This window comes from Microbulbifer sp. ABH2_005, from assembly GCF_056160005.1.
This window is the reverse complement of sequence record NZ_JBSWWI010000001.1, coordinates 1614799-1730141: the sequence shown is the minus strand read 5'-3', so window position 1 is coordinate 1730141 and position 115343 is coordinate 1614799. Positions and strand designations below refer to the sequence as shown.

Sequence of the window (115343 nt, the reverse complement as noted above, 5' to 3'; positions counted from 1 at the left end):
TCATAGGCTTTTTTATTGAGGCCGGTGATGTGGGCTCGCAGGGAGTTCACATGCTGCTTCAGGGCCTGGGTGCGCTCCTCGTCGGTCTCTGCCGAGCTATAGCGCTCGTAATCCACCAGGGAGACCTTGGAATCGATAATCAGGTCTTTATTTTCCGGCAGGCGCACGATCACATCCGGCTGACGCCTACGGCCATCACTGGTGAGAGTTACCTGGGTTTCGTATTCACGGCCCTTTTGCAGGCCGGATTCTTCCAGCAGCCGCTCCAGTACCACCTCCCCCCAGTTACCCTGGATCTTGCGATCTCCTTTTAGGGCCGAAGTCAGGTTCAGGGCTTCATCGCTGATGCGTTGGGTCTGCTCACGCAGTGCCTTGATCTGCCCAAGTAGGCTATTGCGCTCGGCATTTTCGCGATCGTAGACATGTTCCACCCGCTTGCGGAAATCCCCTAGCTGGCGCTCCAGCGGGTCGAGGCTCTTGCGCAGGCTATCTTCGCTGCGGCGAACAAAACTCTGCTGCTTCTCCTCGAAAATCCGGTTGGCCAGATTCTCGAACTGTTCCCCCATGGCAACGCGCATCTGCTCCATCAGCTTGCGCTGCTCTGCCAGGGCCTGCTCACCTTTTTCTACCAGCACCTGGCTGCGGGTGAGCTGCTGTAATTTAGCCGCCAGCTCACTACGCAAAGAATCCACCTCTTCACTCAACTGAGTTTCCCGCTCGCGGCTGTTATCAAGGCGTGCCTGTATCACTTGCTGCGCTGCTAATGCTTCTTGCTGTGCCGTTTGCGCTTGCAGGATACGGCGGCGCCCAGCAGAACGACCCACCCAGAAGACAAGACCCAGCAAAACCAACAAGGCGACAGCCGCCAATAGCGCGTGATCGGCATTTAGTTGCAGCGGGAACGCTGGCATATAGAGGTACTCCCAGACCCGGAATAGATGTGTGAAGCGGGCTTCTGCTCAGACCAAGCGCCCGCAATCGACATACCCACTACTAGCCGTGGGCGAGGCGGCCATTCTAACAGCTTGCACAGGGAAAGTACTCTTAACCCCAATGAAGCCTACCGAGGATGCGTGGCGCAGCAGTAACTTACAAAGGGTTTTAGGGTATTCTTGGAGGATTGGTTTCGATGTTGGTACTCCAGAACGCATGCACAAACACAGCGCCCACCCAGACAGCCCAGCCCCTAGCGCCCTGATCTTTGATTCTGGCGTGGGCGCCATCAGCATTGCGCGGGAAATCCGCCGCCTGATGCCGGGCCTGACCTTGCACCTGGGTGTGGACAACGGCTTTTACCCCTACGGCAATAAAAGCGAAGAGGAGCTGCGCCCCCGGATCGTCCAGCAGGCCCTGGCCATGATGGAGCGTTGCGAAGCCGACATTTTAGTGGTGGGCTGCAACACCGCCAGTACACTGGCCCTGCCCCAGCTGCGTGAATCTCTAAATAAACCCGTGGTCGGTGTTGTGCCCGCAGTCAAACCCGCCGCGGCCGCCAGCCGTTCCCGCACTATCGCCCTGATTGCCACCGAAGGCACCGTTAACCGCCGCTACACCCGCGAACTGATCGAACAATTTGCCAATGGCAACCGGGTGATCAATGTGCCCGCACCAGAATTAGTGCATCTGGCGGAAAGCAAATTGCGCGGTGAAGCCATCACCGCAAAGGATTTGGAACCGGTATTACACCGAGTATTCCACACCGCCGGAGGCGATCAGGTGGATATAGCCGTATTGGCCTGCACCCACTTTCCCCTATTGCGTGAAGAGCTGGACCAGTTCGCCCCGCGTTCGATCCAATGGCTGGATTCTGGCGAAGCCATCGCCCGGCGCGTGCGCTGGTGGCTGGAAGAACTCAAACTAACGCTGCCAGATACCCCAGACACCGGCCGCCTGATTACCAGCAGTGTTGACCAAACAGGAAATATCGAACTCGCCTTCCGCGAATTCGCCCCGATTGCCGAACCTCTCGCGTCGAGCCCCTAGGACCGCCAAAAACAAGGTTGACAGCTCCGTCACAAACCGCGACCGTTCCCCGAATAACAAGCCCTAACCGGTACCCGAATTCATGCTGAAGCCGGCATTTCCCGCTCTCGAAATATTTGCGCAGCTGCCCCCCGGAGGACTGCTGCTCACCCCCAACAACCGTTTGCGCAACCGCTGCCAACAGGTGTTTGCCGCGCAGCAGTCGCCCGGTGCCTGCTGGATGCCGCCGCCGGTGGAATCCCTGCGCAGTTGGCTGGACAAACTCTGGTTCCAGCTGCAACAGCGCAACTGGCAGCCCGCCTTGCAGCAGGTATTGAATCGCGAGCAGCGGCAGTTACTCTGGCAGCGCGCTCTGGATGAGTCCCTGGACCGGCAACTGCTCAACAGCCAGCAACTGTGCCGGGATGCCGATAGCGCCCTGGCGCAGCTACTCCAATGGCAGCTGATCTCCGATCTCTCGCAAATAGATGAAGCGCTAACTCCCCTACTGGAACAGTTCGCACTCGCTATGCGCAGCGACGAACTGCCGCTGTGCGCCATGATCAAGGCCTTTGCCTCTGAGCTTCAGGCCCACAGCGCCATCACGCCAGACCAGCGCGATCAATTGATCCTGCGCGCATTCCAAGAAGGCATTCTGGAACCCCTGCCGCAAATTGATACCGCCGGCTTTGCCCAGATTTCGCCCCTCGCCAATGCCCTGATTCACGCAGGTGCAACAGCCGTTAATGAGAGGCCGGGACTTACCCAGCAGAGTGAATTATCCGTAGCCGCCTGCGCAGATTTAGATGAAGAACTCTACCAGGCCGCCCTTTGGGCTGGGCAAAAGCTCGCTGAAAACCCCGGCTACAGCGTTGGCATCGTGGTGAACAATCTGGGCCAGTGTCGCGCCCAAGTGGAAGCGGTATTTTCCCGCGTGCTCGAACCCCAATACCTGGACCCGCAGCAACCGCGCTACACACTGCCGTTTAACTTCTCCGCGGGTACGCCCCTGGCGCAGACACCGGTCGGCAGCGCCGCCCTGCAACTGCTATCGCTACTGCAAGACGAATGGGATTACCCCCAATTGCAAAACATCCTGTTCAGCCCCTTCAGGGGTGACGACAGTGAAACCTGGCTGCGCAGTGCCCTATTCCGCCGTTTACAGAAACTGGAGCTGCGCCGCATCGACGGCGCAACCCTGCGCTACTGGGCCGAGCACACCGCAGAAGTCCTCCACTTGGAATCGCCGCAACTGCCCCGCCAGCTGGAACAAATGGCCGAGCGCGCCCGCCGCTGGCAGCGAGCCCCCGCAGAAATCTGGGCCGCGCGTTTTTCCGAAACACTTACCGCATTAAATTGGCCCGGCAGCCGCAACCCGGACAGCCAGGAATACCAGCAGCTGATGCAATGGGAATCCATCCTGGAAGAGTTCGCCGCACTCAGCGCCTGCGGTGGCAACCTTACCCTCACCCAGGCCCTGCAATTGCTGCGTCAGATTGCCAGCCGCACCCCCTTCCAAGCGGAAACCCGCGATGGCCCCCTGCAAATTCTCGGGGTATTGGAAGCTGGCGGCCTCGCCTTCGACCACCTGCGCCTGGTCGGCTTCGGCCAACAGCAATGGCCGCCGGCACCGGCACCCAATCCGCTGTTGCCGATTCAATGGCAAAAACACTGGAAGATGCCCCGCGCCAGTGCCGAGCGGGAATTGGAACTGGCCCGCGAACTCACGGCCGACCTGCTCAATGCCAGCGGCGATATCGTCGTGAGTTACACCTGCGAAGAAGATGGTGTGCAGCAAGGCCTGAGCAGCTTGTTTGAAAGCCCGCAACAAGCCCAGCACTTTGCCGAAGGCGCCCTGCACAATCACTACAGCCAACTGGCGCAAGCCTGCCAGCTGGAAAAAATCGAAGACAAAAAGCTACCGCCACTCACCCCCGCCGAATGCGAACGGGTGCGCGGTGGTGCCTCTGTGCTCAAGGCCCAAGCCCTGTCCCCGTTAAATGCGCAATTGCGTTTCCGCCTTGGCGCCAGCAGTTTTACCCAACCGGATATCGGCCTCGGCCCTGCCGAGCGCGGTAATGTGGTGCACCAGGTGCTGGCGGAATTCTGGCAACAGTGCGGCACCCTCGCACAACTGCAAGCTATGGACGACGAGCAACGCCAAGCGCAAATCGAGCGCGCGGTGGAGCGTTCCCTTGGCAGTGTGCGCAAAAAATACAATCACCTGCCGATCGGATTTTGGGCCATGGAAAAGCAGCGCCTGGAGCGCCTGCTGCAACAATGGCTGTCCGTGGAACTGGACAGGCCCAATTTCTCCGTAGAAAAAGTCGAATGGGAACAAGCCGTGGAAATCGGCGGGCTGCACTTTAACCTGCGCCTGGATCGACTGGACCAACTCGCCAGCGGCGAGCAACTGGTGATCGATTACAAAACCGGCATTCCCAGTATTCGCGACTGGCTTACCCAGCGCATCCGCGAACCCCAGCTGCCGCTCTACGCCCTGTTCCAACCGGACGCCCACGCCATCGCCTTCGGCCAGGTGCGCAACGGCGACTGCAAATGGAATGGCTGCGGAGACCTGGAGCACCCCATCACCGGCATTAAAGCCGTGGGCGATACCGAAAAGGAATCCCCCTACGGCACCTGGAGCAATCTGGTGGAGCACTGGCGCTACAGCCTGGAATCCCTCGCCACGGAATATCGCAGCGGTGTAGCCACCCTCGCCTTTGATCGCCCCACCGATAACAACAGTGAACTCTGGCCCCTAAACCGCTGGCCGGAAAGGGAGCAAATAACCGAATGAACGAAGTCGTGACCACTCCCGCCCTGCGCCGCCCCATTGATGCCGACGCCCGCAGCCAAGCCCTGGATATCAGCCGTAGCTTTGCCGTATCTGCCCCGGCGGGCTCCGGTAAAACCGGCCTGCTCACCCAGCGCGTATTAAAGTTGCTCGCCGCCTGCCAGCAACCGGAAGAAGTGCTGGCCATTACCTTCACCCGCAAAGCTGCCGGTGAAATGCGCGAGCGCCTGATCGACGCCCTGCACAGTGCCCGCGACCAAGCCCGGCCAGATAACCCCCACGATGCCATCACCTGGGATTTAGCCCGCGCCCTGCTGGAGCGGGATCGCGAACTGGAATGGGAACTGCTGCAAACACCCCAGCGCCTGCGCATTCAAACCATCGACGGCCTCTGCCGCAGCCTCGCCAGCCAACTGCCGATCGAAAGTGGCCTGGGCGCACCGGGTGAACCTCTGGAGCGCACCCAAATCGCCTTCGAACTGGCCGTGGTCAATCTGCTCAAACATCTCGATGGCGAAACCCCAGACGCAGACCTACAGCAGCTACTGCTCCACCTGGACAACGATCTCGGCCAACTCAATAAGCTGCTGCGTATTTTGTTGGACAAGCGCGAGCAATGGCTCGGCCCACTTTTGAGCGTTAACTTCGACGGCGCCCAGGATTATTTCCATTTTGTGATCGACGAATTGGTAGCAGAAAAGCTGCAAGACCTCACCACAGCCCTCGGCAGTGTTGCCGGGGAACTGCTGGAGCTAGCCAGTTATGCCGGCGGCAATTTACAAAAGGAAAACCCCAGCCACGGCCTGTGCTTCTTCGCCGAACTGGACGATTTCCCCAGCACAGACAGCAGCGGCCTGCCCGCCTGGCTCGCACTCGGCAGCCTGCTCCTCACCACCACCGGTGATCTGCGCAAAGGCGGCGGCATCAATAAAAAACTCGGTTTTGGCCTGCCGGATAAAAAAGATCCCGAGCGCCCCATCGCCGAAGAATACAAACAGCGCATGAAAGACCTGCTGGCGGAACTGGCCGGCAACGAACCGCTGCTCTCCGCCCTGCGGGAAGTGGGCAAACTCCCCAGCGGACTGCAACAGAGCCAATGGCAACTGCTGCAAGGGCTCGCCCAGGTACTGCCCAAGTTGGTCGCAGAATTAAAGCTGGTCTTCCAGCAGCTGGGCGCCACCGACTATACCGAAGTGGCCCAAGCCGCACTGATCGCCCTGGGCGATAGCGATAACCCCACAGACCTGGCCCTAAAACTGGACCTGCAAACCCAGCATATTCTGGTGGACGAGTTCCAGGACACCTCCCACACCCAGCTACAACTGCTGGAAAAACTCACTGCCGGCTGGCAGCAAGGAGACGGCCGCACCTTATTTATTGTCGGCGACGGCATGCAGTCCTGTTACGGCTTCCGCAATGCCAACGTGGGTATTTTCCTGGATGCGCGCGAACGCGGTATCGGTGAAGTGCCCCTGGAAGCCCTCGACCTCCAGGTAAATTTCCGCTCCGAAAGTGCAGTGGTGAACTGGGTTAACGAGACTTTCCAAAGGGCCTTTCCGCAAGCAGACAATATCGGTCGCGGCGCCGTGCGCTATCTACAATCCGAAGCGTTTAAAGGCAGCAAATGGGCCGAGCCCTCGGTCAATTTTTACGGCTGCATCGATGACGAAGACCGCAACCGCGAAGCCGCTCAAGCGGTTGAACTGGTGCAGCAATTACAAGCGCAAGATCCGGAGAGCCGCATCGCCATTCTGGTGCGCAAGAAAAAACACCTGCAAAAGATTTTGCCAGCCCTAAGCGCCGCCAATATCGCCTTCCAGGCTCCAGAGCTGGCGCCACTCGCCAGTAAAATGGTGGTGCTGGATTTACTCAGCCTCACCCGCGCCCTGCTCGACCCCAGCGACCGTATCAGCTGGCTGGCCGTACTCCGCGCCCCCTGGTGCGGACTGCAACTACCAGACCTTTACACCCTGGCCAACTGGGGCAATGGGGATATCACCGTAACCGATACCAGCGCGCGCCCACTATTAATGGCCTTGCAGGAAGTGGAAGATATCGCCCTACTCAGCGATGAAGGGCGCACGCGCTTGGCCCAAGTGGCCTCCAAACTGCTACACGCCTGGCAACAGCGCGGCCGCAAACCCCTGCGCACCTGGATTGAAGGCCTCTGGCTGGAACTGGGCGGCCCCGCCACCGTTGCGCAAAAATCCGACCTGAATAATGTGCAGGATTTTCTGCAATTATTAGAAGCCTTCGATACCGGCGGAGCCATTACCGACTGGCAACAATTCACCCTGGCCCTGGAACAGCTCTACGCCCGCCCCGCCCAGGATGCCAAAGTTCAGGTGATGACCATTCACAAATCCAAAGGGCTGGAGTTCGAACACGTACTGATCCCAGGCCTCGACCAAGGCGGCAAACCCGGCAGCGATCAACTGCTGCGCTGGAGCGAATGGCTTAGCCGCGAAGGCGAAAGCCGCTTCCTGCTCGCCCCCAAAAATGCGCGCGGCGGCCGCGACCAGGTTTTTGAATATCTGAAGCACGACAACAGCGAGCGCGAACGCCTGGAAGGCACGCGCCTGTTATATGTAGGCTGCACCCGCGCCATCCGCTCGCTGCATCTGTTGGCCTGTATCAACCGGGATGAAAAAAAGGGCCACCTAAAAGCCCCCGGTAGCGCCGCCCTACTCGCCGGCATCTGGCCCAGTGTTTTGCACCATCAGGAAAGCGACTGGTGCCACTGGCTGGAAGCGGAAGAACCCCTGCTCAACCAGGACGAAGCCAGCAGAGATCACGACTACTTACTGCGCCTACCCAACCAATGGCAACCCCAAGCCATGCCCCGGCAGGAACGGCTGGCCCAATACCGCATGCCAGACTACCAACCCAAAACAGAGGAAGAAGACAATATTCCCGAACTGGGCCAGGTAGCCTTGCGCTGGCTCAAACACGCCGGCACCGTAGCCCACGAAACCCTCGCCACCATTGCCGAGACCAATATCAACGACTGGACTCCCAGCAAACTAGAAGCCCAACGCCCCTTATGGCAACTGCGCCTGAAACAATTGGGGCTATCCGCCACCAGCCTGGACCGCGCCGCCGAGAAAGTGGAAATCGCCGTACGCAACAGCCTCAACTGCCCAACCGGCCGTTGGCTATTAGACGGCTCACTAAGGGAATCCGCCTGCGAACTGGAACTTCATAGCGGCGGCCGACAATTGCGGCGCTCCATTGTGGACCGCACCTTTATCGACAACGAAGGCACCCGCTGGATTGTCGATTACAAAACCGCAGAGCCCAGTGGTGAGGAAAGCCAAGAAGAGTTTATTGCGGCTCAGCTGGAGCAGTATCGGAATCAGCTGGAGAATTACCGCAAGCTCTTTTATGCGCGGGGAGAGAGGAATATTCGGTGTGCGCTGTATTTTCCGTTGATGCGGAGGTTGGTGGAGTTGGATTAGGGTATGTTTGGTCCGATATAAGAGCTCACATCCGTGCATTTTAAAAAAATGTGATCGCTCTATAAGCCATATCAAATAAATCTAAGCAACGTCGAACTGTTAAGGATTAGACTCGACCTGATAGCTAGCCGTTTTAAAAACGCTACTTCTTCAGGCCAAGTCTATGCCATCACAGAAAATGCAATACGTTAGGGTCAAGACAAACTAACATGATATGTCTATTTTTCTACCAAACTGAAATTCACATCCAGTTTAATGGAGAATCATTTGCATGCACTATAACTCTTGGAAGCCCACCCTGTTGATGGAGTGTAAGCTCAAGCATTATGCTTGTATTTTGTAATCTTCCGTCAGCAGGATTAGCGGCTGCAACCGGAGCACCTGATATAGTGTATTTTACCCACTTCAGATACTCAGTTCTTCCAACATTAGGAATGTTTTTACTTCTCAAAAATTTATTGCACCAGCATGCTGCAGATGCAGTTACTTCAATTGTACTATTAGCATGTGTCAATCTTAGTTGCTGAACCCACTTTTCAACTCCATGATTTTGAAACTTTTGATTTAGCTCTTTCGGGGCGGCCATAATTCCTGCCGCACTCTCATCTCCAAACCTCGGCGGCCATAGATGTGCGAGCTCCCAATCATCTGTTAAGCCTATATCATTAATTTGTGTATACCGAGAACTATTTTGATAATTTCTCCTTCTTGTGAGCGGTGTTAAAAGTTTCCCCTTAATTGTATAAACATATCTTTCGTCACAGTTGGTACTTATTCTTCGCTCAATGGAAAGTATTCCACCCGTACCCGCTGTATCCCGTGTCTTGCAATACTCAGGAATCCCGACAATAACTGGCATAACCCCTCTTGATTAATACTTTTTACTATATAAAACTACTTGCTAATCTTTAAAGGTCAGCCACAATAAAACTAAATAGAGTCGACTATAACAATGGAAGCCATCTAACTTCTGACTAGCTGCCAACCATACAAACAAGCACGAAACTCTATTAAAAAATACAAACGAGCTAACCCTGAAAGAATAATATCAGTTTCGACTCTTGACTTAGCAAAAACTTACAACACAGGCCATTACAAAGCTGTTCAACTGTTCCAATACATTCCCATAAAACAAAACACCCGCGTCACCAGGAGCACAAGTTAAAATCCAAGAGAAAACTCAAAAGAATGTAAGTCCTGACTTCACTCTTAAAGGCTCCATTATCGCTACTCCAAAAGAAAAACAACAACAACTGTACAAAGCACAACTTAGAATAAGAAATAAATAGGCCTATTATTTTTTACCACCTACACCATGCCTGATATAAAATTGCACTTCCAACACACTTTAGAATTTACAGATGATAGTCAAACCAACCTGAGACCCTACTTCCCAGACTCCATTTAAACACGCTATATTAGTTGAGGTAATACTCTCACCACATCTTGCTTAAATCACTCTATTGAGGTCCACTAAGAATCAGTTAAATCTCCATTGAATCCGCAATTAATCCACCCCCCCCTAAAGCTTGTAAGTAAAGATGAACCTGCATAACTACCAAGCAGGAAATTGGTATTTTTATACGGATATATAAATAAATATAGGCGCAAAATTATCTTATTAGAATTTATTGGGTTTTTCTCTGAATTAATTTTGCGTAGAATTGACGAGTAACTATCAAAATTTTGGGCTGCTGTTTGACGAGTTCTTTAAAGCCCAAACTTAAAGAGAGATCCGAGAATTCTCGACAGAACCATTCCTTCAACAGGTGAACGACAGCGTGAAATAAGAATAGTGAAAAGGCGCTGACCCAAGGTGCTGCAACACCAGGGGCCAGCTAACCAAATTGATAAGATAAGTATCAAGATGGCTGTATGCATACTACGCTAGAAACCCGCTCGTCTTCAATAAAGTGGAGCACAATCAGCAGCTTGGAGCGATTCCCCAAGCTCTGGGAGCCTAGCGCCCGCCTTTTCCTATTCTGCGCCCACCGCCCCCGCGCCCCACCCCACTCTTCCACCAAGTATCACTTACCAAGCTTCCCCACCAAGGAATGCCCACCCACAGCTTGAGTATCGCCAGGAAACAAACATGTTGATCCTAAAGCGCCGAACAGGCGAGAATCTAAGAATTGGAACGAATGTCTCGATCACAGTGCTGGAAGTGAAGGGAAATCAAGTAAAGATAGGCATCCGCGCCCCTAAATCTCTCTCTGTCCATCGGGAAGAGATCTATGTGCGTATCGAGAGAGAACGAAAAGTAAGCAATAGAAGGTGTTGAAAGAAGGTTCTCCAAGGAAGGAGGCTACCACCTCAATAAAGGCACTATTAATAGCTAGTTATCTTCGAGGTAAAGGGCAGTAAACTTATAATACCCTCTTCACAACTACAAAAAGTCACCTCTCCACAGAAAGATAAAAGACAAAACAAATTGGAGTGTACAAGCGGTATAACTAATTCGCAGAAGAATGTGGTCGTTTTTCGACCTACTCTTCCTCATCGCTACGATCTATTAGGTTTTCCGACGAACCCAGAGTACTGTCTTTTTTCACTATTCCTTTTTGCTTTCTCGTATCTTGCTTGGCTCACCATGAAACTCCTATCAACAAGTGAGGGCTAACGTAGTTAGCCAATGAACATACTGCGGAGCCTATAAATCAAGCAGGCAATGCAACTAGCGAGTAAGTGAAATATCGACTACCTGACAGTTCTCACGATGTATTTTCACAGTCGGCTGACCACCGCCACGTCCATACTTTGATTCTTCCTTCGGAATCACTCAATAGAAACGGCCATCAACAATCAACTTGTAGCCCCCAAGTTTTGCGCTTTTGGCCGGAAACTTTGTAGCAATTCCGGAAACTCCTTTTTCAAACGCAAGTTTATCTGAACACAAGTAGGCTTTTGCAATATGGGAACAAACTATCAATGCCATGAAAACTATAATTTTTACATTAAACTTATAGAACACTTTAAACATAGCAAGTTACCTTGTATCTATGGCTACCCATTTAGTAATACAGCCTTCTTGTTGGAGAGAAACTGAAAGCGAGTCTATCAATATACACTCGTTAAGAGTCATTGACAGATGCCATTTCCTCTAATTTTCTTTTCGCAAACTTACCCCTTTCTGATACAGGGTGAGACTTATCTGAAGCAAACTTGTTAGCTAACTCCTTAGCAATAACTGCTTCAATTTTACCCAGCTCTCGTATCAAAATCTCAGCTGAAACTCGTCTAACAATAGACGAGCGATCATCAGATGATAATTCTAAAAAATCGAGTATAGGGATCTTAATGTCAAGTTTTCGTTCACCTACGATGGGCCTTACCCTACCTTCACAATAGCGTATATCTGTCCATTCCCATTTCCGGCCCTCCACCCATACAATACGGCCTTCAAATAAACTACGATATGCCTTAGCTCTAACCGAAGGCTGAACAGCTAATCTCGCGATTTCCTCTAGGTTCTCATCAAGAATAAGGGTGAGCCCAAGCTGCGAAAAGAGTGACGGCATAGGCCCAGACGCTGACGAAATTAACTTACATCGAAGCGACTCTGCTATATCCTTTCCACAAATAATTTGAAGTAGAATCTGCTTGTCTTCCTCCTTGATTCTGCCCCATGAGTTCCAATTTGATAGTGCAACACATAGTGCTTCAACTACGTATTTTGGATCAGTCAATTTTGCTATCTCAGGAAGCTTTTCCCTTGCAGCCTCACGTACTTGAGGCACCCAATCATTCAGCCTGCGAACGGCAAGCGAGAAAAAGAATGTATTTGGCGCTCCTCCTGACAGGGCTCGTAGAGCTTTCTCTCTTTTGTAACCATCCCAACAAATTAGGTCAAGCCAAGTTATCAACTCCTTAGGTTTTGACCAAAGCTTCCACTTGGGAGGCGTTGATTCTCTTAGTGCTGAAGAGAACTCAGAGCGTATAAACCGCTCCCAATAGTCAAAACTGGAAAGAGATAACTGACCCGTCACATCAATTAATGCCGACATATCAGCTACAACCTTGTTCTCAGAATTTATCGAGTCCGCAAAATCCTTAACTGCTGAAATAACCTTCTCTTCCATAATCTTCAACTGTTGTACCTATTTCATGGCTTGGTAGTGCCCAAATCAGCGGAGTTTCAGTTCCTCTACATTTTCTTATTGCATGCCCTACACTAGCAGCTCTCTTAGCAAGTGAATGGATGTATTTTTTGACAACTTCATTGAGCTTGCCAAACGATCTATACGATTTGCCACCATAGTAATTTCTGAATCGGCCATCCCTATCGCCATACACAAAGCAGAATAATCAACCTCAATTTTTCTATCTGTGGCCGGGATGAATGGCTCGTCATCAATGCACTCAATTATTACTTTATCGCCCTTTCTAAACGCATGCGGACTTGGATGCCCCTCAATGGCTATGTAGAGATCGGATTCTGACTTCAATCGCACCCAGGACTCAAGATCAGCTATAGTCCCACAACACTGGGGAAGTAATTTATTTACCCCATTTATGACTAGAGCAAAGCCGCCAAAGAACGCGCAACAATCTTTGACTTCAAAATCTGATATATGCAGTTCTATTGCGCGCGCCAAATTGTTGTCATTAAGCTTACTTAACGAATGAAATTGATGATCAGCTGAATATCCGACCAAGTCTCGATATCCACTTACTGTAAGTAGTTCATCTCTTGTAGTCGAGCTCCATTCTTTCCTAAGATCGTTAGCCTGATCTGATATTGGCAACTCTATTAATGCTTCTAATTTTAATTCCATATTAGTGCAATTCTGGATACCCACTAAATTAAAAGTATAAACCGCCAGAGCTATCAGACTGAAGAGCAGACTCAAATAAAACACCGTGGGACAGCTTGATCTAGAGGCCTAGCTTCGCCTATTCTTACTCTAGACCTACCACTATCTCACCCCACCCCATTCCTCTAAGGGCTTCACTTATCAAGCTTCTTCACCATGGAATGCCTACACTCGGCTTGAGAATCAGCACGAAATAAGCATTTTGACCATAAAGCGTCGAAACGGCGAAAACCTAAGAATCGGGACGTATATCTCAAGCACATTTCAGGAGGTGAAAGGCAATCAAGTAAAGTTTGGATTCCACTCGCTTTCCCGTTCATCGCGAAGAAATCGATACTCGCATTTAAAGCGGACAAAAAGTAGGCAATGAGGAGAGTTTTCTATGGAAAAAGGCTCGAGCCAATCCTCCTTTATAGATATTTGGTCTGAACGAATACCTATCAGACTATGTGTTACTTAGAACTACACATCTACCTCCTTAGGAAAACCAGCCAAACCCAGCTTCTTAAAGGCTGAAGATAGATTCTCACGGCCTTTCTTCTTTAGAACCACTCGCGTCGAAACGAAGCGATTCATACCATGCATTATACCCACTTCTCCAGTACGCTTCTTCACCACCAACTGTTTGGTGACCTCACGTAGCGTAGAGATTTCTTCATCGGATAGATCTATTTTCATCTAATTCAGCCTCTATTATTCAATGTATAAAATAATGAGATAGCTAATTAAAGGTACCTAGCGCGGCATATTTCTATTCTGCCCCCACCGTTGCCGCGCTCCCCAACCTTATACAAGCTTCTCCACCTAGAAATACCCACCCATAGCTTAAGCTTCAGTAACAACCAAGCAGGTCGATCCTACATCACCAAACCTTAAATAACCTAAAAATTGGCACGAATACCTCAATTACATTGCTGAAAATGAATGCCAACCAAGCAAAGATAGGTACCCACGCTCTCTAATACCACTCAGTTCATTGTGAGAGATCATTGTACACATCGAAAAAGAACAAAAAATATGCAGTGGGAAGCGCTAAGGACAGATTCTCAAAGGAAAGAGGCCCCAACAGAGCCCCAATCTCGGTAGAGGTTCCGCCTTATTAGGCAACGGTCTTTTACGTCGCGGTTATCGTACTAACTTATTTAAGTTGAGAATCTGGTTTCGGCGTCCTACTGATTTAACTTGTTAACCGCATATCTCCCTGCCCATAGTGAAGCGTAAAAATATAACCACAATAAGCTGGGTAGAACCATCCAAAAGTAAGCTTCAGCGACACACAGAGCTACGATGACCGCGGTCATACCCAGCAAGAACAAGTAAAAATAATTAGACCCCTTAATTTTCTTGAATGAAATTATTCCGCCCACTTTGAATTTTCCATTCATGGCTAGTAAGTTAAGTAATGTCCAGCCAAACAATATAATTGCCAGGAAAGGGATACTCATAAGCGGTATTCCTATCGAGTCAGCCCACCAAGGATATGAACCACGATAAAACTCAAGGAAGACATCACCAATACTCGCCCCTACGGTTAAAGTAGCCGCACAAAAACCAATTAGCGCTATTCTTCCTTTAGAAGATGGTGCATTAATTAGTTTTCCCTTTCTAAAAAGAGTAAAAATAGCTATACCTAGTGTAAGAAAAATAAACCCGTAATCTTGATACCGGTATTTCGGAGAAAGATACTCGTTTCGTAAATTATAAAACTGATTTGACGCATTTCTACCACCTAGTTCCTGCCAATCAAGTGCCATATACTTTCTGTGATACTCTTCCTCATTGGTATATGCAGGAATAGAAAATGAGTAAGCAATACTCAATAACGACAAGATTATAATTCCAATAGATATTCGCTTCATAGTAAGTTACAATTAATATATTCTTATCCAGCTACCGTGCACTAAGCGGGCCAACTGCATGTCGGTCTTAAATGCCTTAGCAAGTATTAGACACCCTCACACTTAAATTCTCTAAATTCAAACTTATTGGTTTCGAAATAAGTTTTTAAGCTAGAGATCGGTACACCGTGAGTAGGAAAATAGAATCCTCTCTCAAGTCTTACATATTTTGATTCTCGAATCTTAGGATACGTATCCTCTAGTGGTACAGCTAGCTCTCGATCTTTTTCTTGGTATTTTAATGGCCTTATCTGTTCATAAATAGAGCAAGGGAACCACCACAGGTCTTCCTTTTCGTACATTGGAATTGCAAGGTCGCCGTTAATAAGCTTCGCTAATGGCATACGGTGATATCTAGGTAATATATGTGAATTCGACTGGGAGCCAATAAGTATGATTTCAGGTTTGTGTGACCTGAAATCAAAGCTCTGTAGCCCAAAATGCCCTGTTGTTGCCACCTCAATTCTTTGCGGCAACTCTTCTCCATAGATTTGATCAATAACCACATAACTAATTACTTGTGGCGGAGGATCGAGGCATATAACATTCTCCTTCGTACACTCTTCAAACTGCTGCAAGTATCTACCCTTTAAAGGAACAGCAACAATCACTGCTGGTGAAAGCTCTTCTTTTTCCAGTTCAGGATATTTCTGCACTTTGGAAGCACAACCCAAAAGTGAGCATTCAATGACAATTAGCAGTATAAGAATTCTTTTCATGGGTTTGCCTGGTGTATTGCTCCGCTGCCATCTAAATGACGCTGCTTTCTGTTAGCTTAGCGTACAGCACAAAGTGCGCGAAGTATTATCGAATAAAGCAGCAATTTGTTAGGCGGAGCTGTTTTCATCAACCTCTTCCCAAACTGCTTTTGAATCCAAAAATAAATGCTGCTTTACTTTTAGCCTCTCAAAGCCGGTGTCAAGCAAGCTGACAGGAACATACGTAGCCTTATCATCGTTCTTCCCAGGTAAGGATGATCCACATTTCGAGCAAAAACTTGTTTGCCAATCATGATTTGGCTTCATCCATGTTTTTATATGGTCTTGACCAGAAACCCACTCAAAACTTTCATTAGGAATCACCGTTACGGCTATTCCGCCCCCGCCTGTAGCTTTGCGACAAATGGAGCAATGACATATATACTTCGTCTGGAATCATATGGATTCTGAAATTTACTGATCCGCAGTTACAGGAACCATTCGCTATTTCAGTCAATTGTATCTCCTATGCGCCTAACAATTAATTCAAAAGCAACATCTATATATCACGCTTCTCTATAATTCCAAAATAATTCCAAAGCTCGTCAACCCAATGATATAAATAGTCATCAGCTGGGAGCTATTCTCTAAGCCTGGTAGCCTATTTCCTATCCTGCGCTCATCACTCCCGCGCCCAACACCACTCTTCCAACAATCATCACTTACAAAGCTTCCCTACCAAGGAATGCTCACCCACGGTTTAAACATAAGCAGGAAACAAACATGTTTATCCTAAAGTGCTGAACCAATGAAAACCTAAGAATTGGAGTCAATGTCTCAGTCACAGTACCTGAAGAGAAAGGCAACCAAGTAAAGGTATGCATCCAAACACCAAAACACCTCCTCTTCCATCTTGAGGAGATCTGTGTACGCAGTGAAGATGAACAAAAAGTAGGCAATGGTAGGTTTTGAGAACAGCTATTACAAGGAAGGAGTCCTCAACAGGTACCCAACCTCTATAGAGGCTCTGCCCCTATCAGACAACCATGTATTAACTCATAATTATCTCATTAACGCCTTGCTCAACCGAAGTCAAAATGGTATCGATTTGTGATAGAGTAACGTACATCCCAAAATGATCTAGCGTGTAAGTAATTGGTATAAGATATTGGTTTAGCAAACTAGTAGTCTGTTGGAACAGTTATAAATATAGGTTCTTTTTCTTGTATATATGAGAAAGTAAGGCCATTCTTTGCCCCATATCTTCTGGGCACGAATACAGTGCTATCAATGCAAATATGATTCCCAAAGATAGATGGCTCTTCAATAGCTTGATGCCCAATAAAGATCCAGTCTATATCTGAAATATAATAAGTTGATGACTTTAGGATTGAACGGCTCCACGTGGCATGTTCAATAGAATTCCTGTCCTCGACCTCAAGTTCTGCCCTAAACTGATTCCACGACATATTGATAGGAACCCCTGAATGTACAACTCCTATTCCCTTATTTCCACTTTCAACCTGGATTGCCCAATACATTTTTTCTATTAGAGAAGCACATAGATCCAAATCTTTTTGATTGAGCTTTCTAGACCAAAAGCTGTCAATTGACTTATCAATATTTCCATACTTTACATAGTGATATAAGCTTCGTTCATGATTTCCTACAACGCTATAAAACCATTTATTCTCGATCAGTTTTAGACAGGACAAACTCTCGGGGCCTTTATCTACCAGGTCCCCAACCGAGATTACTCTATCCCTAGATGGATCAAAGGATAGTTGTTCTAATCCCTTTTCAAATAATTGAAAATATCCATGAATATCGCCAACAAAAAAATCCCTGCCTCTTATATTCTCCGACAGAGTCAATGTTTTCTTACTTAATGATAGGCTATTTTCAAACATAGGTTGAAGTAGTTAGTAGACTTTAACTCTTGGCTTTGGGAATGTATGGGGCACACCATAATGAAGTGCCTAGCAGCCACTTATAACATTTTTGTATATTTCCTTCTCAATTTCTTCGTTAATTTGAGAAAGCGGTAGTATGAGGGCTTTATGCCTATCGGTAAACAGGTAAAGATTATACTTATCTTTCTCAGCAGACTGTATACATTGCCAAGTAAAAGTAGATGAACACAAGCTATTGGATTCGGTAATTCCTGAATTCGATATTTCAACATCCCATTTACCAAGAACACTGCCCCTTTCATCTGCTGCTGCCGAAATATAAAGACGCATATATATTTGCTGCCAAACATTAACCAGAATGAACCAGGCTCCAAATGCTACAAGTGCTCGATTAAGGTGCTCATAATTATTCCAACTATCATTGTCATACACCGAGTATATTTCCAGAGCAAAGAAAACAAGAAGAAACCAATAGAAGAAGTTAAACAGCGTAACCTTCCATTTCATTTCTGGTGCCACATGAATCTTAGCCAAAGCAAATTTATTGAAATGACGAAAATCATTCTTGTCTAAGGTAATCGCGAACTTCATGCTTTCCTTAAAATGTATCAGATGTTTCAAAGCAGCATCTATATATCACGTTTCTCTATAGTTCCAAAGCCCATCAGCCCAATCAACTGGAAAGTAACCCTGAACGTTTACCAAAACAGGAGAAATAGAAATAGCTAACTCAATTGATATCTACACACAAATAGTAATGTATACCCAACCGCTTGGATCGACACCTAAAGCTTTGGGGTCTAGCGCACCAAGTGGCTCGCCCTACTCCTTTACCAAGCTTCCTCCCCAAAAATACTCATTCACGACTTGAGTAGCAATAGGAAGAAAACATATTGACCCAAAGATATGAAGCTGGCGCAAACCTAAGAGTTGGAACTAGTGTCTAAGTCACAGTACTGGAAATGAAACGAAACCAAGTAAAGATCTGCATCCGCACTTCAAAATCCCTTCCTGTCCATCATGTAGGGATCTATGTGTACATTGAAAGAGGACAAAAAGTAGACAATGGAGGACTTATGGACAAATTTTTAAAGGAAGTAGACCGCATCCGAATTCTATATAGAGATCAAGCCTTCATAGTCAGCCCGATATATCGAGTTCCGACTCTCGCACTAATCCAGAGATCAGGGGTGGAAATGCTATTCACCTTTTGTATGAAAATGGGTGCGTAATGATCAGCACAACCGGTGAATAGTATTATTCCTCCCCTTGAACGACTCGTTACATTGAGGATAGCAACAGGTTCACCATCATTCCCAATACTCAATAATCTTAGAAACCTTATTACCTTCAAACTCAAAAACTGACAGATGAATATTCCCGCTAGCAACCTCAAGCCTCTCTACAGCTGCGGCACCAAATCCAGGTAAAATCCTCAACACCTTATATCTACCTTCAGTAAGCTTGTAGTGTTTGGTAGTAATATATTTAGCGGCATTGCCGTAGAGCTCTTTTCTTGTGTAGGTTCCACCATAAACTTTATGGACATAGACAAAATCATCTGTATACATATCAAACAATTTATTTAAATCATTGATAGATGCAGTCGCAAGCATTGCTTTATTTTGCGCTTCATTTACAGCCTTAACTACATTTTCAAGATTAATTGAAGAAGTAGTTTGCGCCTTAGCACTAACAGAAATGCCGAGCATTAGAAAAAGAGTAAAGGTACCCAGTTTGTTCATGAATAATTCCTTTTTATTCCTGAATCGCAATGGACATAACACCCCATTCAGCCGCCGCCGAGCTGTGTGAATTTTGCATTATAATCGCAGCGACCGCCAAAGCTCCACAGCTTTGGCGGTCTTGCAGTAATGCCTTCTTAGGCATTACCTTTGTATAACCCTGGAACATCGATTGAATTAGGTTTGACATTAACCCCTTTGATTAATAACCACAGGCCAAATGTGATTTCAAAAAAAGCGCCTGGAAGCATGAAGTGTTTTAAAACTTGGGCGGGTCGATTAACAAAATATTTGAAAACCCATAAACCACCATCGACATATATGTGAAAGCACCCCAAAGAACCAACCACCTAGGCACGTATTTTGAAACATAAAATAAATACATGAAAATAGTCGCGCCTATACCCATTATGATTAAAAGCACATCCCACATCGAACCACTCATTTTCACAAATACACTTGCTAATACATGCAGTTGCCCCTCTTGGAATACATTTGAGTATTCTTGATTTCTTAAAACCACTAACACCGTCAATGTAATAATTGTTGCAACAAAGCCGAGAAGCCCCTCTCCAAATCTGAAAAGCAGTGCTAAAAAGGCAATATTTTTGTTTATTGTTTTTGTAACCAAATACTGCGCCCAAGATGCCCAAATAACGGCGATAAACATGACTACATCTATAGTCTGAGCAAACCTGAACCTCACCTCTGTCTCAGCAAAAGCCCCAAAATCATAGATTCCCTTCTTGAAAAGAAGCGAGTTGAGCACCCCTAAAATTATATAAATCAAGTATGCAGCACCTAAGTGCTTAGCATATAGGCTAAGTGATGATTGTGTATTTTCCATTAGTTAGTAATTATCCTTTAAAGGTCACATGCAACTAAAATGCCTAACGCTCTGATAAACAACAGCCGGGACACATTTAGACTGCTCAATAGAGGCGCAATTTCTGTGCTCAGAACGAATTCATGCAAATTGCTATCACAAGCTATCGGTAATTTCTTAGAACGAAAATCATGGAAGCAATAAATATAGGAAAAAATACCAAACCGTAAATTGCGGAACGCCTGAAATTCATTATTCGTTGCTCGTCCAATCTTTCAATTTCTTCGCGGCTGAAGTCAGTATGGCAAATATGGCAATCAAATCTGCGCTCCTCATGTGCAGCTCCACAGCGAGGACAATTCGCAGTAGGTTTTTCATACAGCCACTGAGCTAGATCAAGTAAGTGAAACATGAGCTGCTTCCCAATTATCAAATACTATAAGTATTAATTGTTAATTTATAAGCAGCATCTATATATCACGCTTCTCCCTAATTCCAAAGCTCATCAGCCCGATCACACCAAAAGTTGCTGAATTTCAAGAAGCTCCCTTTAATTGCTAAACATGTTCAAAGAAAGATCTCGATAGTACTAGCGTACAGATATTTCACTTTAGAAGTCTTGATGGTGAGCAAAATTATTTAGACGAGTGGAGTTGTTTTCGAAAAACACGACCTAGTCAGGGCTTGAAAGCCACATAGAGAAATCTATTTATCTGACATCAGAAAGACAGCAGCTAGCAAGTTAAAAAACAACCTTGAGGTTTAAGACATCGGGTAGCTGGTACAGTCCCCGAGCGCATACATTACTACATGCCTTTCTCAACCGGTGCTTCTGCTACCGCGGGCCAAACCAGTCCCGCCCTTGTTACTACTAGCAGTAATACAAAAGACATCTCCAGTGCGAGGAAAACACCAATAGGGTGATTAGGTACGCCGCGTATCATCAGGTAGAACAAGTAGCTCATAGAAAGCAGATTACCCGCAAGTGTAACGTTGAGCGCGTAGCCACGTTCTTGCCAGAGTGGTTTGCAGAGCAGGAGATTTAACACCGCTGTGCCAGCGAGCATCATGCCAGGCAACATCATTAGCAAGCCGTGGGATAAATCCATTCCATCGCTGGTTACCATTGGCCAGATTGCAACAAGGTGGCCCTGGGCTCCGAGGGTGAGGAACAGCCCCAGAATTACTGCACCGATGGCAGCAAGGCGATACAGTGCGTTGCGCTGCGAAAAGGGTGTTGATTTAGAATCCGACATCGCGTTCCCCCACAGTAGCCAGACCACATTCGTAAGCGAACACAACAGCCTGTGCACGATCGCGCAGCCCCAGTTTGGAGAGTAAGCTAGAAACGTGGGTTTTTACGGTGGCGGGTCCAATAAACAGGGCTTCGGCAATCTCGGCATTACTCTTGCCGGCGGCGATGGCCTCCAGTACTTCGCGCTCGCGAGTAGTGAGGCGCTCCAGGCGTTCTGCCAGATTGTGCCCTGCCCCCAATTTCTGTGCGAACTGGCTGATCAGGCGTTGAGTGATGCCCGGTGCAAGCATGGCACCGCCCTCTGCTACGGTGCGTAATGCCTGCACCAGCGCCTCCGGGGGAATATCCTTGAGCACAAAGCCACTGGCCCCTGCCCTCAGCGCGCGAAACACGTATTCATCGGGATCGAACGTGGTCAAAATAATAATGCGGCAAGTTGCATCACTAGCTTCCAGGATGCGTGCCGTGGCTTCCAGCCCGTCCATCTCCGGCATACGGATATCCATCAGAATGATATCCGGCTGATGCGCTCGTGCGGCTTCAACTGCCTCGATGCCGGTACCGGCCTCGGCAACCACTTCAATATCGGGCTCGTTGTCCAGGATCAGGGCAAAGCCGCGTCGCACCAAAGCCTGGTCGTCCACCACCATCACTCGCAACATTATGTTTTCACCATTCCTGTAGGTAGTTGTGCATATACCTCAAAACCACCGCCATCGACCGCACTCGCATACAGATGACCACCGAGCAGTTCCGCGCGCTCGCGCATGCCTGCAATGCCGTGTCCACCGCCGGGCTGCTCGTCAATAGTTGTTTCCACCATGGGCCGGTCGCCAGTGGTGTTGCCGTCATCGCGCACATGAATCGTAAGAGTGCCATGCTCTACGCGTACACTCACTTGCACCCGCGCTGCGGCGCCAACGTGCTTAATGACATTAGTGAGGGATTCCTGAACGATGCGATAGGTGGCGAGAGCGGTGCTAGTCGGTACAATCTCCAACGCGCCCTCGGTTTTGAAGTCGACCTCACTGAATACCTGCCGGACCTTGTCGATCAGAGCTGGCAAGTCATTGAGATCCGGTTGCGGGGTGAGTGCAGTGTCGTCACTGGTGGGGCGCAGTACGCCGAGCAAATGGCGCATTTCTGTCATGGCCTGACGGCCAGCAGCCTCCACAGAGGCCATGGCCTCACTGGCGGCTTGCGGGTTATTGCGGCTGATGGCTCTGGCGGCACCAGCCTGTACAGTCATAAGGCTCACCTGGTGCGCCACCACATCATGCATCTCGCGGGCGATTCGCGTGCGCTCGGCCGCTACCGCACGCTCGGATTCGGCACTGCGTTCGCGCTCCAGATATTTAGCCCTCTCTTCCAGCAAGCGGAGATATTCGCCGCGAAAACGCAGCCGGCGACCGATATACCACAACGCCCATACCAGCATCACCGTTACCGTGCCTGCCGCAGTTGGCTGAACCGGAATACCCTGATCAAACGCCACAAAAGCCAGCGTCGCGATAACTCCGATAAAGCTGGCCCGGGTATTGGCCTCGTAACGGCCAAGGCTATACAGCGAAACCGCCATGGCGACGATACCATCCGCCGGTAAACCCAGTTCCAGCAATATTGTTGCGCCGAGAATAATGGCCTGTACCTGCCAGGGGTGTGTGCGACGCCACAACAGAGCGAAGGAGCCGATGAACGCACACTGGAAAGCAATGACATCCCACAGGTTCTGCAGGGTAAACACCTCACGCGAACCGCCGCGCGACCACATCAGCAGCGTTAGCAAGAACATGAGCAGAGCAATGAGCAGGTCGGCCAGGTGCGGCCAGCGCTCAAAGGGTCCGCGAAAGGGCTGCCATACAGGAAGCTTGGGTAATTCCAGGCTGGCGTTGGGCGGATTCGACGCAGGTGTTTTTAGGGACGAGGTTTTCATTTCCGCATGCTAAACCAGGCGCCCCCAGCTGTCATGAGGCTTTCGGGGGAGGCGGGAGCAGGAACATCTCCACCTTTTGGGGGAGGTCCGATTCCTGCCTGTGGCCGATGTGCGCAGGCCTGAAAAAGTCGAACATGCTCGGCAAGCACACTCAGACCTAACACGGACCATCATCGCCTGGAGAAGACCCCATGAACGACGCTGTACTCAGCCAAACACTGCCGAGACCATTCGACACTCGGCGGGCCGTTAACCTGTCTGTAAAAACCTGGTTTTACGTCGCGGCCATCGGCCATGCGATCTTCTTTGCCTATATTCTGGCCGTATTCTACCCACCCATCGCAGAGTCCGGACTGAATGGCTTAAAGGGTCTGCACCTGCCGGCTGGCTTCCGCGAGGGGGATACCTTGGGCAACCTAGCATCTGCAAGTCACGTGCTATTGGCCGTGATTGTGATCGGCGGCGGGCCCCTGCAGCTGGTCCCTTCCGTGCGACGACATGCCCCCAACTTCCATCGCTGGCTGGGTCGGAGCTATCTACTGGCGGCCGTCATCAGCAGTTTTGCGGGGCTGTACATGACCTGGACGCGGCACACTATAGGTAATTTGGTGTCGCAAATCAGCATCACCATGGACGGCATACTGATTCTGGTTTTTGCGTTTTTGGCAGTGCGCACCGCGATGACCAGGCGCATTGCTGAGCACCGTCGCTGGGCCATGCGCCTTTTTTTGGCTGCCAGTGCAGTGTGGTTCTTTCGTGTGGCTCTGATGGGCTGGGCAATGCTCACCGGCGGCTGGGGAATCGAATGGAAATCTTTTACCGGGCCGTTCTTGTATGCCCTGGGCTTCGGTCAATACCTGCTCCCGCTGGCCATGCTGGAGTGGTATTTTCACTGTCAAAAGCGTGCGGCCGGACAGGGTACCCAAATTGCTTTTGTCAGTACCCTGATACCTCTGACGGTGTTTATGGCCATTGGTATTTTTGCCGCTACGATGGGCCTGTGGTTGCCACGGATCTAAGGCTGCTCGCCCAGTTTATCCTGCAATTTTTCTGATGATTTGGCTGTAGAGCTCTACGATTGGTGGAATTCTACAGCCGCTATGATTCTTGATACCCACAAAATATGAGTACAAAAGGCCAAAAGACTTTATTAAAAAATAGGGTAAGAAAATTACTAGGAGCCAACTAACAAAAAGATATGAACACTTTAAAGGTGAAGTACACGTATTAGATTGCAGCGACGCGCTCTGACGAGCCAAGCGCTCACCTTTCACCATTCTGCACCCAGCGCCTCACCCCCGCTTTACCAACCAGCTCCACTGTCACATGTTATGTGAAACTGCCAACGGCTCGGCCAAACGCTTGATTATTTCCCAAGAAGCCCGCTGGGCGGACTGAAATTTTCCATCATTGGAAGTAATAACTATCAAAGAATTAGTGTCTGGAAAATTGCAAGTAATGAATACCACGTGCCATTTGAACCGTTATGCCAATGAACATTACCAATATCTAAGCCTGTAGGCGACCCAATTACCCACCCATAGGCATAGTTATTAAGGTTGGGAGAATGTAAACGATGAAAGGACTCTTTCTCCAGAATCGTACCTCGCCCTTTCAACCCTTTAAGGTGTTCGCTGGCATATAAAGCCAAATCATAGAGAGATAAATGAATGGTACCAGCAGGCCCAAGAATTGGTGAATTATCTTGTTTCGTGCTTATTTTAAAGCCAAGAATATTTTTATGCCCCCATGGCTGATCCAACTTATCTTCTGAATCATTTGGCACTCCAAAACCCCCACTCTTGATCCCCAAGGGGGCAAAAATCTCTTGCATGATTAAATTTTCCCACGGAATTCCTGTCTTCTTTTCAGCCATTACCCCAGCAATCGTATATCCAATATTTGAATACATAAAAGTATGACCAGGTGTCGTTTCAGGCTTTTTGGCAAGTACATTTTTTACAGCGGTTTCTCTCGCTTTCATTCTAGCAGTACCCGCTTCAGGATTTTTAAAAAAAATAAAAGGTGAGAAATTGCGTGCGACTCCAGATGTATGAGTAAGCAAATCTCTTAGAGTTACACTTTTCCACTCTAAGTTAATTTTACTTTCATCTGGAAACACATCTTCAATAGAAGTACCCCAGTCTAAATCGCCTCTTTCAATCAGACGAGCAATCATTGTGGCAGTGAAAGATTTCGTAATAGAACCGATATGCCACTTGTCATCTAGGCTAACAAACGAATCACTGCCTTTCTTACGCTCACCACTGACGGAAAGCCCAACGACCTTACCATCCTGAATCACTATGGCACCAAGGCCGACCAAATCTGCAAGTTTTCTTTTTCCGTCAACAGCGTCTTCCAAAATTTCCCCTACCGTCTGTACGGGACTTCCTTCAGAGGCAAAGTTATTAATCGAATAAAGAGCCAAAACCACCATTGAAAGTAAAACTTTTATATTCATTGTGAAATCTTAAAGTGTATAGCTAGCTTATGTAGTGGAGGTTGACAGAATGGCACTATAGTGTAATTTTGAATTCCCACTAAATAAAAGCATAAACTATCAGTGCGATCAACTAAAAAGGGGTAAAAAAGAAATCAGACCAACAAACTGATGTGACTACTATAAATGTGAAGTATATTCATCAGGTTGGAGAGCGCCCTAACTCTAGAAAACAAGCATCCACCTTCACCTATGCTATCCCCACCACCACAAGTTGCTTTACATCAAGTTTCCTCACCACAGAATGCCCCCCACTGTTTAAGTATCAAGAGTAAGCAAACTTGCTGGCCCTAAACTATCAAACCTGCAAAAAATTTAAACTGAAACCAATGTCTCAGTTGCAGTGCCGGAAGTTAAGGGATATCAAGTAAAGTTAGGCAGCCACACCCCCAAACCCATCACCATCTACAAAGAAGAGGCCTAGGTGCGCATTGAAAGGATATGAAAACAGATATTGGATGGCGTTGAGAGCAGATTATCTAAGGAAGGAGATCCAATCAAGACTCCTCTATAGAAGTTATACTTTGCTAGGCGGTAAGGTACATCAAGCTTTGATTATCGAACTAACTCTTAAAAAATCACAAAATGTTAGCTATCGGCTAGCTCTTTGCTGTGTACTATTACTAACAACTGTAGTGGTCTTAACGCAAAATAGAATAAGATCCACCCCCTCAATCGTTGTAGCAGTCTCCGCGACATCAACCTGGATATTAAAGGCTCTTCTTCAAGTGGCAGCACCGTTAAACCGCGCTCTTTAAGTGCTTTCAGCTACGTTCCTCGAGTAATAAAGAGCACTTTGTGCCCTGCCCTCACCAAGCGGCCGCCAAAGTAGCTTCCGAGGGCTCCGGCATCCATAACAATAATATTCATCTCGTTCTTTGCCCCGCGCTTCAAATACTCTTGTAACCATATCGAATTGCTAACAATAGCATTTAAAAGGGCTTTGAAAACAAAGCCTAACTATTTCTTAGGCTTTTGCATTAAGACCTGGAGAAAACTATTACTTTTAGGACAAACGAACTATGTAATAAGCCAAACCAGATGCGCCTCTCGTAAAGAGATAGATAGCCATCCTCCAGCCTTTGAACACTAGTGGTAGTGTAGATTTTTTTAAGATAAGGGATACTTTATATAGGAAGGGAGTTACTGATGGATGGACATTAATAAATCGCTGGCTTGGTTACTACCCCAGACAGCCAAGTCATTGTTTATGACGAACGGAGCTGGCCCAAAGCAGAGAAACACTTAGGGCCTATTCACCTAAAAGACCAAAAAAATTTCTAAAAATCAGATGAGTATAAGCTGTGCGCTTTCTATGACTTCCTCTAAAATAAAATGCTTTATAAGGATTGATAACATTTGATTTTTGTCACTAACAGCTTTTGGGCTTTATCGACTGAAGTTCTCTCCATACAGGATGAGAGGAATTCTGTGGAGAAACAATAAAGTACCACCGAAGCTCACTCGTTTTTTTACAGTTAACTTGATCCCCTTTAAAGTAGAGGGTCTGTTCTTTTTTAGTTACAAATGGCTCAATCCACTTTATCTGGCCAGTATACTTGCCATCAACCCACTCCATTGTAATAGCAGGGTCATACTCTTTGCCTTCAGTGACAGCTTTGTACAACCCCCTATAGTAGGCGGCTATAAAATTCTGGATTTCGAACTTTCCAAAAACTTGTTTCTTCTCTGGCTTGTGGGTCCAAGAAAAAGCATAACTAAAAAAATCTTCTTTTTCTTGTTTATACATGCCAGGCAGAAACACAAGCTCTTCAATACCATTCAAGGTGATATCTGAGGCAAATTCGATCGGAAAAGGAATCACTTCAGTCTTTGAATCTTTTGGAAATTCTGAGTAAGTGCTAAGCTCTTCAGCAAAAAGCAAAGGTGAAAAGAGAAGCGTAACACAAACAACCAGTCGAGATAGAACATCATCAAACTTTATATATTTAACCATTGAATCTCACCTTCCTTTAATTCCATACGGTAGCAAAAACACGCAACCAGTTTTTACCAATTATTTTTTCGACCACTCGATCAGGAATTCCTTTTTGGCTTAACTTATAGGCAATAAGCTCCATCCGTCTCTCGGAGTTTAATTCCGGAATAAAGGGTGGACGATTTGGTGTTTCGCCGGGCGCCGAAATTCCAGCCGCAATACGACGCTCAACTTCCTTACGAATACTTTCTCGATACTCAGGACCATCATTGACCGGCACTACGCCTTGGTCACTACCTATGGCAACATGATCTTCACCGCATACTTTATAGGCATGCAGTATATGTTCGATTACCACATCGGCCTTTATTTCATGCTCGCCACCTTCCAAAAATGGCATTAAGTAGATTCCAACCAAGCCACCGGTGTCTGCAGCAGCTTTTAATTCTATATCGTCATTATTTCTAGGGTGGTCGTAAATTGCGTTGCAGCCAGTATGAGAGATCACAACCGGTCTTTTTGATTGACGGATAGCACTGGAAACTGTCTTCTTTCCTGAATGCGAGAGGTCGATCAGAACTTTCTCCGCCTCCATTATTTCTATGGCTTTCTTGCCAAGGGAAGTTATCCCTGAATCCTCCTTAACGAGACCACCGCTGCCAAGGATAGAAGGACCATTATAGGATACCTGCATTATCTTAACGCCCATTTTGGCGAATTCTGAAATACCTGAAAGCGACTCATCAAACATTTCAGTTGATTGGAATCCCATTATGATACCGAGCTTACTCTCCTGCTTCGCTTTCAGGATATCTGATGCGGATTGAATTAAGCTCAAGTAGTTTGAGTTCTGCTCGATGATGGACTTGGCTTTTTCAACCTTCTTTAAAGTCTCCGAATAGTCATCACCTGGATAGGGAACTGTCATATTCAAGGCACTAATCCCCGAGCTCTTGAATATTCCCAGAGCTTCTTCAGAGACTGGCTCCCTGAGCGAGAATGCTCCGCTGAGACCATCAATTACTATTGATGAACCGTATGAATTCCACGTTGATTTTCCTGCATTACCCCCAGAAAAAGCATTTAATATACCCGAGTTAATAGCCAAATATGAACCAACGCCACCTGATACTAGAGATTTAATTAGTGCTCTTCTATTTATATCGCTCATAAGATCCCCACTCCAGAATTAATCAGTGCTTCGTGAAGCAATACATTCCACTTCAGCTTTGGCATCAAGTGCCAGGCCGTTCGCTGCAAAAGCACTCCTCGCTGGTTTTTTCCCACTGAAGTACTGGATGTAGACGTTGTTCGCCGCTGGCCAATCATCAATATCAGCGAGCATCAAAGTACACTTAACTACATCGTCAAAGCCCAGGTTTTTGCTCTCAAGAACTTGGCCAATATTCTTCATTGTTTGATGCATCTGAGCTTCCAGACTTTCACCTGCCAAGGTTAAAGTTGAAGGATGATTACCTATTTGCCCGGATAACCAAATGGTTCCATTCATTTCACGTGAAGAAGAGAAAGGCAACTGTGGGTCGTCACCAATAAAAATAAAACGACCGTTCTTTACTACATGAGCTATCGCCTGGCTATTTTCAATATTTGTTTCGGGACTTTCTGAAAGCACAACCATGTTTGCTTTCTTTCCCTCTTCAATACTACCGACAGAACCTTCTATCCCTATCACTTTCGCAGCATTTAAAGTTGCAGCCTGAATTGCCTCGAGTGGTGTCATGCCGATTTCATCTACAAGCAGCTTTAGCTCATGATGAATCATCGGTGTAGTGTCATTTTCAAGGTCACTAAATGCATCCGTGCCAGCGGCAATGGTAATGCCGCTTTGATAGGCAAATTGTGTCATTTTTGTACTGAGCTGATCAAGCTGCCTGTATTTTTCGTTTAAGTCATTTCTTCTTTCAAATACTGTAAGCGTCGCATCTAATATTGTCCCTTTCTCTTTCATTGCGCCAAAAAGATCTAAATAGCTATCTTTTTGCAGCATTTTTTCCCAAGTTGAATCATCGAATTCAGCAGTTTTCCTGCGCCACGCCTTGAAGTTATCAACTAACTGAGCGGACATATCAGAGGCATGTGAAATAGTCTCAACACCAGCATTGACAATATCCAAAGGTTTGGAGGGGCCAATATAAGCATGCGACCAGACTTTTAAACCATGTCTTTTGGCTGCATTTGCAAGCAATGGCACTGTCTCGGCCTCAACATCTGCATATATCTTGATGCCTGTTGCACCAGCGCCTATGGCCTGGAGCATTATTGAGTCCATATCTGAATTATGATCTACCGCCCTCATCCATGTTGTGTGGCCAGGGGTACGCCCTTTAGCTGAGGCAATGGTTCTCGGATCCGAGAAGAAGGATTCCCCACCAATAATGACTGAAAAGTAGATGTCTGGCGAAGCGATGGCGTCGACCTCTGCTTGACGTTTTAAATAGGCCAACGCTCGTGCATCACCGCCCATATCTCTCACAGAAGTGACACCACCACGAAGCAGGTATCGAAGTCGCTCAGTAGTGATTGACAAATTATCCCAGCTATCCGGATCTGTCGCATGGTGGACATGCGCATCTATCAGGCCAGGGATTACAAATTTTCCTTTTAAATCGACAACACTGGCCCCCCTCATTCTGGAGAGCTTTTTCGTTGAAGAAATTCTCTTAATCTTATCGCCTTTGATAAGAATCGACTGATTTTCATCAACTTTAAGCGATTTAACATCCACTATATTGGCGTTAATGAGCAAAACTTGCTCTAGCTTACTTTCCTCTGCGAATACAACGCCGTTGGTAGCAATATATAGAGCCACCAGAATAAAAATTTGTTTTATTTTCATGTAGTTATCTAAAAGAAGACTGTGGGATTTTTAATCTAAAAGCAAAATTTTGCGTCATTTGGGATGCACTTTAAATGTCATTTATGTTTATAGTGTATAAACTATTGGTTTACTATGCTTGTCGGTATACTCCAACTTACGCCCACCGTAAGAAAAGAAGAAGACTAGCCATCAAGGGAGTCAATGAACAAGTTACACGCCCTTGAGGCATATTGTTTGGTATGCGAAAAGCAAAACTTTGCAGCTGCTGCTCGCGAACTCGGCATTTCCGCAGCAATGGTTGGTAAGTACATAAAGCAGTTAGAAGAGGAGCTGGGCTGCCTGTTAGTGATGCGCAATACACGCAAAGTATCAATAACCGAAGCGGGCGAAGATTACTATAAGCAAATTTCACCAATACTAAAAAAACTCCACTCCGTCGACCAGGCGATGTCAGAATATAATCAAGAGCCCAAAGGCAGGCTATCGATATCGACCAGCATAGAGCTAGGCAGTCAATATTTTTCAGGGTTAATTGCCAATTATCGTAGGCTATACCCTCAGGTATTTCTGGATTTTCATCTCAGCAATGACCCACTCGATTTACTCGACAATAAAATCGATCTCGTTTTTAGAATCGCACCAGAATTACCCGACTCTAGCTATATCGTCCAATCTATCGCAAAAACTAAGCTAGCACTCTGGGCAAGTGATTCTTACATTGAGAAAAATGGGCTCCCTGAAAACATGGAGTCATTAAAGAAGCATCAATTACTTTTCTTTAACCACAGCATACGAGGAGATCATTGGCTATTTCAAGATAAAGAGGAAATAAAAAAAATCAAACTCCCCTGGGCCTGGCAATCTAACAATGGGAGGCTATTGAATGAGGCAGCCGCTGAAGGACAAGGAATAATCCAAGCGCCTTTTTACTCTGTCAAATCTTATGTCGACTCTGGCCAACTCATTGAGATTTTACCTAAATTCACAATAAAGCCACTGACTATTTTTGCGCTCTACCCTCATCGCTGCGAACTTTCCCTGAAGGTTAAAACCTTTATCGATGTGGCTAAGCGCTATTTTGAGCAAAATCATTCCGAGCAGTTCTGATTCAATGGATGTATTTAAACGCACTTTCTCATATCTAGGCCCTGGTATCATTTGGGCTGCAAGCAGTATCGGCGTATCTCATATCGTGCAGTCGACTCGCGCAGGTGCAGATTACGCTTTTGCTTTGATTGGTTTTATTTTCTTAGCGCATTTAGTCAAATACCCTTTTTTTAAAATCGGCCCAGAGTATGCAGCTGTCACCGGCGAGAGTTTATTGGAAGGCTATAAAAAACACAGTCGAGTTGGTTTTTATAGTTATATGACTCTCACATTTCTAACAATGTTCTTTGTTCAAGCTGCAGTTACGATTGTCACCGCTGCTTTAGCACTCAATTTATTTGGCGATATCCTAAATGTTTCGGAGTGGTCTGCCATCATTCTGGTCATTACCTGTGCAATATTGATTGCCGGCCAATTTAAATGGCTGAATGAAAGCTTAAAGTGGATGGTCCTCATACTGGCTATTGCCAGCTTGATCACACTCATTGCCGCAATAAGTCAATATGGGTTTATTCCCTCTAAATCCTATTTAACGGCCGATATAGCACCAGCTGTGAGCATCGCATTTGTTGTCGCCTTAGTCGGCTGGATGCCAACTTCGATTGAAGTTTCTGTTTGGCACTCTATTTGGTCGGAGCGAAGGATAAAGGAAAAACCAGATAGAGGGTTTACCAGGAAATCTCTCGTATTTGACTTTAAGGTTGGCTATTTCACCAGTTTGTTATTAGCGATTATATTTGTATGGTTAGGTGCACTAGTAATGTTTGGGAAAGATATTGAATTATCCCAATCTGCAGGCATATTTGCTGGTCAGCTAATCAATATTTATACCGAATCCCTTGGTGACTGGAGCCATTTAACAATCAGCATTATCTGTTTTGTCGCGCTTTTCTCAACCACCTTTGCAGTTTCCGATGGGTTTCCTCAAGTTTGGCGAAGTGCCTTGAGATCATCGAATAGTATCAAGATTCCAGAAAATAGAGTCTATGTATCCACCCTTGTTATACTAAGCCTTATAAGCTGGTTTATTATCTCCCTATTTTCTGATCAGTTAAAAAACCTTATCGACTTTGTAACTACTTTATCTTTTGTTTGCGCTCCAATCTTTGCTTTACTCAACATTCTTGTTATGAACGGGAAATGGGTACCAAGAGAGTATCACTTAAAAGGGTGGTACTTAGTTTACACTTATGCCTGCCTGTGCCTGATGATAGGTTTTAGTTTTTACTTTATTTATTGGCGCTTTTTGAGTAACTAACGATTTCTTTGCAACATCAACAGACTTGAAAAGCCTATAAATGTAAAGCTCAGGGATGAGTGCAACATATAAGGTCATCTAAGCCTTAGACATAAATCCCTCTTCATCTTAAGCTTTCCTTGGACTTTATTGACACAAGTTGCAGTCCGGGGGAATCAGCTTACTTCATGAATACCGCCCCTCACCTTCAGGGGTACTTCTGAACTCTCCTGCACAGGTTGTAAAAGTCGTTTCAGCTACAGACTAAATTTTTTACCCTGAGTGAAGCCATCTAAGCGGTTGGCATTAGATCTATCAAGGTGGTTACTTGGATTGCTATTTCTATCTCTGTAAAACTGAGCTTCTCACATAATGAGTGGCTCATCATTAGCTAGCTCCTTTCAACATGAACAGCTCCGAAAGGAAGGCCCATTGATCACTTCTTGATCAATGGGTACTCATAGGTAGGCTTGTACTCAACTGATGAAGCCCCAAATCATCACTTCTTCCACGCCAAAACTCTCCTAAGCAACTTCCTCTAAACGTCCCTGAAGTGCCAAACTGTCATGGGAAAAATACAAATGTACATCCCAAAATCAGACCTATTATTTGGTTGCAAATGAAACCCTCGCCCTATTCTTTGCGGCGCAGTAGGATAAGTCATCCGCCTGCAGGTGCAGAGCGGCACTAAGGAACAGAGTAATCAGAAGACGCTATGACTACACAGCAGTTCGACGACCTGAATGTCGTCTCCCAGGAAGTCCTGATCAGCCCGGAGATGCTGAAAGCAGAGCTCCCCATTAGCGATGCCGCCGAAGAGACTGTCGCCAAAGGGCGCAGCGCCGTGCGTGATATCCTTGATCGCAAAGACCACCGCTTGATGGTGGTTATCGGACCTTGCTCCGTTCACGATGTGGACGCCGCAATGGATTATGCCAAGCGCTTGAAAGCGGTGGCTGACAAGGTTTCCGATACCCTGCTGATAGTAATGCGAGTCTATTTTGAGAAGCCGCGCACCACAGTTGGCTGGAAGGGCCTGATCAACGATCCCCACTTGAATGATTCCTTCAAGATTGAGGAAGGCCTGCATATCGGCCGCAAGCTACTTTTAGATGTCGCCGAGCTGGGGCTACCCACTGCTACCGAAGCGCTGGACCCAATCTCTCCCCAGTACCTGCAAGACCTGATCTCCTGGTCTGCCATTGGCGCTCGCACCACCGAATCCCAGACACACCGTGAAATGGCCAGCGGCCTTTCCTCTGCCGTAGGCTTTAAGAATGGTACCGATGGCGGCTTGGAAGTCGCGATTAATGCCTTGCAATCTGTCGCTAATCCCCACCGATTCCTGGGTATCAACAAGCGCGGCCAGGTTGCCATTATTCACACTTCCGGCAACTCTTATGGTCACGTGGTGCTGCGCGGGGGTAATGACAAGCCAAATTACGATTCGGTCAGTGTCGCTATGTGTGAACAGGAGCTGCGTAGCGCCGGAATTACCCCCAATATCATGGTCGACTGCAGCCACGCCAACTCCAATAAAAACCACGAACTACAGCCCCTGGTGGTAGATAATGTGACTCACCAGATTCTTGATGGCAACCAATCAATTATTGGCATTATGGTGGAGAGTAACCTGAAAGCCGGTAACCAAAAGATTCCCGCCAATCTGGATGACCTGGAATACGGCGTCTCTGTTACCGACAAGTGTATCGATTGGGAAACCACGGAATCTCTATTAATGGGGATGGCAGAGCAATTGCGGGAACCTCTTCAGGGTCGAACAGGCCAATTTTGATCTTCTAGGGGGTTAATAACCCCCACTCTCCTTTTTTGGCAGAATTTTATTCCTAATAATTACTGCAAAACCAACCCAATATCCCCTAACCGCACCTGGGCATCTAACCCATCTAAAACTCACCGAGAGGCTGACAAAGGAGCGCGGTGAGAGTATTCTCACCTTCGCAAAAGCCCTTAGGGAGAGATCTTCCCATTTTTTCCATCCATTATGGATAAAAATTCTGTGTATGCCCGGCGTACCCAGAAAGCTTTTAGGATAGAAGCAATAAAATGGAACTGCAGTCTAATAGAATAATTACTTACATACTGGGTGGTTTTGTACTGATTTGGCTGTTTGTGAGCCTTAGCTTTGCCTTAGACACTGGCTCCATCTTCGCCTGGGCCGCCACAGCCGTACTCTGCCTGCTCGCCGTAATCACATTCTCTTTTAAAAAGAGTCACTACATTGATTTAGAGAGTAAACAATATATATCTAAAAACCAGATCCTCTGGCACAGCTGGACTGAAAAAAAATCTCTCACAATTTTCAAGGGATTTAAAATAATCCCTTACTCCCGCCATTCCAAAGAGAACAGTAGAAGCGAAACCAGCTATCAGGTAGTTCTTGTCTTCAAATACGCGAAATCTCATGAGGGCATTATGGTAAGGGCTTTTCACAGCCGAGGAGAGGCAAAAAATTATCTAGATGTACTAGAACATAGAACAGGGCTGCCATTGTTAGCCTAAAATCAGCCCGTAAATACTGCTCAATTTCTTGCAAAAACCCACCTTAATCACCGCCAACAAAATATCTTGATTCTTTTCCTAGAATTGGGGACCCATTTCAGAAATTCTTAAACTAGCAACGACTTTATTTAGCAGTCATGAGATTTAGCTCTCGATTAGCTCTCTCAAGGCAAGTATCTTCGTCGTTACGAGGTACCCATTATGGAACCCTTAGAGTGGGACATGTCCTCTACAACTATTGTCCGCAAGCTCAGTGAAGATGCTGAGCAGGCCACATTCCCCCCACCCCATCTGGATAAGGTGAAGCAGGGTGAACTGTTAAAGTTTCATGCCCACATCAATGTGGAGCAAATGCCCCAGGGTCATCACCTGAAGAAAGCTACCATTTTTTCCAATGTGCCCAATGGAGGAACCTGGGAGCTAATATGTGATGAGGGAACTGCGGTTGGAGGCCGTGGGAGCGCCCCATCTCCAATTATGTATTTCTCTGCTGGGCTAGCGCTTTGCATGATGTCTCACGTCGAAATGCTGGCACAGCTATCTGGCATTCACCTGGAGAAAGTGAAACTTGAACAAAAGACTGAATTTTCAACCACCTTAAATTTTGGTGGAATTGAACCCGAGAAGGTATTCGGCAAGGGAGAACGAGTAGAAATTCACCTGATGATCGAAAGCGATGAGACCGAGGAAAAACTAGTGGAGTTTGCACACTGCTGTCGGCAAGCCTGTATGTCACTACAAACGGTAGCTAATGCCACACCAGTCACCACCTCCCTCTACCTTAACAGCAAGGCTATAACCTTTGAGTGAATAACACCATCTATTAAACCTGCAGGTGAACGCTTTAAATACAATGACTTCCAGAGCAAAATCTTAAAATCGCAGCCCTTTCTTTTTATATCAGGTAAAAAGCACTGAAGGGCCTGGCGTGCCTTGCGGTAGAGGGATGCCAGGCTAGGTTAGGGCTTGATTAAGAGGTTAAGTAGCTATTGGTAAGCTTACCCTTACCTCTTCCTCAGATTATCTAGGACATTTTAACAAAGGGATGTGACTCAGCTACAACAATTACTTAAAGGCTCAATCGAGAAGCCAACAAGCAGCTCAAAAAAGCTTTGGATCCACTTTCATCAATATGAATATGCCTATAAAACCCCTCTAGGGTTGACCGTGATTCCTGGCTATTAAACATCAAATTTTCAACCAAAGAAAACAGGACCGAATAATGAGCTGTGAAAATACCAGCCGACTCTCAAACCCTCCAAAACTCGACTAACCGGATATTGCCCTTCAATCTAGCCCTTTCTCACTGGCCCTTTCTCAGCCCCCCACAAACTTTTTAAGATCCCAGAAAAAGCCAGAGAAACACTTAACGAAGCAATAATTCCTAAAAAGCAATTAATAACACAACCCATGGAGTGCAATAACTCCCCAAGCGCAACCTCATACCAACAAGATCAAAACGGTGGGTACAATCAGTTTTCTAGTGAGCAGCCAATACGAAACTCATAAAAATCTGTTGTTATTACCTAGGCTTTCAAGTGGAATTTTTATTCCATAAGAATGACCCCAGCTAGAGTAGGTTTTGCACCCTCTGAAAATAACAGAAAATTTTACTATTGGTTTATTTTTCTTTATTTCGTTGAAGTCTTTAAAACCTATGGTGAAGCAACCGAAACTTCCAATAGACCACATTGGGACACAACACACATTTGAGTAGACTTGTTGCCAAGTTGGGAGAAGGAGAAATGTTATGCGATATTTATTTTCAATGATCTTGTTGTTCTCTCTTGCGGGATACGGTGTAGCCCAAGAGCGACTTTCTCAGTTGCCAGCTGGCTCTTCACCGGTGCAAATACTTGGTAAGACTTACTATCAAAGTGGTAACACGTTCTATGCCTTTAATGAGCAGGGCCGTTATTTTTACCCGGTAAATCCGCCCACCCGTATCCGTCAGTATGAGCAACCGAGAAGCATGTATTGGCGCGATTCTCGCCCCCGTTATTATTCACGTGGCACGCCTAGCTACTATTGGCGCAGTTCGCCTAACTACTATTGGCGCGGTACTATGCCTCGTAACTACGGCCTAACTCGCGACCAGATTGAAGGTTGTATGAATTTCGCGGCAGACAAGGCTAATGCCAACCATGCGAACGGTGGTAAGGTTTATATCCGCGAATATAATCAGTGCATCAGTAATTATCGCTAACACAGTTAGACAACTGATGACGCATTGACAGAGTTTCTTGAGAAACTCGAAGGGGCCGCAAGGCCCCTTTTCTGTTGATACCGGATGCCCGAAATATATCTCAATCTTTCACTATCTTTCCGGGGCCCTGAAATAGAAATTTCACCTTATTCTCAGCAGAACTAGCCGGAACAAAGGTTTGTTTCTTTCCTCCCCTATCAGGCAGTCTTCACTCCCTTCATTTTCTTTCTCTACACATTCTTTCTTTACACTATGCTTGCCCTGCCTGAGAACCCAAATCTTGCCGACCATAAGACTGGAGAGCACTATGTCCGCCAACCATAAAGCGACATCTAAGAAGTTACTCGAGCTATGGGGGGACAACACCCCACATGAAGCCTCTGATTATTTATCTGCCAATTACAAAAATCACCAAATGCCAGATGCCTCTGGCGGCACTTCAACAGATACGCTAGAAGAGTGGCAAGACTTAGTGAAGGAATTTCACAATAGCTTCTCCGATGTGAAAATGGAGATTTTACTGCAAGTTGCAGAGGGTGATTATGTATGTACTCGTTGGCGCATCACGGCTACTCACACAGGTAAATTCATGCAATATGAGGCCACCAATAAAACCAGCAGCTGGACAGGCACCCATACCGACCGATACGAAGATGGAAAGATGGTAGAAAGTTGGGTGGATTGGGATAAATACTCCTTCCTTGAAGAGCTGGGGCTGATCAAGTAAACCCGACTAAACTAAAACCCCGGATCAGACGAATGCGAATTCGGGGTTTTAGTAAGATGCCGACCTCATCGAATGACTACCAACATTAAGCTGCCATGACAAAAGTTCTTGTTACTGGATTTGAACCCTTTGGCAATACACCGATCAACCCGGCCGAATCCGTGATGCGTGTACTGGACGGCACCCGTATCGGCAGCGCTGAAATCTACGGACTGCTGGTACCAAATAACTTCTTCGAAAGTATTGATGTTGTGACCGCTGCAATAGGAGAGCTTCGCCCACAAGTAGTGGTGATGCTCGGTGAATATGCAGGCCGCGCGGTCATTTCGGTAGAGAGAATCGCACAAAATTTAAATGACTCAACACGCTACCAACTGAAGGATAATCGGGGGGTTGAAATGCAGGGTGAGCCCACCATTCCCAACGGCCCTGTTGCTTATCGCAGCAACCTCCCCCTTCGAGCTATGGTGAAAGCGATGCGCAGTGCCGGTGTTCCGACAGACATTTCAGACACCGCCGCCACCTTCTGCTGCAATCACCTGATGTATGGAGTACTTCACCACATTATTACCAATCAGCTGGAAATTCGCGCAGGCTGGATACACCTCCCTCAATTACCACAAGTAGCGGCGTTAGCAGAAAATATTGGTACCCCCAGCATGTCCAGGGAAACAGCCGCTCTCGGAGTACATGCCGGTATTGAAGCCGCACTGGAGCACACTGAGGATATTGATGAAGCCATTTTATCCAAGCCGCAGATTTAAAATGCCTTAACCTCAACCAATCCCAATTCTAAATCCAAATACTTGCGGAGCCAGCAGCAAAGAATTGGCAGCTCTGGTAGCCAGCATTCATGAACCGGCGTGGTTTTCAATTAATGCTCAATCCCAGCTAACCCTAGTCACAAGCCTCGCCAATCCATTCCTTACCAGCCTTTGACTCGGCGCCCCTTATAACTTCTCCTGCCCAGCCGCTATAATCGTTCCCCATGTCAGAGTTACCTATTTATTCCGCCCTACCCGAGTTACTGCAAAGCCTGAATAAGCACAACAATGTGGTGCTGCAGGCTCCACCAGGTGCCGGTAAGACCACTGTTGTTCCCCTTGCCCTGCTCGACACCGACTGGCTGGGCCAGCGCAATATCATTATGTTGGAGCCCCGTCGTCTGGCTGCACGCACCGCCGCGGCACGCATGGCTGCCCAGCTTGGAGAGAAGCTGGGTGAAACTGTGGGTTACCAGGTACGCGGGGAGCGCCGCCTGAGTGCGAAAACCCGCATCCTGGTTGTTACCGAAGGTATTCTTACCCGACTTTTGCAGTCTGACCCCGAACTGTCAGAAACCGCACTGGTTATTTTTGATGAGTTTCATGAACGCAGTCTGCAGGCAGACCTGTCCCTGGCACTGTGCCTGCAATCCCAGGAGTATCTGCGCGAAGATTTGAAGCTGCTGGTAATGTCAGCAACCCTGGAAACCGAGGCAGTAGCCAGGGTGCTCGGCGGTGCGCCAGTGGTCAGCAGTGAGGGGCGCAGCTTCCCCGTACATATCGATTACCTTGACCAGCGGGAGGAGCCCGAAGATCACCGCTCTATGACCACGCTCATGAGCCGCAAGATTCTCGAAGCGTTACGTAAAGAGGCAGGCAGTGTGCTCGCATTCCTTCCGGGAGTGGCAGAGATTCGCAAGGTGGAGGAGCTACTGCGCGAACAACTCGCCTCTGTGAGCGATCTCAAACCAGATAGCATTATTCTCGCCCCGCTTTATGGAGATTTGACCCGCGAACAGCAGGATCAGGCCATCTCACCGGCCGCTCCCGATCAACGCAAAGTGGTACTGGCAACCAATGTGGCAGAGACCAGCCTGACCATTGAAGGGATTCGCATCGTTGTGGATTCCGGCTTAATGCGGGAGTCCCGCTTCGATCCCAACAGCGGCATGAATCGCCTGGAGACCTGCCGAATTTCCCAGGCCTCTGCCACCCAGCGCAGCGGCCGCGCCGGGCGCCTCAGCGAAGGGCACTGCCTACGCCTGTGGAGCGAGGGACGCCAGCGCAGCCTCAGTGGCAAGACCACTCCGGAGATTCTACGCAGTGATTTGGCTCCGCTAGCATTGGAACTGGCCCAGTGGGGAGTTAGTGATCCCACCGATCTTTGCTGGCTGGACCTTCCCCCCGCAGGCCCTTTGGCTCAAGCCCAGGCACTTTTACAACAACTGGGCGCCCTCGACCAAGACCTGCGTATTACTCAACACGGCAGTGCCATGCTTACCCTTGGCTGCCACCCGCGCCTCGCCCATATGATGCTTCGCAGCCTCGATTGGCAGCTATCGCAACAGGCTTGCCTGCTGGCGGCACTGCTGTCAGAGCGGGATATCTTCCGGGGTGAAGCGCGCTGGGACAGGGATATCAGCAAGCGTATCGAGGTACTGCAAGGCCGTGGTGCCAAAGGCCAAAGTATCGACCGCGGTGCGGTGCAACGAATCCGCCAGCAGGCCAAAACCTGGCAGGCTCAATTACAGAATTTCGAAGCGCAAGAACCACAAAACAGCGAAAGTATTGATCAAGCCGACGGGATAGGAGCGCTATTGGGGCTCGCCTACCCTGATAGGATCGCAAAAAGCCGCAACGACAGTGGCCGCCGTTTTCTGCTCTGTAGCGGCCGTGGGGCACATTTCTCCCACGACGATGCCCTAGCGCTGAGCGAATTCCTGGTTATTGCAGAACTGGATGGCCAGGGCCGCGATGCGCGAATACAGCTAGCCGCTCAAATTTCAGAGGGTGCGATACACCGCTGCTTTGCTGACCAAATTGAACGAAGTACTGCTATTCGGTGGGACGATACGGCCGGGCGTGCAGAGGCCCTGGAGCAGGTCACACTGGGCAAATTGGTGTTGCAGCAACAAGTCGCCAAAGATGTTTCAGCGGAATTATTGAGCCGAGCACTACTCGATGCCATTCGCCAGAAAGGACTCTCGCTACTGCCCTGGAGTAAAGAAGCCCTGCAATTTCGAGCACGGGTGGAATTTTTGCGAACAGAGGAAAGTGGTCAATCTCTACTGGGAGACACTCCGCTACCCGACTGGAGTGATGATGCGCTATTGCAGGAACTTGAGAACTGGCTACTTCCACACCTAAATGGCTTCAATAAGTTAGAGCAGCTCAAGCAGTTGGACCTACTCAATATTCTACGTATACAGCTCGAGTGGGCCCATGTTCAACAGATTGATGAGCTGGCTCCCAGCCACTACACCGTACCTAGCGGTTCGCGCATTGCTATCGACTACGAGGCATCCCCGCCAATCCTGGCCGTGCGCCTACAGGAACTCTTTGGCCTGACACAGACTCCAGCAGTTTTGCACGGGCGCTACCCACTGATGATTCACCTGCTCTCCCCGGCTCGCCGCCCGGTTCAGATCACCCGCGACCTGGCTAATTTTTGGGCAAGCACTTACGAAGAGGTCAAAAAAGAATTGCGGATCAAATACCAGAAGCACTACTGGCCAGATGACCCCCGCACCGCGGTCGCCACCAACAAGACCAAAAAGAGAATGGACAACCCCAGGGACTCCTAAGAGTCCCAAAACAGACCTTTTCACCCCCGTTAAGCAGTTATTCAGCAATCACCTACTAAGTTGCAGAAATTTAAGTTGGCGTTTGATAATGGGGAACAATATCTGTACTTTTCTGCCAATAGATTACTAACAGACAGAACATCTAAACTTACCCATACATCTAGTTGGAGAACGACCTTGCACCGGAAGCTAGCGCTATTTTTCAGCCCACTACTCTTTCTCGGCTGTAGTGATGATTTACCCGACATCATTATCCCCGCAAATATCGATTATGATCAGGAAATGCGCCTGTTTGTGGAGGATATCAGCAAGTATGCAAAGGGCCTCGACCGAGACTTTATTATCGTCCCGCAAAACGGTATTGAGCTGATCACCACCAATACCAAGGCTAATGGCCCGGTAGATGAAGCCTATGTGGATTCTACCGATGGCATCGCCCAGGAGGCGGTCTTCTTTGGGCAGGATGGTAAGGTAGACCAACCCACCAGCAAAACTGAAAGCGAGCGCCTGCAGGACTATCTCAACTTGGCTAAGGATGAAGGCCGCGAAATCCTGGTGACCGATTACGCCTATAGCGAAGACAAGGTTAAAGAGTCTTACGAGGAGAACGAGAAAGCCGGCTACGTCTCCTTCGCCGCCGACAATACGCTTCTGAACAATATTCCTTCCTACCCGGAAAAACCTTTCAATGTGAACAATGACGACATTGATAGGTTGGAAGATGTCAAAAATTTCCTCAATATCACCAATACTACAAGCTTCTCCACGCCCCAGGAATTCGTGGACGAGTTATCCGAAACCGACTACGACCTGCTGATTATCGACTTATTCTTTAAGGATGGCTCAACTTATACCGAAGAGCAGATCAAGCAGTTAAAAAAGAAGAACAATGGCGGGGACCGCCTGTTGATGGCCTATGTCAACATTGGCATGGCCCAGAGTAACCGCTACTACTGGCAAAACTCCTGGCCGACCAATCCACCGGCTTGGTTGCTGGACGAGGTTCCCAATGAATCGGGCAACTATTACGTGGAGTACTGGAAAGCCGGCTGGCAGGACATTATCTATGGCAACAACAGCTCCTATATCTTCAAGATCGTAGATGCGGGCTTCGATGGTGCTTATATGGATGGCATCGACGTTTTTGAGTATTTCGATTCCCTCGAAACCGAGGAATAAGCGTAAATTTCGCTTTATTGGTGCCTAAATCTCCACCCACCAACTGGATGGGTGGAGATTAGGAATCAGGCTGGCTGGGAATCCTTGTACTGAGTCACATACTGGGACAGGCGGCCGGACATCTCTTCCGCCAGCTTCTGCAGGGCGTTGAGGGGACGTATCATCACCTCAAACTCCACGATCTTGCCATTCTCATCAAAGCGAATGATATCCAACCCCTTAAGGCTCTTATCGCCGATGCTGGCCTTAAACTCCAAAGCCAGATCGCGGCCTGACTCAGTGGTGAAGCTGCGATCGTATTCAAAGCTTTCAAATACCTGCATCACCGTATTGAGTATCAGGCAGACCGCGGCAGCGCTGTGGTAAGGCTTAAAGAATGCCGGTGAGCGGAATACCGCGTCCTCCGCAACGATCGTAGGCAGGCGACTGAGGTCCCGCTCCGCAACCATCTCGTGCCACAGGGCGATTGACTCCGCTATTGGATTATTGGTATTGCTCATTGAGCATCTCCTGTTCAAGCATGTGTTTTTGTAAAAACTCCCGGCCATCGGCACGACCGAGCTCATAAGTCTTTTGCGCCAATTCGGGATTGGTGTAATCCCAAACACTGATAAACGGCGGCTGCGAGGGTTGCACATAGGTCCAAAGCTGCTCCCCGTGGCGCCTGGTAAAGCAGTTTGGATAGCGGGGATAGCAACGGCTGAGCAGTATCAACACCCTGCCCGTACCACGGTCCAGCCCAGCTACCGGAATATTGTCCACCACCCCGCCATCAAGGACGGGAGCCCCGGACCGGCGCAAACGAGGTGTGAACGGCGGCGTGCAGGACGAGCAGAGAATGAGCTCCACCAACTCCTCAACACTCTGGCAATCCTGTGCGCGGTAGAAGTTCTGCTTAAAGCCAAGGCCCAGGGCTATCTTCGGGTGCAGACTGCGCAGCAAATGCTTATCGGTGTAATAGGCCAATGCGCCAACACCAAATGCCAACCCGGCAGGTAAAAGGCGTGGGGGGTGGACAATACCAATTTGCAGATCGGCGGCCGCGCGCAATGGCTGCATACCATCGCGAAACAGCTCCAACATGGCATTGCGAAAAATCCCGTATTGGGGAAACACCCGCTCTCTCTTTACCAGGTTGCCCCAGTAAGCGTTCTTGCGGTTGGCCGCAAAAGCCGACCAGAAGTGCTCCCGGCCCTCTTCAATTCGCCCCATCAGGATCAGGCTTGCCATCAGCCCGCCAGCGGATACCGCGGTTACCCGCCTCGGCGACAGCCCAATTTCACCGGCAACAGACTCCCAAAAACCTATTTGCCAGGTACAGCGCCCGCCACCACCGGCAAAAACAACCTGATCAAACATGCGTCCCTTTCCTGTTCAATGGGCTAATCACCCTGGCAGGCCTATAGCCGACCTTCACTGTTGATTTAGCAATATGGAATTAATATGCAACTAATTGCATAAGCTAATGGAATCAGCGGGTTAGTGCAACCAGAGGATTCCCGACACCTAATCTTGCAAAGCTTATGTGACAGGCAGGCACAATCGCCCATCCACTATGTCTGGCTACCACTATGTCTAGCTAACTAGTGCCAGCAGGAAAATATCTCAGAGTGCAACCAAGTCATTGTCGTGAATGGCGCCCTCTCTAAGCCTTCCCAGCAATGCCCTGCCATCGGCGCGGCCAATTTCCAGTGTCTCCATAACCGCTTCTGGGTTGGTGAAATCCCACACTTTAATCGGCAGTGGTTTAGAGGGCTGAACATAGGTCCAGAGCTGGGTGCCCCGGCGTTGGGTGAAACAATCAGGAAAGTTGCGGAAACGATTAGTGAGTAGAATCAGTACCCTGCCCTCTGCAGAATCCAGGCCACCAACCGGAACATTGTCCACGATCCCCCCATCGAGAATTTCCCTGCCATTAAGTTGAAGCCTTGGTGTAAAAGGGGGAGTGCAGGAGGAACTTAGTATCAGGTGTTCCAATTCATCCATATTGCTGCAATCCTGGGCGCGGTAAAAAGTCTGGCGAAATCCAAGCTTGGTCGCTGCCATGGAATGAAGATTGCGGGGGAAGCCTTTGTCGGCATAATAAATTACCGCGCCAAAGGTCAAAGCCAGGGGGCCGTACATCCAGGCGGGCGGATGACTAACTGCCAAGCGCAATTCCGCTACCCCCTGCAAGGCCTGTGGGCCATTATCGAACAACTGCCGAATCCCATTGCGGCAAATAGCGTACTGAGGAAAAACCGCTTCCTGCCTAAATAAATTGCCCCAATAAATATTTTTGCGATTGGTGCTAAATACCGAGCGGACGTAATCTACCGCCTCCTGCTCCCTACCAATCAACAGCAAGCCCGCCACCAGGCCACCCGCCGATACGGCACTCACCACTCTGGGGGATAACTGGATTTCATCAACCACAGATTCCCAAAAACCAATCTGCCAGATACAACGGCCGCCACCGCCGGCAAAGACTACCTGATCAAACATGAGCAAACTCCCTTTCACAACCAAGCCACCCTTCCCAAGCTGGCCCTTACCCAATTCCCCCATTGAAAAAAATATCGTCTGTAGTAACCCTGTATTCCAGAGGGTATTGATGCAGAAGCGCAAAATTACTTCTCTTACATCCCAGTGTAAAAACCGCGCTCCGCTAGCATATTTTGTAAAAATAAACGGCCATCTCGGCGCCCAATTTCATAGGCGCGGATCAGTCCTTCAGGATTAGTGAAATCCCAAACACTGATGGGTGGCGGCTCTGAGGGTTGCACATAAGTCCAGAGCTGCTTGCCCATAGGCTGGGTAAACCAGTCGGGAAATCCTCGGTAGCGGCGGGTCAGCAAAATAAGTACCCGCCCCTCCCCCGGATCGATTCCCTCAACCGGCACATTGTCCACCACCCCGCCATCCAAGGCCTGCCTCCCGGCCAGACTCAACCTTGGAGTGAAGGGTGGAGTGCAAGATGAGCTCAAAATCAGCCGCTCAAATTCACCGACATCGGCACAGTCCTGCGCCCGAAAAAAATCTTGTTTGTAGCCCAGGCGCCGCGCGGCTTTAGGATGCAGTTTGTGCAGTAAATATTTGTTGGAGTAATAAATTGCCCCACCAACGGCCAGTGCCAGTGGCGCCGGCAGCCAAGTGGGCGGTCGGGATACGGCAACCCTGAGTTCAGCTGAAGATTTCAAGTTTTTAAAACGGTCACTAAAAAGCGCTCTAATGCCCTTCTTGTAGATTTCATACTGAGGAAAAACCGGCTCCTTACCCAAGAGGTTTCTCCAATACACATTGCGGCGATTTGCACTGAAAACTGAGGAAAAATAGTCCAGCGAAGTGGTTGCCCTGCCAATCAATATCAGGCCCGCTATCATAGCTCCTGCGGAAACCCCGGTGAGCACTCTCGGTTCTAGCTTTATCTGATCGGCAATCACTTCCCAAAATCCTATTTGCCAGGTACAGCGGCCACCCCCACCGGCAAACACCACCTGGTCAAACATGCCCTAATTTCCCCGCCCAGCGACTATCCAACTTTTCATTTGGCACTTCCCTCAGGGGAGTGTGCCGCCAGGAACGCCTCTCCATCGGCATAACCTGCATCAAAGGCCTGCCACAATCTCTGCGGGTTGGAGAAATCCCAAACACTGACCGGCAGAGGTCGGCTGGGTTGTACATAAGTCCACAACTGCTCGCCCTTCTGACAGGTGAAGCAGCTCGGGTATTGCGGATACCTGCGAGTGAGTAAGATCAATACCCGGCTTGGCCCGGGATCGAGTCCGGCAACCGGTACGCTATCCACAATGCCGCCATCCAGTACTTCTGCTCCCCGATGCTGTTGACGGGGCGTAAAAGGCGGCGTGCAGGAGGAAGAGAGAATCAGCCTTTGTAGATCCCCGACATTGCTACAGTCCCGCACCGAATAAAATGACTGCTGAAAACCAAGGCGTCTCGCCGTATTGGGATGAAGCTCACGGGTTAGGAAGGTGTCCGAGTAATCAATACCCGCCCCAATGATCAGGGCCAGAGGACCATTCAGCCACTGGGGGGAGTGGCTGACAGCTATACGCAGCTCAGTTGCGGCTCGCAGACGCTCAAAGCCGCCTTCAAACAGTCTGCGCATGCCATTGCGATAAATATGGTGGTGAGGAAAAAGCGGATCTTTGCGAAAGAGATTCCCCCAGTGGATATTGCTGCCGTTCTCCTCGAACGCTTCAGCGAAGTACTCCACCGCATCCAGGGACTTACCCATCAATATCAAGCTGGAAACCATGGCGCCGGCTGAGACGGCACTTACGATCTTGGGCCTAAGCCGAACCCTATCCGCGACAGACTCCCAAAACCCGATCTGCCAGGTACAACGCACTCCACCACCGGCAAATACCACTTGATCGAACATAGAACCTTTTCCCGGCCTGCCCGCTACAACCTGTGGTGCCAGAGCACCCATAGAGCGCCAACCACCTCCACTGAGGCGGGATACCCAACCCAGCGATACATCTTAGGGGGTCTTTAAAATATATACGGGACGGGCAAAGTTCGGGGCGGCTAATGCGCCTTCACACGCTCACTAAGAAGTTGGGTGACAATGACTGGGCGGTAACGTAAAGAAGCGGGATAGCAAGAAGAAAGGCGAAGAGATACTTCGCCTTTTAATCCACTCAACGAGAGAGTGAAGAAGAGAAAAGAGCTATTTTTTAGTAATAAGCCTGAGACTTATCCGTGTGATCGGTAATATCTTTAACGCCGGCTAGCTCGGGGATTTTCTCTTTCAGGGTTTTCTCAACGCCCTCTTTCAAGGTCATATCCACCATGCCGCAACCCTGACAGCCACCACCGAATTTCAAAATGGCAAACTTGTCCTCTGTGACCTCAACCAGGCTCACCTGGCCACCGTGGGCCGCTAGGCTGGGGTTCACCTCATTGAAGAGTACATAGTTGATACGGTCTTCAATGGGGCTGTCATCGGTGATCTTGGGCATGCGTGAGTTGGGCGCGCGGATAGTGAGCTGGCCACCCATTTTGTCGGAGGAGTAGTCAACCCGGGCATCATCCAGGTACGGCACGCTGCGGCCTTCGAAATAGGCCTTGAGACCATTCATCTCCATCATCACATCCTCTGGCTCTTCCTCACCGGGGCGACAGTAGGCGATGCAGGTTTCGGCACTGGGTGTACCGGGGTTGGAGACAAACATACGAATCGCGATTCCCTCACAGTCCTGCTTGGCCAGCAGCTCTTTCAGGTACTCCTGCGCGGATTCGGTGATGGTGACATTCAGTTCTGACATAAGCCTTCTCAAATAACCGAGCTTCTTTGTCGGGTATTTTACTCTCAGAAGCGCTTGAGTGAAACCGGTGTGTTTTTCGGGAGGTGACAGCCCTTGGCAGCCCCCTCCCGAGGATGCCTCAAACAGGAATCATTCCCATCAGGGTTTGCGCTACATCTTCCGAGGAAGCGGGGTTCTGACCCGTGACCAACTTGCCATCTACAACCACGTAGGGTGCCCAATCCTCTTCGCTGGAATAGTTGCCGCCGCGATCTTTGAGCATATCCTCCACCAGGAAAGGCACCACATCCACCAGCCCCACCGCTTCCTCCTCGGAGTTGCTAAAACCGGTGACACTCTTGCCGGAAACCAGGGGATGTCCATCTTTGCGCCGGGTATGGCGAAACACGGCAGGGGCATGACACACGGCGCCTACCGGCTTTCCGTCCCCATAAAACGCTTCAATCAAGGCAATGGAGTCCTTGTCCTCTGCAAGATCCCACAGGGGACCATGACCTCCTGGATAGAAAACCGCATCGAAGTCCGACGCTTTCACATCCGCAAGCTTACCGGTATTGGCCAGCGCCTGCTGGGCTTCAGGGTCCTGGCGGAAACGCAGCGTGGCGTCGGTCTGGGAGTCTGGCTCGTCACTTTTTGGGTCCAGTGGCGGTTGTCCTCCCTTGGGAGAGACCAGGGTAACTTCCGCCCCGGCATCCTTGAAGGTGTAGTAAGGCGCGGCAAACTCCTCCAGCCAAAAACCGGTTTTCTTGCCGGTATCGCCCAACTTATCGTGTGATGTCAGAACTACTAATATTTTCATCGGCGACCTCCCTGGTGCCCTTTGATTTATAAAAGTCCGCTATCAGTCATCGGTGCCCAAACGCACTACGACCTTGCCAAAATTCTCTCCCTTCAACAGCCCCATCAGGGCTCGGGGTGCTTTTTCCAACCCCTCGACCAAATCTTCGCGGTATTTGATCTTGCCTTCATTAACCCATCGACTCAAACCGGTAATAAAATCACCGAAACGCTCATATTGATCAAAAATAATGAACCCCTCGATTTTCAGACGTTTCGTCAGGATTTCACGCATTAACAGGCTCAGGCGATCCGGGCCTTCAGGCAGGGAAGTGGCGTTGTAATGTGCAACCAGTCCACACACCGGAATCCGGGCAAAGTCATTGAGAAGCGGTAAAACCGCATCAAATACATCTCCCCCCACATTCTCGAAATACACATCCACACCATCCGGACAGGCCTCCTCCAGTTGCTCGGGAAACTCTTCGGCGCGGTGGTTGAGGCAAATATCAAAACCCAGCTCCTCCACCGCGTAGCGGCATTTTTCTGCTCCGCCGGCAATACCAACCACCCGGCATCCTTTTATTTTGCCGATCTGCCCCACGGTGGAACCCACCGGGCCGGTGGCTGCGGCGACAACCAAGGTGTCCCCTGCCTGGGGCTGGCCAATTTCCAACAGTCCGAAATAGGCGGTGATACCCGGCATACCTAAAACGCCAAGGGCATAGGAAGGGTGACTGGGATTTTTACCCAAGTTGACCAAGCCCTCGCCATCGGAGACCGCATAGTCCTGCCAGCCGCAGTAACCCAGCACCCAGTCGCCCTCCTCGAACCCTTCCAGGTGTGACTCAAGCACCCGACTCACGGTACCCCCCACCATAACGCCGCCCAGGGGTACCGGCTCAGCGTAGGACTTGGCATCACTCATACGGCCGCGCATATAGGGGTCCAGAGAGAGGAATACGGTGCGCAACAACACTTCACCACGAGCAGGCTCGGGCAGCCCCACTTCCTCAATACTGAAGTTATCTTCGCTCGGCGCCCCTTCGGGCCGGGCTGCCAATACTACCCGGCGATTCTTATCCTTTGATTGCACGATTTTTTCTCCTTCCTGGAGCCAACCTTTCAATTGGTACAGCCTTCTGTACCATTAGCGAAGCAGGCTCTCCCCTGGGTTTTTATGTCTGTTGAAGGCCAAACTATAGATAGAAATTGCACACCCTTAGTAAAAAATTACCGGTTATTGTGTCGCAGCAGTTTTTATCCATAAATTTAGCCCCTGTTGGCAAGCATCCCTGTGCTAAGATTGATGCCTTTCCCGCCATCGACAAATAAGGATTGGTCAATGTCTGCGCTGTCCCGCAATCAACGTCTGCAGCAACTCAAAGTCGCGCTCACTCAGCGCATCCTGATACTGGACGGCGCTATGGGGACCATGATCCAGCGGGAAAAATTGCAGGAGGAAGATTACCGCGGCGCTCGCTTCGCCGACTTCCACCGGGACCTGAAAGGCAATAACGATCTATTAAGCATTACCCGCCCAGAGCTGATCGAACAGATCCACCGGCAGTACCTGGAAGCCGGCGCCGATATTATCGAAACCAATACTTTTAATGCGACCGAGCTGTCCCAGTCTGACTACGACATGGAACATTTGGTGGTGGAGCTGAACCGCACCTCAGCGGAACTGGCCCGCCTTGCGGCGGACGCCCTCTCCACTCCAGAGCGCCCCCGCTGGGTAGCCGGCGTGATCGGCCCTACCTCGCGCACCGCGAGTATTTCCCCGGATGTCAACGACCCGGGCGCGCGTAATGTGACTTTCAACGAGCTGGTACACAACTATGTGGAAGCCGGCCGCGCCCTGATCGAGGGCGGCAGTGACCTGATCCTGATCGAAACTATCTTCGACACCCTCAATGCCAAGGCAGCTATCTACGCCATGCAGCAGCTGTTTGAGGAACTGGGCTTCGAATTGCCGATTATGATCTCCGGCACCATTACCGATGCTTCCGGGCGTACTCTTTCCGGGCAGACCACCGAGGCGTTTTACTATTCCATCGCCCACGCCAAACCCATTTCCGTTGGCCTTAACTGTGCCCTGGGCGCCACCGAACTGCGCCCCTATGTGGAGGCTTTATCTGGCGCCTGCGCCACTTATGTTTCCGCACACCCCAATGCCGGCCTGCCCAATGAGTTTGGCGAGTACGACGAAACCCCGGAGCAAACCGCAGCGATTGTGGCAGAGTTTGCCCGCAGTGGTTTTATCAATATTCTCGGTGGTTGCTGCGGCACCACGCCGGAACACATCCGCGCCATTGCAGAAGCGGTATCCGATATCCCTCCGCGCCAACTGCCCGAGATCAAGCCAGCTTTGCGCCTGTCCGGCCTGGAGCCGTTTGTCGCCGATGAGACCGCCCTCTTCGTCAATGTGGGCGAACGCTGTAATGTCACCGGTTCCGCCCGCTTCAAGCGACTGATTCTGGAAGAGGACTACGATACCGCCCTGCAGGTCGCCGCCGCCCAGGTGGAAGATGGTGCGCAGGTAATTGATTTCAATATGGATGAGGCGATGCTCGATGCGCACGCCGCCATGCGCCGTTTTCTCAACCTCGCTGCTACTGAACCCGATATCGCCAAAGTGCCCTTTATGGTGGACTCGTCCAAGTGGGAGGTGATTGAGGCCGGCCTGCAGTGTATTCAGGGTAAACCCATCGTTAACTCCATCAGCCTCAAGGAAGGCAAAGAGGAGTTTATCGAGAAAGCGCAACTATGCCTGCGCTACGGCGCCGCCGTAGTGGTGATGGCCTTTGATGAGCAGGGCCAGGCAGATACTTTTGAGCGCAAGATCGAAATCTGTAAGCGCAGCTACGACGTTCTGGTGAAGGAAGTCGGTTTTAACCCCAGCGACATTATTTTCGACCCCAATATTTTTGCCGTCGCCACTGGTATTGAAGAGCACAACAATTACGCGGTGGACTTTATCCAAGCCTGCCGCTGGATTCGTGAAAATCTACCGGGTGCCCAAATCAGTGGGGGTGTCTCCAACGTCTCCTTCTCCTTCCGCGGAAATAACCCGGTGCGCGAGGCCATCCACTCGGTATTCCTATTCCACGCCATCAAGGCCGGCCTGAATATGGGCATCGTCAACGCCGGTCAGCTGGCAGTCTATGACGAGCTTCCTGAAGAGCTGCGGGAGAAAGTGGAAGACGTCATCCTTAACCGCAATGCCGAATCCACCGAAGCCCTACTGGATATCGCCCCCAAATATATGGGGGAAGGCGGCGGCACCGCGCGCAAGGAAGACCTGAGCTGGCGTGAGCTGCCGGTCAAAGAACGTCTGGCGCACTCCCTGGTAAAAGGCATCAACAACTATATCGAGGCAGACACAGAAGAGGCCCGCGCCAATAGCAGCCGCCCCCTGGATGTGATCGAAGGTCCGCTGATGGACGGTATGAATATCGTTGGCGACCTGTTTGGCGAAGGCAAGATGTTCCTGCCCCAGGTGGTGAAATCCGCGCGGGTTATGAAGCAGGCGGTCGCCTATCTGCAACCGTTTATTGAAGCGGAAAAAACCGAGGACAGCCGGCCCAACGGCCGTATCCTTATGGCCACGGTAAAAGGCGATGTGCACGATATCGGCAAGAATATCGTCGGGGTGGTGCTGGCCTGTAACAATTACGAGGTAATCGACCTCGGCGTGATGGTGGCCGCAGAAACTATTCTGCAAACCGCCCGGGAAAAGAATTGTGACATTATCGGCCTATCCGGTTTGATTACCCCCTCCCTCGATGAGATGGTGCATGTCGCCGCGGAAATGGAGCGCCAGAAGTTCGATATTCCGCTGCTGATTGGTGGTGCCACCACTTCCAAGGCACACACCGCAGTGAAAATTGATCCCCAGTTCAATCGCAACCAGGTGGTCTATGTGGCCGATGCCTCCCGCGCCGTGGGAGTGGCCAGCAGCTTGATTTCCGATGAACTTCGCCCGGCCTTTGTTGAAAAGGTCCGCGCCGAATACGAAAAGGTGCGCACCCGCACCGCCAATAGAAAGCGTAACGACACCCGCCTTACCTATGCGGAAGCCCGCGATAGCGCCCCTGAGTTCGACTGGCAGAATTACCAACCCGTAAAGCCCAAAAAACTGGGCATCACAGTGATCGATGATTTTCCCCTGGAAAACCTGCTCGACACTCTGGATTGGACACCGTTCTTTTTATCCTGGGACCTGGCGGGTAAATACCCGGCAATCCTCAAGGATAAAGTGGTCGGTGAGGCTGCCAGCGACCTCTATCACAATGCCCAGCGCCTGCTGAAAGAGATGATTGCCAAGAAACAGCTACGTGCCCGCGCCGTGTTCGGCCTGTGGCCCGCCAACAGTGTCGGCGACGATATTATCGTGTACAAAGATGAAGAGCGCAGCGACGAACTGGCGCGTCTGCACCATATTCGCCAGCAGGTACACAAGCTGGGCGGCGACGGTCTGTGCCGCTCCCTGGCGGATTTTGTCGCCCCGCTGGATTCCGGTTATCTCGATTATGTCGGCGGCTTCGCGGTAACTACCGGCATCGGTGCCGACGAACTGGCGCAGAGTTACGAAGCCAAACACGACGACTACAACGCGATTATGGTGAAAGCCCTGGCAGACCGGCTGGCAGAATCCTTTGCCGAAACCCTGCATCGCCAGGTGCGCAAGGAGTACTGGGGCTATGCGGCGGATGAAGAATTAAGCAATGAACAGCTGATCAAAGAAGCCTACCAGGGTATTCGCCCCGCGCCCGGCTATCCCGCCTGTCCGGACCATTCGGAAAAGGCTACGCTGTTCAAACTATTGAATGCCGAAGAAAATGCGGGGGTCAGCCTGACCGAGCATTTCGCCATGATGCCGGCGGCCGCAGTCAGCGGCTGGTACTTCGCCCACCCGCAGGCCAAATACTTTAATGTCGGTAAAATCGGTCGGGACCAGCTGCAAAGTCTGGCCAAGCGCAAAGGAATTAGTGAACAGGAACTGGAGCGCTGGCTGCGCCCAAATCTCGAAGAGTGAGGATCCCCCCATGCAGGAAAATAATAAGAAACGAGCAAGGAAGCCCGGACTTGGCCAGATTGTACTGAGCACTCTAGCGGGGGCCATTGGAGTTCAGAGCAACAAGAACCGAGAGAAGGACTTTCAAAGCGGCAGCATGACCCACTATGTTGTCGCTGGAATTGTCTTCACCATTTTGTTTGTCTTGACTCTGATACTGATCGTAAAGACTGTACTGGGCAATATGGGTTGAATCCCTGCCCTTTCCGAATGCGGGCATCCAGCCCGCTACATCGCGCATTCTCCGCACAAATACCTATCGACCCAGGTGGCTAGCCCCATAGGGTAGTATTGCTCAGAAAATTTATAAGCTTTAAGGGGGGATTTACCCGGTACGGCTCAGCTCCGGGCCTGGGCTATTCATTAGTGGACGAATAGCGGATCAGCGGGTGGAAACCCAGAAAATACAGGTGACAACAAAGATAGCGACGAGAGCCACGGCGGCAATGGCATCTACAAAATTGTCTTCTTCAGGGGTAACAGCTACTTCTTCATTCATCGAATTTCTCCGATTACCATTATTGTTATTCAAAGTAGGTGAGCCGCAAGTAGCGACATATCAAGTAGAGCAAATTGAGTCTTCAGTTGCAAGGCGGGCCGGGGTTGGATCGTAGGTCCATCCATTTATAGGGATCAGGCTTGCCTTATTTAGCATTTAATGACCGATAAAACTGCGATTGCAATTCAGATGATTACAGGCACCCGCGCTAAGGGCGACAACTATATTCTCGCGCGCACCAGAAATTTCGATACTTAATTGAAAATCATTTGGGGATATTGCTGCGCATCCCCTGGCAAGGCTCCGCAACCAGTTCCACCATATAAACCACAGGAACTCTTGCAACAAGCTCCATGAGTTGTGTAAATTCCCCCTTCTTTATATTCACATCTGCATGCATCCTTGCCAGCGATCCGTTTGCAGTTATAAGAGTTAATAAAAAGTTTAACACTGTCAACTAACTCCACACCTTAGAAAGTTATGCAATTTCTTTAGTAAAAGCATGATATAGCCTCCAAGAGAAATGGCTATTCCCTTGAAGACCATATTCCCTATCCAGCAAGAGTTAACAGCAGAGCGTCATTACCTAAGGCAGCAACTTACTAAAGCTCTAACTAGAGCGTCACCTTGATGTTTTTCGGCGGATGGCAATGAAATACTACATAGGTCGTTTCCGGAGTGTAGTAACATGTAACATCATAATGATAACCATCGTCTTGCTCATCTCTTTGTACAGATGGAAACATCTTCTCATTTTCCTGCAATGTCTTTCCTTTTAACCACTGTTCAACAAAGTAATCTTTTGCTATCAATGCAGCAGTCTCTGCACGCTCATTGTAAAAGGTACTCAGCACCCTATCCGCACTGGGGTTATCCTTGTAAGAAATCTGGCTGCCATCAGTATTTCTTTGTTGGATATTATTTTTACTGCAATATCCATGCACTACTTTATCGTGCTTAGACTGATAATCGAGCTCAAGATATACCGATACATTCATCGTCAAAATAGAGCGGCTACCATTTTCATGGGGCTTTGGATTTTGATAGTCCAAATCAAAATCACCAACAGGGTAAACAGCAGTCCCCATTTCTTTTATATCTTTTGGTAATGGCATAACATTTCCTTTTATGAAGTTAATTTAAGTTTCCGCTTCAATCCAAATTGCACAGCCATGTTTCTTATGTGCAATCTTTACTCAAACAAACATGAGCAACCTCAATATGGGAGATAAGAGAATTGTTATACAGAGTGAAGCTTTTCATCTTCATAAACACGGAATTTATATCTTTTCTATTTCCTAATCGGTGTATTCTGGTACCCGTTTGGGTCATCAAATCTTTAAACAAGTTTGTTACCAGCAGTATCTTTATCAACCTAACCATTACTGCCAATAATGAGACTTTAGTAATCTCGGGGGGCTTTGCGTTAATTTAGGGCACTTGTACTGGGAGTTTTATCGTGTGCATTCAGCTCGGCACATTAAATAGTGATTCCTGTGGTATTGCTGTCATGAAGTTTCTGATAGTTGCACCGATAGGCTGCACTCAATCACTTTCTCAACGTGGCCGATCAGCAAGACGGTCACAGCATCTGTGCCGTTGTTATTCGTGCGCTTAGCATTAATCAATGCTGCCAAGCTTACGCGTCTTAATGGACAGCGGGAAACAATTCCCCAGTGAAGATCCACAATAAAAAAATCATACTTTTGTAGCTCCCTATGAAAAAAAGGAAAAGACTCCTCCACATAAATATTTATGTGGAAAGCTTATCGATCTGAACTCACAAAAGAACGAGAAGCGAGTAAACTCTCCACCTTTTCTTTCCGACGGGACACTGGGCGAAGTCTCAATGCTAATCTGAAGACTTCTTCGGCTTAACCAAATGTTGATTAAACACGATTTGAACGGGAGTAGAGAATTGAGTGCGTTTGTGAGGCCTCAGTAACGAAAAGCTAGTACCAATGGAATACCACCTTACAAGAACTTCATTATTAGCTCCATTACTGGAAAGGGGGCTACAGCCAAAATCTACGTTCTTTTCAAGCGAATTACAGCTGTATTAACTTCGAATCGAGTCTCTTGTCTTGCTGTTAGCGATGATGGATTCATTCTCGCAGAGAATACACGAGGGGACTCAAGCAATAGAATCCAGCTAAAGCTGCTATAGCTACCTAGCCAATATGATCAGATTTTCATCAATCTGGAACCCGCTCACCTCAACGTGCCCCTTCCTCTCTAGATTCTTTGGCTAGAGACCTCCATAACACGCTCATGACCACTATCGAAGACCCTAGAGGTGAACACCGCAGATTTCCTTCCTAGAGGCACTCCTCAGCTTCATGCGAGATAGCCTAGCTAACCCTCAGAAAATGTTGTCGCTATAATCCACAGAAGCAACCGCAATCAAATACGGTCAGCGGAAACAGAAAGCGCTTACTTGCCAGTTCCACTAAGTACTAACCCAGCGGTAGTCCTCTTATAACTGTTGGTTACAGACATAGCGGAAAATATTGTTATTTATTGCATAAGCGTACTGGTATGTTAGGCGCCAGCGGAGAACCATCCGGGGCTTGCCCCTTTCTCCACCATCCGCGCACAAAGGCAATGGAATCAAGCTGTTATGTATCGATACGACGACCGGGATCGCGCCATCATTAACGATCGCGTTGCCCAGTTCCGCGGCCAGACGGAACGTTACCTCGCCGGCGAGTTGAGTGAGGAACAATTCCTGCCACTGCGCCTGCAAAATGGCCTCTATATTCAGCGACTGGCCCCCATGTTGCGCATCGCCGTGCCCTACGGCCTGCTCAACAGCAGCCAGCTGCGCCGTCTCGCGCGCGTCAGCCGGGACTATGACAAAGGATACGCGCATTTCACCACGCGCCAGAACCTGCAGTACAACTGGCCCCAACTGGAAGATGTACCCGCTATTCTGGCCGAGCTGGCCGAAGTGGAAATGCACGCAGTTCAAACCAGCGGCAACTGTATCCGCAACACCACCTCTGACCCCTATGCGGGCATCGCTCTCGACGAGATTGCCGATCCGCGCCCCTACTGTGAACTGATTCGCCAGTGGTCCACCTTCCACCCGGAATTCGCCTTCCTGCCGCGCAAGTTCAAGATCGCGGTGAGTGGCTCCGAGCAGGACCGCGCCGCGATTCGTGTACACGACATCGGCGTGCAAATTGTGAAGCGCGGCGAAGAAATTGGATTCCAGGTGCTGGTTGGCGGCGGTCAGGGCCGCACACCGGTTATTGCCGAGACGATCCGCGACTTCCTACCGGAAGAAGACCTGCTCTCCTACCTGGAAGCGATTGTGCGCGTGTACAATCAGCTGGGCCGCCGCGACAACAAGTACAAGGCGCGTATTAAGATTCTGGTGAAAGCTCTAGGCCCCGAAGAATTTGGTCGCCGTGTGGAAGAAGAGTGGCAGCACATTAAAGACGGGGTAGAGAAATTGACCCCAGAAGCTCTGCAGTGGGCCAAATCCTTCTTCACCGCGCCCGACTACAAGACCTTTGATGGCGCCGCCAGTGAAGCTGCCCTACAGCAACAGGCCGATAGCGACAAGGCTTTCGCGCGCTGGTTGGATCGCAACACCTACCCTCACCGGGTGCCGGGTTACCGCGCCATCAAGCTCTCCACCAAACCTACCGGTGTGCCCCCCGGTGATGTCACCGACCGACAGCTGGAGGCCATTGCCGATCTCGCCGATGCCTTTAGTTTCGGAGAAGCCCGCGCTACCCACGATCAAAACGTGGTTCTGGCCGATGTGGAACAAGGCGAGCTTTACGAGCTGTGGCAACAGGCGCGCAAACACGGCTTTGCCACGCCGAATATTGGCACCCTTACCGATATGATCTGCTGCCCAGGTGGCGATTACTGCTCCCTGGCCAATGCTAAGTCGATCCCTGTTGCCGAAGCGATCCAGCGTCAGTTCGACGATATGGATTACCTCTACGACCTTGGCGACCTGAACTTGAATATTTCCGGCTGTATGAATGCCTGTGGCCACCACCATGTGGGCCATATCGGCATCCTCGGCGTGGATAAGAAGGGCGAAGAGTTCTACCAGATCCAGCTGGGCGGCAGCGCCTCCAACGAAGCCAGCCTGGCCAAGGTACTGGGCCCCAGTTTCTCACGGGCTGAAGTTCCCGAAGTAATCGGCAAGATCCTCGATCTCTACATCGAACAACGCCAGGCTGAAGAGCCCTTTATCGACACCTACAATCGCATCGGCCTGCAGCCCTTCAAGGAGAGAGTCTATGCCAAAGCCAGTTAAGCTAGGCCCACAGCCGGGCAACCCCACCGAGTTAATTCTCAACGGTGAAGTGGTCACTAATGAGTGGAAGATACTGCCGCAGCTGGAAGAAGGGGAAACGTTTGATATAAACGCTTTGCCCTCCGGCAAAGTGATTCTGCCGTTGCATCAGTGGCAGGCACACCGGGAGGCCCTGGCCAAGCGCAGTGCTGAAGTCGGCGTCTGGCTAGGCAGCGACGAAAGTGCAGAGCTTATCGGCGGCGAAGCCGCAAATTTACCCTTGATTGCGATTCACTTCCCCGCCTTCGCCGACGGCCGCGGGTTTTCTGCCGGTCGTTTGCTTCGCGAACGCTTTGGCTTCAAAGGAGAGCTGCGCGCGGTGGGCGGCTTTATGCGTGACCAGCTCACTTACCTTCAGCGCTGCGGCTTTAATGCCTACGCTTTCGAAGGCGAGCAGCCTCTCACCAGCCTGAAAGAGTCCTTACACGATTTCGGGGATAGCTATCAATCTGGTGTGGACCAACCTCTGCCGATGTTCCGCAGACGCTTCTAAAGCCTACGCCACGTTAAGTGTGCCCTAGCTTCATTGACTAGGGCACACTGTTCTCCCCTACCACTCTTCTATGCCAATACCCGACGTCAAAGTCCCACGTCAACCCGCTCTCAAACTAGCACCTTCTCCTCTCAAAGAAACTACTGCCCTCAATTATTTAAACCGCCGCATCCAGAAGCGCCAACCCATTCCCATAAACAACATCGGGCCCCGCTCCCGATACACGAAATGGTATCTGATTCAAATCCCCACCGAGTGAGCTAATAGCAAGCGCCACCCGCTTTAATTCCCGAGCACCTGGCCGATAGTGGCCACTGTGGTTATTGACCTCGAGTATTTGATAGCCGGCACCCAGCACAATGGTTCCTGCACCTAAGACCGGACCACCTGCCATAAATGAGGAATGATGAAAATGACCTAAGTTTTTTCGTCCGACATAGAAATTTCGCTGTGAATCCACAACATAAATAATATTGCCCGCCGTATTTTGCAGGATACCCAGCTCAAACCTTCTTTGCGGAGGAATAACCAGCGTGTTTCCTGTAAATGTTGCGCGGTGTTTCAGCCTGTCTCGGTCGGAGAGATAACGGACATTGCCATTGCGGCCATGGGTCGCCTGATGGTTGGGATGATGCACTTCTGGCCAATAAGGAGTGGCTACCATTTTTGCCCCTCTTGAGCGGCCTAAAAGCCCTAGCGTTGCCAAAGTGGAGCGCAGGCGCCTCCAGCGCCCTCTAGCTCTCTCCCTTTTTTCTTCCTCAGTCATAAGATGCTTCCTTCCATGAAGTGATTAACATTAATAGGGGCACCCTAGCCCCAAACATCACTTAAAAGAATATTGAAAGCAGCATGAACAGCTTATGAATAATATGAGCTAAAAAATGCCTCGGAAGGATTTTTCTCTGGCCAGGCTAAGCTCTGAACAGTGATATGCAATGAGCGCCCGACGAAAAGCCCAATATTTTAGACACTTTCACCGAGCACAAACTATGGATCAATATTTAACGTTAAATGCGTCACCCAATATTAAATGCCTAGCACTCGGTGAAAAAGTCTATCAAAATCCGCTATATCCATCTTAGGTCGCTCCTCAATTGAGTTGGCCACCCCACGGTCCAAATTTTCTTGAATCCAGTTATCAAGGCGGGCATCCAGAACGACAAGACTGCCTTCGTCCAGCCCTTCTTCTTCTCAATCAAACTGGATATCAACTGCAGCAACCATTCCTCTTGTGCATTCACCAGCAGCTCTTTGCACATCTGCATAAAATCGACAGGGGGAATAGCCATAAATCTTTTTATATAAAGTGCATTTAGGATAGAACGCATTACATAAAGCAGTTTTTTGACTTGAATTTCTTTGGAACCCTCATCATTTTTTCGAGTAAATTTGGAGTAACAATTAAATCCCATACTTATATAATGGTGCGCCAAGGCTCTTGGTTGCCAGCATTTTTTGGCAAGGCTGCGAAGTTCATCCAAAAACGCTTGATGACTGAGATAAACTTTTGGAGAGAACAACCATTCAATCAATGTCGGGTTGCTTCCCCGTAACAAACCCAATGCTTTGCTGATATCCCAACCAACCAGATCAAGCTCATCACCTAGCGCTTTATCAAAGGGCACCTCCACAACATCTCTTGGGTTTCCAAGAGTCAGTTAGTGGTTAAGATCTCGCTTGTAAATAAAACGCACATCCCAGTCACTATCTAGTGACTCAAAGCCCCATGCCCGGCTGCCAGATTCACAGGCATACAAAATTTCTATGCCCTTCTCAGCCTCAAGTGTTTTTATTCTATTCTGTATCACCAATTCCATAGAATGCTATCTACCAATTTACCACTGTAGAGAAGTAAAACCTAAACCGCTCACTAGAGGCTCCTTCCCTTTACTTTATAGCCACCGACCAAGTATCCCAGCAATGACCCAATAAGAACTGGAAAAGAGATCAAACCCATTAACAACCATCGATCCTGTTTAAAATGCACATCGAAGTGAACCAATGAAACATAAGCCACTGCGCACATCGCGACAACAATGGCAATCAGCACTCCCCAAGTTACAAGATTCGCCGACAAGACCGCACCGCAACTTTTACAGGTACACTGTATCGAATTGATGCCACTACACCAGCCAATCAAAGCTATGGGCTTCTCATTACAATCAGGGCAATTTTTCATTTTTACACCAACCTCTAAATCTAAGCTAAAACTAGCTATAGCCTCGCACCTGCGGCCTGAAATTATATTTAATATTCATCTATGCAGAAACGTCCCCTCTACATTAACCCAAGCTTTGGAAGAAAGGGAATAACAAGGAGGAACACTGACTATCACGCCCCTCCAATCCCTATAACACTACCACCCATACCCAAAACGTCCCATAGAAACCCAAGCTCGAAGGTTAAGAGTGCCTTCTTCCCATAATGAGCGAAACATCTGCTATCATCGCGCCCGCAAAAACCTAAGGGGTGGCCAAGGCCTGAGATGCTGCGAGATCAAGAAGATCTTTTGAGCAAACCCTTGAACCTGATCCGGTTAATACCGGCGTAGGAATAGGTAGGCATGCCAAAGCCCTTCCCTCGTCGCGCTCCGGGTCTCTTTCATTAGTGTTGATCCGAGAGAGAACCATGAAGAAACTGTTCACAATCCACCCGATTGCTTTATCCATCGGCCTTATTGCGGGCTCGCCTAGTGGATTAGCTTTAGCTGCAGAGCCCATGGACAGGGGGCTTGAAGAGGTGGTAGTGACGGCTCAACTGCGCGATACCAACCTGCTCGAGCTGCCAGGCAGCGTCAGTGTAATGGACGCTAGCAGTATTGAGGCGCGAGGTGCTGGCAACTTGGACCAGCTGTTGAATATGGCACCAAATGTCAACTTCTCTACTGGCGCTTCACGAGGACGCTTTATTCAGATTCGCGGTATTGGTGAGCGCAGCCAGTTTATCGACCCAGTTAATCCTTCCGTAGGTTTGGTCATTGACGGGATCGACTTCACTGGTCTTGGCCTGGCTGCCAGCACCCTGGATATCGAACAGGTAGAGATCCTCCGAGGCCCTCAAGGCACCCTGTATGGTGCTAATGCCCTGGCGGGCCTGGTCAATATGCGCAGTGCGGCACCCACTTCAGAAACTACAGGCAAGGTCTCTGCCGAACTGAGTGAATATGGTGGCCGCAGCCTCTCTGCCATTGGCAGCGGCAGCCTGACCAACCAGCTTGGCTTTCGTATTGCCGCCAGCGAGCGAAAGTCCGATGGCTATATGGAAAACCAGTACCTGGGCCGCGATGACACCAACAATATTGATGAGTCCGTGCTGCGTGGCAAACTGGCTTACTCACCGAGTGACGACTTACAGCTCGGCCTGACACTCTTCTACCTTGATGCCGATAACGGCTACGATGCCTTCTCTTTATACAATACCCGCGAAACCCTCTCCGACAAGCCCGGTCGGGACCAGCAGGAAAGCTGGGCAGGCGCTTTAACTGGGCAGTGGTCGGGTAACCAAAATTTTATTCTTGAAACCACCCTAAGCCTCGCCAATTCCGATACCGAATACGGATACGATGAAGACTGGAGCTATACCGGCATTCATCCTTTGGAGTACAGCCAAACTGACAATTACCAGCGGGACAAGGACAATACCAGCCTGGATCTACGCCTGCTCTCCACCGAGGCCTCCAAACTCTTTGCAGGGCGCACTAGCTGGGTACTCGGTGTTTATCATCGCCAAGAACAAGAAGACCTCTTGCAGGCTTCCGGAGTAACTGGAGGTACAATCACTGAATACAGCTTTTTTAGCAGTGAGTTTGATACCAAAAACAGCGCAGTTTATGGGCAGCTGAGCACCACACTGAGCGACACCTTCAACCTGATTAGCGGGCTTCGCCTGGAAAGGCGTAGTGCGGATTATTCTGATTCCTATGCCACCAAAGCAGATAGCAGTGAGGACTTGTGGGGTGGAAATATAACCTTGGAATATCATTATTCCGAGGACACTTTACTGTACGCCACCGTTTCACGTGGCTATAAGGCAGGGGGGGTGAACGGGGCGATCATCGCAGAGTTTGCGGGTAATGTAGAAGCTTACCGTGAGATGTTCGAGTTCGATACAGAGCATTTGCTTAACTACGAACTTGGAGCCAAAGGCAATTGGCTGGGTAACCGTTTACAGGCCCAGCTAGCGGCCTTCTACCAGGATCGCAACGATGTTCAAGCCAAACAATCACTTTTCAACCCTGAGAGTAAAAAGTTTAGAGAGTATCTGGGCAACGCAGCGGGCGGTAAAACTTATGGCTTTGAGGCGGAAATAAATTTCCAGGCTACGGAAACTGTACGCCTCTTCGCTTCTGCAGGCTGGTTAAACGCCGAGTTTGAGGACTTTATTAGTAGCACCCACGTAGACACGGAGAAGGACAAAGAAACCGGTATAGTGCTACCGGTAAATCTGGATGGCCGTGATGTAGCTCATGCACCAAGCTATCAGTTCTTCACTGGCACCGAGATTGATCTCAGTGCCCACTGGGTACTGCGTCTGGAATTGGAAGGCAAAGATGAGTTTTACTTCTCCAATAGCCATAATGAAAAATCCACTGCCTACGAATTGCTCAACGCCCGCCTCACTTATCGGGCTGACAACTGGGAAGTCTCCCTATGGGGTAGAAACCTGACCGACAAAGATTACAACACCAGGGGCTTCTATTTCGGCAACAATCCAGTTAATGGCTATGCTTCAGAAGCTTACTATCAACAGGGTGAACCACGTATTGCCGGGGTAACCGGTAGTTATGCTTTCTAACAAATCATCGGTAATGTAGCCGACAACCTCCAATAACTGCCCGTGAAATATTAGATACATAGCGTACCTGCTCTTCACGGGCTTAATCTGGTTAGGTAGCGAAGAATTAAGAATCGTTACCACTAGGCCCTTTGCGAACAATGGGGAAAACTATGCAACTCTCTGTAGAAATCAGCATGTACCCACTAAAAGATGAGTACATCCCCAGTATTCAAGATTTTATTGAACGTCTGAATAGTCATTCAGGACTGAGAGTGATCACCAATACCATGAGCACTCAGGTATTTGGTGAGTATGATTTACTAATGGATATCCTAAAAATAGAAATGCGTAAATCCTACGAGCAGTTTGGACGCGCCATTTTTGTTTGTAAATTTATCGATGGCGACCTAGCCCCGGCAGAATCCCATGCTTGACCCCGAGCTTCTTGAAACTATTCGCACCTCAATTGCAGCCATGTCCCTGTGGGAAGTTGCAGCAGTTATTCTGGCCCTCGCCTACCTGTTACTGGCGATGCGCGAGAAAATCAGCTGCTGGTATGCCGCATTCGCCAGTACCGCAATCTATTTGGTTTTATTCTGGGATGTCAGCCTGCTGATGGAGTCCGCACTTCAGATTTTCTATCTAGTTATGGCTGTTTATGGTTGGTGGCAATGGCGCCACCACAGGGATAAAAACAAAGATCTTAAGATTCACCGGTGGGGACTGCAAACCCACTTAATAGTGTTCAGTGGTGTTGCCATACTAACCCTGGTATTCGGTTATCTACTAGATAACTTTACCAGCGCCGCCCTACCCTATCTCGATTCCTTCACCACCCTGGGAGCCGTGGTGACCACCTATATGGTGACACGCAAGGTCTTGGAAAACTGGATCTACTGGATTGTGGTGGATGGAGCCTCTATCTATCTCTACCTGGATAGAGGGCTCTACCTTACCGCGCTGTTGTTTTTGCTCTACGTGGTGTTGGTTGTTATTGGTTTTTTCCAATGGAAATCCATCTATAACAGGCAGAATCAAGATGAGCAAATCCGGTTTACCCCTGCAAAAAGCGGCCAAGTTTCCAACGCTTAACAGCGATGCGATCTAGCCCCCAGTGCCTATGAGCAATACTCAGAATGATATTATTCCCTGCGACTGGCATCTCTGGAGCCAGTCCAGGCCAATTTTTATACGGGCTTTGGCAGGCGGGCAAACCAATAGAACCTATCTAGTCTCAACAGGGGAAAAGCTTCTGGTTGTACGCCATAACTCTCCTCTCAGCCAGGCGATGGACCTGAACCGGGCAGCTGAAGCCCAAGTCCTCAGCAGAGCCAGTCATGCCGGGCTCTGTGCGCCCCTTGTTTACAGTGATCCTCAATACCAATATTTGGTAACAGAATTTATTCAGGGCCAGCCCTGGCACAAAGAGACCGCCGGTGCCTTGGAACGACTTGCCAAACTGCTCCGTAATATTCACTCTCTCCCGGCAATAGACAGTCAACTCGATATTGAACTGAAGATTGACCACTATTGGTCATCAATTGATACTCAAGCCGATTTCTATCCACTTCTACAACAGTTGCACAGTGAATTATCAACCAGCTTTAATGCAACAAAGGCTCTTCATGATAACCCCTGCCTTTGCCACAACGACCTGACCAAAGAAAACCTAATTACAAGCAGTAGCGGGCAGCTTATCGCTATCGATTGGGAATATGCCTCCATGGGGGATCGGTTTTATGACCTTGCCGCACTAGTCGAAGAACACCATCTATCCACAGCACAGCAACAACAATTACTAGCTATTTATCTTCAACGAACACTAGACAGTAATGACTGGCAGCGGCTGCACCACTGGCGGTTAATTTACAAATACCTATGTGTACTTTGGTATGCTCTGCAATGGAGTGCCAAAAAAGAACTCTGTGATTCAAGCGCCATTATCACTCAGTGCCAAGCTTTGTTAACATTAGCTGCGTCCACTCCCGATCGCTAATTAAGAAATACCCTTTACAAACCAGCATTGACTGGTTATTGCTCTACAAAGATATAATCGTTGCAATCCTGCAAGGATTACCATCAACACCAACGAGTATAGGGAGATACCTGTTATGGCCAGAACGTTCTTTATCTTTTTACTACTATTTGCGACAGCCACTAGCCATGCCGAGAAGAGACCGGAAGCATTCAACACTATCGACAAGCTTTTCGCGGCTATGTCGAAGTTTGATCATCAGGCAATGAGAAGTACGGTTACCGATTCCTTCATTCTATTGGAACACGGCGAAATCTGGACCATAGAGGATCTGGTTAAAGTGGTTAAGCCCTCTGGCTATACCAGAACGAATTACTTCAGCATCATCAACTACGAACAACAGGGCGATCTACTCACTGTGAATTACTGGAACAAAGCTAACTTTACCCAGAAAAACAACAGCGAAGAGGTTATCTGGCTTGAGAGTGCAGTCCTGGCGAAGGTAGATGGGAACTGGTTACTCACCCAAATGCATTCCACCCGACTACCTGCGGGTAAAGCTCCCGAAAAGGTTACTTTTATCCAGCAAAAGCTCTAAGACAAAGCAAAAGCCAGTTCGAGTGGGCAGGCCTTATGGGCAGACATAAAGGCCTGCCCATTATCCATTGTAAGGATCACCGCCAGTACCACCCCAGCGCCTTTCCCTCCTCCCCATGGCATCATGTAAAATACGCAGCAACTATACGATGCAAAGCATTAATTACCCTAGGAGGCGGCTTTATGAAGCTAAGAGTGTACCTTTCCGGTGAAATTCATTCTGACTGGAGAACCCAAATCATCGAGGGTTGCAAGAAGCAGGGATTGGACATCACCTTCTCATCCGCAGTTACCGATCACGATGCTAGTGACGCTGCCGGTGATGGTCTTGGCCAGGAGTCCAACTCCTTCTGGCGGGATCATAAGTCGGCTAAAGTCAATGCCATTCGCATCAAACACTCGATTGAGAGCTGTGACCTGGCCATTATTCGCTTTGGTGAAAAGTACAAGCAATGGAACGCTGCATTTGATGCAGGCTACTGCGCGGCCCTGGGAAAACCATATATTACCCTGCATGATGAATCCCTGATACACGCCTTAAAAGAGGTCGATGGTTCAGCGCAGGCCTGGGCCCAGAACCCTGCACAGATAGTCGATATCCTGCAATACCTCACTACCCAAGCCTAGACTCCAGTATTGCCACCGCCAGCCAATGACGGCGGTGGCTCGTTTATTATCAGCAGCCTATCCTATTTGTACCGATATTTAATGGAAAAATCCTTAATGGAAAAGAATATACCCGGCTCTTTCCGCAGAGCCGTGCTTTCTCCCCGTTCCACTTTCATCCACTTTTAATGAAAGCGAACCCGTTGGGCTCCCAGGGTCTCCATTCAACACTAGCCAACCACCATCACGACCATCAACGCCCATAATTGAGGCAATGGCATGGCTCCCCACTGCCGTGGGATACAAAGACTCTCCGCTATTACGCATGCCTTCTATGAGGTCCGGCCCTACCGCTGCGGTGAACTGCACACCGGAAACCACATAGGTACCTGCTTCAACGACGATCATCCCAAGCTGCTCATTTAAACGGCTTCCGGAATTGATACTGATCCCCTTCCCCGCAACAAATGCCGTTTCAACCGGCAACCCCAGATCTTTTATGCCTGACTCACTGGCGCTCCAGAAATGAGAAAAATTGCTATCGTTATAGGTCATTACCTGCCCTATAACCACCGGCTCTACATAATCCTCTGCATTAAGCATTTGCCGATCCTCGGCTTCCCAGTTCCCCTTTTGCCCTGTAAGGCTGGAAGTCACTCGTTGCGCTTCCATTTTAACGCCATGCGCCTGTTCCGTATAAACCCCTTGCTCCACCACAATATAAGTTAGAGACACCGATACCGTACTACCGTTACCCATGACATCCTGAGCCATTACCTGAAACGTATTACCTTGTGCATTACGTATTCTTGGTACCGTCGCCACATGGGCAGAGGTATAAACTGGTGTTGCGACTACGACCATATTGTCATAGTGGTTTTCAAGCGTAACCGTTTGCCAGTTGCTGGTGACATTCGTTAAAACGCCATGCTCCATTTTTAAGCCGCACTGGGCTCCCTCAACCACCATCGAAAATACTTTGGAGTTATTCGTGGCAATGCCATCCGATATTTCAAAATGTATGCCGTTAGTGGTCCCCAAGTCCGAACAAGAGGGCGTACCAGAAATTTCTCCCGTTCTGCTATCGATTACCAACCATTCTGGCGCATTAACAATTGAAAAGACCATATTGACCGTATCCTGCTCGTCTCCGTCATGCCAGGAAGGAAAGAAGGAGAATGAATCACCCACCTGTACTGTATGATCTTTAATGGAGGCATCTATAAAAACTGGAGCTTGATTTGCAACTAAAGCATCTTCAACATCCACATACCAAATGCCCGAACCAACAAGCCCTCCTCTCTCTCCCCGATGAGAAGCCATTAATAAATCCCCATTGTTATCAGAAAATATATCAAGTATTCCATTTAAAAACTTGGTGCTTTGGGGTTGATGTGGGCCTGAGGAAATTAACTGATCCAATACCCAGGTACCACCTGTTTGATTTAAAAGAAATACCGAATTTTGTTCACTCCAGCTCCCCATAACTACACTCTGAAAATAGCTACCAGCCGCCGTCACAAAATCAATTCCGCTGGGAGGTATCTTTTCTGCATTATATTCGAGCATTAAAACAGGCCTCCCTTGTTGAGAGGGGTCTGGCTCTATCAGTCCCAACGACTGAGTCACAATCACATTCGGCTCCGCACTTTGTTCATCACGCCAGTCACCCACGGTACTATTCCGCTTAGGGCAACCATAATCGGTTCCCCTTATCAGCTGATAAAATTGATCCCTTGGGGTCCCATCCTCAGCAGTAGGGTTAGGACAGCGGAAATTGATTGAAGAAGCATCATTTACTGCATGCATTGTGGTATACAAGCTTCCTTGAGAATCTGCAGCCAATCCAAATGGATTGCGCAATCCCTGGGCGTAGCTACGTATCTTCCCGGTATCCTCGCTGGTAAACACCTGAATATCACGGTCATGTTCCTGACGCAGTGCCGATAGATATTCAGCATGACTACCAAAACTATCAGGGTCCAAATCACCTCCAATAACGAACCAAGCAATATTTGAACTTGCGGTATCTTCCAGCTTCAGTAGATTTTCAATAAATAAAACGGCTGCCGTATAAGCATGCTCATTGGTTTGCGTATCACCTCTTGACCCCAGAGAAATAAAGAGAGAGTTACCACTGACATGCAAGTGTTGGATTTGGTGGTGGGCGACACTTAAGGACTCGGCAATAACTTGGCGCACCTCATCGACTGCATTCCCCTCGGCCTGGGTTTCTCCCCAAATACGATCACCATCATCATCACTGAGCCGGATAATATTCTGAAAGAAGTCACTGCCACCACTATTATGTAAGACCACGGTAGGGGCTAGGTACATAAAGACCTTTCCAGGAAGGCCCGTTTGTGAATTGATCGCATTGGGGTCATAGTGAAAAGCCATACCAATCGCACCATGGCAACTATCTCCTGGAGACCGGCCTGGGTTGCCCTCATTACACTTCCCGTTAAGGGGATTTCGGGTGCTCTCAAACACAGATCCAGATACGGCAGTCAAGAAATCATCCTCGAACCCTCCTTCCACTTTGTCTGATACCTGGTAACGATAGGCAATAACCCCATGGGTTAATGTGGCGACGTAAACATACTCCGTATCTCCAGGCGCCATGGAAACTTGTGTATAGCTCGGCTGACTAAAAGACTCATCGGAAGTTGGGTGTTCAATCAAAGTAAAGGTCTGCTCACCAAATACAGACTGCTTATCTTCATTTATAACAAAATACCTTGCATACAGCGGAGGACCCAAAAAAGAAAAAGTAGCCACTAGGACAAGACAAATACATCCAACATAAGATCTAAGTAAAATCATCTTTTCCTCAACAATTCATAAAATTTGAAAATTACAGTTAAACGCACTAGCAACCTAACAGCCAGGTACTGAGCATTAACAAGCAATACAGATAAAAACCAGCACCTAGATATGGAAGTAAAGAAGTGGGACTTAAATCTTATAGGTGAAGAAATAAGAAATCGGTACTGGGTCACCATAAATAGGAACTAAAGCTAGCGTAATTCAACAGCCATCCGCCGGACTACATGCGAGCAATTACTGAATTGTAATTTTTAGATTTAGAAACCTTACGCTTAGCGGTACTTACCGTTCAAACACCATCTTTTAAACTTTGGCAGAAATATTCACTGGGTCGGCGACCCCTAGAAGATGGAAGCGTCTACAATGCATTCCTCTGGTACACGCTATGCCAATAGGCTTATCTTTCTTGATCTCATGATTCCATTTATGCTCACCCCGGATCAGAAGATTATCGCTATCTAGAGTAATATCACTTGGATCGAATCCAGGCACAGTTGCCTTTACAAGTAGGCGAGCATATTCTTCAACCACATCAATCGATGGCGCTCGCTCACGGGGAGCTACCCCCTCTTCTTCAAAAAAGGGCGGCTAGCATGCTGGTCTCGTCATATATTACTATCTCGAGTTGGAGTTAACTAATCTATCAAGGGTTGGTACAGACGCAAGCTAGTATAGCCATGAGGATGTAAACCGAACAAAAATGGCGCTGAATTCAGGCTATAGATACTGACATTAAAGAACAAAAAGACATAACTTTGACGAGTAAACTCAAAGAACCCAACTCAGGAAAAGTTGAGATAACTTTAACGCCACTCTGACCCTACCTGATAGAAACGTTAAGGTTTAAAGATAAAAATTTGGCCAGAGTGAACACTAACCCAATTAATGATGAGCCCATCATAAATTATCTGATTAAATATCTTGGAGGGCATCGTGACAATCAGCAAAGAGGTCTGGCAAGGCCAAGCCGTATATTCCAAGACACATTTATGGCTCTATGATTTTTGGGTGCTTTATTTGTCAAATCGTTATATCTGGCACTGTCCAACCCCAATAATTCTTGAGCAATTCGATCAATACGCCAGTGCAAACCATTTGGATGTGGGTGTTGGTACCGGCTACTTTATGGATAATTGTCGCTTCCCATCTTCTCAGGTTAGGCTGGGACTTATGGATTTGAACCCGAACTGTTTAGAGGTTTCCGCCAAACGAGTGGCAAGATATAAGCCTATAAAGTTTCGCACAAATGTTCTCGATGAAATGCCTAGCAATGTAGAGCCTTTTGACTCCATTTCTCTCAACTACTTGTTCCATTGCTTACCGGGCAGACTTTCAGAAAAGCTTATAGCAATCGACCACCTTAATACACTACTTTCAGATCACGGCATCGTCTTCGGCTCTACACTATTACATGAGGGGGTACACAAAAGTGCTATCGCCAAAAAATTGATGGCCTTTTACAATAAGAAGGGAATATTCTCTAACACCCAAGACTGCAAGGAAGATTTAGAAGAATTTTTACAAAGTAGGTTTTCTGAACACTCTATTAGAATTCAGGGCTGTGTTGCACTTTTTATGGCAAAGAACAAAAAGTAACCACAACCCCAATTATTGAAAATAAACAATCTTATTGTTTTTTAGAGCCTCGCTGCCATACACCTTCCTTGTTTTGGTCATGGTAAGCCAACCAAACCACAGAAACTCCGGCTGCTCTCTTGGCTTTCATAAGGCGTGCATTGTCATAACCATTGTAGGGAACATCAAAAACAGATCCTGGATACTCATAAGTACAGGCTGCCTCTCCTTGGGACCAGTCCGCCTCAGTGAAAGTAACTTTCCAATCGTTTCCATCACGACACGCAAAATGATAACTATTTAGGCAAGGGACATCATTAAAACGGCCATTAGCCTTAGAAACAGCACAATTCTCATTGCCACGCCAGTTATTAGGCTCTGTGCTTTCCCAAGACCAGAGCAAGTCGTCAGGCTCAAGGTGCCCCGCACTACCATCTCCATTGAACCAGAACATCTCAAAAATGTTAAGGCCACAGGAGAGGTAGCCACTCACATTGGATTCGGTAATTTCTTTGTCTTGCGGCCCTTTACCACCGCTGCCAATACCATAGAGGGTGCTTGGATCATGCAGCCGAGTCATTTGCTTCCTAGTACCAGATGTTATTAGCTCGCAGGCATTGGAATCAGAAGGCTTGCTAAATTTATCCTTATAGAAATTCCTATATTGCAGGCCCAAATGAACCACAGACCTAAACCTTCCAGACTGCGGGCATACGGAGTCCGTATTAATAACAATTACATTCTTTCCGGCATCCAACACATCCTGCTTGCTTATAGAATCCACCGGCAATCCCACACAGCTATTCGAGCCCCCACCTGAGCGATTAGCTTCATAAAGATAGCTGCCCAACTCACCACGTAACTGGTCTGCTATCTGGCCATAATGATCGGAGTTAATTTCAAGCTTTAGCATTATCACTGACTGAAGATTCCCCTCCTCCAACCACCGAACAATGCTTTCCAACCCCCTGCGAAATTTCTTTTCACCACCAGCACAGATACCATGACATAACCGTAATTGATTTTCTCCAAGGAATGTTCCGTAATCACCGACATCTAAGGTAAGCTCTCGCACACCGGAGTTTAGCTGATCATAGATCGATATATCCTGATTGGGATCAGCCCAATAGGCACTATCCCACTCACGCGCATTATAGGAGTTATGGGTACCCACCCATTGGGAATGATTGAAAGGGACATCTTTATCCAGCTGTTCTTGCAGGGATAATTGCATCACACCCTGAGTGGTAGTCGATTTAACAACTGAAGCCAGAAGCAGGCCTGTTATGAAAATTACTAACCGCCCCAAAGATGACACTTGGGCCATTTGGTTTTTTCTTATCATGATATACCTGTGTCACTATCGTGACATCATTGTTAATATTTATTTTTATTTTGCCCTATAAAAGACCGCGAACCCCAAGTCAGAGCTCTTAGATATTAACCAAACTGATAATCAATTCATAGAGCGGAATCAAACCTGACTAGCCGGCCAGACGCACTAGAAATAAAAACTAACAAACTATTAAAAAAAACAAAAATAATTCTCATCGGGTTTTCTTAATTAGACTATATGAGCGACATATAAATGATAACAGTGGCAATTCCTGCAGGCCACACAACTGATCTGCACATAAATCCAAATTTAAATCGCACCGGCAAGCGGATTAAGACTACCCCGCGTTTTACGGGCCAAACTAATTTATTAGTTTATTAGAATCTCAAATTGACAAGCCAAATAAGAAACAGAACCTACACTTTAACGGAAAAATAAATTCAAACGCCGCACCTGAAAACCAGCCAAAAAAATCAGGCCAGCAACTTCACCGATGAGCACCATCTTGTTAGACGCTCTCATATTTTCAATAAAACCGGTTACATGAAAGGAATAGAACTTGGATTAAGTGGCAAGTTATTGTTTACAGTAGATTCTTCACACAAAAAATAAAAGCAACTATTTTCGAAACAAAAAAAGTACGCACCACAACATAACAAAACAAATCACCAAGAAGTCGGGAGGTTAATACTTTAAATAATAAGTACAATCCAATAAAGCCATAGATATCCACATAACAAATAACTATATCAAGGTTATTCTCATCAATAAAAATTACAGCCAATTACACCTAAATAAGGCATTGAAATTACCATCCACAATTCAAAATATTACATGCGTACCAGATTTTCCCTGTGTGATGCAGATCACACAAAAACACTCATGGGCGACAGTGGAGGCTGGCGGATATCCGATCATTCTATGATAAGATCGCGCAATGGATTTAGAGCCTAAGCGCAAAGATGAACAATCATCAGGGATGAGAATATATGGCCAACCCTCACAATACGGACTACACACGCTTTATCTTTTTCCACGAAACCACTAAGGGCCAAAAAGGAAGGCCTGTTTTTATCGATCCCAATTTACTTTCTCGGTTTATTGATTTGATTGATATCACCTCAGAGACAGGCAGAAAAACTGCAAGACAAATAAATCAGCTCAGTAGTACCGCTGCAGGGATTACCTCCGACAGCAACCAAAGTAACGGCTTTCAACATCGCGATAATATAGGGGCTGTACAGGTTACATATATAGTGTTTCAAGAAGGGAATAGTGACAATAGAGGCCCCGGTGTTTATATCACTGAGCTCAAGCGGGCCAATGGAGGTTATGGCGGAGAATCTCTACCGGCAGGATTTTATCTCTCAAAGTTAGGCAGTGAAGGATGGGGAGCAGAACCGATCAAAGAAGATGTTATTCCTACAGTAATAGGAGCAATTGGCGCTTTCTTTGATGGTACTAAATATGATGCCTTGTCTACTGCAAAAGAATATGGTGACTACTTAAAGACCGCAGGAAATGCAAACCAGAATCAGCTCAGCAATAGTTTTTCTCTCTACTATGCTCCTAGCTATCTAGTCGATGACCTCGGAGTATGGAAAACTGGAGTTCAGAAGCTCTCCGGACCAGACGCCGGACCTCGAGAGCTCGCCCGCTTACTATATAAATCGCTACCCTGGGATGAGAGAGATCAAACCTTAAAACATCACTGGTATGTTTTCGGAGAGGGTGCCAAGATGCTTCACCGCACCTTGAAGGAGTTTAGCCAGATAGCCGGAGGAAAAAAGCTGCAACAGCACTGTTTCTATTTTGTCAACCCCAGAGAGAATCTTGGGCTTTTGATGAGGGAAATTGAAGCTGTAGGTGCACAGACGAAAAAGACTAGTTACAGGCATAGCCTGGAGGATATAGCCAGTAAAGCGCACCAAATAAAGGATGGTGATGAAGCACTGAGTGGTCTAACTAAAATGCAGATTTCCTGGGGGCAATTCTACAAGAAAATAGAAGCTGGCAACAATTACTACCAAAATAGACATATGGGAAGTGGTGATAATAACCGTACTTTTTCAAGGGCTGTCTCAGAGATCACAGAAAACCTAAAAGATGGGTGGGGTTGAGTATGGCTCAAGTGGATTCGCTGGATTTAAGTCGTCCTATTATCGAGCAGCTTGATAATATTTACTGGTTACCCTTTGATACGCAACCTGTACATCAGTACGACTTAGGCGACTGGCACCTATCATTTACCGGAAGGTTAGTAAATCACATTTATGGAGGCAACCATTATGCCCCATATACTACGCCCATCGACGATGAAGACAGCTATCCGAGATTCTATGGTGGGCAGCCCCTCTGGAACAATAAAAGTTCCTTTATATGGTTTAAGTTACACCCAGTTAATGCCGGCTGCAGTGTTGATGTTGGATCGGATGATGCTTGGATTGTTGGCACCGCTAGCTTCGAGATCCGAGTGATCCAGATACGAGAACCATCTAAATCTGATGTATTCGACCTCTCTGATCACAGCCAGTTAAAGCAATTTATTTTTAATAAACACAAAGATAATCTAAATCATTTCATTGATTCTGGGTTTAATTACGCTTTTAGCGCCTGGAGCCTCGAGGAAATCAAAGAGTACAAAATCAAGGGTAGAAAGTGGTATGAAATCATTGATGGAAATCGAGGTCTAAATTGGTGTTTTAACCTTTATACCCACTTGTCAGACAGGCATCTTCTGTATATATCATACACCCCCAGCCAGTTCTGGCCACCTTTTCATATCCCCAGCGAAAAAGCCTTGCGCGTTAGTAAATCTCCTTTATGGGACTTTATGGATAATCTGGAACTTTCCCAAATGGAGGAAGGTAGCCAGGTTGTTACCGGTACCATTGAGCGAGAGTCGGCAAACTCTTGGACAGAGGACACAGAGGGCTTTGAAGCTTGGTGAAATATTTTAATAAACCACTCACACATTAAGTCACGTAAGCTCTACAAATAAATTCACGCTTTAGTGTTAATTAACAAAGTCAATATTTCAGTAAAAATGGCAAATGCAATACTACTTCTGTGACATTTATGAATACCACCAATACAATAAAAAGTGACTGGAGTTGAGCATGGTTCAGGTTGATGCTCTGGATTTAAGCCGCCCTATTATTGAACAACTTGATGATATTTACTGGCTGCCATTTAATGCATTACCTGTACACCACTACAACTTAGGTGACTGGCATTTGTCATTTACAGGGAGACCGGAACTGCAAACCTACGTCGACTGTAATTATGCGCCGTATAGTACACCAATTGACAATGAAGAAAGCTACCCAAGATTTTCTGGGGGACAACCCCTATGGGGCAGTAAAAGTCCTTACATTTGGCTTACGCTCCAGCCTATTAGGAACGGTTGTAGTGTTGAGGTCGGGCCTGATGATGCCTGGGTTGTTGGGACCGCTAGCTTTGAGATCCGAGTGATCCAGGTACGGAGCCCATCCAGATCCGGAGTCTTCGACCTCTCAGATCACAACCAGTTAAAGCAATTTATATTTGCAAAACATAAGGATTCTCTAGATCGCTTGCTAAAATCGGGGCACGAGGATCGCTTTAGTGCCTGGAATTTAGACGAAATTGTTAACTACAAGGTCAAAGGAAGGAACTGGTATGAAATAATTGATGGTAACCGAGGCGTAAATTGGTGCTTCAACCTATATACCAACCTATCAGACAAGCATCTTTTATATATTAAATATATCCCTAGCCAGTTCTGGCCTCCATATCATATTCCCAGCGAAAAAGCCTTATGCATTAGCAAATCTCCTTTGTGGGACTTTATGGATAACCTGGAGCTTTCCAAAATGGAAGAAGGCAGCCAGGTTGTTACCGGTACTATAGAGCGGGAGACCACAAGCTCTTGGGGAGAGGACACAGAAGATCTGAGCAGCTGGTAAACCGTTTTAGTTAGCTGGTCGCGATTAATGATTCCTAATGATTGGGCTCAACAGATAAGTGCATTGTTTTAGTGCTGATTAATAAAATCTATTTCGTCCACGTAGACAGTAAGTGGACTTTTTTAGAGGCGCTTATGCATATTAGCAGCACACTAAAAAGTAGATGGGGTTAAGTATGGCCCAGGTGGACTCACTGGACTTAGGTCGCCCTATTATCGAGCAACTTAATGATATTTACTGGTTGCCCTTCGATGCGCTACCCATACATCATTACGACCTAGGCGAATGGCACCTATCATTTAATGGGAAGCTGGAGCAACAAACTTATGGGGAGCACCGTTATACCCCATATACTACACCTATCGACAAAGAGGATAGCTATCCAAGATTTTATGGTGGACAACCACTTTGGGACAATAAGAGCCCCTATATTTGGTTTGAATTTCATTCAATCAGTGTCGGCTGCAGTGTAGATGTTGGGCCAGACGATGCCTGGATTGTTGGCACTGCTTGCTTCGAGATCCGAGTGATCCAGATACGGGACCCGTCCAAATCTGAAGTTTTCGACCTCACTAATCACAACCAATTAATGCAATTTATATTCAACAAGCATAAAAATGACCTAGATCACTTACAAGAACTCGGAAGCGGGGATTTCTTTAGCGCCTGGAGTCCCGATGAAATCCAGGAGTATAAGTTCAAGGGAAGGAACTGGTACGAAATAATTGATGGAAACAGAGGCCTAAATTGGTGTTTTAATTTGTATACTAATTTGTCAGACAAACACCTTTTGCATATCGCATATACACCAGACCAGTTTTGGCCTCCATATCATATTCCCAGCGAAAAAGCCCTGCACATTAGCAAATCTCCTTTGTGGGACTTTATGGATAACCTGGAGCTTTCGAAAATGGAAGAAAATAGCCAGGTTGTTACCGGTACTATAGAGCGGGAGACTACTAGCTCCTGGGGAGAGGACATAGAAGATCTGAGCGGCTGGTAAACTATTTTAATTAGCGGGCTTTCTTAGCGCAGATTGCATATTTACACATTATTCATTTCGAAAACTATACTTTATAGATTCTTGATTTCTTCGGAGGAAGCTTAACCAGCTGGCTAGGAAGTAAAGTTTGGATAACCTAAAGCTTTGGGCTACCGTCGCAATTCCTGTTGTATGGTGCCCCCAAAGGGCACCAACAGGTAAGTGGGCGCTTTTACGACCGGCCAATTGTTCGTGATTTAAACGTTCAGCGACTCACCAATTAAAAGAACCTTGCCATTGCGCTCACCCGCCGCGGCGACTTTAACTGCTTCCTTCACATCACTAAGGGGGTAAGTTGCATGTACCGGTGCTGCCAATTTACCTTCAGCGACCAACTTGGTAATCGTTCCAAAAACTTCCTGCTGTCGCTCAGGGGAAGCATTTGCAAACCATTTGGCCAGCCAGAATCCACGTACGGTAATATCTTTAAAGATAATCACTCCTGGCGCGAGGAGACAGGGTTCACCACTCAGAGCGCCATAGTTTACCAGCGTGGCGCCTTCACTAAGGGCCTCGCCCAATCTAGCAGTAGCCATTCCCCCGACGGCATCTATGCCCAAGCGAATCTCAGCACCTCCGGTTGCAGCTTGAACCCTTTTAGCAAGGCTCTCCTCTTCCTGCTCACCATCCACCAGTACCACATCGGCACCGGCTTCTAGCATAGGCTCGATCAGTGAAGATCTGCGCACAACATTGACTACCTTAAGGCCGCGAGTTTTTGCTAAGCTGGTCAGATAGGTTCCCACCGCGGAGTTTGCTGCGTTTTGAATCACCCAATCCCCTTCTTTCAGGTCGACAAACTCACTGAGCAAGAGGTAAGCCGTGGGGGGGTTAATAGTGATCATAGAGAGCTGTATGGGATCTACCTCATTTGGCAGAGGGATAAGCCCTTTGGCATCCGCCACCATATGGCTAGCCCAGGTGCCACTGCCAACGGGTAACAAGACAGTTTGACCTATTTCCGGCCCCGACACATTTGGACCATGCTTGACGACCTTGGCAACTCCCTCATTCCCACCGACGGCAGGCAAAGGCGGCAACATGCCGTATTCACCTGTCAGCGTGAGTACATCAGAGGGGTTAATGGGTGTGGCCAGCATTTCCAACAATACCTGCCCCTCTTTCAGCTCCGGCTCGCTAAATGAAACCGCTTCAATCACATCTTGGGGCACTGGGCCGCGCTCATGATATTCTGCCTTTAGCATGTCACCTTATCCTTTAATAAGCCTTGTATTCACTTGACCGTAAACAATCTCGTTTCACGGCCAGTCGAAGCGGTTAAGTCTACTTAACATGGGAGAGAGTTCAAGAATATCAATCGGCCACAGATAACCTGTGGCAAAGGATCAAAGTTATCTGCAAGTTTCACTTCAATCTAGACAAAGGCTATTTTTATTCATAGACATTTTGTTTTTGTTAGTTACATGACGCCATTAATTCAGGATCATTTTGTAAGAGCAGGTGATGCCACAAGAGCATTTTATAAACCTGGAGCAATTACGGAAGGCAAGCTGATTAACATCACAGACTTAGCTTCAATTAAAAATTACAACCTAGAAAGCACACTCAACGAAAACCGAGGCAATACCACGATGCAGCACTTTGCATAGGAACAAAATCTTTAGCCAAATTTTATTGAACAAAGGACCCGCACCAGCCAGGTTAAGTATTACGCCTACAGTATCGCCCCCCTAAACCGTCCACCCTGCCCACAAAAACATCAACCAACAGTAAGAAAAACCAGTACTAAGCAAATATTTTTTGAATAAAAGTAAAATTTTACAAAAGTATGGCAACTTGTACCAAATGTTATTAAGGTTTGAAAAAGTGCCAAATAAGTCTTGCTCTTGGTCAACTATCAATGGATGTACTGGCTAAGCTGTATTTTCTGCTCCAGAAGCAGAATCGTTATTCCGCTCAGAGTGGTGGGATACCTGGGCATATAGAGCTCTCAATCCCCTTCCCGCCTTCGGCCCTCTGCTCTGAAACGAACACTCTCTCAATCCCTCAGAAAATTCACAATGGGAATTTTTATTCCCAATTCTTCCACACCAAAAAAACTCTGATTTCAAGATCTGCCATGAAGCATAAGGAGAATAAAAATGGGACTCTGTATTGATTCAAATAACATCGTCTTTATTACCCAGGTGAGAACGGCGCTTAACACCCTGTTAGGCGGAGTTGGCACTGCTCTTGCCTACACATCCGAGAAATATCGTACCGGTGGTCGCAATGTGTTACGGGTGAGTGAAGGCGCGGGCATTCTGACCGCTGCTGGTCTCAGGGCCAACAGCACAACACTGGTAAGACGCCTGATTGCCAGCCGCCACGATACACGAATTACCGAACATCATGCGCTGGGATTCAGGCCCGATAAATGGCTGAAAGACCAGATCTGGAGTGGATTCAAGAGTTATATTCCCTTGATAAGTGCCGACCAGGGTTTTATGGCGAAAGTGATGAGCACCGGCGCCAGTGGCGTAGTTATGTGGAATAACAATGTTTTTCAAACAGCCAATCTTACCAATAACGGAACTGTAGTTATGGGCAACTGCCCAAGCTATATTACGCTGGCCCATGAGCTGGTACATGCCGACCGCTGTAATCGTGGCCTACATCTTTCAGGCGCTACCAATTCCACCTACCTTGCCGACCAAAGGCAAAATCCCATGAATAGTGTATTCCGTCAGCAAGGTAATGGACTGCTAATGGCCAGGGTTACCAATGGTGGCAACAACCTCATATATATCAATACAACAGTGTCCAATCTCAATAATATGATCACAACCAGAACCGCAGGTTGGATTTGGGTTGGAGGATCTATGGAGCCGAAAGAAGAGATAGCCACAGTAGGCCTGAGTGATGACCAGAATAATATCCCCAATGACCTTTTAGCCATCAATGAGAATATGATACGTGCCGAGCACAATGTTCCCCGTAGGATGAAGTATGGGCGCATCGGCAACTTGAACTAACCCTGCCGTTAACATCAAAAGAATGGAATCGGCTAGCCCGGCACAAGGATGTGCAAATTTTCAGCTTTCGCTTTTAAACTTCCGCTGAATCAGTAATCCCCACCAACAAAATCAGAGCGATGGGTTCGCCCTCTTAACTCACTATTGCATAGAATTGCGAAGGGCCGTTATCATCGACAACGACTTGAACTGCGCTCTTAGCAAACCCAGTGATCTTTTACACCGTTTATAAGAACTGCATTTATTTGAATTAAATCATTAGCCGTATAAGATGTTTACCTACACACTAATTAAGCATACCCATATCACCGCTGCAGTGCTTAGCATCTCCCTTTTTCTGTTGCGGATGGGAATGGAATTCTCTGGTAAGACGCATTGGCGAAAGACCTTCCTGCGATGGATGCCTCACGCCAATGATACTCTGCTGTTATCTGCTGCTATAGCTCTGGTTATTATTGGTAGCTGGAACCCGGCTGTTTTTCACTGGCTCGCAGTGAAGATCGGACTGGTTTTCGGTTATGTGATTGCCGGTTTCTTCGCACTTCGCCAGTCTGCGTCTCAGCGCACCCGTATGATTGCATCGGTTTTGGCAATAGTACAAGTTGGTTTTATCCTCTATCTAGCAATTCAAAAGCCTGCTCTCTAATATTAACTTTTTTTATTTAACCTGCCCGTGAGGCCAGTACTCTGCGGGCAGTGTACTTAATCTCGATCCCACACTTCGTGGTCTATCCCCTTAATGTCGCATTTCCGGGCATCAAATATCGGCTCCTTCACCCCCCTGTTAAGTTGTGCCTCATAATCCCCCAATACTTTGAAGGCGACACCGGAAAGTAGGGTAATAGCCAATATATTGGTCGAAGCCATAAATCCCATAGCAACATCTGCCATCCGCCAAAGCAGGGTGAAATTCTCGGTGCTTCCACTGTAGGAAACCCAGGCTCCAAACAAGATAAACAGTAAAAAAATTATCCGGTAACAAAAGATAGAAACGGGGGTGTGGTAAAGATAAAAAATATTGGTCTCGCCGTAATAGTAGTTACCAATAATCGAGGTAAAGGCAAAGAACAGCAGTGCAAAGGCCACAAAACCAGTTCCCCAGGAACCCACCTCGCTCGCGAGGGAATCCTGAGCCAGCTTAACCCCCTCCACATTACCCACCATATAGACATCAGCAACTAAAATAATCGCCGCGGTACAGGTGCAGATAACAATGGTATCCAAAAAAACTGAGGCCATTTGCACATAGCCCTGTACCAATGGGTGCTTAACATCTGCTGCCGCGCCAACATTCGGTGAAGACCCAAGCCCAGCTTCATTGGCAAAGAGACCACGTTTAATCCCATTAGAAACCACTGCCCCCAGGGCCCCCGCTCCGGCTTGCTCTAGGCCGAAAGCATTTTTCAGGATCGTACCTAGAATCTTGGGCAAATCTCCCAGATTCATCAGTAAAACCACCATTGCCACAGTTAAGTAAGCGATGGCCATAAAAGGCACTACCACCCCAGCAAAGCGAGCGATAGAACGGATGCCTCCAAAAACAATAATGGCCGCGGTTACGGCCACTACAACCCCCACCAACATGGGGTTGATTTCCCAGGCGTCATTAAGGGCCGTAGCCATGGTATTCGATTGGATAGAGTTGAAAATAAAGCCGTAGCACAACAGCAAAAAGATGGAAAAACTCACCGAGAGCCATTTCCAGTTAGGGCCTAGGCCTTTATTGATGTAGTACGCCGGCCCTCCTCGAAAGGTTCCCGGCTGCTCCCCTTTCTCTTTGTAAACCTGTGCAAGGGTGTTTTCGACCATACTGGTGGCCATACCGAGCCAGGCCACCATCCACATCCAAAAAACCGATCCAGGCCCACCAGCAGTAATGGCCACAGCAACACCCGCCAAGCTGCCGGTGCCAATTCGAGCCGCGGCACTGGTGGCAAATGCCTGGAAGGCGGAAATTGAGCCCGGATGATCTTTGTGGATACCGCGCACCATTACCATGGTCATATGGCCAAAGTGACGGAACTGGATAAAACGGCTGCGGATAGAGAAGTAAAGGCCAATGGGCAGCAAAGCGATAATCAGGACACCGAGCCACCACTCCCCTGCAATTCCCCCCCACAAAAGCCGGTTGGCCCAATCAATCGCCCTGATTATTCGGTCCAACAACTCTTGCATCCACTGCTCCCTACTAGAGACTGTTTTTTTATTGATCAGCCAACGGCTGGAAACGGCTTTTCCCACTAAAGACTAGCAGTCACTGCCGTGCTAACTGGCGGATAACCATGCAGGCCAAGTACAGACATTGAGGAAAAGAAACGCCTTCTTTGCTGGCACCCAAGAAATCCAGGCAGGCTTAGAAGACTAAAGAAAAGAAAACAAGGCGCTCAAAACTCACTTTGAGCCCTAGAAAGCGGTGGAGAGCCGGAAGGAAAACGATTCCCAAGGGATAATTAGGCGACACCGATAGCGCCGCTCTAATTTGTGTACGGAATAATGCGCTAGCAGAAGATTTCCCGCGCCCGCTCTGGAGAAACCACCTTGCGGCCACACTCTTCGGCGACCACAGCCAAAGCCTCAATCAGCTGGCCATTGCCAGAGGCGCGCTCGCCACCAGGCAAATAGAAAGTATCTTCCACCCCAGTGCGTAAATGGCCTCCCAATTCCGCGGTTTTGCGATGCACCGGCCAGATATCCTCACGCCCAATCACTGTGCTCTGCCACAAGCTGTCCGCATGCATATATTTAGGCAGCAATGCCAACAACTCCGGATCGGCAGGCATACCAGAAGCCACCCCCATCACCAGGTTGTAGTTGGGCTTATCCACCATCCCTACATCGGCATACATACCTACGGAACGGACGATACCCACATCAAAGCACTCGAACTCAGGCCTGGTACCCGTTTCGCGGCAGACCGCCAGCAGCTCCTCTACTTTGTCCACCGGATTATCAAATACCATCGGCGGCCAGGCCCAGCTGCCGTTGGAGCGGGCTTTCAAGTAATTCAAACTGCCAGCGTTACAGGCGGCGATTTCCGGCTTACCGGCACGCAAGCACTCAAGCGGGCCGCGCTGGTCCCGGCCAATAGTGCCCGTGGAGAAATTTAAAAGTACGCCGGGGCACTTATCACGGATGGCATCGGCTATCTCCAACGCCACTTGCGGGTCCCAGCTGGGTAGGTGCCCCTTGCCCGGCTCCTGAGCCCGAAAGTGCACATGCATAACGGAAGCCCCGGCATCAAAGGCCTCGCGAGCCGAGTTTGCCATTTCTTCCGGCGTTACCGGAACCGGGTGTTGTTGCGGATTGGTGAGCACCCCGGTTAGGGCGCAGGTGATTACCACTTCATCAGACATCGCAGGCTCTCCTGAATTATCTTTATTTGGGCCGCTTTAGATTCGGCGCACTAAGCTTTGCCGAATTCCGCTGATTGCCATGCTCTCAGTATCTGCGCTTCAACCCTGCGCGAGATACCCAGAGCCGCATCCATACTTTGGGTTTGTTGTGGGGTGGTATCAAACCCCAACACCAAGCGCTTGCTTGGTTCCATAGAGACTAACATAGGCCTCTTCCTGTAAAAAGGCACCTTGTGTCGTCAAAACAGGCCCGGCAGAATGCGAAAAAATCTAATTAAGGAAACTGGCACCCGATGAGTAATAACCCCAAGACAATCTCCACCCCTTATGGCAGCTGGAAGTCCGCGATCAACGCCGAACTATTAGTAGAAGGCAGTGTGCGCCTTGCGGAAGCCAGCCTGGTGGATGGGCGTTACTACTGGCTAGAGTCGCGCCCCTCAGAAAAGGGGCGCAATGTTCTGGTGCAATATTGTCCGCAAAATGGACGGCGCGACCTCACGCCCGCCCCACTGAGTATTCGCTCTAAGGCGCACGAATACGGCGGTGGTAGCTACCTGGTTCACGGCGACACCCTGTATTTTGTGCTGGCGGAAGATCAGCGTATTTACCGTATGGAGATCGGCAGTAACTTGCCCGAAGCCATCACCCCAGAAAACGAATCCCGCTATGCAGACCTACACCTCGATATAAAAAGAAATCGCCTCATTGGTATTGAAGAAGACGACAGTGGTCACGCTCAGGGTACGGAGGCACGGGCACGGATTATCTCTATCGACTTGCAGGCGCCTCTGGCTACAGCGCCCAAGGTATTGGTTGAGGGAGCAGATTTCTACTCAAACCCCACCCTGAACAGCAACGGGGATCAATTGGCTTTCTTACGTTGGCATCACCCCAACCTCCCCTGGGACGGCACCGAGCTGTGCCAGGCCAGGTTGAATGAACAGGGAGAAATCACCGAGATTACGCAAGTGGCTGGCGGAGATAACGAATCCATCTTCCAGCCCCAGTGGTCGCCGCAGGGAGAGCTTTACTATGTCTCCGACCGCAACAACTGGTGGAATTTATATAAGCTGGGGCAAGATACGCCTCTGTGGAAAAAGGATGCTGAATTTGCCACTCCGCAGTGGGTGTTTGGCATGTCCACTTATGGTTTTATCAGTGCCGAGGAAATTCTCTGTACCTACACCGAGAATGGTCTTTGGTACCTAGCCATCCTGAATACCCGTACTGGCGAACACCAGCTGATCGATCAGCCCTACTGCGATATCGAGAGTCTGCGCTGTGAAAGTGGCAAAGCGATAATGATCGCCGCCGCAAGTGACAGCTTCCCTGCAATCGTCTCTTTTAACCAAGCAAGTGAGGCGCTTGAGGTTATCGCCAGCAGTAACCACCGTGAATTGCCCGCGGATCTTTTCTCCCGTGCCCAAACAATCAATTTCGGTGTCAATGGGCGGGAGGTACACGGCTTTTACTATCCACCGCAGAACCCAGACTTCAAGGCACCTGAGGGCGAAAAACCCCCGCTTATTGTTTTTAGCCACGGCGGTCCTACAGGAGCCACCTCTGCCGGTCTCAATTTGAAAGTACAGTATTGGACCAGCCGAGGCTTCGCCATTCTGGATGTGAACTATTCCGGCAGTACCGGTTATGGACGAGAATACCGCGATCGCCTTACCGATAAGTGGGGCATCTATGATGTGGAAGATGTCTGTGCCGGTGCCGAATACTTGGTAAATCAAGGTCTGGCAGATCCAGAGCGACTACTGATCAAAGGTGGTAGCGCGGGTGGTTATACCGTGTTGGCGGCACTGACTTTTCACAACACTTTCAAAGCCGGAGCCAGCCATTATGGAATCGGCGAATTGAGCAGCCTCGCCAAAGACACCCACAAGTTTGAATCCCGCTACTTGGACAAGCTGGTAGGCCCCTGGCCATCTGCTGAGGAGATCTATCAGCAACGCTCTCCTATTCATCATGTAGAGCAGCTGAACTGCCCTGTGATTTTTTTTCAGGGCATGGAAGACAAGGTGGTACCACCAAACCAGGCGGAAACCATGGTTAAAGCCCTTAAAGAGCGCAGTATCCCGGTTGCCTATATCACCTTTGCCAATGAAGGGCACGGCTTTCGCAGTGGAGACAGCATAAAAATGGCCCTGGAGGGAGAACTGGAATTTTACAGCCGTATTTTCGGCTTCCCCCTGGCAGAAACCGGCCCCGGTATTACCATTGAAAACCTGTAATCAATCATCCCAGATCTTGAGAGGAAGCCAGTAACACCATGGGAAGATGGAGACCGCCGCGCCCACGCGGCTCCCGCTATATCACTGCGGAGGGCGCGCGTCGTATGCGCGCCGAAGTAAAGTTCCTTTGGGAGGAAGAGCGCCCCAGAGTCACCCAGGCGGTCAGTGACGCCGCCAAGCTGGGCGATCGCTCGGAAAATGCCGACTATATCTACGGCAAGAAACGCCTGCGGGAAATAGACAGCCGTGTGCGGTTTTTGACCAAGCGCTTGGAAGAAATCACCGTAGTTAACCAGGCCCCCGATGACCGCGAAAAAGTCTTCTTCGGTGCCTGGGTCACGTTGGAAGATGAAGAGGGGGTAGTCGTAAGCTATAGAATCGTTGGGCCAGATGAGTTTGATGTAAAGGCCGGCCTGATTTCCATGGACTCTCCTGTGGCTCGTTCACTGTTAGGGCGCAGGCTTGATGATGAGGTGGATATTCGTTTGGGAGAAAAGTGGCAGACTTATTTTATTACTGAAATCCGTTACGAGGAGTGAGGGATAGTGGTAAAGCTACGTTGCCAATACAAGTGGTAGTGCTATCCGGCAAAAATCTCTAGAGACTTTGGTTATTTGGTTATTTGGTTATTTGGTTATTTATCACTTTACCGTGGCCTGATGTTGCATTAGAGCATCGCCTCCTCAATAGGTGTTTGAGGTAATTTGCCAAACTCCTTTATCCTTGGGAGGACGTGTTGTAGTGGCACTCTGCGAGCAATCAACAACTTGGAGGCTCACCTAACCAGTGTCACCAGATGACTCTGCGACCTTTAAACTGTAGCGTCTTCCCACCAATTAAGCCATCTGATCCAAGAATATATAGCAAGAGCTATTTCATAATTTAAATCGTATAATAACTACTGATTTTATTTACACTGCAATTCAGTGCGAAAAAAACATTTAAACCCATGAAACACACTCTTTCCTTACCAGAGAAGGTGAAATGCGATATTTTGACTTATATAATTGTGTAAAATACGACTGACTAGAAAAACCACTCTCCAACGCAATATCCACTAACCGTTTACTTGTAGTGCGCAGTTGAACATCCGCGTATCGGAGGCGCCTTTCGTTAATCCATGATTTTGGAGAGCCCCCCCTAAAAACCTGACTAAACATATTCTTAAATGAAGTCAAACTCATACCAATCTGCTTAGCGTAATCAGCCAAAGACCAATTTTTAGTAACATTGACTTCCATAAACTTCCTAAAAGCTTCCTGCTCTGGGTTTACCTGATTAAGCAATTCATTAGCCAGTATCTTCCCATGATCACTGTTCAATTTAAGCAGTAATAATTCCTCTAACTTCAGAGCATTTAATCCATCATTATCCAACTGACCAAACAATCTAAATGAATCTAATGTTAGCTTTGTCAACTTGCAACTTGGGAAAATAATAGGTACTTCACCCCTAGGTGGAACTGATTTCATCGTATTGGGTGCCTGCTTATTATGAAGCAAGGCATTATCGTATCTTTCGTAGAATCTAGATAGCATTGCTGCACGAATACCAACACATATTACAACTGCATCCTGATTTTTGTGGATATTACCTAACCGAAAACCTTCATCCGAGCTTGACAGCCAAACTTGCCCCATTTTCAATTCAAAATTCGATTGGTGATTCGTAATATTAGCAATGCCGGACACCATCATAACTAAATTAACAAAAGGTGAAGATGTAAGAGCAATAGATTTACCGCATGGAATTGAGAATATCTTAAACTCAAATAAATCTCCACAATGCTGACACTCGACAACCACTTCCCCATTGGTGATATCGTCTTGCCACTTGTAGGAGGGAATATTCATTTCTTTTATTACCCTTTATAGAATTACTATCTAATATTGAGAGACCGGAAGTTGTCCGCAATATCTTTAACATCATTTAATGCTTTTCTCACAACTTACAAAATCCATTAATTGGTAACTGGATCAACCGGCCAAAACTTTTTGCTTATTATTACTAACTTCTAAGATAGCTCCACCTACTGCACATAACGCCAAAAAGGAAAACGCCACCTAAAATTAAAGTCCAGTTTGTTGGTGCCTTAATAAATATTAACCAAAGGATGAGCGTTATATTTTTTTCTATAAACCACATAACAACAGAATATATTTTAAACAGAATCCCTTTATTACGGTTTAACTTGGAATACATATACTTAGGTTGAAACATAAGGCTATCCATTGCCTTACTATTGACACTCTGAACTTGATACCCTCTGTCAACTCAGAATAATGTAAGTAAAGCCTATTGCCGTTTGAACCATCGTTTGAACCACCGTTGTAATTGCCAGCTACCCTTACCCTTTCTTCATCACCTCGTCAGCTTAGTGGTACTCCCGAGGGGCTTGGCCTACTGAGAGCGCTAGAAAACTGCCATTGAGTTGGTACTAAGGTCATAATGGATAAAGCTTATGAAGGAAATAACATACGGCAGCTGGGGCTGAATCTAGGCATGATTCCGGTGGTTCCTCCTAAGGTTAACCGCTTGAGGCCGTGGGAGTATGATCAGGAGGTGTACAAGACGCAGAATGAGGTGGAGTGCTTATTTCGCCGACTAAAAGGATTCCGTAGAACTTCCATCGCTTTGTTAAATTGGATTTGACCTTTATATTCTTTCGTAGCTTTTCACATATTGCAGGCAGAATAATTAGTGCAGACAGGCCCTAGTTAAAGGCGTGCAAAATATAAAGACGTCAGAAAAATGTCTTGGTGAAGCTTCTGTATACCCAGAACACTGGATATTATATGTAGGCAGTATCATCATCTTCCAGATTATAAGATGTAATATACCGTTTATAGTTAGCTCTAATAATCCCCTTACACAAACCCCCTGACAATAACTCTTTCACACTGATCACACCTAATTTGAAACCTGGCCGTTGAAGACAGACCACATTTGGTTTCAATATAAGATTTTGGCCTCACTAGAGATCAAGAAGCCAGTAGCATTTCTAGCCCTCGAAGCTCCGATAAAATAGCCTTTTATCAAGTAGTCGAGATAAACTTACGCACTTCCTCAAGAAACTCTTTTGAAGCTGGTTCACGTCCCAATAACAAATGCCCATCACTATCTAGACCAACAAATCTAGCGTTTGGAATACTTGATGCGATATCGCATGCTGTTTTTACCGGAATTCGTTGATCTCCTAAAGAATGGATAACCAATGTAGGAACGGTGACTTTACTGAGTTGCTCACGAACATCTATGCTGCTAAACACAGAAAGAAAGCGAACTGCATTTTCAGGAGAAGTTGTTAGGCGTTGAAATTCATTGAACCAAGCCAACTCACTAGTGTTAGCCCTTGGCATAAATGTTGAGGAGAATATCTGTCGGTATGCGGGGTTATCTTGCCCCCAGCCGGCTTTAGTTAGAGTCATTACCGCTTCTCTCTCTTTTATCACAGACTCCGTAGCCCCAATCCGCCAGCCCGCTGCGTAGCCACCAAACAAAATAAGTTGCTTTACCTTTTCCGGGTGTCTAACTGCATATTCGATAGAGACGGCCGCTCCTTGAGAAATACCAAGTAGCGTAAAGTTATCAACGTCGCAGGCATCAATAACAGTTTCAAGATCTGTTACGAATGATTCAAAAGAGATATTGTCAACATCCCAGTCTGAAAGACCATTTCCACGTTCATCATAGCGTATAAACCGATGGTCAATAGATAGTTCCCGGAACAAAGGACTCCAAATTGGAGAGTCCCAATCATACTCCAAATGACTCAACCAATTAGCGGCCTTTACGATAGGTGGGCCATCACCAATGGTTGCGTACGCGATGCGGGCGCCATCCGAGGCAGTACAAAATTCAATTTTCTGTTCGCTAAGAAGTTTTCTTTCGAGAAGTTGTTCAACAGTGTGAACATTGTAGGTCTCTACCTCCACTGGCTTATACGGTGACCAGGCAATTCCAGCCTTTCTAAACCTTTCCACCAATTGTGGTCTAGTACTCGCCATTTCCCGTGTAAGCCCCAGCCTATCCATCTTTTCCAGTAGCTGAGTCGCCGCGAGAGGGTTGTAAGGCTCAAAACTTTCCCAGCAGCGCGCCCACCTCAATTGGTCAGGAGGTGAGATATCTGGGTGAGTAGACAGGCGGGATAGTATTTTGCCACGCAAAAGCCCTACCTCCTCCCGCTCAGCAAGCAGCCACTGCTGGAATAACTCTTGATCGGGCAAATCTATCCCTTCAAGAAACGGCTCCTGCAGGTCAGAATTGATAGTCTTGAGGTCATCTGCTGATAACTCAGATTCTTCGAGCCTAGACATAATTGACTTAATATCAATTTCAATGTCATCTGTCTTTAGGCTCACCCTCTCTCGATCCGCAATCAATCGTTCTGTCTCGGAGTGATTGACAATGGGGCGAATTTTACTTAATGACCACCTGAGGGATGCTCTAGGGTCATCAGGTAACTCCCAAAATATTTCACACAAACGATCACGACGATGCGGCCGGGCGGCCAAAACCAAGAACGCAAGAAGTGCACGTGTCCTTTTAGATCGGGGAAGACTAACTCGCTCTCCATCACGATAAACAGTCAGTTCTCCAAGCATTTGGATTGTAATACTCATAACCGAAATACTTACCCTTAAATACAGTAATGCTCTTAACCAAATGAATGAAGAAGATCTTGAGATAAATCAATCAGACTCGTTTACAACTCTAATTACACTAACCAAAAATGACTATCGCAGTTCATCGGGCAGGAAAAATACCTATAATTTTCTCATTATCTTGATTACCTGCAAATAGACAGAAACATAGATGTTATGCAATGTATATTGAAGGACGAGGACGAGGCATAATTTCAGCTACCAACCCACTAGAGTTGAGTCCATCTGGGACGGAAGTTTAGCACCTGCCTCGTTAACATGGTATTAACCGAAGAGATTAATATTTGACCAACCTTTAGGTCTAACACAGACCACACCAGGATTCCTACTGAAGGGTGATGGAAAACCAGTAACCTACTTTCCATAATGGCCCCTCATAACTTAATGAAGGACCAATTAGGTAGGTTACTTCTACAACTCAACTAGCAAATAGATTCCTCTTGACATAGTTCAAAGTCTGCAGAGTGCGTTGAACCCCGCCGTAGATCAGCCATACGTGCGATAAACCAAATAAAAGGTTCTACTTGGCCATTTAATACACAGCTTCCAGTGGAAATACTACGGAGTAACCCCTGGACATTCGAAGAGTGCAGTGCAGAAACTGCCTCCATATCTTTAAGCACCAGTGAACAGGAAGGCAAGCCAGAGATGTTGTGATCACTCAGTGTTGCATGTCCGTCGTAACATAAAATTCTGACTGGCTCCGATGGCTCAGAGACATGTACGGCCAAGGTCAGATTTGGAGTTGGGCCAGAATGACTCACCATAAATTGTTTAAGATAGCCTGAGAAAATCGTTGCCCAGTCTTCCACTACAGACTGCGCCCAGCCTAAGTCCATAGGTTCTTTTTCAGTCTGCACCAACAGAGCATCTACTTCTCGCTCTGCCTCGATAAGCGCTTGAACGGTCTTATCGACATCCTCTTTCGTATGAGCCGCCGAGCAGATCAGCCTGAGGCGGCCACGCCCTGGCTCTACAATGGGATAAGTCACTGCCGATGTTTGAACACCGCGTTTGTATAGTTCCTGCACAATAGCAAACAGTTTATCTTTGTCGCCAAAATGCGGCGTGACAATGGGTCCATCGCCCGTGCCCAAATCATAGCCCGCCTCTTCAAACTTCTGGCGCATGTAGCGGGTGGTATCCCAAAGCCGCTCTCTCAGTTGGTCGTCAGATCTCAAGCGGCGTAATGCGGTGAGTGCTGCAGCAATATCGGCAGGGCTGACCGAAGCCTGGAAAATGTAGGCTCTGGATGATGATCGCAACAGATCGATATATTCCTGCTTCGCCGCCACAACACCTCCAAGGCTCCCAAGCGCCTTACTCAGGGTTGTCATAATAAAATCGACCTGATCCGTAACCCCCTGAGCGGCACAAATGCCAGCGCCACCTTCGCCATAAAATCCGAACGAATGAGCTTCATCCACCAAAACGAGTGCATTATATTTCTTGGCCGTACGCACAATTTCAGCAACTGGTGCAGCGCCCTCCCCCATGCTGTAAACGCCTTCGAGAACTACAAGAACAGTACGGTAAGGAGACACTTCCGATTCGAGTACGGCTTCCAGGTCTGCGGCATTATTGTGTTGGAATGTTCTGATCGTGGCTCCACAAAGGCGGGCACCGTCAACGATCGATGCGTGGCATAGCTGGTCGATAACAACCACATCATCTTTGCCAAGAAGCCCGGCAACCGCACCGACATTTGCGGTATACCCAGTCGGGAAAAGGCAGGCACTGGGCTTTCCTACCAATTCAGCAAATTCCGTTTCGAACGCCAGGTGAAGATCCGTTAAACCCGACGCAGCCGCTGAGGTTCCCATACCAGTACCAAAATGCTTCGCAGCAGCAATGGATTCCTCAATCACCTGCTGATCCCGATTCAAGCCAAGATATAAATTGGTCGTCCAGATAATGGCTTCCTGCTCTTCATCGTTATACACATCGCTAACCGTACCACGAGTCGCACTGCCGGTACGCAACACTTTGCTGTAAGGGTTTCTGCGCTGGTCGTTAACCATGTGCATCACCTCCTGCACCAACTTACTCTTATCCATCGCAGACCAGGAAGGCGCTTTTGCGGCCTGGAATGTTGGGTGGCTTGACTGAATATGTGATTGGAAGTCGGCGAGAGAATCTGTTGCTACTGAGTGCGCTTTTTTTCTATATCCCCTGCCAATACCACTACTCATCAAGTCAATAATATGACTCGCCAGAGCTTCAGGAGTGGCGTACTCGTTAACTGCCTGTGGAGGTAATGTAAGCCCAACATTGTTCGTCAAGCGACGCGCAAACTCCAATGTTGTTAGTGAATCTAGGCCCAGCCCCGTAAACGAATGTTCTGGCGATACCTGTTCGGCATCGCCGATATTAAGTAGAGCGGCTACTTCCCCCTGAATAATCGACAGTACCGTAGCTTCCTGCTCATGCTTTGAACCCATCAAACGCTGCATCAGGTTGTTGGTGGAACCACTGCTGTTATCGTGTCCTTGTTCCCGATGGCTGCTCTTTTCCAACTCTATGAGCTGCTTTCGGTCGAGCTTGTCATTCGGTAAAAGTGGTAATTCCTCAAGATGCCTTACGATTTGAGGAACCATATATTTTGGCAGCCTCTCTGCCAAAAACTCTTTAATTGAAGTGTCTGTTGCTCTTTCATCCCGGCTCACAACAAAGACTGCGAGCATTTTCTGACCTATACCGCCCTCTACTGCCGCAGCTGCCGCTGCATCAATACCTGGCATAGATTCGAGTGTCGACTCGATCTCTTCAAGCTCTATCCGGTATCCTCTCACCTTCACCTGCTGATCGACCCGACCAAGAAATTCGATTTCTCCGTTCTCTGCCCACTGGCACAAATCCCCGGTTTTATATAAGCGTGAATCAGGGATTAAATCGGTAGGTTCCAGCTCAATAAAACGTTCTTTGGTTTTTTCCTCATCGTATAAGTACCCCCGTGCAAGCTTACTCCCTGCCAGATACAACTCTCCCGCGACGCCAGGAGAAACCGGCTGCATTTTGTCATCCAAAATATAAGCGCGGGAATTAGGTACGGACTTTCCGATTGTGACTATTTTAGAGCCAGGTGACACTTTAGCAATTGTGGAATACACCGTATCTTCTGTGGGTCCATAAGCATTGAAGAGCTTTAATCCGGGAGCCATAGCCTGTACTTGCTCAACCAGTGATCGCTTCAGCGCCTCACCACCAAAAACGAGACAACGTAGCTCTTCAGGTAATTTTTCTGTCGCCAGCAATGTCTGCATTGCCGAGGGCACGGTTACGCAGGTTCTCACTTGATTTGCTAAAGATAGCTTTGTCAGCTCAAGAATATTCTTGCCCAGTATTACCGTGCCCCCAAGCGACAGGGTGCCAAAAATTTCCATAACCGAAGTATCAAAACAAACTGAAGCTCCAGCAAAAACACCATTGAGCTCCTCCTCATTTAACAATTCGCCCATCGACTGGCACATAGCGACAATATTTTTATGCTCGACAGCAACACCTTTTGGCCGCCCGGTCGAGCCGGATGTGTAGATAACATAAGCCAAATCATTTTCGGACGGCTCTGCGCAGCGGATTGCCTTGGCACCCACTCTATCGATCCGTACCAACTCACGCACTCCCTCGCATAATTTTTCTGAAGTATCCCCATCCACAATGGCTGCCACCGCACCCGAATGTTCCAGCATATATCGAACCCGATCCCGCGGATATGCCGGATCTAAAGGCACATAGGCGCAACCTGCTCTCATCACACCAATTAAGGCAGCGACCAGTTCCCAGGAGCGATTCATGCACACTCCGACCAAAGAGCCTGGTATTACACCACGAGCTTCAAGCTCACCCGCAATGACATTGGACCGGGTAAGTAATTGATTGAAATCGATTGTCGTATTGCCATCAACAATTGCCTTGCGACCGGGGTGATGGTGCATTTGCCTTTCGATTAAATGCCAAACTGTCTCTCCCGATGATGGAAGGTTTGAGCATAGGGTTACATCACATTGAGACTTTATCTGGGGGCTATCAACAGAACTATTCACTAAATAATACCTTTTATTTTTATTCAAAGATCTAAAGTTACTTATTATTTTAATCAGAAATTTTTTAAACCTGGTTACAAACTCCTTACTTAACAGAATTGTAAAATGAAGGGCTTAAGCCAGATAGCGGGCGTAAACCGTTTATGGAGATTTCTCTCGATCTATACTTTAGCGATGTGGCGAGAATCACTCACTTCCGTTATGCAGAAGAGACGCCTTCGTCGACTTTGAGACAATACCACCGATCGTAGTGGAGCCGAATATTTTGGCCTCGACCTTCTTCAGGTTCAATGCTGCATCTAGATAATTTATCCACCCCCCGCTAACCGAGCCCCAGGCAATCTTCAGCCTAGCCCTATCATGTTGTAGCACGGCAGCCTGACCCCGCTGTTGATCGCAGATAATATCGATACTGTCAAAGAACCGCCCAAGCACTAGCAACTACTCTTCCCCAACCTAGTCCACGATATTATCTCCGCAAGGAATTGCGCAGAGTGTGACACATCTGCAATATCAATAACCCCAAGAGAAGCCGGACAGAAAAACACATCGTATTCCGTATCGCATAGCTGGCAGATCAGCTCTCAACCCAACAGATATCAGAACATCAGCCAGTGAAACCATAAGCGGCAAAGCTCATTGCCGCAAAAGTTGGCAATTACCCCGTGATACAGCGAGGGAAAAGAGAGAGTAAAACGGGAAGAGTTGATGATTATATCATCTGAGTTAAAAAATATTATTCAGACTGCATCAATATTCATTTTTTTCACATTATCCATCCAATTCGGATATTGATTAAGCCCATTGATAAAATCTACAACTGAACAAATAGAAATATAGGAAAGATGAATAAATTGTTGAATCGGCGACAAGCCTTTCATTCGGTGCGTCATTGATTAATAGAGTCCTTTTCAAGAAGAACTACGTAATAACTAAAGATCTGCGAAAGATACAAGATAGGATTTTCTTGATACTTTTGGTGAAAATTGAAAGTGAATTTGTCCAGCGTAAAAGCTAGTGGCCACCCGTTACGTGACCACTCTCATTCCAAACCAATAATTGGCTAAGCATTGTACCATGGGGGGACGATCCACTGCCCAAAGTGCCAGTTACGAGGTACAAGCCCCCCGTAAGCCTGCCCTAAGCGGTCGGGCTTGTTATTGGTAGGGTTCATTGCCCACCCCTCAGCCAGAGTAACCTTGACACCATTGATTGTACACATCGCGATAAACTCTCTAAATCCCTGCAAACTTTGAATGACCACTTCACGGCGAGCAGGAGTAAATGCAATAAGAGGCAAATCGACATCATTTACAAATGGGCGTGCGGCTTCGTCACTATGCCAGAGTACATTTCTTCTCGGGAATGGCCCCCAATGACCTCCCCCAGCTCTTGGAGTGTAGGCATTAGAGATTAAAGAGTTGACTGTCTGGCTTACTTCATAAATACGGTTAGTGATATTACCAAGTTTTGTACCCTGCCCTTGAGTTGTAAAATTTCTTTCTAGATGGGTTTCGATATGATGACGCTGCGACCAAGCTTGCACGGTGCCAAGAACACGACGGTCATCTCTGTACCTATCATATTTTTTGGCACCCTGCTTAAATGGCCAAATAGCAAATAGATCATAGTCTCCCGTAATGGCATTAAGTGGGTGTTCATTTCGGAACTGTCGATGTTCGACGGGATTGGTCATTGCCAGCAGCGGTTCGTACATATCTTTGTATTTGGTGTCATATTGAACAACAATATTTCCTCGCTCCTGGATAAATCCCGACTGCCTACTCTTTTCCTTATCAACATAAACACCCCACATATCCCCTAAACATGTGTTAACTTTGATAAGTGAGTAATGGAAAGTAATACCGCTAGGATGACTGGCTACCCCTTCATAGCGATCATTCGTTTTTCTTCTAACATTAATTTTCCCATTGCGGATGAGCCAATCAATCCTGTCTTGATGTAAACGAAGAGGCGTTGTTGAGGCAGTCCAGCCCGCAGCGGATTGTGTGTCGGTGAATGCCTCATGATGTTGATCTCGGTTATATCCTGCCTTTCCCATACCGTGTTTATTTAATCGGGGGTCGCGCAAAACAAAACCGGCCATAGGCCCCCAGTCACAAGACTTACCATGAATTCTAAAGCCTTTAGTGTCATATCCTTGCTCAAGTAACTGAGTACAGGTTGGCCCTGTTGCACGCACAATGATGACGCAACGATGCGATGCTGCAGTAACTTTAAATGCCTCTGCATGAGTGGCTGGGCAGCCTATAAGATTTTCACGCAATATAGCATTGTTAAATATAAGTTCCATACGTCAGCTTCCTGCCTGTAGGCTACTAGTGATATATTTTGAATTGAAAAAATTGAGTCAAAAAATAGGAATGTTCATAGTCAGCATTAGTGCTTAACACATTTATACCACAGTATAAAATCCCAATCGCCAATAAGGTGCCACTGAATCGCGTCATCATACCTTTACTGGACATTCAAAAATCTAACGGGCTACTCATAGACTCACTAGCTGTAAATGTCAGAGAGAAGCAGGCAAAGCTCATCAGGACTTTACCGATCATACCACCGACAATATCGACTATTGGGGTGAAATATTTTGCAACCTTACTTCTCCAGCTTGGGGACTATCTACTGCCAGTCGCACACTGAAGACACCAGTATCTTATCCACCGTCAAGGAGGATTGCTTTAGATTTTCACCCACTCTTTTTAGAATTTGGCCATTATTTCATTTTTTTCGACTATTTAATCCTTCGCGCTTTGAACAAGGACAAAAGAGCACTCAATATCATGATTGCCTGTTTGATAAAGAGGGAGGGATAGCCCAGAGTGGTAAAGATTCCGGCAGATTACTCTCTAGTCTGAGAGCGCGTCTAGTGACAGTGTAATCTACTGTTGACCAACCCCACTCCTTCCATTTTGACCACAAGTAAGGGAGTCAGTAACGCCCCTAGGAAGACTTTCGTCAATATCAACGGGGGCGCAAAAAAAATAATTCACCAAACCCTATTTGTGTAAGCTTTAACCTCCCAACTATCCCTGAACTGAATCCACCCAGACATATAAGCATGCCGATAATATGCAGTAAAGAAGTCGAAGAAATCATCCCTCGTTGCAAATCGATATTCACCATAATTAGGGTCAAAGAAAAGTGCACCAATATCTGAATTCACCCTGTCATCGGCTACCCAGGCAGCAACGGCATGTCCAGCCCGCGCTCCTGAAAAAGAAATATATGCATAAGCATCCCTCAAGCGACGCAATGCATTCACCAAGCTTACATTAATCGGAGGAATGGCTCTAGGCGGCGGGACCGGCTGTCCGGGCCGTATAACGACCATATTATTAACCGCCTCATCAATGGAGCTGTTACACCAACGCATCTCCTTATGTAATCCATGGTTTATAAGCCAATTTTCAATATTTATGCACTGACGCCCATTTCCATGAGTCCACGTATGAAAATCTCTCCCCACCTTAATCAGCTCACCAACATTTAAGGATCGATAAGTACGTACAGAAAATGAACCCAACCGATGAATTCTGGGTGTCAGCCCTAATTTTGCCGGCAGACTTTCGTCATCTTTTGCATTTGTCTTTATCCAGTGAGCGGCTAATGCCGCACAAATCCCAAATGCACCAAACCTAAAGTAGAAAATATAGGTACGAGGCGATGACTGTGAAAATCCCCAGGTTTTCACACCATTATTCTGCCTGGCAATTCTATTAACACCCATGTCACTCTTACTCCCTGTCTCAATTAACTTTTTTTCAGAAAATCTAATACTGGAATCACATTCAAACCACGAAAGACTTAACTTAAATCAATCACGTATAAAGCTATGTACATACTTTACCCAAAATCTCAAATATCCACTTTCAATTTCAGGCATTTATTTTTAACTTTTCAATAAGTTGAGTAGCAAGTAAGCACTATCGTACAAGGAAAAGATTCCACAGGAAGCAAATACCAAGCTATGAATCATCCTCTATAAAGTCCTCGAACATCAGTAAAAGAAAGCACTTTAGTTACCCTGGTGTCTGAGCCAGATTAGAAAATGAAGAAGGTGATACCGTAAGCCAATGAATTGTTATGCCCGTTGAGCTTTATAAAAGAGGAGGACTAATCATCATGGGCTCCTCCGCAGCTCATTCACTGCTTGGGCGCAGACTCGATGATTTGATAGATATCCCTTGGGGGGGGGGGTACTGACAGAATTTTTTATTACTGAAACCCATTACAAAGAGTAAAGATAAGTTCCTTCAAACCACAAGAAAAGGGGCAGCTCAAGTACAAGGTAGCTACTAGCTTTAGAAACAAAAAAAGGCTTATCTCCTTTGAAATAAGCCTTTGAAGCTTAATTATTCATCTATTTTCTAGAGGCTGTTGTAGTACTGAATCACACCAACCGTTTTTCCGCTGGCAAAGGCTGACTGAACCTGATCTGAACTCATACCAATTGTTAGATCTGCATCATTCACATTAAGATCAAGATACAAGCTTCCCGCCTGGGAGTAGGCATCGTCCCATTCAGTAATCGCATCATTAAGATCATTGATTACCGCTGTGTAGTTAGCCCCTTCTTCATCTGCAATGGCTGTCTGAATATCACTAACAGCTGCTGCCACATCATTTTCAAGGGTTTGCCACTCCTGCAATACAGCCTGCAGATTTTCTTCAACTTGCTGAGTCTCGTCGGCTAGCTGGCCAAAACTTTGCGATAACATCTGAAGAGTAGAGACATCCGCAGTAACCAGATCCATTTCTGCTTGCTTATCCTGGATGCTCTTTTGATCTGCAACAATTTTAGCGGCATCCAAAGCAATAAAGGTGGTTGCCACCGCAGCGACTGGCCCCATAACGAACCAGGTCAGCAGTCCTTCTGGGAAAGCCACAATAGAGGCTACGGTTCCCAGGGAGATGGCTGTAGCATCTGCGATACCAAGTGCTACTATGCTAGCGGTTAGTGATTTGATATCTGCCTGTAGATTTTTGATGTCGTTCTTTAAATCAGCAATTTTTTGTTCATCAGCCTGTGCATCCTGAACAGACTTATCGGCAATTGACTGCAATTGCGACGCCATATCGGGCAGTTTATCTTGGAACCCCTGAATAGCCTGAATTGCTCCGCTAATAAAGGTCGAAACCAGACCCAATTGAGACGTTATCGAGTTCAGATCATTCTTCAGGATATTAAGAGCCGATGTATTACTGGGGTCACTCTCGAGTGTATTCGCCTGGGTTAAGGCATCCTGCAATAGCTCGCTGATAATCCCATTGTAGCTCTGTACTTCACCGGGTACATCCAAGAGCCTGGCCAGTACATTATTCACCCAATCAAGCGCATCTGAATTGGCCTGAGTATAGGCCGCGACAAAGTCGCTCCAATCCGGCGGATTTTGATTTAAGGTAGGCAAGCTTGAGGACAAAACGCTGGTTACCAGAGTGTTTATCGCAACAACATTTTGCTTATAAGTATTCTGGGTATCGCGTATGGACTGAGCACTACGATTAAAAGCTTTAGCCAGTGAAAGTTTCACCACCACTGGACTAGAACCTTTTTCCGCCACCAAATCTACGTCATCACTTACCTGTGACATATTTATTTCTCTCTTAATGATTATTTAAGATGAAACCTGAGACCTCCAAGAAAAAAACCTTGACTTAGGCGCCACCCAATATAGCAAGGTTTACCGGACATCAATATGCCACCACTTATAATGAATCGAAAATATAAAATTCTTTATATTCATATCGCTAATAAAGAGCACGGCGCCAAGCAAGTTAATTTTAAAATAATCAACCAACTCGACAATAAGGAATAGATTCGCCTAAGGAAAGCTTTAAGGGTTTCACCCCTTATTCGATCCGATATAATCATGACTATTCACTGGGTTAAGCTAATCTAATCAAAATTCTCGTCTCACCAACAAAAGCAGGAGCCAATAGCTATTGTAACTCTAGCTGTATTTCATAAATCGTCAGAAGTTTAAAGCTTGATTAAACCGTTCCTAAATTTATATAAGGCTCTTTCCTCATCGTAACTGAGACGTCGACGTGAAACGGCTAAGCAACAAAGTACATTCAGCAGTGGCAACAAAAAAGTATATATAGAAATACCACCAAAACTGACCCAAAGAGAAACAATCAGCCCGCAGAACAACCCAGGAATAAGCCGATACTTCACTGTCACCGGCCTTCCCATAAATTTCACTAAAATCCCTGCAACAAAACCAGGAATAACGTAAACGTACAAGGGAATAATCCCTTGCGCAAAAGATAGTGCGATCAAGGTCCCTAGGGTTCCCAGCAGAACGGCAAGTAGTGAAAGCAACAGGCTTTGCTCTTTTAACAAGCGGCTGATCAATGCGTGACTCGGACTGACCTCCAGATCACTTTTTGGGCTTTTATAGTTTTCATTCATTTTTATTGATGCATCACTGTTAAAAAATCAGGCTGGATTATAAAGGACATTGTCGCTTTGACATACAGATAAGCCTTTATTTTACCAACAGCTTTAATACTGGCTTTAATCTTGGGCCGGATACGGTGCCCATATATCTAGCTCCATACATCCAGGGCCTTATATTGGCGGAATAAAAACCTGTGCCTACACAACCAATTAACCAAATTTCCCTATAAACATACGACCTTGTGGCAATTTACTATCATTACTACCGTGCCATATAGAAAGGATTGCACTCCCGCCAATAGTGAATATTGAGCCTACTCCCGCATCCAGGAGGCATAGATGCCAATGGCCATTGATCGTCACAACACACTGACTGATTCTTTAAAGCGCGCCCGGTTTGACTGGCTACCGGCCTATTCCACACAGCCGCTTGAGTTATTGCGCCTCTTTCGTGAGACCTTAGCGCTACAAAAGCCGATCCTGTCTCGCTCTTGGAGACAACTGGAGGGGCAGGCGCGCTTGTGTATGGGATTGGGCTATGCAGAGTATCGCAACCTCCAGAGCCAACTGGAAAGTTCAGCCCATATTAACAAGCTACATCACCGTATGGGTTCAGAGTTCCTTTTTGTGCTTCGAAGCATTGCTATCAGTGGTGATCGGGATCAGTGGGTTAAAAATCTTAAGGACAGGCTTCGCAACAAAAACCTCGCTGAACGCTTGAACAAACTACTCGCAAAGGCGGAAGAACTGACTGGGAATAAACTCTCTGAACAAACGCTCACACGTTTGCACAAAAAAATCACCGGGCTGGAAGAAAGGCTAAACCCACAGGAATCAATGGTTGGCTTAGCCAATGGCGAGACAAAAAACATCGACCTGTTGAAGCCTTTCCTTCCTGAAAACGAGGCCTCAACATCCATCAGGGTAAACAGCACAGCGGATGCCGTCGTTATGTGTCTGTGCCGAGGTTTGCAGGCCCTGGCACAGGCTCAATTCAATATTGCCCTAAGTACAGACATCCCCGGTACCGAATTTTCCAAGCAGAGCATTTCCACGATTAAGGCAATTACAGAGAACTTTGCCAATCAGCTCACAATGGGACAAAAACGTATTTATAGCGCCCTGCTTTTAAATGAACCCAAAAGAATTACCCAGGCATGCCTGATATTTGCCGGCAATATTGAAAGTCAGCTCCCCCAATTTGTGGGAGCCCAGGCTGTCATACACAATGCCATCGAAGAATTATTGCAACGCGGCAGTGGTGGCTTGGCGGAAAAGCTTGGAGATCTCGCAGTTGATGCGCACTTTCTCACCCGAACCGCCATCGCAAGCCATGCCGCCTGTTATCGGCTAGCCATCGGTTGCGAAGATTTTAATACCGATAAAGATGTAAAAGCCCTCCTGAAAAATATTCCCTCTATGGCTTTCTCTACTCCCCTGCCCAATGGCAAAAATGTAGAGCTATCGAAGCTTAAAAACAGCTCGGAGGGTGAGTTTGTTGAAATCAGAGGCTTTGTCGAAGAGGTCAGTTCACCTGCCCAGGAAGGCGGCATGCTGCTCAGCCATCTAGTATTGAGGGACCCATCTAGTATGGCCTTGGCAAATGCCGTAGTGCGTTTTGCCCACCTACCCCATGCCGGCGTCTGTCAGGGGGCTTTTTGCAGGCTCAGTGGCATCTACCGGCAACACTCAAGCCTGTTTGATGGCAAAGCCGCCGTTGAAGTCGACACTCTGGCCCTGGCTGAGATCGCTGAATCCAGTTTTGGGGTCAGTTTCTTGAGGCTCGCCAGCCGCTGGTTCCACCCCTGGCGCAGTAATTCCAACCTCTACTGGTCTCTCGGTCCCCACAAAGCCGAAGAGGACACCGAAGCCACCCTGGGCGCCGGTGAATTGCTCTTTACGCCCCTTATTCGTCAGTAGGAGTGCGACTATGCCACCAGATGATGGATGCATGACGGAGCTGGACAGAGTCCACGACCAGATTGCAGAACTAGAAGTATTACTGGCAATGGCACAGCTGGCAAAAGCCGAATGGCACGCCGCCAAAGAAGCCGTGCGCGCAGAGTGCCTGGAAACGGCGATACCCAATCTGCCCAATTTGCATCAAAAGGATGAATTCGACTTTCCCATAGAGCCTATGGACCACGCGGTAGCCGAATGTATAGAAACCCATCCAGATGTATTCGAGGCCTGGGACCTGTTCGAACAGATAGCCCTGGAGCTCGAAATCGAACTGGAAGTGGCCCACGCACTACTCGATGAATACAAAGCCTGCTCTCACGCGCTTATTTAAGGGGCATCGGCTGGCAAATGACTAGCATGCGGTTTATCGCCAACCTGCGCCGACAAACTCTAGAGGCCTTTGCCGATCACAGAGTTAACGCCGCAGGCTACCTCCTATCTGCCCACCGAATTACCACCCCCAATCTACAAATGGCGGCAGAGGTTCGCCGCAGAGAGCTACCTCTCTTTGCCGATAACGGAACCAAGCAACTGATCGACGCCGTTATTTCTCAATTCTACCAAGAAGCCCGCCAAGTCACTCAGCGGGTAAAAGTCCTGCGACGTCAGCTGGGACAGCTACCCCGCGGCCGTCAAGTCCCAAAAGATTTACGCATACTGGCGGATACACTGGCAGAGAAAGTGCTAGCCATTTGTAGTGGGCAATCCAATACCATCGATACGGAAACATTGCTGCAACGCCAGCTGTTAATGCACCCCACTCACCTGATCGCTCAGGAAGATTTCGCCACAACTTGCCTGGTGGCTCTAGATCTGGAGCGTGAAATTACCGGCTGGCGGCCGGAGCGTATCGCCGCGCGCAATCGCCAGAGCCTGAGGCTATGGGAGAAGGTTGCTGAACACCCTCTATGCCAGGAGTTAAATGTTTATGCGGTGCTAAGCGCCATGGACTACAACACCGCCCGAGACGCTGGCCGACTAGCGGCAGAGGCCGGGGCGGATTCCGCAGCCATAGGCTTGGCCGGCATTTGTGGAGATTTGAATGCAACCGATTTCTATGTACTCGGTCGAGCCTCATTCAAGCTGGCCCGGCCGGTCCCCCGCCGCTATGTACGCTTGGCGCAAGTATTAAAAGGCATCGCAGATGGCTACCGAGATGGCAATCGACCTCTGGTGAAATTCCACTGCCTGGGTCTCGGTGCTCCATCGCTGCTGCCCATTGCCGCAGCTGCCCTGCCGACCAATACCCAGATTACTGCCGATGCCACCAGCCCAATTCATGCCGCTGCCAAAGACCGCGTGCTCTACGACCCGGAGAATTTTGGTGACCGAGCAAGTACCAGAGAAATCGTTGAGCGAATAGTAAAAGGGGGCAACTGGCCCTTCCTCAGCCCATTTACCCAATCTTTCAAGCAACGTTTTGGACACGACCCCGAAGCCGCCCGAGACTGGTGGAAAGCCAATGGACAGCCACCTATTAGCAGGGAAACCTTACAACAACCCAGCAATCTCACCGCGGCAATGCCGCTATTCTGCGAAGCAGATCCTCTCATTCGCCCTATCGCACGGGATACCTGGATCGCACACAATCACTGGGTTCTGGGTGAGTTAACCGAAGGTCGCAGTGGTCCGCAGAGACGAGAGCTGGCCCACAACATTATCGATCACTGGCTGGAGGGGCCTTCAACAACAACCAGCCGGGGCTTGAAAGCCGCCAAAAGAATCCTGCTAATGTAAACTGGTCAATAAAAGAACCAAGTGGAGTTACTCAGCCCACTTTATGGTAAGCGCGGTAACAATCCCCCAGATCCAATTAAAAAATACTACAAAAATTGGGGTAAGCGCCCCCAGCTCAAGCCCTGCCATACCTTTACCGGCCATCACAGGAAAAACAACAAAAAGCTGGAACGCCGTGGGGAGTAGGCTCAGGATGCTTCCTTTTAACAACAGCTTTGATGGTAAGAAAGGAAGAATAAAAAACAGACCCCAAATGCCACCCCATACCACTCTGGGATATAGCCATTCAGCAGATAAAGTAGGGGTGATAGAGACCCCCAGAAATGGGGTTATTCCAAACTCCCCAAACAGCCAGACCACAAGGCTATTTGCCACAGCCCCCAAACAGCCGGCCGCAAAGAAAATTAGTAGTTTTTTCATTTTTTGTCTCAGAATCTTTAGAAGCCTATACCTCTAAATCTTAAACGCCGACTTCAAAGTAGCAAACTTAAATCCGCGCCAAGATTTCACGCCTGAATAAATTAGAAACCTCCAAGCCAAGCTCCTTATCAACAGACCAACACCACTACTACAAATTTTTACGGCAGTAAAAAGTAGCAACCGTTCAACGCCCTTTATTCGAGCCCTTCTGCACAGCCCTCAAAAGACTACAAAACCCACCAACCTGTAATAGACCATCTACTCCCTAAGCAAATAGCAAACTTATTTTTAATACCATACCGTACCAATTAACAAACACTAAAATTCATTGTTAAGACATAAAAAATAAACAATCAGGCCCAAAAGAAACCTGAGCAAAAATATATTTTAAAAGTGAGAACCAAGGGACCCAACTGATCGAATCGGCAACCTTCAGCGAGAGAAAATACCTATCGTTTAATCCAAGAAATTCCTGTAATACACAAGTGGTACATTTATGGTGTTTAACACCAGAAATCAAAATCAATATAGGAACAAGTACTGATGAAAGTACCAGTAGTAGGAATGCTGTACCCGATTTTTTTAGGATTGGCGATACATTCAGCCAGTGTCGATGCGCAGTCTTTTGATGAGGGCGCCTATCAAGATAGGCAATTGCAATATATTGAAGAGGGCGTTTCTTCCACTAATGATACCGCTGTCGTCTTACAGGCATACACCGGCGATGAGCTCAATTGGGAGGCGCTGAATAAGAATTTGGATGTCCTGCGCAATGGCGGCAAGAAGAATTCAGACTTCACCCTTACCAGGCTCATCCGTATCCTGTTTTTCCGCCCAGAAATTAAAGATGAACTCTTTGCTGCTTTGGACGGATACCACTTCTGGTTTAAGGAAGGCGGCACTGGGGATCACGTCTTCGCCTCTGAAAACCATATGATCATGTACACATCTGCCCAGTATCTTCTACAGGAAAAGTACGGTGCATTTGAAGACGACAGAACCTACAAGCGCTTAAAGCGCTACCTGGAAGTAAAAAACCAGTATGGTTTCTATGAGTTTTACTCCCCGGTCTATTACCCCTACACCCTATCTGCGCTACTTAATCTCGTCGATTTTTCTGAAGATGCAGAAATTCGCGAGCTGGCCACGGGCGCTGCGCAACGCTTGCTGCAGGACATACTGCTGGTCACCAACGACCAGGGCATCCTTTTCTCAGCCGCAGGCCGCAGTAATGATGGTTACCGCAGGAACGGTTCCGGTGGCAACATCAACCGCATCATTTACTTGCTAACGGGTCTCGGTAAGGAATCAGTGAGAACACCGAGTCCCGCAGGTGTAATGCTGGCCACCTCTGGCTTGGAAATTACCGATGACATCTTCAAGTATTTCGGTAAAGACCTGAATATGAATTACTCGGTAGGCCACTCTCTCGGCGATGCCAGAAACGATATTTATGCTGACTTCCCCCGCGAAGAGCGCGTGCCTTTCTATTGGAGTCAGGGAGCTTATTTCCACCCGGATGTAGCTGCCGATACCGCTTGGTTCGTCAGTAAATATCAGCTTGAAGGCTATGAAGGACTGAAAGCCTTCGACCAGTTCCTGGGGCTTTCAGAAGCTGCCGCCCCTGCTGCCGCCAAGGCCGGAGCGGTATTCAGCCGCAGCTCAGTGCTCTCTGGCGCTAACTTTTCCATGTATAAGGATGGCGGTGTGATGATGCACTCCATTCAGAATTACTGGGGTGGTCGCCAGGGCTATCAGCAAACGCCCTGGATCGCCACTACCGGCACCCAATCGGTCTGGGCGAAGGTTGGCGATGGCAATAGCACCATGCAAAACGATCACCATCCCAAGATTAAGCAGGTGAATAATGTTGCCGTAATTCAATACAACCCCTATCCGGCAATTGAACTGTTCCATTCCGGCGGCTCTAACGTGGCGCTACAATGGCCCGAAAGTTTCGAGGAGGAAAAGCGCAGCGGTAACTGGAAATTCGGCAAGGAAGACGACGGCTATATCGCCGTGCGCTACCCCTGCGGCAATGGTGACTCCAACACCGTCACCTGCGACTGGAACGAGCAAACCTGGGTAGTGATTATGGGTAGCGAGGAGCGCTATGGCAGCTTTGAAGCCTTTAGTCAAAAGGTGCTCAATGAGGTCAGCTACGATGCCGACTGGGAATGGCATGGCTCCTTCTGGAAAGGCACTCTGAAATATGTATACGACTCAGATGTGAAGTTTGATGGAACCGATATCAGCTTAACCTGGTAAGGGCGCCTTTCTTTAATTTAGGAGAGGGTTCATACCCTCTCCATATTCTAAACAGCCACACTCTCTTGCCCTTAAAAGACATGGATACTGGTTACAGGCGTACAGAGAGGCAATCACAGCGTATAACGAGCAAAGGTTTTCTTGGTGTCCACCCGTTAGATAAAATTTATTCAGCCCCATCCAGCCGATACCAATACTCGGCAAGATAACCCCGCGCATCCTCGTGCAAAATCTGCCGAACCACCTCAGGCTCGGCATTTTTACAGCGCCACTCAAACACTGTTGCTCGCCCGGTAACCGCAGCGGGAATAGCATCCGCTCTGGGGTTACTCTCACAATAAGTCGTCATCGGCTCACTGGGCTCTCGTGAAATATCCGCCTTCTCCGTACAGGGCAAGTTGGCCCCCACGAAACAGGCGTAGACCGCCCCATCCATACAGCGCCAGAAGGTGCCCCCGGCAACCCAGTCCTCCGAAGCATCCTCGGCGATACCCGCCGCCTTGCGAATACCCGATAAAACCATCTGTGGTTTTGCCGGGCCGATATAGGGCTCTTGCGGTTGGTCCGCATTTTTTACCGCCGCGCAGTAGCGCACAGGATCATTAAACGCGCCCAGATATTGCCCTTTATCCTGCTCGTCAACCGCCAAAACCACCGTGGTACTGAGCACAAGTGCCAGGCCCGCAAGCAGATAACCCCTTCCGCGAATCATTTTTGCCCTCCTAATTGTTGATGTCCTCATTGAGTGCTGAACCGCCCTAGGGGCAGCGATGCCTCTAAACACGATGCCTTTAACACGGCAGATCTCACGCAACACGCTTTAAAAAGTAGTGAAGTTTACTGCCTCGGGCTGGCACCGCTGGCTGTGCCTTGCCCCCAAAAGAGCAAGATACGCCCTTGACGCCATCTGGCAGCTGAATCACCATCGCCGTCATTCGGCACAGCCGGGCACCGGCCACGGCAAGTCAATGGCAGCGCCACAACCAGCGGGACCAACCCCTAAATAGCCCGGCTCCCTGGATTCCAAGCCATTGCGGGCTGAACTGGCAGACGCTGGCTAAAAATTAAGCACAGTGGGCGGTAGAGAACACCCGATCGCCCTACCCGCGCAGGTCCGGCACGAACCGTCACAGATTGCCGGGCAATTGCAGCGCCCAGCGCGCGTATAATGGCCGCCACCGCGCAGAAGCCGATAGACAACACCCGCTACCTGTAGCAATGCCAGCGCAAACCGAATTCAATTGGGCCACAGCGCCCCAGCAGTACACCAAGGACAAGAAGCACCCCATGAGCAGCAAAAGCGCCGCCGAAAAGATCAGCCAGGACAGCATCAACAAGGCCCTGTGGAATGCCTGCGATACCTTTCGCGGCACCATCAGCGCCGACACCTACAAAGACTTTATCCTCACCATGCTGTTCCTCAAGTACATCTCCGATGTATGGCAGGACCACTACGAGGAGTATGTGGAAACCTACGGCAACGAGCCGGAGCTGATCGAGGAGATGATGAAGAGCGAGCGCTTTGTACTGCCGCAAAGTGCCAGCTTCTACACCCTGTACGAGCACCGCCACGAGCCGAACAATGGTGAACGTATTGATCAGGCCCTGCACGCCATCGAAGAGGCCAACGGCACCAAGCTCAAGGACGCCGGCAAGAGCGTGTTCCAGGATATCTTCTTCAATACCGACAAACTGGGCGAGGAGAAGCAGAAGAACACCATCCTGCGCCACCTGCTGGAAGACTTCGCCAAAACCGAGCTGAACCTGCGCCCCAGCCGCGTGGGCAATCTGGATGTGATCGGCAACGGCTACGAATATTTGATCAAGAACTTCGCCGCCAGCGGCGGTCAGAAGGCCGGCGAGTTCTACACCCCACCGGAAGTGTCCGAGCTGATCGCCGAACTGCTCGATCCCCGCCCCGGCGACCGTATCTGCGATCCTACGTGCGGCTCCGCCTCCCTACTGATGAAGTGCGGGCGCAAGGTGCGGGAACACCACGACAGCAAGCAGTACGAACTCTACGGCCAGGAAGCCATCGGCTCCACCTGGTCTCTGGCCAAAATGAATATGTTCCTGCATGGCGAGGACAACCACAAAATCGAATGGGGCGATACCATTCGCAACCCCAAGTTGCTGGACAAAAACGGCGACCTGGACCTGTTCGATATCGTCACCGCCAACCCGCCCTTCTCCCTGGACAAATGGGGCCACGACGAAGCCGGCAACGACCCCTTCGGCCGCTTTCATCGCGGCGTACCGCCAAAAACCAAGGGGGACTACGCCTTTATTCTGCATATGATCGAAACCCTCAATCCCAAGAGCGGGCGCATGGGCGTAGTCGTGCCCCACGGCGTGCTGTTCCGGGGCTCTGCCGAGGGCAAGATTCGCAAGCAGCTGATTGAGGAAAACCTGCTGGACGCGGTGATCGGCCTGCCGGAAAAACTCTTCTACGGCACCGGCATCCCCGCCGCCATCCTGATCTTCGCCCGCGACAAGCAGGATGACAGCGTGATGTTTATCGATGCCTCGCGGGAATTTAAAGCGGGCAAAAACCAGAACCTACTCACCCAGGACAATATCGACAAGGTAGTGACCACCTACCGCCAGGGCGCCGACCTGGACAAATACGCCTATGTGGCCAGTCTCAAGGAAATTCAGGATAACGACTACAACCTGAATATCCCCCGCTATGTGGATACCTTCGAAGAGGAGGAGGAGATCGACCTGCTGGCCGTGCGTGCCGAACGGCAGCAGCTGAAAGCCCAGTTAAGCGAGCTGGAGGGGGAAATGGAGCAGTATTTGCAGGAGTTGGGTTATGGTGCCTAATGGGTGGAAAGAGTTAACCATTGAGCAGTGCTTAATTGATAAAACTTCTATGGCATATGGGATATTGCAACCTGGACAAGACGTTGAAAATGGTATTCCAATGATCAGAACTGTTGATATCGGTGCTGATGGTTTATGTGGAACAAAAATTCTGCGAGTTAGCGAGGAACTCCATCTTGAGTACAAGAGAACTGAGCTTGCCGGCAGCGAAGTTCTTTTATCGGTGATGGGGACTGTAGGCAGAACAATGGTTGTTCCAAGTGAATGCGCTGGATGGAATGTTAACAGGGCTTTAGCTGTAATGCGCCTTAACAGTGCGACCGATCCATTTTACTTTTGCGAATATCTGAAATCACCTTTTGTAAATGGTAGGTTAATCGAGCAAGCAATTGGGTCAGCTCAAAAACGAATTAACCTCGGAGACCTGAAAAAGTACAAAGTTCGTATCCCGCCTCTCTCCGAACAAAAAAAGATCGCCCAAATCCTATCCACCTGGGATAAAGCCATCGATACCAGCGAAAAACTGCTCGCCAACAGCCGCCAGCAGAAAAAGGCCCTGATGCAGCAACTGCTGACCGGCAAAAAGCGCCTGCGGGATAAGAATGGGGTTCGGTTTAGTGGGGAGTGGACAAAGTCAAACATCAATGATATTTCAACTCTTGTAACCAAGGGAACAACGCCGTCGACAAATGGCTTCAGCTTTACTAAAAAAGGTATTCCATTTTTAAAGGTAGAGTGTATTCGTACTGATGGATCAATAGACCTAAACAAGGTTGCACATATCGATGAGAAATGCCACTCGGCCTTTAAACGCTCCCAGTTAAAACCTGGCGATATTCTTTTTTCAATAGCAGGGGCTCTAGGAAGAGTAGCTTTAGTACCTAAATATTTAACAGAAGCAAATACCAATCAGGCAATTTGTCTAATTAGATTAAGCACCGAAATTGTTGAAACACTCTACTGTTATTATGCACTTCAATCTAATCAAATTAAGCGCGAAATAATAGCTGAAACAGCTCAAGCTGCTCAACCAAACTTAAGTTTGAAGAATGTTGGCAACTTTAAAATACCTACTCCCTCTAAAGAAGAACAAAAAAAAATCGCTGCAACCCTATCCAGCGCCGATCGGGAAATCGAAACCCTGCAACAAAAACTCGACTGCCTAAAGCAGGAGAAAAAAGCCCTGATGCAGCAGCTGCTCACCGGCAAGCGCCGGGTTCAGGTAGAGGAAGTCCAATGACATTTAGTGAAACCCTCGATCTCGATACGCCCATCACTGAAGCCGATCTGGAATTTATTGAGGACGTGCTGCTCAAATACGGCAACGACGATTCGGTGCTGGATATCTGCGAACTGGATGGCTTCCTCACCGCCCTGGTCTCCGGCCCGGAAATGATTCCCTCCAGCCGCTGGTTCTCCGCCCTCTGGGGCGGCCCCGGCAATGAGCCGGAGTGGCAGAGTGAAGAGGAGATGCAGCGCTTTACCGCGCTGCTATTCCAGCTGATGAACAGCAATGCCATGATGCTGGTGGAAACCCCCGCAGAGTTCAGCGCCCTATTCCGCATCACCGAGCGAGAGGGCGAAGCTCCCTTCGCCATCGTCGAGGAGTGGTGTTTCGGCTATATGCGCGGCGTCGACCTGGGCCAATGGCCCAACCTGCCCACAGAACTGGATACCCAGCTACAAGCCATCGCCCTACACGGCCGCGAGGAACACTTAGATCACCTCGGCACCCTCACCGATACAGAGCACCAGCACAGCGTCACTCAAATAGAACCCGCCGCCCGCGCCCTGCACCGCCACTGGCTGCAACAACGGGCCCCAGAACTGTCGCCAACTCCTCACCGAGCAGACCCCAAAACCGGCCGCAACGACCCCTGCCCCTGTGGCAGCGGTAAAAAGTTTAAACACTGCTGTTTGCATTAGACCCCTAAATACTGAAATCGAACAAAGGTGCTTGCATTTACCGATCATTCGGTACAATTTGGGGGAAAGTACAAAAGGCGTACTATCTGAGTATAAGAAACAAGCCCCGCCCCAATAACAGCCAGCGGGCATAAAGCGGCGATGCCAAATAAATTCTAATCATTATCAAGGACGATCAATGAGTACTAAATTCACTGGCTCTTTTGAAGAGCTAAAAGAAAAATTGTCCACTTTAGAGGGACAGTGGGATGAATCTCAACCCAACAAAAAAGTGTTCCGTCTCGGGCGTGGCGTGCTCAACTGGTACGTAACCACTGGTACTCTGCAATTACAGGGTAAAGGCACTGATAGAAGCCAACTCGAAAATAGAGTTCCCGTATTACTCTACCCTAATGAAGCACAGCCAAAACCTAAAACTGAGGAAACTTCTGTTCCCGAGCCTACACCCGAACCCATTACCGATTCCTCAGCCCCACCCTGTAAGACAGAAACCAGTACACAGCCTGACCTTGAATACCGCTTCCTAACATCCGGAATTAATGAGGGGGAGTTAGTAATTGGCGTTGTCAGCGCAGTAGGAACCGAAACCAAGCGTGTTGTAGGTCCACTGAAAGACCGCTTAGAAGGTTTCGGCTATAACGTAAGTGAAATCAGAATCTCTTCAATTTTGCCCCCAGCCGACAGCACAGCTAACAAGTATGAGCAAATTCAGCACTTTATATCGGCAGGGGACGCTTTACGAGCTCGGACCAATAACAATGCCATACTTGCGGCAGGTGTCGCCAAAGAAATAGCCAACACGCGCGGTTCAGAAAACCAAAAGCGGGCATATATTATCAATTCCCTCAAGCATCCACGAGAAGTAGAACTTCTTAGGAAAATCTATGCAGATGGTTTTTACCTCATTGGCATTCATGCCGATGAAAAACGTCGCCGCAACTACCTGACCGAAGACAAAAGTTGCGATCAGGCCCAGGCTGAAGAACTTATTAAAACTGATGAGAATGAGACTATCGACCACGGTCAAAAAACCAGGGATACCTACCACCTAGCCGATTTTTTCCTAAACCTTGGCAACAATGATGATCAGGTAAAGAATAGACTTAAGCGTTTTCTTGAGCTTATTTTTTCCCACCCCTATAAAAACCCAACATTTGATGAGTTTGCCATGTTTATGGCTTTTAACAGCTCAGTGCGCTCTGGGGATTTGTCCAGGCAAGTCGGGGCCGTGATAAGTCGCGAAGAGCAGATTATCGCCACCGGCGCCAATGACGCACCAAAATCGGGAGGCGGTCTCTACTGGGCAAAAGAAGACCCAGAATCAGGAGAAATTACTGATCACCCGGACGGAAAGGACTACACCAGAGAAGGCGATTCCAATAAAAAAGCACAGGCCGAAATCATCGAGGGCATCATTGCCTCACTAGCAAAGCAAGAGCTGGTTAACCCTGAGAGGCAAAAAGACCTCGAAAAGATTCTGAAGGACAGTAAGATTTCTGACTTAACAGAATTTGGCCGAGTGGTACATGCTGAGATGGACGCCTTGCTTTCCTGTAGTCGCTCCGGCATTTCAACGATAGGCACAACACTGTATTGCACAACTTTCCCTTGCCACAATTGCGCAAAGCATATTGTTGCAAGTGGTGTGAAACGAGTAGTTTACGTGGAGCCCTACCCCAAAAGCCGAGCCCTTGATTTCCACTCGGAATCCATTCAACTCAAGTCGGAGTTCGATGCGTCGAGTGAAGAAAATCACCTTGTCACTTTTGAACCATTTATTGGTATCGGGCCTCGCCGCTTCCTCGATTTGTTCTCTATGAATTTAGGTGCCGGTTCTAAACTGCGTAGAAAAGATAAAGAGGGATCTACCATCGAGTGGAGCAAAGAATCCGCTCCGATTCGTACCCCGCTAGTACCGAAATCCTATGTTGAAATAGAGAAGGCCGCAGTGGCAATTTGGGATGATCACACGTAAAACGTCAAACCAAATTACTAACTGAATACGAAATAAGCTTTAGCAAAGATATGAGAGTCGCTGGATGATGCAGTCTCCTCCCAGGTTTCAGGAAGAATACTCCGCGAAAATCCCCGCCCTGGCCCTGTTATGCAACCTGGGCTGGTCGTTTTTACCTCCCTCCGAGGCCAACCAAGCCCGCAGTGGGCGCCAGGACCAGGTGGTGCTTACAGAAATACTGCGCCGGGAGCTGGGCAAACGGACCTTCCACTTTGCCGGTAAAGAGCTGCCG

General features: G+C 48.1%; 92 protein-coding genes, 3 pseudogenes and 1 riboswitch (2 of these 96 only partly in view). Of the genes and pseudogenes, 46 read left to right on the top strand and 49 right to left on the bottom strand.

The window, feature by feature from the left end:
* On the bottom strand, window positions 1-911 hold the 5' portion of the coding sequence (locus ACXAFI_RS07570) for a DNA recombination protein RmuC (protein WP_475108303.1). The gene continues 484 nt to the left of window position 1, outside the view; only the first 911 of its 1395 coding nucleotides appear in the window; it begins with the start codon at window positions 909-911; the stop codon falls past the left edge of the window.
* A gap of 31 nt (window positions 912-942) precedes the next feature.
* Between ACXAFI_RS07570 and murI the strand changes: the two genes are divergently transcribed.
* The 3 genes from murI (at window position 943) to ACXAFI_RS07555 (ending at window position 8220) form a co-directional block, all read left to right on the top strand.
* Window positions 943-1983 carry a glutamate racemase gene (murI, locus tag ACXAFI_RS07565; protein WP_475108302.1) on the top strand — a complete coding sequence of 347 codons (1041 nt, stop codon included), beginning with the start codon at window positions 943-945 and terminating at the stop codon, window positions 1981-1983.
* A gap of 82 nt (window positions 1984-2065) precedes the next feature.
* The gene (locus tag ACXAFI_RS07560; protein WP_475108301.1) at window positions 2066-4765 is read left to right on the top strand and encodes a PD-(D/E)XK nuclease family protein; all 2700 of its coding nucleotides are present in this window, start codon (window positions 2066-2068) and stop codon (window positions 4763-4765) included.
* Window positions 4762-8220 carry a UvrD-helicase domain-containing protein gene (locus tag ACXAFI_RS07555; RefSeq protein WP_475108300.1) on the top strand — a complete coding sequence of 1153 codons (3459 nt, stop codon included), beginning with the start codon at window positions 4762-4764 and terminating at the stop codon, window positions 8218-8220. Before ACXAFI_RS07560 ends, ACXAFI_RS07555 begins: the two co-directional genes overlap by 4 nt.
* A 241-nt stretch (window positions 8221-8461) precedes the next feature.
* Here ACXAFI_RS07555 and ACXAFI_RS07550 read toward each other — a convergent pair whose 3' ends face one another.
* Window positions 8462-9079 (bottom strand): polymorphic toxin type 4 domain-containing protein, encoded by a 618-nt coding sequence (locus ACXAFI_RS07550; RefSeq protein WP_475108299.1) that lies wholly within the window; start codon window positions 9077-9079, stop codon window positions 8462-8464.
* Between the two features lie 1233 nt (window positions 9080-10312).
* Between ACXAFI_RS07550 and csrA the strand changes: the two genes are divergently transcribed.
* Complete coding sequence (gene csrA / locus ACXAFI_RS07545) at window positions 10313-10501, top strand: carbon storage regulator CsrA (RefSeq protein ID WP_475108298.1); 189 nt, start codon at window positions 10313-10315, stop codon at window positions 10499-10501.
* Between the two features lie 498 nt (window positions 10502-10999).
* Here the strand turns inward: csrA and ACXAFI_RS07540 are convergent, their stop codons facing one another.
* From ACXAFI_RS07540 to ACXAFI_RS07510, 7 genes are all read right to left on the bottom strand, one after another.
* A complete protein-coding gene (locus tag ACXAFI_RS07540; protein WP_475108297.1) occupies window positions 11000-11200 on the bottom strand; it encodes a hypothetical protein in 201 nt (66 codons plus the stop codon).
* A gap of 91 nt (window positions 11201-11291) precedes the next feature.
* Window positions 11292-12299 (bottom strand): hypothetical protein, encoded by a 1008-nt coding sequence (locus ACXAFI_RS07535; RefSeq protein WP_475109803.1) that lies wholly within the window; start codon window positions 12297-12299, stop codon window positions 11292-11294.
* 87 nt (window positions 12300-12386) lie between these two features.
* Window positions 12387-13070, bottom strand: a complete 684-nt coding sequence (locus tag ACXAFI_RS07530; RefSeq protein ID WP_475108296.1) for a hypothetical protein — start codon at window positions 13068-13070, stop codon at window positions 12387-12389.
* 426 nt (window positions 13071-13496) lie between these two features.
* Window positions 13497-13712, bottom strand: coding sequence for a hypothetical protein (locus tag ACXAFI_RS07525; RefSeq protein WP_445364470.1), 216 nt, complete (start codon window positions 13710-13712; stop codon window positions 13497-13499).
* Between the two features lie 491 nt (window positions 13713-14203).
* Window positions 14204-14863: a hypothetical protein gene (locus tag ACXAFI_RS07520; protein WP_475108295.1), complete on the bottom strand. Its 660-nt coding sequence runs from the start codon at window positions 14861-14863 to the stop codon at window positions 14204-14206.
* Between the two features lie 116 nt (window positions 14864-14979).
* Complete coding sequence (locus ACXAFI_RS07515) at window positions 14980-15651, bottom strand: hypothetical protein (RefSeq protein ID WP_475108294.1); 672 nt, start codon at window positions 15649-15651, stop codon at window positions 14980-14982.
* 108 nt (window positions 15652-15759) lie between these two features.
* A complete protein-coding gene (locus ACXAFI_RS07510; RefSeq protein ID WP_475109802.1) occupies window positions 15760-16071 on the bottom strand; it encodes a GFA family protein in 312 nt (103 codons plus the stop codon).
* A 378-nt stretch (window positions 16072-16449) separates the two neighbouring features.
* On the opposite strand from ACXAFI_RS07510, the pseudogene ACXAFI_RS07505 reads away from it, so the two are divergent.
* Window positions 16450-16602 (top strand): annotated as a pseudogene (locus ACXAFI_RS07505) (carbon storage regulator CsrA); the annotation flags it as partial.
* Window positions 16603-16811: 209 nt separating this feature from the next.
* Here the strand turns inward: ACXAFI_RS07505 and ACXAFI_RS07500 are convergent.
* The 7 genes from ACXAFI_RS07500 to ACXAFI_RS07470 all read right to left on the bottom strand — a co-directional run bounded on the left by ACXAFI_RS07500 (window position 16812) and on the right by ACXAFI_RS07470 (window position 23302).
* Window positions 16812-17540 (bottom strand): metallophosphoesterase, encoded by a 729-nt coding sequence (locus ACXAFI_RS07500; RefSeq protein WP_475108293.1) that lies wholly within the window; start codon window positions 17538-17540, stop codon window positions 16812-16814.
* 69 nt (window positions 17541-17609) lie between these two features.
* A complete protein-coding gene (locus ACXAFI_RS07495) occupies window positions 17610-18134 on the bottom strand; it encodes a YcxB family protein (RefSeq protein WP_475108292.1) in 525 nt (174 codons plus the stop codon).
* A 719-nt stretch (window positions 18135-18853) separates the two neighbouring features.
* Window positions 18854-19288, bottom strand: a complete 435-nt coding sequence (locus tag ACXAFI_RS07490; RefSeq protein WP_475108291.1) for a hypothetical protein — start codon at window positions 19286-19288, stop codon at window positions 18854-18856.
* Window positions 19289-19547: 259 nt separating this feature from the next.
* A complete protein-coding gene (locus tag ACXAFI_RS07485) occupies window positions 19548-20135 on the bottom strand; it encodes a DUF4386 domain-containing protein (RefSeq protein ID WP_475108290.1) in 588 nt (195 codons plus the stop codon).
* A gap of 785 nt (window positions 20136-20920) precedes the next feature.
* Window positions 20921-21370 carry a hypothetical protein gene (locus ACXAFI_RS07480; RefSeq protein ID WP_475108289.1) on the bottom strand — a complete coding sequence of 150 codons (450 nt, stop codon included), beginning with the start codon at window positions 21368-21370 and terminating at the stop codon, window positions 20921-20923.
* On the bottom strand, window positions 21357-22031 hold the full coding sequence (locus ACXAFI_RS07475; protein ID WP_475108288.1) for a response regulator: 675 nt from the start codon (window positions 22029-22031) through the stop codon (window positions 21357-21359). The genes ACXAFI_RS07480 and ACXAFI_RS07475 overlap by 14 nt, the downstream gene beginning before the upstream one ends.
* A complete protein-coding gene (locus ACXAFI_RS07470; protein WP_475108287.1) occupies window positions 22031-23302 on the bottom strand; it encodes a sensor histidine kinase in 1272 nt (423 codons plus the stop codon). Before ACXAFI_RS07470 ends, ACXAFI_RS07475 begins: the two co-directional genes overlap by 1 nt.
* 191 nt (window positions 23303-23493) lie before the next feature.
* Between ACXAFI_RS07470 and ACXAFI_RS07465 the strand changes: the two genes are divergently transcribed.
* The gene (locus ACXAFI_RS07465; protein WP_475108286.1) at window positions 23494-24321 is read left to right on the top strand and encodes a DUF2306 domain-containing protein; all 828 of its coding nucleotides are present in this window, start codon (window positions 23494-23496) and stop codon (window positions 24319-24321) included.
* Between the two features lie 407 nt (window positions 24322-24728).
* Here the strand turns inward: ACXAFI_RS07465 and ACXAFI_RS07460 are convergent, their stop codons facing one another.
* From ACXAFI_RS07460 to ACXAFI_RS07440, 5 genes are all read right to left on the bottom strand, one after another.
* Window positions 24729-25766, bottom strand: a complete 1038-nt coding sequence (locus ACXAFI_RS07460; RefSeq protein WP_475108285.1) for a serine hydrolase domain-containing protein — start codon at window positions 25764-25766, stop codon at window positions 24729-24731.
* Between the two features lie 807 nt (window positions 25767-26573).
* Entirely contained in the window at window positions 26574-26660 is an 87-nt protein-coding gene (locus tag ACXAFI_RS07455; protein ID WP_475109801.1) for a 2-dehydropantoate 2-reductase N-terminal domain-containing protein, read from the bottom strand.
* A 517-nt stretch (window positions 26661-27177) separates the two neighbouring features.
* Window positions 27178-27762, bottom strand: a complete 585-nt coding sequence (locus ACXAFI_RS07450) for a hypothetical protein (protein ID WP_444888808.1) — start codon at window positions 27760-27762, stop codon at window positions 27178-27180.
* A 16-nt stretch (window positions 27763-27778) separates the two neighbouring features.
* Entirely contained in the window at window positions 27779-28915 is a 1137-nt protein-coding gene (locus ACXAFI_RS07445; protein WP_475108284.1) for a dipeptidase, read from the bottom strand.
* 18 nt (window positions 28916-28933) lie between these two features.
* On the bottom strand, window positions 28934-30601 hold the full coding sequence (locus ACXAFI_RS07440) for an amidohydrolase family protein (protein ID WP_475108283.1): 1668 nt from the start codon (window positions 30599-30601) through the stop codon (window positions 28934-28936).
* A 183-nt stretch (window positions 30602-30784) separates the two neighbouring features.
* Here ACXAFI_RS07440 and ACXAFI_RS07435 point away from each other — a divergent pair, with 183 nt between their 5' ends.
* The 10 genes from ACXAFI_RS07435 (at window position 30785) to ACXAFI_RS07390 (ending at window position 43130) form a co-directional block, all read left to right on the top strand.
* The gene (locus tag ACXAFI_RS07435) at window positions 30785-31690 is read left to right on the top strand and encodes a LysR family transcriptional regulator (protein WP_444922385.1); all 906 of its coding nucleotides are present in this window, start codon (window positions 30785-30787) and stop codon (window positions 31688-31690) included.
* Window positions 31662-32948 carry an NRAMP family divalent metal transporter gene (locus tag ACXAFI_RS07430; RefSeq protein WP_475108282.1) on the top strand — a complete coding sequence of 429 codons (1287 nt, stop codon included), beginning with the start codon at window positions 31662-31664 and terminating at the stop codon, window positions 32946-32948. The genes ACXAFI_RS07435 and ACXAFI_RS07430 overlap by 29 nt, the downstream gene beginning before the upstream one ends.
* 694 nt (window positions 32949-33642) lie before the next feature.
* Window positions 33643-34722 carry a 3-deoxy-7-phosphoheptulonate synthase gene (locus ACXAFI_RS07425; RefSeq protein WP_475108281.1) on the top strand — a complete coding sequence of 360 codons (1080 nt, stop codon included), beginning with the start codon at window positions 33643-33645 and terminating at the stop codon, window positions 34720-34722.
* Window positions 34723-34994: 272 nt separating this feature from the next.
* A complete protein-coding gene (locus ACXAFI_RS07420) occupies window positions 34995-35450 on the top strand; it encodes a hypothetical protein (protein WP_475108280.1) in 456 nt (151 codons plus the stop codon).
* A gap of 222 nt (window positions 35451-35672) precedes the next feature.
* A complete protein-coding gene (locus tag ACXAFI_RS07415) occupies window positions 35673-36260 on the top strand; it encodes an OsmC-related (seleno)protein (RefSeq protein ID WP_475108279.1) in 588 nt (195 codons plus the stop codon).
* Window positions 36261-37200: 940 nt separating this feature from the next.
* The gene (locus tag ACXAFI_RS07410) at window positions 37201-37656 is read left to right on the top strand and encodes a hypothetical protein (protein ID WP_152453820.1); all 456 of its coding nucleotides are present in this window, start codon (window positions 37201-37203) and stop codon (window positions 37654-37656) included.
* Window positions 37657-37963: 307 nt separating this feature from the next.
* Window positions 37964-38383 carry an ester cyclase gene (locus tag ACXAFI_RS07405; RefSeq protein ID WP_475108278.1) on the top strand — a complete coding sequence of 140 codons (420 nt, stop codon included), beginning with the start codon at window positions 37964-37966 and terminating at the stop codon, window positions 38381-38383.
* A gap of 95 nt (window positions 38384-38478) precedes the next feature.
* Window positions 38479-39147 (top strand): pyroglutamyl-peptidase I, encoded by a 669-nt coding sequence (gene pcp / locus ACXAFI_RS07400; protein WP_475108277.1) that lies wholly within the window; start codon window positions 38479-38481, stop codon window positions 39145-39147.
* A gap of 224 nt (window positions 39148-39371) precedes the next feature.
* Entirely contained in the window at window positions 39372-41951 is a 2580-nt protein-coding gene (hrpB, locus tag ACXAFI_RS07395) for an ATP-dependent helicase HrpB (RefSeq protein WP_475108276.1), read from the top strand.
* A 177-nt stretch (window positions 41952-42128) separates the two neighbouring features.
* Window positions 42129-43130: an endo alpha-1,4 polygalactosaminidase gene (locus ACXAFI_RS07390; RefSeq protein ID WP_475108275.1), complete on the top strand. Its 1002-nt coding sequence runs from the start codon at window positions 42129-42131 to the stop codon at window positions 43128-43130.
* A gap of 65 nt (window positions 43131-43195) precedes the next feature.
* Here ACXAFI_RS07390 and ACXAFI_RS07385 read toward each other — a convergent pair whose 3' ends face one another.
* From ACXAFI_RS07385 to ACXAFI_RS07350, 8 genes are all read right to left on the bottom strand, one after another.
* Window positions 43196-43630 (bottom strand): nuclear transport factor 2 family protein, encoded by a 435-nt coding sequence (locus ACXAFI_RS07385; protein WP_152453825.1) that lies wholly within the window; start codon window positions 43628-43630, stop codon window positions 43196-43198.
* Window positions 43614-44489 (bottom strand): patatin-like phospholipase family protein, encoded by an 876-nt coding sequence (locus ACXAFI_RS07380; protein WP_444922393.1) that lies wholly within the window; start codon window positions 44487-44489, stop codon window positions 43614-43616. Before ACXAFI_RS07380 ends, ACXAFI_RS07385 begins: the two co-directional genes overlap by 17 nt.
* A 246-nt stretch (window positions 44490-44735) precedes the next feature.
* Window positions 44736-45614 (bottom strand): patatin-like phospholipase family protein, encoded by an 879-nt coding sequence (locus ACXAFI_RS07375; protein WP_475108274.1) that lies wholly within the window; start codon window positions 45612-45614, stop codon window positions 44736-44738.
* 134 nt (window positions 45615-45748) lie between these two features.
* Window positions 45749-46618 (bottom strand): patatin-like phospholipase family protein, encoded by an 870-nt coding sequence (locus tag ACXAFI_RS07370; RefSeq protein WP_475108273.1) that lies wholly within the window; start codon window positions 46616-46618, stop codon window positions 45749-45751.
* 35 nt (window positions 46619-46653) lie between these two features.
* Window positions 46654-47514, bottom strand: a complete 861-nt coding sequence (locus tag ACXAFI_RS07365; RefSeq protein ID WP_475108272.1) for a patatin-like phospholipase family protein — start codon at window positions 47512-47514, stop codon at window positions 46654-46656.
* A gap of 298 nt (window positions 47515-47812) precedes the next feature.
* Window positions 47813-48403 (bottom strand): Fe-S biogenesis protein NfuA, encoded by a 591-nt coding sequence (gene nfuA / locus ACXAFI_RS07360; protein WP_444922398.1) that lies wholly within the window; start codon window positions 48401-48403, stop codon window positions 47813-47815.
* A 118-nt stretch (window positions 48404-48521) separates the two neighbouring features.
* Window positions 48522-49202: a type 1 glutamine amidotransferase domain-containing protein gene (locus ACXAFI_RS07355; RefSeq protein ID WP_152453836.1), complete on the bottom strand. Its 681-nt coding sequence runs from the start codon at window positions 49200-49202 to the stop codon at window positions 48522-48524.
* Between the two features lie 42 nt (window positions 49203-49244).
* On the bottom strand, window positions 49245-50276 hold the full coding sequence (locus ACXAFI_RS07350) for an NADP-dependent oxidoreductase (protein ID WP_475108271.1): 1032 nt from the start codon (window positions 50274-50276) through the stop codon (window positions 49245-49247).
* Window positions 50277-50525: 249 nt separating this feature from the next.
* Here ACXAFI_RS07350 and metH point away from each other — a divergent pair, with 249 nt between their 5' ends.
* Both metH and ACXAFI_RS07340 read left to right on the top strand, forming a co-directional pair.
* Window positions 50526-54221, top strand: coding sequence for a methionine synthase (gene metH / locus ACXAFI_RS07345; protein WP_475108270.1), 3696 nt, complete (start codon window positions 50526-50528; stop codon window positions 54219-54221).
* Complete coding sequence (locus ACXAFI_RS07340) at window positions 54118-54453, top strand: DUF2970 domain-containing protein (RefSeq protein ID WP_475108269.1); 336 nt, start codon at window positions 54118-54120, stop codon at window positions 54451-54453. Before metH ends, ACXAFI_RS07340 begins: the two co-directional genes overlap by 104 nt.
* Window positions 54454-55024: 571 nt before the next feature.
* Here the strand turns inward: ACXAFI_RS07340 and ACXAFI_RS07335 are convergent.
* Together ACXAFI_RS07335 and ACXAFI_RS07330 are read right to left on the bottom strand one after the other, a co-directional pair.
* Entirely contained in the window at window positions 55025-55216 is a 192-nt protein-coding gene (locus ACXAFI_RS07335; protein WP_475108268.1) for a hypothetical protein, read from the bottom strand.
* A 157-nt stretch (window positions 55217-55373) separates the two neighbouring features.
* Complete coding sequence (locus ACXAFI_RS07330) at window positions 55374-55874, bottom strand: hypothetical protein (protein ID WP_475108267.1); 501 nt, start codon at window positions 55872-55874, stop codon at window positions 55374-55376.
* Between the two features lie 1505 nt (window positions 55875-57379).
* Here ACXAFI_RS07330 and ACXAFI_RS07325 point away from each other — a divergent pair.
* Together ACXAFI_RS07325 and ACXAFI_RS07320 are read left to right on the top strand one after the other, a co-directional pair.
* On the top strand, window positions 57380-59041 hold the full coding sequence (locus ACXAFI_RS07325) for a nitrite/sulfite reductase (protein ID WP_475108266.1): 1662 nt from the start codon (window positions 57380-57382) through the stop codon (window positions 59039-59041).
* A complete protein-coding gene (locus tag ACXAFI_RS07320; RefSeq protein ID WP_475108265.1) occupies window positions 59025-59573 on the top strand; it encodes a DUF934 domain-containing protein in 549 nt (182 codons plus the stop codon). The genes ACXAFI_RS07325 and ACXAFI_RS07320 overlap by 17 nt, the downstream gene beginning before the upstream one ends.
* 157 nt (window positions 59574-59730) lie before the next feature.
* Here ACXAFI_RS07320 and ACXAFI_RS07315 read toward each other — a convergent pair whose 3' ends face one another.
* The gene (locus tag ACXAFI_RS07315) at window positions 59731-60339 is read right to left on the bottom strand and encodes a hypothetical protein (RefSeq protein WP_475108264.1); all 609 of its coding nucleotides are present in this window, start codon (window positions 60337-60339) and stop codon (window positions 59731-59733) included.
* Between the two features lie 301 nt (window positions 60340-60640).
* Window positions 60641-61390, bottom strand: a pseudogene (locus ACXAFI_RS07310) (nucleotidyltransferase domain-containing protein).
* 638 nt (window positions 61391-62028) lie between these two features.
* Window positions 62029-62144, top strand: a riboswitch (TPP riboswitch).
* Between the two features lie 57 nt (window positions 62145-62201).
* Here ACXAFI_RS07310 and ACXAFI_RS07305 point away from each other — a divergent pair.
* From ACXAFI_RS07305 to ACXAFI_RS07280, 6 genes are all read left to right on the top strand, one after another.
* Window positions 62202-64367: a TonB-dependent receptor gene (locus ACXAFI_RS07305; RefSeq protein WP_475108263.1), complete on the top strand. Its 2166-nt coding sequence runs from the start codon at window positions 62202-62204 to the stop codon at window positions 64365-64367.
* A 152-nt stretch (window positions 64368-64519) separates the two neighbouring features.
* Window positions 64520-64783: a hypothetical protein gene (locus ACXAFI_RS07300; RefSeq protein WP_475108262.1), complete on the top strand. Its 264-nt coding sequence runs from the start codon at window positions 64520-64522 to the stop codon at window positions 64781-64783.
* Window positions 64776-65441 carry a nicotinamide riboside transporter PnuC gene (gene pnuC / locus ACXAFI_RS07295; RefSeq protein WP_475108261.1) on the top strand — a complete coding sequence of 222 codons (666 nt, stop codon included), beginning with the start codon at window positions 64776-64778 and terminating at the stop codon, window positions 65439-65441. The genes ACXAFI_RS07300 and pnuC overlap by 8 nt, the downstream gene beginning before the upstream one ends.
* 28 nt (window positions 65442-65469) lie before the next feature.
* Window positions 65470-66345 carry a phosphotransferase gene (locus ACXAFI_RS07290; RefSeq protein WP_475108260.1) on the top strand — a complete coding sequence of 292 codons (876 nt, stop codon included), beginning with the start codon at window positions 65470-65472 and terminating at the stop codon, window positions 66343-66345.
* A 115-nt stretch (window positions 66346-66460) separates the two neighbouring features.
* Complete coding sequence (locus tag ACXAFI_RS07285) at window positions 66461-66922, top strand: nuclear transport factor 2 family protein (RefSeq protein WP_475108259.1); 462 nt, start codon at window positions 66461-66463, stop codon at window positions 66920-66922.
* Between the two features lie 182 nt (window positions 66923-67104).
* Window positions 67105-67548 (top strand): YtoQ family protein, encoded by a 444-nt coding sequence (locus ACXAFI_RS07280; protein WP_475108258.1) that lies wholly within the window; start codon window positions 67105-67107, stop codon window positions 67546-67548.
* 93 nt (window positions 67549-67641) lie between these two features.
* On the opposite strand, the gene ACXAFI_RS07275 is transcribed toward ACXAFI_RS07280, so the two are convergent.
* Complete coding sequence (locus ACXAFI_RS07275; protein ID WP_475108257.1) at window positions 67642-70353, bottom strand: putative Ig domain-containing protein; 2712 nt, start codon at window positions 70351-70353, stop codon at window positions 67642-67644.
* A 306-nt stretch (window positions 70354-70659) separates the two neighbouring features.
* Window positions 70660-70887 carry an Hsp20/alpha crystallin family protein gene (locus ACXAFI_RS07270; protein ID WP_475108256.1) on the bottom strand — a complete coding sequence of 76 codons (228 nt, stop codon included), beginning with the start codon at window positions 70885-70887 and terminating at the stop codon, window positions 70660-70662.
* Window positions 70888-71289: 402 nt separating this feature from the next.
* On the opposite strand from ACXAFI_RS07270, the gene ACXAFI_RS07265 reads away from it, so the two are divergent.
* Complete coding sequence (locus tag ACXAFI_RS07265) at window positions 71290-71952, top strand: class I SAM-dependent methyltransferase (protein WP_475108255.1); 663 nt, start codon at window positions 71290-71292, stop codon at window positions 71950-71952.
* 31 nt (window positions 71953-71983) lie between these two features.
* Here the strand turns inward: ACXAFI_RS07265 and ACXAFI_RS07260 are convergent, their stop codons facing one another.
* Window positions 71984-73258, bottom strand: coding sequence for a phosphoinositide-specific phospholipase C-related protein (locus tag ACXAFI_RS07260; RefSeq protein ID WP_475108254.1), 1275 nt, complete (start codon window positions 73256-73258; stop codon window positions 71984-71986).
* A gap of 998 nt (window positions 73259-74256) precedes the next feature.
* Between ACXAFI_RS07260 and ACXAFI_RS07255 the strand changes: the two genes are divergently transcribed.
* The 4 genes from ACXAFI_RS07255 to ACXAFI_RS07240 all read left to right on the top strand — a co-directional run bounded on the left by ACXAFI_RS07255 (window position 74257) and on the right by ACXAFI_RS07240 (window position 78217).
* Window positions 74257-75387, top strand: coding sequence for a hypothetical protein (locus tag ACXAFI_RS07255; protein WP_475108253.1), 1131 nt, complete (start codon window positions 74257-74259; stop codon window positions 75385-75387).
* Window positions 75388-75389: 2 nt separating this feature from the next.
* Window positions 75390-76217, top strand: coding sequence for a hypothetical protein (locus ACXAFI_RS07250; protein ID WP_475108252.1), 828 nt, complete (start codon window positions 75390-75392; stop codon window positions 76215-76217).
* Between the two features lie 169 nt (window positions 76218-76386).
* On the top strand, window positions 76387-77214 hold the full coding sequence (locus ACXAFI_RS07245) for a hypothetical protein (RefSeq protein WP_475108251.1): 828 nt from the start codon (window positions 76387-76389) through the stop codon (window positions 77212-77214).
* A 175-nt stretch (window positions 77215-77389) separates the two neighbouring features.
* Complete coding sequence (locus ACXAFI_RS07240) at window positions 77390-78217, top strand: hypothetical protein (RefSeq protein WP_475108250.1); 828 nt, start codon at window positions 77390-77392, stop codon at window positions 78215-78217.
* 236 nt (window positions 78218-78453) lie between these two features.
* Here the strand turns inward: ACXAFI_RS07240 and ACXAFI_RS07235 are convergent, their stop codons facing one another.
* Window positions 78454-79461 (bottom strand): zinc-dependent alcohol dehydrogenase family protein, encoded by a 1008-nt coding sequence (locus tag ACXAFI_RS07235; protein ID WP_475108249.1) that lies wholly within the window; start codon window positions 79459-79461, stop codon window positions 78454-78456.
* Window positions 79462-79680: 219 nt separating this feature from the next.
* On the opposite strand from ACXAFI_RS07235, the gene ACXAFI_RS07230 reads away from it, so the two are divergent.
* The 3 genes from ACXAFI_RS07230 (at window position 79681) to ACXAFI_RS07220 (ending at window position 81877) form a co-directional block, all read left to right on the top strand.
* Entirely contained in the window at window positions 79681-79866 is a 186-nt protein-coding gene (locus ACXAFI_RS07230; RefSeq protein ID WP_475108248.1) for a hypothetical protein, read from the top strand.
* Window positions 79867-80358: 492 nt separating this feature from the next.
* Entirely contained in the window at window positions 80359-81231 is an 873-nt protein-coding gene (locus ACXAFI_RS07225) for a M91 family zinc metallopeptidase (RefSeq protein WP_475108247.1), read from the top strand.
* A gap of 271 nt (window positions 81232-81502) precedes the next feature.
* Entirely contained in the window at window positions 81503-81877 is a 375-nt protein-coding gene (locus ACXAFI_RS07220; RefSeq protein WP_152453877.1) for a SirB2 family protein, read from the top strand.
* 56 nt (window positions 81878-81933) lie between these two features.
* On the opposite strand, the gene ACXAFI_RS07215 is transcribed toward ACXAFI_RS07220, so the two are convergent.
* From ACXAFI_RS07215 to ACXAFI_RS07205, 3 genes are all read right to left on the bottom strand, one after another.
* On the bottom strand, window positions 81934-83406 hold the full coding sequence (locus tag ACXAFI_RS07215; protein ID WP_475108246.1) for an alanine/glycine:cation symporter family protein: 1473 nt from the start codon (window positions 83404-83406) through the stop codon (window positions 81934-81936).
* A gap of 323 nt (window positions 83407-83729) precedes the next feature.
* Window positions 83730-84584 carry a beta-keto acid cleavage family enzyme gene (locus ACXAFI_RS07210; RefSeq protein ID WP_475108245.1) on the bottom strand — a complete coding sequence of 285 codons (855 nt, stop codon included), beginning with the start codon at window positions 84582-84584 and terminating at the stop codon, window positions 83730-83732.
* A gap of 50 nt (window positions 84585-84634) precedes the next feature.
* Window positions 84635-84790, bottom strand: a complete 156-nt coding sequence (locus tag ACXAFI_RS07205) for a hypothetical protein (RefSeq protein ID WP_475108244.1) — start codon at window positions 84788-84790, stop codon at window positions 84635-84637.
* Between the two features lie 87 nt (window positions 84791-84877).
* On the opposite strand from ACXAFI_RS07205, the gene ACXAFI_RS07200 reads away from it, so the two are divergent.
* Window positions 84878-86824: a S9 family peptidase gene (locus ACXAFI_RS07200; protein ID WP_475108243.1), complete on the top strand. Its 1947-nt coding sequence runs from the start codon at window positions 84878-84880 to the stop codon at window positions 86822-86824.
* Between the two features lie 38 nt (window positions 86825-86862).
* Window positions 86863-87363, top strand: coding sequence for a transcription elongation factor GreB (gene greB, locus ACXAFI_RS07195; protein WP_475108242.1), 501 nt, complete (start codon window positions 86863-86865; stop codon window positions 87361-87363).
* 402 nt (window positions 87364-87765) lie between these two features.
* Here the strand turns inward: greB and ACXAFI_RS07190 are convergent, their stop codons facing one another.
* Window positions 87766-88677 (bottom strand): helix-turn-helix transcriptional regulator, encoded by a 912-nt coding sequence (locus ACXAFI_RS07190; RefSeq protein ID WP_475108241.1) that lies wholly within the window; start codon window positions 88675-88677, stop codon window positions 87766-87768.
* 580 nt (window positions 88678-89257) lie between these two features.
* Here ACXAFI_RS07190 and ACXAFI_RS07185 point away from each other — a divergent pair.
* Window positions 89258-89541, top strand: a pseudogene (locus ACXAFI_RS07185) (IS5-like element ISCARN85 family transposase); the annotation flags it as partial.
* Between the two features lie 318 nt (window positions 89542-89859).
* On the opposite strand, the gene ACXAFI_RS07180 reads toward ACXAFI_RS07185, so the two are convergent.
* From ACXAFI_RS07180 to ACXAFI_RS07155, 6 genes are all read right to left on the bottom strand, one after another.
* Window positions 89860-91446 (bottom strand): bifunctional AfsR/SARP family transcriptional regulator/alpha/beta hydrolase, encoded by a 1587-nt coding sequence (locus ACXAFI_RS07180; protein ID WP_475108240.1) that lies wholly within the window; start codon window positions 91444-91446, stop codon window positions 89860-89862.
* A gap of 464 nt (window positions 91447-91910) precedes the next feature.
* Window positions 91911-95531, bottom strand: coding sequence for an amino acid adenylation domain-containing protein (locus tag ACXAFI_RS07175; RefSeq protein ID WP_475108239.1), 3621 nt, complete (start codon window positions 95529-95531; stop codon window positions 91911-91913).
* 1063 nt (window positions 95532-96594) lie between these two features.
* Complete coding sequence (locus ACXAFI_RS07170) at window positions 96595-97845, bottom strand: anthrax toxin-like adenylyl cyclase domain-containing protein (RefSeq protein ID WP_475108238.1); 1251 nt, start codon at window positions 97843-97845, stop codon at window positions 96595-96597.
* A 696-nt stretch (window positions 97846-98541) separates the two neighbouring features.
* Window positions 98542-99282, bottom strand: coding sequence for a YopT-type cysteine protease domain-containing protein (locus tag ACXAFI_RS07165; RefSeq protein ID WP_475108237.1), 741 nt, complete (start codon window positions 99280-99282; stop codon window positions 98542-98544).
* A gap of 640 nt (window positions 99283-99922) precedes the next feature.
* Complete coding sequence (locus ACXAFI_RS07160; RefSeq protein ID WP_475108236.1) at window positions 99923-101146, bottom strand: enterotoxin (HBL); 1224 nt, start codon at window positions 101144-101146, stop codon at window positions 99923-99925.
* 389 nt (window positions 101147-101535) lie between these two features.
* On the bottom strand, window positions 101536-101970 hold the full coding sequence (locus tag ACXAFI_RS07155) for a hypothetical protein (protein WP_475108235.1): 435 nt from the start codon (window positions 101968-101970) through the stop codon (window positions 101536-101538).
* A 327-nt stretch (window positions 101971-102297) separates the two neighbouring features.
* Here ACXAFI_RS07155 and ACXAFI_RS07150 point away from each other — a divergent pair, with 327 nt between their 5' ends.
* From ACXAFI_RS07150 to ACXAFI_RS07140, 3 genes are read left to right on the top strand one after another with little or no spacing between them, the layout of a single operon-like run.
* Complete coding sequence (locus ACXAFI_RS07150; protein WP_475108234.1) at window positions 102298-103878, top strand: hypothetical protein; 1581 nt, start codon at window positions 102298-102300, stop codon at window positions 103876-103878.
* A 10-nt stretch (window positions 103879-103888) separates the two neighbouring features.
* Window positions 103889-104251 (top strand): hypothetical protein, encoded by a 363-nt coding sequence (locus ACXAFI_RS07145; RefSeq protein ID WP_444922451.1) that lies wholly within the window; start codon window positions 103889-103891, stop codon window positions 104249-104251.
* Window positions 104252-104268: 17 nt separating this feature from the next.
* The gene (locus ACXAFI_RS07140; RefSeq protein ID WP_475108233.1) at window positions 104269-105657 is read left to right on the top strand and encodes a hypothetical protein; all 1389 of its coding nucleotides are present in this window, start codon (window positions 104269-104271) and stop codon (window positions 105655-105657) included.
* A gap of 27 nt (window positions 105658-105684) precedes the next feature.
* Here ACXAFI_RS07140 and ACXAFI_RS07135 read toward each other — a convergent pair whose 3' ends face one another.
* Window positions 105685-106077, bottom strand: a complete 393-nt coding sequence (locus ACXAFI_RS07135) for a hypothetical protein (protein WP_475108232.1) — start codon at window positions 106075-106077, stop codon at window positions 105685-105687.
* Between the two features lie 543 nt (window positions 106078-106620).
* On the opposite strand from ACXAFI_RS07135, the gene ACXAFI_RS07130 reads away from it, so the two are divergent.
* The gene (locus ACXAFI_RS07130) at window positions 106621-108345 is read left to right on the top strand and encodes a hypothetical protein (RefSeq protein ID WP_475108231.1); all 1725 of its coding nucleotides are present in this window, start codon (window positions 106621-106623) and stop codon (window positions 108343-108345) included.
* A 166-nt stretch (window positions 108346-108511) separates the two neighbouring features.
* Here the strand turns inward: ACXAFI_RS07130 and ACXAFI_RS07125 are convergent, their stop codons facing one another.
* Window positions 108512-109057: a hypothetical protein gene (locus tag ACXAFI_RS07125; protein ID WP_475108230.1), complete on the bottom strand. Its 546-nt coding sequence runs from the start codon at window positions 109055-109057 to the stop codon at window positions 108512-108514.
* 575 nt (window positions 109058-109632) lie between these two features.
* Here ACXAFI_RS07125 and ACXAFI_RS07120 point away from each other — a divergent pair.
* The 5 genes from ACXAFI_RS07120 to ACXAFI_RS07100 all read left to right on the top strand — a co-directional run.
* A complete protein-coding gene (locus ACXAFI_RS07120) occupies window positions 109633-111171 on the top strand; it encodes a type I restriction-modification system subunit M (RefSeq protein ID WP_475108229.1) in 1539 nt (512 codons plus the stop codon).
* Complete coding sequence (locus tag ACXAFI_RS07115) at window positions 111161-112411, top strand: restriction endonuclease subunit S (protein ID WP_475108228.1); 1251 nt, start codon at window positions 111161-111163, stop codon at window positions 112409-112411. Before ACXAFI_RS07120 ends, ACXAFI_RS07115 begins: the two co-directional genes overlap by 11 nt.
* Window positions 112408-113097 carry a YecA/YgfB family protein gene (locus tag ACXAFI_RS07110; protein ID WP_475108227.1) on the top strand — a complete coding sequence of 230 codons (690 nt, stop codon included), beginning with the start codon at window positions 112408-112410 and terminating at the stop codon, window positions 113095-113097. The genes ACXAFI_RS07115 and ACXAFI_RS07110 overlap by 4 nt, the downstream gene beginning before the upstream one ends.
* Before the next feature lie 178 nt (window positions 113098-113275).
* Window positions 113276-115072: an anti-phage dCTP deaminase gene (locus ACXAFI_RS07105; RefSeq protein WP_475108226.1), complete on the top strand. Its 1797-nt coding sequence runs from the start codon at window positions 113276-113278 to the stop codon at window positions 115070-115072.
* Window positions 115073-115136: 64 nt separating this feature from the next.
* Window positions 115137-115343, top strand: partial view of a type I restriction endonuclease subunit R gene (locus tag ACXAFI_RS07100; RefSeq protein WP_475108225.1) — the beginning only. The gene runs 3090 nt beyond the window's last position; 207 of the gene's 3297 nt are visible here — the first part of the coding sequence; it begins with the start codon at window positions 115137-115139; its stop codon lies off the right edge, out of view.

Bases quoted from the DNA above. Each gene is read 5' to 3' on its own strand.
- ACXAFI_RS07560 (WP_475108301.1), top strand. From the start codon at position 2,066: ATGCTGAAGCCGGCATTTCCCGCTCTCGAAATATTTGCGCAGCTGCCC.
- ACXAFI_RS07555 (WP_475108300.1), top strand. From the start codon at position 4,762: ATGAACGAAGTCGTGACCACTCCCGCCCTGCGCCGCCCCATTGATGCC.
- ACXAFI_RS07550 (WP_475108299.1), bottom strand. From the start codon at position 9,079: ATGCCAGTTATTGTCGGGATTCCTGAGTATTGCAAGACACGGGATACA.
- csrA (WP_475108298.1), top strand. From the start codon at position 10,313: ATGTTGATCCTAAAGCGCCGAACAGGCGAGAATCTAAGAATTGGAACG.
- ACXAFI_RS07540 (WP_475108297.1), bottom strand. From the start codon at position 11,200: ATGTTTAAAGTGTTCTATAAGTTTAATGTAAAAATTATAGTTTTCATG.
- ACXAFI_RS07535 (WP_475109803.1), bottom strand. From the start codon at position 12,299: ATGGAAGAGAAGGTTATTTCAGCAGTTAAGGATTTTGCGGACTCGATA.
- ACXAFI_RS07525 (WP_445364470.1), bottom strand. From the start codon at position 13,712: ATGAAAATAGATCTATCCGATGAAGAAATCTCTACGCTACGTGAGGTC.
- ACXAFI_RS07515 (WP_475108294.1), bottom strand. From the start codon at position 15,651: ATGAAAAGAATTCTTATACTGCTAATTGTCATTGAATGCTCACTTTTG.
- ACXAFI_RS07500 (WP_475108293.1), bottom strand. From the start codon at position 17,540: ATGTTTGAAAATAGCCTATCATTAAGTAAGAAAACATTGACTCTGTCG.
- ACXAFI_RS07495 (WP_475108292.1), bottom strand. From the start codon at position 18,134: ATGAAGTTCGCGATTACCTTAGACAAGAATGATTTTCGTCATTTCAAT.
- ACXAFI_RS07490 (WP_475108291.1), bottom strand. From the start codon at position 19,288: ATGAACAAACTGGGTACCTTTACTCTTTTTCTAATGCTCGGCATTTCT.
- ACXAFI_RS07485 (WP_475108290.1), bottom strand. From the start codon at position 20,135: ATGGAAAATACACAATCATCACTTAGCCTATATGCTAAGCACTTAGGT.
- ACXAFI_RS07480 (WP_475108289.1), bottom strand. From the start codon at position 21,370: ATGTCGGATTCTAAATCAACACCCTTTTCGCAGCGCAACGCACTGTAT.
- ACXAFI_RS07475 (WP_475108288.1), bottom strand. From the start codon at position 22,031: ATGTTGCGAGTGATGGTGGTGGACGACCAGGCTTTGGTGCGACGCGGC.
- ACXAFI_RS07470 (WP_475108287.1), bottom strand. From the start codon at position 23,302: ATGAAAACCTCGTCCCTAAAAACACCTGCGTCGAATCCGCCCAACGCC.
- ACXAFI_RS07465 (WP_475108286.1), top strand. From the start codon at position 23,494: ATGAACGACGCTGTACTCAGCCAAACACTGCCGAGACCATTCGACACT.
- ACXAFI_RS07460 (WP_475108285.1), bottom strand. From the start codon at position 25,766: ATGAATATAAAAGTTTTACTTTCAATGGTGGTTTTGGCTCTTTATTCG.
- ACXAFI_RS07455 (WP_475109801.1), bottom strand. From the start codon at position 26,660: ATGGATGCCGGAGCCCTCGGAAGCTACTTTGGCGGCCGCTTGGTGAGG.
- ACXAFI_RS07450 (WP_444888808.1), bottom strand. From the start codon at position 27,762: ATGGTTAAATATATAAAGTTTGATGATGTTCTATCTCGACTGGTTGTT.
- ACXAFI_RS07445 (WP_475108284.1), bottom strand. From the start codon at position 28,915: ATGAGCGATATAAATAGAAGAGCACTAATTAAATCTCTAGTATCAGGT.
- ACXAFI_RS07440 (WP_475108283.1), bottom strand. From the start codon at position 30,601: ATGAAAATAAAACAAATTTTTATTCTGGTGGCTCTATATATTGCTACC.
- ACXAFI_RS07435 (WP_444922385.1), top strand. From the start codon at position 30,785: ATGAACAAGTTACACGCCCTTGAGGCATATTGTTTGGTATGCGAAAAG.
- ACXAFI_RS07425 (WP_475108281.1), top strand. From the start codon at position 33,643: ATGACTACACAGCAGTTCGACGACCTGAATGTCGTCTCCCAGGAAGTC.
- ACXAFI_RS07420 (WP_475108280.1), top strand. From the start codon at position 34,995: ATGGAACTGCAGTCTAATAGAATAATTACTTACATACTGGGTGGTTTT.
- ACXAFI_RS07415 (WP_475108279.1), top strand. From the start codon at position 35,673: ATGTCCTCTACAACTATTGTCCGCAAGCTCAGTGAAGATGCTGAGCAG.
- ACXAFI_RS07410 (WP_152453820.1), top strand. From the start codon at position 37,201: ATGCGATATTTATTTTCAATGATCTTGTTGTTCTCTCTTGCGGGATAC.
- ACXAFI_RS07405 (WP_475108278.1), top strand. From the start codon at position 37,964: ATGTCCGCCAACCATAAAGCGACATCTAAGAAGTTACTCGAGCTATGG.
- pcp (WP_475108277.1), top strand. From the start codon at position 38,479: ATGACAAAAGTTCTTGTTACTGGATTTGAACCCTTTGGCAATACACCG.
- hrpB (WP_475108276.1), top strand. From the start codon at position 39,372: ATGTCAGAGTTACCTATTTATTCCGCCCTACCCGAGTTACTGCAAAGC.
- ACXAFI_RS07385 (WP_152453825.1), bottom strand. From the start codon at position 43,630: ATGAGCAATACCAATAATCCAATAGCGGAGTCAATCGCCCTGTGGCAC.
- ACXAFI_RS07380 (WP_444922393.1), bottom strand. From the start codon at position 44,489: ATGTTTGATCAGGTTGTTTTTGCCGGTGGTGGCGGGCGCTGTACCTGG.
- ACXAFI_RS07375 (WP_475108274.1), bottom strand. From the start codon at position 45,614: ATGTTTGATCAGGTAGTCTTTGCCGGCGGTGGCGGCCGTTGTATCTGG.
- ACXAFI_RS07370 (WP_475108273.1), bottom strand. From the start codon at position 46,618: ATGTTTGACCAGGTGGTGTTTGCCGGTGGGGGTGGCCGCTGTACCTGG.
- ACXAFI_RS07365 (WP_475108272.1), bottom strand. From the start codon at position 47,514: ATGTTCGATCAAGTGGTATTTGCCGGTGGTGGAGTGCGTTGTACCTGG.
- nfuA (WP_444922398.1), bottom strand. From the start codon at position 48,403: ATGTCAGAACTGAATGTCACCATCACCGAATCCGCGCAGGAGTACCTG.
- ACXAFI_RS07355 (WP_152453836.1), bottom strand. From the start codon at position 49,202: ATGAAAATATTAGTAGTTCTGACATCACACGATAAGTTGGGCGATACC.
- metH (WP_475108270.1), top strand. From the start codon at position 50,526: ATGTCTGCGCTGTCCCGCAATCAACGTCTGCAGCAACTCAAAGTCGCG.
- ACXAFI_RS07340 (WP_475108269.1), top strand. From the start codon at position 54,118: ATGTCGGTAAAATCGGTCGGGACCAGCTGCAAAGTCTGGCCAAGCGCA.
- ACXAFI_RS07330 (WP_475108267.1), bottom strand. From the start codon at position 55,874: ATGCCATTACCAAAAGATATAAAAGAAATGGGGACTGCTGTTTACCCT.
- ACXAFI_RS07325 (WP_475108266.1), top strand. From the start codon at position 57,380: ATGTATCGATACGACGACCGGGATCGCGCCATCATTAACGATCGCGTT.
- ACXAFI_RS07320 (WP_475108265.1), top strand. From the start codon at position 59,025: ATGCCAAAGCCAGTTAAGCTAGGCCCACAGCCGGGCAACCCCACCGAG.
- ACXAFI_RS07315 (WP_475108264.1), bottom strand. From the start codon at position 60,339: ATGACTGAGGAAGAAAAAAGGGAGAGAGCTAGAGGGCGCTGGAGGCGC.
- ACXAFI_RS07305 (WP_475108263.1), top strand. From the start codon at position 62,202: ATGAAGAAACTGTTCACAATCCACCCGATTGCTTTATCCATCGGCCTT.
- ACXAFI_RS07300 (WP_475108262.1), top strand. From the start codon at position 64,520: ATGCAACTCTCTGTAGAAATCAGCATGTACCCACTAAAAGATGAGTAC.
- pnuC (WP_475108261.1), top strand. From the start codon at position 64,776: ATGCTTGACCCCGAGCTTCTTGAAACTATTCGCACCTCAATTGCAGCC.
- ACXAFI_RS07290 (WP_475108260.1), top strand. From the start codon at position 65,470: ATGAGCAATACTCAGAATGATATTATTCCCTGCGACTGGCATCTCTGG.
- ACXAFI_RS07285 (WP_475108259.1), top strand. From the start codon at position 66,461: ATGGCCAGAACGTTCTTTATCTTTTTACTACTATTTGCGACAGCCACT.
- ACXAFI_RS07280 (WP_475108258.1), top strand. From the start codon at position 67,105: ATGAAGCTAAGAGTGTACCTTTCCGGTGAAATTCATTCTGACTGGAGA.
- ACXAFI_RS07275 (WP_475108257.1), bottom strand. From the start codon at position 70,353: ATGATTTTACTTAGATCTTATGTTGGATGTATTTGTCTTGTCCTAGTG.
- ACXAFI_RS07260 (WP_475108254.1), bottom strand. From the start codon at position 73,258: ATGGCCCAAGTGTCATCTTTGGGGCGGTTAGTAATTTTCATAACAGGC.
- ACXAFI_RS07255 (WP_475108253.1), top strand. From the start codon at position 74,257: ATGGCCAACCCTCACAATACGGACTACACACGCTTTATCTTTTTCCAC.
- ACXAFI_RS07250 (WP_475108252.1), top strand. From the start codon at position 75,390: ATGGCTCAAGTGGATTCGCTGGATTTAAGTCGTCCTATTATCGAGCAG.
- ACXAFI_RS07245 (WP_475108251.1), top strand. From the start codon at position 76,387: ATGGTTCAGGTTGATGCTCTGGATTTAAGCCGCCCTATTATTGAACAA.
- ACXAFI_RS07240 (WP_475108250.1), top strand. From the start codon at position 77,390: ATGGCCCAGGTGGACTCACTGGACTTAGGTCGCCCTATTATCGAGCAA.
- ACXAFI_RS07235 (WP_475108249.1), bottom strand. From the start codon at position 79,461: ATGCTAAAGGCAGAATATCATGAGCGCGGCCCAGTGCCCCAAGATGTG.
- ACXAFI_RS07230 (WP_475108248.1), top strand. From the start codon at position 79,681: ATGACGCCATTAATTCAGGATCATTTTGTAAGAGCAGGTGATGCCACA.
- ACXAFI_RS07225 (WP_475108247.1), top strand. From the start codon at position 80,359: ATGGGACTCTGTATTGATTCAAATAACATCGTCTTTATTACCCAGGTG.
- ACXAFI_RS07220 (WP_152453877.1), top strand. From the start codon at position 81,503: ATGTTTACCTACACACTAATTAAGCATACCCATATCACCGCTGCAGTG.
- ACXAFI_RS07215 (WP_475108246.1), bottom strand. From the start codon at position 83,406: ATGCAAGAGTTGTTGGACCGAATAATCAGGGCGATTGATTGGGCCAAC.
- ACXAFI_RS07210 (WP_475108245.1), bottom strand. From the start codon at position 84,584: ATGTCTGATGAAGTGGTAATCACCTGCGCCCTAACCGGGGTGCTCACC.
- ACXAFI_RS07205 (WP_475108244.1), bottom strand. From the start codon at position 84,790: ATGTTAGTCTCTATGGAACCAAGCAAGCGCTTGGTGTTGGGGTTTGAT.
- ACXAFI_RS07200 (WP_475108243.1), top strand. From the start codon at position 84,878: ATGAGTAATAACCCCAAGACAATCTCCACCCCTTATGGCAGCTGGAAG.
- greB (WP_475108242.1), top strand. From the start codon at position 86,863: ATGGGAAGATGGAGACCGCCGCGCCCACGCGGCTCCCGCTATATCACT.
- ACXAFI_RS07190 (WP_475108241.1), bottom strand. From the start codon at position 88,677: ATGAATATTCCCTCCTACAAGTGGCAAGACGATATCACCAATGGGGAA.
- ACXAFI_RS07180 (WP_475108240.1), bottom strand. From the start codon at position 91,446: ATGAGTATTACAATCCAAATGCTTGGAGAACTGACTGTTTATCGTGAT.
- ACXAFI_RS07170 (WP_475108238.1), bottom strand. From the start codon at position 97,845: ATGGAACTTATATTTAACAATGCTATATTGCGTGAAAATCTTATAGGC.
- ACXAFI_RS07165 (WP_475108237.1), bottom strand. From the start codon at position 99,282: ATGGGTGTTAATAGAATTGCCAGGCAGAATAATGGTGTGAAAACCTGG.
- ACXAFI_RS07160 (WP_475108236.1), bottom strand. From the start codon at position 101,146: ATGTCACAGGTAAGTGATGACGTAGATTTGGTGGCGGAAAAAGGTTCT.
- ACXAFI_RS07155 (WP_475108235.1), bottom strand. From the start codon at position 101,970: ATGAATGAAAACTATAAAAGCCCAAAAAGTGATCTGGAGGTCAGTCCG.
- ACXAFI_RS07150 (WP_475108234.1), top strand. From the start codon at position 102,298: ATGCCAATGGCCATTGATCGTCACAACACACTGACTGATTCTTTAAAG.
- ACXAFI_RS07145 (WP_444922451.1), top strand. From the start codon at position 103,889: ATGCCACCAGATGATGGATGCATGACGGAGCTGGACAGAGTCCACGAC.
- ACXAFI_RS07140 (WP_475108233.1), top strand. From the start codon at position 104,269: ATGACTAGCATGCGGTTTATCGCCAACCTGCGCCGACAAACTCTAGAG.
- ACXAFI_RS07135 (WP_475108232.1), bottom strand. From the start codon at position 106,077: ATGAAAAAACTACTAATTTTCTTTGCGGCCGGCTGTTTGGGGGCTGTG.
- ACXAFI_RS07130 (WP_475108231.1), top strand. From the start codon at position 106,621: ATGAAAGTACCAGTAGTAGGAATGCTGTACCCGATTTTTTTAGGATTG.
- ACXAFI_RS07125 (WP_475108230.1), bottom strand. From the start codon at position 109,057: ATGATTCGCGGAAGGGGTTATCTGCTTGCGGGCCTGGCACTTGTGCTC.
- ACXAFI_RS07120 (WP_475108229.1), top strand. From the start codon at position 109,633: ATGAGCAGCAAAAGCGCCGCCGAAAAGATCAGCCAGGACAGCATCAAC.
- ACXAFI_RS07115 (WP_475108228.1), top strand. From the start codon at position 111,161: ATGGTGCCTAATGGGTGGAAAGAGTTAACCATTGAGCAGTGCTTAATT.
- ACXAFI_RS07110 (WP_475108227.1), top strand. From the start codon at position 112,408: ATGACATTTAGTGAAACCCTCGATCTCGATACGCCCATCACTGAAGCC.
- ACXAFI_RS07105 (WP_475108226.1), top strand. From the start codon at position 113,276: ATGAGTACTAAATTCACTGGCTCTTTTGAAGAGCTAAAAGAAAAATTG.